At 42.9% G+C, this 115,343-nt stretch carries 97 protein-coding genes and 1 tRNA gene (2 of these 98 only partly in view); 42 read left to right on the top strand and 56 right to left on the bottom strand.

The features are described from left to right. From A3K91_RS08015 to A3K91_RS07950, 14 genes are all read right to left on the bottom strand, one after another. Positions 1–957: the 5' portion of a M20 family metallopeptidase gene (locus A3K91_RS08015; RefSeq protein ID WP_062844792.1), read on the bottom strand. 339 nt of this gene lie to the left of the window's left edge; 957 of the gene's 1,296 nt are visible here — the first part of the coding sequence; it begins with the start codon at positions 955–957; the stop codon falls past the left edge of the window. A gap of 80 nt (positions 958–1,037) precedes the next feature. Next, entirely contained in the window at positions 1,038–1,817 is a 780-nt protein-coding gene (gene pcaD, locus A3K91_RS08010) for a 3-oxoadipate enol-lactonase (protein ID WP_062844791.1), read from the bottom strand. Positions 1,818–1,879: 62 nt separating this feature from the next. Continuing rightward, positions 1,880–3,121: a 3-oxoadipyl-CoA thiolase gene (pcaF, locus tag A3K91_RS08005; protein WP_062844790.1), complete on the bottom strand. Its 1,242-nt coding sequence runs from the start codon at positions 3,119–3,121 to the stop codon at positions 1,880–1,882. Positions 3,122–3,159: 38 nt separating this feature from the next. Beyond that, positions 3,160–3,828, bottom strand: a complete 669-nt coding sequence (locus tag A3K91_RS08000) for a 3-oxoacid CoA-transferase subunit B (RefSeq protein WP_062844789.1) — start codon at positions 3,826–3,828, stop codon at positions 3,160–3,162. Positions 3,829–3,854: 26 nt separating this feature from the next. Continuing rightward, positions 3,855–4,547: a 3-oxoacid CoA-transferase subunit A gene (locus A3K91_RS07995; protein WP_062844788.1), complete on the bottom strand. Its 693-nt coding sequence runs from the start codon at positions 4,545–4,547 to the stop codon at positions 3,855–3,857. A 130-nt stretch (positions 4,548–4,677) separates the two neighbouring features. Next, a complete protein-coding gene (gene benE, locus A3K91_RS07990) occupies positions 4,678–5,871 on the bottom strand; it encodes a benzoate/H(+) symporter BenE (RefSeq protein ID WP_062844787.1) in 1,194 nt (397 codons plus the stop codon). A 72-nt stretch (positions 5,872–5,943) separates the two neighbouring features. Next, positions 5,944–6,723, bottom strand: coding sequence for a 1,6-dihydroxycyclohexa-2,4-diene-1-carboxylate dehydrogenase (locus tag A3K91_RS07985; RefSeq protein WP_084387305.1), 780 nt, complete (start codon positions 6,721–6,723; stop codon positions 5,944–5,946). 71 nt (positions 6,724–6,794) lie between these two features. Next, complete coding sequence (locus A3K91_RS07980; RefSeq protein WP_228139838.1) at positions 6,795–7,874, bottom strand: 2-keto-3-deoxygluconate permease; 1,080 nt, start codon at positions 7,872–7,874, stop codon at positions 6,795–6,797. 49 nt (positions 7,875–7,923) lie between these two features. Beyond that, positions 7,924–8,940, bottom strand: coding sequence for a benzoate 1,2-dioxygenase electron transfer component BenC (benC, locus tag A3K91_RS07975; RefSeq protein WP_062844785.1), 1,017 nt, complete (start codon positions 8,938–8,940; stop codon positions 7,924–7,926). A gap of 105 nt (positions 8,941–9,045) precedes the next feature. Then, on the bottom strand, positions 9,046–9,543 hold the full coding sequence (gene benB, locus A3K91_RS07970) for a benzoate 1,2-dioxygenase small subunit (protein WP_062844784.1): 498 nt from the start codon (positions 9,541–9,543) through the stop codon (positions 9,046–9,048). 64 nt (positions 9,544–9,607) lie between these two features. Further along, positions 9,608–10,981, bottom strand: a complete 1,374-nt coding sequence (gene benA / locus A3K91_RS07965) for a benzoate 1,2-dioxygenase large subunit (RefSeq protein ID WP_062844783.1) — start codon at positions 10,979–10,981, stop codon at positions 9,608–9,610. Positions 10,982–11,140: 159 nt separating this feature from the next. Continuing rightward, entirely contained in the window at positions 11,141–12,064 is a 924-nt protein-coding gene (gene catA / locus A3K91_RS07960) for a catechol 1,2-dioxygenase (RefSeq protein WP_062844782.1), read from the bottom strand. A gap of 226 nt (positions 12,065–12,290) precedes the next feature. Beyond that, positions 12,291–12,581: a muconolactone Delta-isomerase gene (gene catC / locus A3K91_RS07955; RefSeq protein WP_062844781.1), complete on the bottom strand. Its 291-nt coding sequence runs from the start codon at positions 12,579–12,581 to the stop codon at positions 12,291–12,293. Positions 12,582–12,679: 98 nt separating this feature from the next. Then, positions 12,680–13,852, bottom strand: coding sequence for a muconate/chloromuconate family cycloisomerase (locus tag A3K91_RS07950; RefSeq protein ID WP_062844780.1), 1,173 nt, complete (start codon positions 13,850–13,852; stop codon positions 12,680–12,682). A gap of 213 nt (positions 13,853–14,065) precedes the next feature. Between A3K91_RS07950 and A3K91_RS07945 the strand changes: the two genes are divergently transcribed. Next, entirely contained in the window at positions 14,066–14,983 is a 918-nt protein-coding gene (locus A3K91_RS07945) for a LysR family transcriptional regulator (RefSeq protein WP_062844779.1), read from the top strand. Positions 14,984–15,099: 116 nt separating this feature from the next. Here A3K91_RS07945 and map read toward each other — a convergent pair whose 3' ends face one another. Together map and A3K91_RS07935 are read right to left on the bottom strand one after the other, a co-directional pair. Continuing rightward, a complete protein-coding gene (gene map / locus A3K91_RS07940) occupies positions 15,100–15,882 on the bottom strand; it encodes a type I methionyl aminopeptidase (protein WP_062844778.1) in 783 nt (260 codons plus the stop codon). After that, positions 15,875–16,081 (bottom strand): ParD-like family protein, encoded by a 207-nt coding sequence (locus A3K91_RS07935; RefSeq protein WP_062844777.1) that lies wholly within the window; start codon positions 16,079–16,081, stop codon positions 15,875–15,877. Before A3K91_RS07935 ends, map begins: the two co-directional genes overlap by 8 nt. Positions 16,082–16,345: 264 nt before the next feature. On the opposite strand from A3K91_RS07935, the gene A3K91_RS07930 reads away from it, so the two are divergent. Beyond that, positions 16,346–17,248 (top strand): alpha/beta fold hydrolase, encoded by a 903-nt coding sequence (locus tag A3K91_RS07930; RefSeq protein WP_062844776.1) that lies wholly within the window; start codon positions 16,346–16,348, stop codon positions 17,246–17,248. A 17-nt stretch (positions 17,249–17,265) separates the two neighbouring features. Here A3K91_RS07930 and A3K91_RS07925 read toward each other — a convergent pair whose 3' ends face one another. Next, entirely contained in the window at positions 17,266–18,633 is a 1,368-nt protein-coding gene (locus tag A3K91_RS07925) for an aminotransferase-like domain-containing protein (protein WP_062844775.1), read from the bottom strand. A gap of 366 nt (positions 18,634–18,999) precedes the next feature. On the opposite strand from A3K91_RS07925, the gene A3K91_RS07920 reads away from it, so the two are divergent. Next, complete coding sequence (locus A3K91_RS07920) at positions 19,000–19,863, top strand: DMT family transporter (protein ID WP_062845939.1); 864 nt, start codon at positions 19,000–19,002, stop codon at positions 19,861–19,863. A 28-nt stretch (positions 19,864–19,891) separates the two neighbouring features. Here A3K91_RS07920 and A3K91_RS07915 read toward each other — a convergent pair whose 3' ends face one another. Next, a complete protein-coding gene (locus tag A3K91_RS07915) occupies positions 19,892–20,500 on the bottom strand; it encodes a LysE family transporter (protein ID WP_062844774.1) in 609 nt (202 codons plus the stop codon). Between the two features lie 215 nt (positions 20,501–20,715). Between A3K91_RS07915 and A3K91_RS07910 the strand changes: the two genes are divergently transcribed. Then, a complete protein-coding gene (locus A3K91_RS07910; RefSeq protein ID WP_062844773.1) occupies positions 20,716–21,603 on the top strand; it encodes a LysR family transcriptional regulator in 888 nt (295 codons plus the stop codon). A gap of 69 nt (positions 21,604–21,672) precedes the next feature. On the opposite strand, the gene A3K91_RS07905 is transcribed toward A3K91_RS07910, so the two are convergent. The 9 genes from A3K91_RS07905 to A3K91_RS07865 all read right to left on the bottom strand — a co-directional run bounded on the left by A3K91_RS07905 (position 21,673) and on the right by A3K91_RS07865 (position 33,606). Next, positions 21,673–21,966, bottom strand: coding sequence for a DUF3325 domain-containing protein (locus tag A3K91_RS07905; protein WP_062844772.1), 294 nt, complete (start codon positions 21,964–21,966; stop codon positions 21,673–21,675). A 1-nt stretch (position 21,967) separates the two neighbouring features. Then, positions 21,968–23,653 carry a PepSY-associated TM helix domain-containing protein gene (locus A3K91_RS07900; protein ID WP_062844771.1) on the bottom strand — a complete coding sequence of 562 codons (1,686 nt, stop codon included), beginning with the start codon at positions 23,651–23,653 and terminating at the stop codon, positions 21,968–21,970. Between the two features lie 24 nt (positions 23,654–23,677). After that, on the bottom strand, positions 23,678–23,968 hold the full coding sequence (locus A3K91_RS07895; RefSeq protein ID WP_062844770.1) for a hypothetical protein: 291 nt from the start codon (positions 23,966–23,968) through the stop codon (positions 23,678–23,680). A 36-nt stretch (positions 23,969–24,004) separates the two neighbouring features. After that, positions 24,005–26,287, bottom strand: a complete 2,283-nt coding sequence (locus A3K91_RS07890) for a TonB-dependent siderophore receptor (RefSeq protein WP_062844769.1) — start codon at positions 26,285–26,287, stop codon at positions 24,005–24,007. Between the two features lie 412 nt (positions 26,288–26,699). Next, positions 26,700–28,412 (bottom strand): multidrug ABC transporter permease/ATP-binding protein, encoded by a 1,713-nt coding sequence (locus A3K91_RS07885; protein ID WP_062844768.1) that lies wholly within the window; start codon positions 28,410–28,412, stop codon positions 26,700–26,702. Between the two features lie 170 nt (positions 28,413–28,582). Next, positions 28,583–30,553, bottom strand: a complete 1,971-nt coding sequence (gene fhuB, locus A3K91_RS07880) for a Fe(3+)-hydroxamate ABC transporter permease FhuB (RefSeq protein WP_062844767.1) — start codon at positions 30,551–30,553, stop codon at positions 28,583–28,585. Continuing rightward, positions 30,550–31,506, bottom strand: coding sequence for an ABC transporter substrate-binding protein (locus tag A3K91_RS07875; protein ID WP_062844766.1), 957 nt, complete (start codon positions 31,504–31,506; stop codon positions 30,550–30,552). Before A3K91_RS07875 ends, fhuB begins: the two co-directional genes overlap by 4 nt. After that, a complete protein-coding gene (locus A3K91_RS07870) occupies positions 31,503–32,267 on the bottom strand; it encodes an ABC transporter ATP-binding protein (protein WP_062844765.1) in 765 nt (254 codons plus the stop codon). The genes A3K91_RS07875 and A3K91_RS07870 overlap by 4 nt, the downstream gene beginning before the upstream one ends. A 184-nt stretch (positions 32,268–32,451) precedes the next feature. Next, positions 32,452–33,606 carry an SIP domain-containing protein gene (locus A3K91_RS07865; RefSeq protein WP_062844764.1) on the bottom strand — a complete coding sequence of 385 codons (1,155 nt, stop codon included), beginning with the start codon at positions 33,604–33,606 and terminating at the stop codon, positions 32,452–32,454. Between the two features lie 383 nt (positions 33,607–33,989). On the opposite strand from A3K91_RS07865, the gene A3K91_RS07860 reads away from it, so the two are divergent. Both A3K91_RS07860 and A3K91_RS07850 read left to right on the top strand, forming a co-directional pair. After that, positions 33,990–35,117, top strand: a complete 1,128-nt coding sequence (locus A3K91_RS07860) for a M14 family metallopeptidase (RefSeq protein WP_062844763.1) — start codon at positions 33,990–33,992, stop codon at positions 35,115–35,117. A 793-nt stretch (positions 35,118–35,910) separates the two neighbouring features. Continuing rightward, a complete protein-coding gene (locus A3K91_RS07850) occupies positions 35,911–37,593 on the top strand; it encodes an NAD-dependent malic enzyme (protein WP_062844761.1) in 1,683 nt (560 codons plus the stop codon). A gap of 247 nt (positions 37,594–37,840) precedes the next feature. Here A3K91_RS07850 and A3K91_RS07845 read toward each other — a convergent pair whose 3' ends face one another. From A3K91_RS07845 to A3K91_RS07800, 10 genes are all read right to left on the bottom strand, one after another. Then, positions 37,841–39,526: a sensor histidine kinase gene (locus A3K91_RS07845; RefSeq protein WP_062844760.1), complete on the bottom strand. Its 1,686-nt coding sequence runs from the start codon at positions 39,524–39,526 to the stop codon at positions 37,841–37,843. 53 nt (positions 39,527–39,579) lie between these two features. Then, positions 39,580–40,239 carry a response regulator gene (locus tag A3K91_RS07840; RefSeq protein ID WP_062844759.1) on the bottom strand — a complete coding sequence of 220 codons (660 nt, stop codon included), beginning with the start codon at positions 40,237–40,239 and terminating at the stop codon, positions 39,580–39,582. 354 nt (positions 40,240–40,593) lie between these two features. Continuing rightward, complete coding sequence (locus A3K91_RS07835) at positions 40,594–41,166, bottom strand: PepSY domain-containing protein (protein WP_062844758.1); 573 nt, start codon at positions 41,164–41,166, stop codon at positions 40,594–40,596. A gap of 311 nt (positions 41,167–41,477) precedes the next feature. Further along, positions 41,478–41,554: transfer RNA gene (locus A3K91_RS07830), tRNA-Ile, on the bottom strand. Between the two features lie 93 nt (positions 41,555–41,647). After that, positions 41,648–42,451, bottom strand: coding sequence for a pteridine reductase (locus A3K91_RS07825; RefSeq protein WP_084387304.1), 804 nt, complete (start codon positions 42,449–42,451; stop codon positions 41,648–41,650). A 32-nt stretch (positions 42,452–42,483) separates the two neighbouring features. Beyond that, entirely contained in the window at positions 42,484–43,668 is a 1,185-nt protein-coding gene (locus tag A3K91_RS07820) for a tRNA nucleotidyltransferase/poly(A) polymerase-related protein (protein ID WP_062844757.1), read from the bottom strand. Between the two features lie 198 nt (positions 43,669–43,866). Continuing rightward, positions 43,867–46,188, bottom strand: a complete 2,322-nt coding sequence (locus A3K91_RS07815; RefSeq protein WP_062844756.1) for an NADP-dependent malic enzyme — start codon at positions 46,186–46,188, stop codon at positions 43,867–43,869. A gap of 334 nt (positions 46,189–46,522) precedes the next feature. Then, positions 46,523–47,989: a protein adenylyltransferase SelO gene (locus A3K91_RS07810; RefSeq protein WP_062844755.1), complete on the bottom strand. Its 1,467-nt coding sequence runs from the start codon at positions 47,987–47,989 to the stop codon at positions 46,523–46,525. A 228-nt stretch (positions 47,990–48,217) separates the two neighbouring features. Beyond that, complete coding sequence (locus A3K91_RS07805; protein ID WP_208855383.1) at positions 48,218–49,396, bottom strand: acyl-CoA desaturase; 1,179 nt, start codon at positions 49,394–49,396, stop codon at positions 48,218–48,220. Positions 49,397–49,842: 446 nt separating this feature from the next. Next, entirely contained in the window at positions 49,843–50,571 is a 729-nt protein-coding gene (locus tag A3K91_RS07800; RefSeq protein WP_062844753.1) for a glycerophosphodiester phosphodiesterase, read from the bottom strand. A 338-nt stretch (positions 50,572–50,909) separates the two neighbouring features. Between A3K91_RS07800 and A3K91_RS07795 the strand changes: the two genes are divergently transcribed. Then, complete coding sequence (locus A3K91_RS07795) at positions 50,910–51,860, top strand: hypothetical protein (RefSeq protein WP_062844752.1); 951 nt, start codon at positions 50,910–50,912, stop codon at positions 51,858–51,860. 99 nt (positions 51,861–51,959) lie between these two features. Here the strand turns inward: A3K91_RS07795 and A3K91_RS07790 are convergent, their stop codons facing one another. After that, entirely contained in the window at positions 51,960–52,595 is a 636-nt protein-coding gene (locus A3K91_RS07790) for a cob(I)yrinic acid a,c-diamide adenosyltransferase (RefSeq protein WP_062844751.1), read from the bottom strand. Between the two features lie 248 nt (positions 52,596–52,843). Between A3K91_RS07790 and cysS the strand changes: the two genes are divergently transcribed. The 5 genes from cysS to pdxH all read left to right on the top strand — a co-directional run bounded on the left by cysS (position 52,844) and on the right by pdxH (position 60,507). Next, positions 52,844–54,304 (top strand): cysteine--tRNA ligase, encoded by a 1,461-nt coding sequence (gene cysS, locus A3K91_RS07785; RefSeq protein WP_062844750.1) that lies wholly within the window; start codon positions 52,844–52,846, stop codon positions 54,302–54,304. Positions 54,305–54,448: 144 nt separating this feature from the next. Further along, positions 54,449–56,449 (top strand): mechanosensitive ion channel family protein, encoded by a 2,001-nt coding sequence (locus A3K91_RS07780; protein WP_228139837.1) that lies wholly within the window; start codon positions 54,449–54,451, stop codon positions 56,447–56,449. Positions 56,450–56,758: 309 nt separating this feature from the next. Beyond that, positions 56,759–58,231, top strand: a complete 1,473-nt coding sequence (guaB, locus tag A3K91_RS07775; protein WP_062844749.1) for an IMP dehydrogenase — start codon at positions 56,759–56,761, stop codon at positions 58,229–58,231. Between the two features lie 207 nt (positions 58,232–58,438). Continuing rightward, positions 58,439–59,809, top strand: coding sequence for a phosphoglucosamine mutase (glmM, locus tag A3K91_RS07770; protein ID WP_062844748.1), 1,371 nt, complete (start codon positions 58,439–58,441; stop codon positions 59,807–59,809). Between the two features lie 44 nt (positions 59,810–59,853). Next, positions 59,854–60,507 (top strand): pyridoxamine 5'-phosphate oxidase, encoded by a 654-nt coding sequence (gene pdxH, locus A3K91_RS07765; protein WP_208855382.1) that lies wholly within the window; start codon positions 59,854–59,856, stop codon positions 60,505–60,507. 92 nt (positions 60,508–60,599) lie between these two features. Here the strand turns inward: pdxH and A3K91_RS07760 are convergent, their stop codons facing one another. The 7 genes from A3K91_RS07760 to A3K91_RS07730 all read right to left on the bottom strand — a co-directional run bounded on the left by A3K91_RS07760 (position 60,600) and on the right by A3K91_RS07730 (position 68,930). Beyond that, complete coding sequence (locus A3K91_RS07760; protein WP_062844746.1) at positions 60,600–61,892, bottom strand: HlyD family secretion protein; 1,293 nt, start codon at positions 61,890–61,892, stop codon at positions 60,600–60,602. A 67-nt stretch (positions 61,893–61,959) separates the two neighbouring features. Then, complete coding sequence (locus A3K91_RS07755; protein WP_062844745.1) at positions 61,960–63,648, bottom strand: MFS transporter; 1,689 nt, start codon at positions 63,646–63,648, stop codon at positions 61,960–61,962. A gap of 474 nt (positions 63,649–64,122) precedes the next feature. Then, positions 64,123–64,752 carry a glutathione S-transferase family protein gene (locus A3K91_RS07750; protein ID WP_062844744.1) on the bottom strand — a complete coding sequence of 210 codons (630 nt, stop codon included), beginning with the start codon at positions 64,750–64,752 and terminating at the stop codon, positions 64,123–64,125. 49 nt (positions 64,753–64,801) lie between these two features. After that, complete coding sequence (locus A3K91_RS07745) at positions 64,802–65,479, bottom strand: type 1 glutamine amidotransferase domain-containing protein (protein WP_062844743.1); 678 nt, start codon at positions 65,477–65,479, stop codon at positions 64,802–64,804. 258 nt (positions 65,480–65,737) lie between these two features. Next, positions 65,738–66,787, bottom strand: coding sequence for an NADP-dependent oxidoreductase (locus tag A3K91_RS07740; RefSeq protein WP_062844742.1), 1,050 nt, complete (start codon positions 66,785–66,787; stop codon positions 65,738–65,740). Positions 66,788–66,907: 120 nt separating this feature from the next. Continuing rightward, the gene (locus A3K91_RS07735; protein WP_062844741.1) at positions 66,908–68,119 is read right to left on the bottom strand and encodes an iron-containing alcohol dehydrogenase; all 1,212 of its coding nucleotides are present in this window, start codon (positions 68,117–68,119) and stop codon (positions 66,908–66,910) included. Between the two features lie 199 nt (positions 68,120–68,318). After that, entirely contained in the window at positions 68,319–68,930 is a 612-nt protein-coding gene (locus tag A3K91_RS07730; protein ID WP_228139836.1) for a TetR/AcrR family transcriptional regulator, read from the bottom strand. Between the two features lie 272 nt (positions 68,931–69,202). Here A3K91_RS07730 and A3K91_RS07725 point away from each other — a divergent pair, with 272 nt between their 5' ends. Beyond that, a complete protein-coding gene (locus A3K91_RS07725) occupies positions 69,203–70,693 on the top strand; it encodes an aldehyde dehydrogenase family protein (RefSeq protein WP_062844740.1) in 1,491 nt (496 codons plus the stop codon). 80 nt (positions 70,694–70,773) lie between these two features. Here A3K91_RS07725 and A3K91_RS07720 read toward each other — a convergent pair whose 3' ends face one another. Then, positions 70,774–71,004: a hypothetical protein gene (locus A3K91_RS07720; protein ID WP_062844739.1), complete on the bottom strand. Its 231-nt coding sequence runs from the start codon at positions 71,002–71,004 to the stop codon at positions 70,774–70,776. Positions 71,005–71,233: 229 nt separating this feature from the next. Here A3K91_RS07720 and A3K91_RS07715 point away from each other — a divergent pair, with 229 nt between their 5' ends. Continuing rightward, positions 71,234–72,577, top strand: a complete 1,344-nt coding sequence (locus tag A3K91_RS07715) for a DASH family cryptochrome (protein ID WP_062844738.1) — start codon at positions 71,234–71,236, stop codon at positions 72,575–72,577. A gap of 103 nt (positions 72,578–72,680) precedes the next feature. Here the strand turns inward: A3K91_RS07715 and A3K91_RS07710 are convergent, their stop codons facing one another. Next, on the bottom strand, positions 72,681–73,427 hold the full coding sequence (locus tag A3K91_RS07710) for a hypothetical protein (RefSeq protein WP_062844737.1): 747 nt from the start codon (positions 73,425–73,427) through the stop codon (positions 72,681–72,683). A gap of 102 nt (positions 73,428–73,529) precedes the next feature. After that, positions 73,530–74,276, bottom strand: coding sequence for a hypothetical protein (locus A3K91_RS07705; protein WP_062844736.1), 747 nt, complete (start codon positions 74,274–74,276; stop codon positions 73,530–73,532). Positions 74,277–74,686: 410 nt separating this feature from the next. On the opposite strand from A3K91_RS07705, the gene A3K91_RS07700 reads away from it, so the two are divergent. The 8 genes from A3K91_RS07700 (at position 74,687) to mmsB (ending at position 86,346) form a co-directional block, all read left to right on the top strand. Further along, entirely contained in the window at positions 74,687–75,901 is a 1,215-nt protein-coding gene (locus A3K91_RS07700; protein ID WP_062845935.1) for an MFS transporter, read from the top strand. Between the two features lie 236 nt (positions 75,902–76,137). Next, on the top strand, positions 76,138–77,808 hold the full coding sequence (locus A3K91_RS07695) for a fatty acid--CoA ligase (RefSeq protein WP_062844735.1): 1,671 nt from the start codon (positions 76,138–76,140) through the stop codon (positions 77,806–77,808). Positions 77,809–78,017: 209 nt separating this feature from the next. Next, positions 78,018–80,054 carry a propionate--CoA ligase gene (locus A3K91_RS07690; RefSeq protein WP_062844734.1) on the top strand — a complete coding sequence of 679 codons (2,037 nt, stop codon included), beginning with the start codon at positions 78,018–78,020 and terminating at the stop codon, positions 80,052–80,054. A gap of 285 nt (positions 80,055–80,339) precedes the next feature. Next, complete coding sequence (locus A3K91_RS07685) at positions 80,340–81,824, top strand: CoA-acylating methylmalonate-semialdehyde dehydrogenase (RefSeq protein ID WP_062844733.1); 1,485 nt, start codon at positions 80,340–80,342, stop codon at positions 81,822–81,824. 161 nt (positions 81,825–81,985) lie between these two features. Further along, complete coding sequence (locus A3K91_RS07680) at positions 81,986–83,146, top strand: acyl-CoA dehydrogenase family protein (RefSeq protein WP_062844732.1); 1,161 nt, start codon at positions 81,986–81,988, stop codon at positions 83,144–83,146. 66 nt (positions 83,147–83,212) lie between these two features. Beyond that, positions 83,213–83,995, top strand: a complete 783-nt coding sequence (locus A3K91_RS07675; RefSeq protein ID WP_062844731.1) for an enoyl-CoA hydratase — start codon at positions 83,213–83,215, stop codon at positions 83,993–83,995. A 32-nt stretch (positions 83,996–84,027) separates the two neighbouring features. Beyond that, positions 84,028–85,293, top strand: coding sequence for an enoyl-CoA hydratase/isomerase family protein (locus A3K91_RS07670; protein ID WP_228139834.1), 1,266 nt, complete (start codon positions 84,028–84,030; stop codon positions 85,291–85,293). A gap of 108 nt (positions 85,294–85,401) precedes the next feature. Beyond that, complete coding sequence (gene mmsB, locus A3K91_RS07665) at positions 85,402–86,346, top strand: 3-hydroxyisobutyrate dehydrogenase (RefSeq protein WP_062844730.1); 945 nt, start codon at positions 85,402–85,404, stop codon at positions 86,344–86,346. Positions 86,347–86,570: 224 nt separating this feature from the next. Here the strand turns inward: mmsB and A3K91_RS07660 are convergent, their stop codons facing one another. Further along, complete coding sequence (locus A3K91_RS07660; RefSeq protein ID WP_062844729.1) at positions 86,571–87,329, bottom strand: IclR family transcriptional regulator; 759 nt, start codon at positions 87,327–87,329, stop codon at positions 86,571–86,573. Between the two features lie 588 nt (positions 87,330–87,917). Here A3K91_RS07660 and A3K91_RS07655 point away from each other — a divergent pair. Beyond that, positions 87,918–88,832 carry a hypothetical protein gene (locus A3K91_RS07655; protein ID WP_062844728.1) on the top strand — a complete coding sequence of 305 codons (915 nt, stop codon included), beginning with the start codon at positions 87,918–87,920 and terminating at the stop codon, positions 88,830–88,832. 102 nt (positions 88,833–88,934) lie between these two features. Here the strand turns inward: A3K91_RS07655 and A3K91_RS07650 are convergent, their stop codons facing one another. From A3K91_RS07650 to A3K91_RS07640, 3 genes are all read right to left on the bottom strand, one after another. Then, on the bottom strand, positions 88,935–89,708 hold the full coding sequence (locus A3K91_RS07650; RefSeq protein WP_157769650.1) for a 4'-phosphopantetheinyl transferase family protein: 774 nt from the start codon (positions 89,706–89,708) through the stop codon (positions 88,935–88,937). A 125-nt stretch (positions 89,709–89,833) separates the two neighbouring features. After that, positions 89,834–90,352 (bottom strand): peptidoglycan-associated lipoprotein Pal, encoded by a 519-nt coding sequence (pal, locus tag A3K91_RS07645; RefSeq protein ID WP_062844726.1) that lies wholly within the window; start codon positions 90,350–90,352, stop codon positions 89,834–89,836. A gap of 151 nt (positions 90,353–90,503) precedes the next feature. Then, on the bottom strand, positions 90,504–91,121 hold the full coding sequence (locus A3K91_RS07640) for a DUF6231 family protein (protein WP_062844725.1): 618 nt from the start codon (positions 91,119–91,121) through the stop codon (positions 90,504–90,506). A 331-nt stretch (positions 91,122–91,452) separates the two neighbouring features. On the opposite strand from A3K91_RS07640, the gene pepN reads away from it, so the two are divergent. Continuing rightward, positions 91,453–94,095 (top strand): aminopeptidase N, encoded by a 2,643-nt coding sequence (pepN, locus tag A3K91_RS07635; protein WP_084387303.1) that lies wholly within the window; start codon positions 91,453–91,455, stop codon positions 94,093–94,095. 109 nt (positions 94,096–94,204) lie between these two features. Here pepN and A3K91_RS07630 read toward each other — a convergent pair whose 3' ends face one another. Beyond that, positions 94,205–95,287 carry a 3-deoxy-7-phosphoheptulonate synthase gene (locus A3K91_RS07630; protein ID WP_062844724.1) on the bottom strand — a complete coding sequence of 361 codons (1,083 nt, stop codon included), beginning with the start codon at positions 95,285–95,287 and terminating at the stop codon, positions 94,205–94,207. A gap of 415 nt (positions 95,288–95,702) precedes the next feature. Between A3K91_RS07630 and lpxB the strand changes: the two genes are divergently transcribed. The 3 genes from lpxB (at position 95,703) to A3K91_RS07615 (ending at position 99,298) form a co-directional block, all read left to right on the top strand. After that, positions 95,703–97,010, top strand: coding sequence for a lipid-A-disaccharide synthase (gene lpxB / locus A3K91_RS07625; RefSeq protein WP_084387302.1), 1,308 nt, complete (start codon positions 95,703–95,705; stop codon positions 97,008–97,010). Positions 97,011–97,067: 57 nt separating this feature from the next. Continuing rightward, the gene (locus A3K91_RS07620) at positions 97,068–97,946 is read left to right on the top strand and encodes a ribonuclease HII (RefSeq protein ID WP_062844723.1); all 879 of its coding nucleotides are present in this window, start codon (positions 97,068–97,070) and stop codon (positions 97,944–97,946) included. A gap of 155 nt (positions 97,947–98,101) precedes the next feature. After that, positions 98,102–99,298, top strand: a complete 1,197-nt coding sequence (locus tag A3K91_RS07615; RefSeq protein ID WP_062844722.1) for a CAP domain-containing protein — start codon at positions 98,102–98,104, stop codon at positions 99,296–99,298. 34 nt (positions 99,299–99,332) lie between these two features. Here A3K91_RS07615 and A3K91_RS07610 read toward each other — a convergent pair whose 3' ends face one another. Further along, positions 99,333–99,929: a DUF924 family protein gene (locus A3K91_RS07610; RefSeq protein WP_228139948.1), complete on the bottom strand. Its 597-nt coding sequence runs from the start codon at positions 99,927–99,929 to the stop codon at positions 99,333–99,335. 158 nt (positions 99,930–100,087) lie between these two features. On the opposite strand from A3K91_RS07610, the gene A3K91_RS07605 reads away from it, so the two are divergent. Next, positions 100,088–101,344: a carboxynorspermidine decarboxylase gene (locus tag A3K91_RS07605; protein WP_062844720.1), complete on the top strand. Its 1,257-nt coding sequence runs from the start codon at positions 100,088–100,090 to the stop codon at positions 101,342–101,344. A gap of 233 nt (positions 101,345–101,577) precedes the next feature. Next, positions 101,578–102,852: a saccharopine dehydrogenase family protein gene (locus A3K91_RS07600; protein WP_062844719.1), complete on the top strand. Its 1,275-nt coding sequence runs from the start codon at positions 101,578–101,580 to the stop codon at positions 102,850–102,852. A 114-nt stretch (positions 102,853–102,966) separates the two neighbouring features. Here A3K91_RS07600 and htpX read toward each other — a convergent pair whose 3' ends face one another. Beyond that, positions 102,967–103,881 carry a protease HtpX gene (htpX, locus tag A3K91_RS07595; protein WP_062844718.1) on the bottom strand — a complete coding sequence of 305 codons (915 nt, stop codon included), beginning with the start codon at positions 103,879–103,881 and terminating at the stop codon, positions 102,967–102,969. Positions 103,882–104,121: 240 nt separating this feature from the next. Here htpX and A3K91_RS07590 point away from each other — a divergent pair, with 240 nt between their 5' ends. Next, positions 104,122–104,934 (top strand): PhzF family phenazine biosynthesis protein, encoded by an 813-nt coding sequence (locus A3K91_RS07590; protein ID WP_062844717.1) that lies wholly within the window; start codon positions 104,122–104,124, stop codon positions 104,932–104,934. A gap of 6 nt (positions 104,935–104,940) precedes the next feature. Then, positions 104,941–105,273: a YnfA family protein gene (locus A3K91_RS14045; RefSeq protein ID WP_062844716.1), complete on the top strand. Its 333-nt coding sequence runs from the start codon at positions 104,941–104,943 to the stop codon at positions 105,271–105,273. Positions 105,274–105,329: 56 nt separating this feature from the next. Here A3K91_RS14045 and A3K91_RS14290 read toward each other — a convergent pair whose 3' ends face one another. After that, on the bottom strand, positions 105,330–105,452 hold the full coding sequence (locus A3K91_RS14290) for a hypothetical protein (RefSeq protein ID WP_021815223.1): 123 nt from the start codon (positions 105,450–105,452) through the stop codon (positions 105,330–105,332). A 349-nt stretch (positions 105,453–105,801) separates the two neighbouring features. Here A3K91_RS14290 and A3K91_RS07575 point away from each other — a divergent pair, with 349 nt between their 5' ends. The 11 genes from A3K91_RS07575 to radA form a co-directional block, all read left to right on the top strand. Beyond that, positions 105,802–106,404, top strand: a complete 603-nt coding sequence (locus tag A3K91_RS07575; protein WP_062844714.1) for a 6-pyruvoyl trahydropterin synthase family protein — start codon at positions 105,802–105,804, stop codon at positions 106,402–106,404. Further along, complete coding sequence (gene tsaE, locus A3K91_RS07570; protein ID WP_228139833.1) at positions 106,397–106,939, top strand: tRNA (adenosine(37)-N6)-threonylcarbamoyltransferase complex ATPase subunit type 1 TsaE; 543 nt, start codon at positions 106,397–106,399, stop codon at positions 106,937–106,939. The genes A3K91_RS07575 and tsaE overlap by 8 nt, the downstream gene beginning before the upstream one ends. A 70-nt stretch (positions 106,940–107,009) precedes the next feature. Next, positions 107,010–108,791 (top strand): DNA mismatch repair endonuclease MutL, encoded by a 1,782-nt coding sequence (gene mutL, locus A3K91_RS07565; RefSeq protein ID WP_062844713.1) that lies wholly within the window; start codon positions 107,010–107,012, stop codon positions 108,789–108,791. 155 nt (positions 108,792–108,946) lie between these two features. Then, the gene (gene miaA / locus A3K91_RS07560; RefSeq protein WP_062844712.1) at positions 108,947–110,122 is read left to right on the top strand and encodes a tRNA (adenosine(37)-N6)-dimethylallyltransferase MiaA; all 1,176 of its coding nucleotides are present in this window, start codon (positions 108,947–108,949) and stop codon (positions 110,120–110,122) included. Positions 110,123–110,559: 437 nt separating this feature from the next. After that, on the top strand, positions 110,560–111,087 hold the full coding sequence (hfq, locus tag A3K91_RS07555) for an RNA chaperone Hfq (RefSeq protein WP_062844711.1): 528 nt from the start codon (positions 110,560–110,562) through the stop codon (positions 111,085–111,087). A gap of 219 nt (positions 111,088–111,306) precedes the next feature. Then, on the top strand, positions 111,307–112,299 hold the full coding sequence (locus tag A3K91_RS07550) for a KpsF/GutQ family sugar-phosphate isomerase (RefSeq protein WP_062844710.1): 993 nt from the start codon (positions 111,307–111,309) through the stop codon (positions 112,297–112,299). 39 nt (positions 112,300–112,338) lie between these two features. Then, entirely contained in the window at positions 112,339–112,905 is a 567-nt protein-coding gene (locus tag A3K91_RS07545; protein ID WP_062844709.1) for a KdsC family phosphatase, read from the top strand. Further along, positions 112,902–113,486: an LPS export ABC transporter periplasmic protein LptC gene (lptC, locus tag A3K91_RS07540; RefSeq protein WP_062844708.1), complete on the top strand. Its 585-nt coding sequence runs from the start codon at positions 112,902–112,904 to the stop codon at positions 113,484–113,486. The genes A3K91_RS07545 and lptC overlap by 4 nt, the downstream gene beginning before the upstream one ends. A gap of 190 nt (positions 113,487–113,676) precedes the next feature. Next, entirely contained in the window at positions 113,677–114,159 is a 483-nt protein-coding gene (gene lptA / locus A3K91_RS07535; protein WP_179207253.1) for a lipopolysaccharide transport periplasmic protein LptA, read from the top strand. 157 nt (positions 114,160–114,316) lie between these two features. Next, a complete protein-coding gene (gene lptB, locus A3K91_RS07530) occupies positions 114,317–115,027 on the top strand; it encodes an LPS export ABC transporter ATP-binding protein (protein ID WP_443505265.1) in 711 nt (236 codons plus the stop codon). 269 nt (positions 115,028–115,296) lie between these two features. After that, on the top strand, positions 115,297–115,343 hold the start of the coding sequence (gene radA, locus A3K91_RS07525) for a DNA repair protein RadA (RefSeq protein ID WP_062844705.1). Its footprint extends 1,390 nt past the window's final position; only the first 47 of its 1,437 coding nucleotides appear in the window; the start codon lies at positions 115,297–115,299; its stop codon lies off the right edge, out of view.

The following is a 115,343-nucleotide window of genomic DNA, read 5'->3' as shown; positions in this document are numbered from 1 at the left end:
CATGGCTATATGGGAGGCCGTTGTCTTTATGTTGTCAAAAATTTTAGCGCGATTGTCCATATCGAAGTTACGAATCGTACCAATCATGTTAACACTGTCTGGAATAATATTGTCGCGGACACCGCCACTTATTTTACCGAATGAGATAATGGCGGGCTCTTTAGTGATGTCAATTTGACGACTGACAATATGATTGACCCCAGTCACGATCTGTGACGCGGCAGCAATAGGATCAACGCCATTCCACGGCGCTGAACCATGAGTCTGTTTGCCCTTTACGGTAATATCAAACGTGTCGCCACTGGCCATGATAGGGCCGCTTCGATAACCAATCTGTCCAGTGTTTAGATTCGACATAATATGCAATCCAAACGCAACATCTGGTTGATACTTTTTAAATATGCCTTCTTTTAACATCAAGTTGGCACCACCTTCTTCTCCTTTAGGCGCGCCTTCTTCTGCTGGCTGAAACACAAACATGATATTGCCGTGCAGCTCTTTTTGTACCGCAGCCAATACTTCAGCCGTTCCCATGAGCATGGCCACGTGGGTATCGTGGCCGCAGGCATGCATCACACCCACGTCTTCTCCCATATATTTGGTAACGATCGTTGATTTAAATGGGACATCGGCTTTTTCGGTGACGGGTAGGGCATCCATGTCTGCGCGTAGCATTACGGTCGGGCCGGGTTTTGCCCCTTTTAAGTAGCCCACAACACCAGTATGGGCGATATCAGTTTCGACCTGCATACCGAGAGATTTTAAATGCTTAGCCACGATAGCAGCGGTACGGGTTTCCCGATTACTCAGTTCAGGGTGCTGATGAATGTCGCGTCGCCATTCAATCACCTTTTTTTCAACACTTTTAACTTCTTTATCGATATTGATATCAGCGTGAGCGCTAAAGGCACTACAGACAGCAATGCTAATAACCAATGCTTGCAATGATTTTTTCATGTTTCTTCCTTGTTGGGGGTAACGTCCTTGTGGGTAGTGCTTTTGTAGCTTGGCTTGGATACGCCGTAGCAGTGACGTGATCAATGCACCAAGTATTGCCGTATAAACTGATTGAATACGTCAGGTTGTTCAATGTTTGAGATGTGTGACGCCTCAATGGTAGCGAGCGTGGCATTGGGAATGCGTTCGACCATATATTGAGCATCCTCAACTGTCGTTACCGGATCGGCTGACCCTGCCAATACGGTAATAGCAGCATCAATATCTCGTAATTGCGAACGTGTATCAGCGGTCGATAACGCTTCACAACAACTGGCATAACCTTCGCTACTACCAGTGGCAAGCGCCTCAGACAAGGTCTCGACCACATCAGGATGACTGCTGATAAATCCTTGTGTAAACCAACGCGATGCTGCTGTGGCCGCGATAGGATCTAAACCTTGCTTTCGTACCAATTGTGCCCGCTCTGTCCATGCGGTATCGTTGCCAATTTTTGCAGCAGTATTGCACAGCATCAAATGATAAAAGCGGTTAGGATGATGGATAGCCAACCATTGACCTGTCATGCCGCCCATTGAGATACCACAAAAAAAGGCTTTATCAATATTCAGATGATCGAGCAAATCGATGACGTCTTGTCCAATCTCATTTAAGTGATAAGGGCCTTTGGGTGCAGAGGATTGACCATGACCACGAGTGTCATAACAGATGATAAAGTACTCGTTTTGCAAGTCAGCGATTTGCGGCTGCCACATCTGGTAGTTGGTCCCTAAGGAGTTAGAGAATATAAGGGCAGGGTTGTGGCGATCACCAAAGGTGGCATAGTTTAAGGTAACGTCTTTATTTTCAAGTACAGGCATAACGATCATCCTTATTTGTCATTGTGGGGTTATTAAGATGGTAGTGGCGCATGGGGTTATGACTACGATGACTGGTGATCTATACGTTCAATAATCATGGCGATACCTTGTCCCACGCCAATACACATCGAGCAGATGGCAAAGCGTTTGCTGGTTTTTTCGAGCTGATTGAGCGCGGTCAAGACCAATCTTGCACCTGATGCACCTAATGGATGACCAAGTGCAATCGCACCGCCATTGGGATTGACGCGTGCGCTATCGTCAGGCAATCCCAAGTCACGTGTGCAGGCCAATGATTGCGCAGCAAAGGCTTCGTTCAGTTCGATAACATCCATCTCATCAAGTGACAGACCTGTTTGTGCCAGTAATTTTTTTATGGCAGGCGCTGGCGCAAATCCCATAATGCGCGGTTCTACACCGACTGTCGTTGCCGCCACAATACGAGCGCGTGGTTTTAAATCGAACTGTGTCACCGCTTGCTCTGAAGCGATTAAAAAAGCGGCCGCACCATCATTAATACCTGAAGCGTTACCCGCCGTCACTGTGCCGTTTTCTTTGACGATGGCACGAAGTTTGGTTAATTTTTCAAGCGTGGTATCAGCACGAGGGTGTTCATCCACATAAATAGTAACAGCCTCGCCTTTGCGCTTCGGAATAATGACTGAGGTAATCTCATCTTTGAAAAATCCCGATGCTTGCGCCGCTTTGGTACGTTGTTGGCTACGTAGCGCAAACGCATCTTGGTCAGCGCGATTGATATCAAACTGCTCAGCGACATTTTCGGCAGTTTGTGGCATGGTTTCCGTACCGTATAAGGCATCAAGCTTTGGATTGATAAAGCGCCAGCCCATCGTGGTGTCTTCAAGGGTTTGAGCACGACCAAATGCTTTGTCTGATTTACCCATCACAAATGGCGCACGGCTCATGCTTTCAACACCGCCTGCGATAATAAGGTTGGCTTCTCCAGCTTTAATCGCACGAGCGGCAATGGCGATGGCGTCCATTGATGAGCCGCACAAACGATTTACCGTAGTCGCGGGCACTTGATAAGGCAGGCCAGCCAGTAGTGATGACATACGTCCAACATTACGATTGTCTTCTCCGCTCTGATTGGCGCAGCCATAGATAACATCATCTACTTGCTTCCAGTCAACATTAGCATTACGCTTCATTAATGCTTTGATGGGGATGGCACCTAAATCGTCTGCTCGTATTGGTGCCAAACCACCGCCATAACGCCCAAATGGTGTGCGAATGGCATCAATAATATAAGCGTCATTTAAACCAGTGATAAAGTCGGTCATGGTCATATCCTGTTATGAGATTTGAGTATGGAGTCTTGTTATACCTGCGTGGCATTGATTCCTGTGGCATCAATGAGTGTGGCGTCAGTCACTGCTTGCAACTCAGCAAAGCTCAAGCCCTCAACCATCTCTGTGACTACCAGCCCTTTATCAGTGACATCAATGACACATAGATCGGTAAAGATACGATCGACGCAGTGCTTGCCTGTCACAGGATAAGTGAGTTCGCTGACTATCTTTGGCTCACCTGTTTTGGTCGTGTGATTGGTCATCACAAAGACTTTTTTGGCACCAACAGCCAAGTCCATAGCGCCACCAACAGCAGGTATGGCATCTGGCGCGCCCGTACTCCAGTTGGCCAAGTCACCATTGGCCGCCACTTGAAATGCACCCAACACACATATGTCGATATGACCACCGCGCATCATGGCAAATGAGTCGCCGTGGTGAAAGAAACTACCACCATCAAGCATGGTGACGTATTCCTTGCCGGCATTGATAAGTTCGGGATCTTCTTCACCTTTGGCAGGAGGCGGGCCGAAAGCCAATAAGCCATTTTCTGAATGTAAAAATACGTCTTTGTCAGCCGGTAAGTATTTTGCAATTTTGGTGGGTAAGCCAATGCCCAAATTGACATAGGCACCATCTGGAATATCTTGGGCAGCACGCTCAGCGATTTGATCCCGTGTAAGTAATCTATGGCTCATGATGACGCTCCTTATGATTGATCGTATTAAGCAATCGCTGCGGTAGTAGAGGAAGTAGGTTCAATTTGCACCACGTGCTGTACAAAGATACCGGGTGTAATTATGTGTTCGGGATCTAGCTTACCAAGCTCGACCGTTTTAGAAACTTGAGCGATAGTGATGTCAGCTGCCATCGCCATGATAGGACCGAAATTGCGGGCAGATTTGCGGTAGACTAAGTTACCCCAACGATCGCCTTTATCTGCTTTGATTAACGCAAAATCTGCTTTAATCGGATACTCAAGGACATAGTCTTTACCATCGATATGGCGCATCTCTTTACCTTCGGCAAGTAAAGTGCCAAACCCCGTTGGCGTATATACCGCCCCAAGTCCCATACCTGCGGCTTGAATACGGCACGCCAGATTGCCCTGTGGTACCAGCTCAAGCTCGATTTTGCCTGCATGATATAGCTCATCAAATACCCAAGAATCCGATTGGCGCGGAAACGAGCAAATAATTTTGCGCACCGCGCCTGTTTTTAATAGCTTGGCAAGTCCATGATCACCATTACCAGCATTATTGTTGATAATCACTAGGTCTTTAACACCCAAATCAATGAGCGCATCAATCAGTTCGGCAGGTTGTCCTGCTGTGCCAAAACCGCCAATCATAATAGTGGCACCGTCTTTGATTTGACTGAGCACATCCGTGATGTTTTTATCTGCTTTGTTAATCATATTGATATCCTATAAAAGGGGAGAGTTGGTCAACATTGGCTAGCATTTTCTTTGATAAATCATGATAGTAATGTGGTTTTAATAGAGGTTACTGAGAGATGGCGTTATCAATAACTCGTGTCATTTGCGATTAAGTAAATGACAATAAACGTTTTTTGTTTAAAACATAATGGGCCACCATACCGATCACGATGCCCCAAAACACGGAGCTCAATCCCAAAAAGCTCATGCCAGAAGCGGTCGCCAAAAAAGTAATTAAGGCGGCATCTCTTTGTTCGTCGTCTTTCATAGCAATTGTAATGTTGGTAGCGATAGCGCCAATGAGTGCCAGTCCAGCCAATGCCGCGACTAACTCCTTTGGCAGTAGGCTAAATACCATGACAATACTGCCTGCAAACAAGCCGCCTAATAAATAAAAGATACCGTTGGCAACCCCTGCGATATAGCGTTTTTCTTGTAGCTCATGCGCATCTTTGCCCGTACACAAGGCTGCGGTGATGGCCGCGAGTACAATGGTAATGCCGCCCACACAAGCGACCGCTAATGAAGCCAGGCTTGCCACACTGACGATGGGTTTGGCAGGCGTGTCGTAGCCACTGAGATTCAAAATGGCCATACCAGGTAAAAACTGTCCTGTTAAGCTGACCAAGATAAGCGGAATTGCAAGGTTAAACGTCGCATTCCATGTCCATTCAGGCCAGATGATCGTTGGCATGGTAATCGCCAAATCCATATCGACAGGATTCATTCTGCCAAGTAAAACACTTAAGATAACCCCGCATAGCAAGACCCAAATCATGGTGTAGCGCGGTGAAAACCGCTTGGCGAATAAATAACAACCGAGCATGCTAAATACGATAAATGGCATGGTGTTGGTGGCAGCAAACAACTCTAAGCCAAACTGAAACAAAATGCCGGCCATCATGCCTGCTGCAATACCGTTAGGAATCCACCGCAAAATCTTGTCAAAAGAGCCAGTGGCGCCCACCAAAAATATCACCACAGCTGAGAGGATATAAGCAGATATGGCCTCATTGATGCTCATCTCAGGAAAAACGGTCACTAGTAGTGCCGTGCCAGGCGCTGACCAAGCAGTGATGATAGGTGCCTTATACCTAATAGACAGATAAATGCCAGAGACAGCAGCGCCTATGGATATGCCCCAAATCCAAGAAGCCATCATGGCATCTGAGACCTGAGCGGCTTGCGCGGCTTGAAAGAAAATAATCAATGGGCCAGCATATGAGATGAGCACCGCCAAAAATCCTGCCACGGACGCCGAGAGTGACCAGTCTTCTTTTAAGGTTTGGATGACAGAGGCCATATTGCTTCCTTGCAAATGAGCGGTAATCAAAGGGTAGTAACGATGAGTCAGTCTACAATACCGCTAAAAAATTTAGCCTGTGTCGCCGCCACCGACAGGAACTGTGCTGCCAGTGATATACGAGGACTCATCTGACGCTAAAAATACAATGGCATTGACCTGCTCATCGATTGTGCCGTAGCGTTTCATAAAAGTGCGATCAATGGTTTGGTCAACGACTGCCTGCATCCATGATTTTTCATCATCCGTTAAGGGTGTGGCATTTCGAGGGATTTTTCTGGGCGGCGCATCAGTACCGCCCGTTGCGACCGCATTGACGCGGATACCATCATTGGCGTATTCAAAAGCGAGCGAGGCGGTCATAGCGTTGACACCACCTTTCGCAGTGGAATAAGGGATACGGTTGATGCCACGTGTGGCGATGGAAGAGACATTTACGATAGTGCCTGATTGCTGCTTGACCATGACTGGCAATACCGCACGGCAACACCAGAGTGTGGGAAATAATGAGCGACTGATTTCTTTTTGGATGTCCTCTTCTGAGAAGTTGATAAAGGGCTTCATCCATATCGCACCGCCAACATTATTCACGAGTACATCGACACGACCATAATTCTCTATGGCTTTATTGACCGTATCTTGTGCCCCTTGATAGGTTTCAAGATTGGCTTGAATCGTTATCGCATCGCCGCCGTTTGTCGTGATTTCTGCTAACACGTCTTCTACTAAAGGTGAAAAATCTGCCATAACGACTTTTGCGCCCTCATTTGCGAGACGTATGGCAACGCCGCGTCCAATACCTTGAGCGGCACCCGTTACGATACAGATCTTATTATCAAAGCGTTTATTCATTGCTATCTCCTAAAAACTTATATTCGATTTATAATGTGATGTATTAACGTCATTTCAAATAGCTGTCATTTTTAACTTTTTATATTTACTTCCGCTTTTAAAACATGTTCACGTTTTATACTTTTTTCTTCATAGAATCTATCTTCGTTTTCAGGTGTAATTCCTTGTCGTTTTTGCCAAGCAGCTAACCAAGCGACGAAGAACGGCAGAATGAAAGCGGTGGTAACTACTGCCGCAGCAATTTGCGCAGTGGCAGCCCCTTGTATAGGCAGATAGCTTGGGTCTAAGGCAGTGACCATAGCGGGAGTTGCAATCGCATTTCCTGCTACACTGGCTTCAGAAGCTGCAGCCACTAGGTTTCTACAAGATTTGGGATGTCGACGTACCCTGTGCCAAAAATAAAGAGCGAGCAGGGCAGTACCACCAGAGATTACTGCGGTAGCAGCTCCCAATAAGATGCCAACTGATCCTTGCCCTAGTAATACTTCTAGATTAATTCCAGCACCAATAGCAAAAGCGGCGAAAGGAATAATGAGTTTTTCTCCTGGCGCTAGAAATTTCCTAGCAATTATGCTGCTGTTTCCAAGAATAAAACCAAATATCATTGGAAAAATAGCAGCGAAAAGCGCCAGTAAGGGAAACGCGGCAAGTCCTGCTACACCAAGGGCGACTAAAGTAAGAAAAGGTCCATCATTAATAGAAAGTATCGAGATGGCTCCTTTGTCCGTTTTGTTTCCAAATTGACTTGTTAGAGCGACATAAAGTGAACCGTTTGAATTGGACATCGCTGCAATAATAGCTATAGGTAATAATCCAAAAAGCATGCCTTCGGGAGTAAAAAATGCAACAGATAGTCCAAAAATGACAGCAATACCAAATTTTGCAAGCAGTAATACAACGCCTTTTTCTACAGATGGCAATGCAGTTTTAAAACTAATTTGAGAGCCTACTGCTAGAAAAAAAAGTCCAATTAAAACCGCAAGCCCGTTTTTAAAAAGAGCAGTAGTAAAGCTACCAATATCTAATATTTGTGGTGCAAAAGTATTGAACATAACTCCAAGAAAAAGGGGTACGATCATTAATGCACCAGGTATCTTGAGAATCTTTAGTAGAAGCCTGTCTAGACCTGTATAACTATCCATGTTTTCCATTTTCACGTTCTCCTTTATGACGTGATCTTCCTAGTATGTTGCGATGCTACTACTTTTCACTTGGCGTAAATTTCTCATAATAAAAATTACTGGGCTTGAGCTGGCTGGCATCTAACCAATGACTGACAGCATCAACCATGGCTAAAGGGCCGCAAAGATACACGTCGACATCACCGCCATTTAACCAGTCCTCTTCCACGTGACTTGTGACATAGCCTTTACGCTCGTGACGACTGTCTTCGCTTGCCACACAGGTACGATAATCAAACCAAGCATGGTTTTGTTTCACCTCTTCAAGTGTTTCGATTTCTACCAAATCTGTATCATTGGTGACCCCATAAACCATCTTGACAGGGTGATGACCGCCAGCAACTTCCAAACTTTTTAACATGGATAAAAAAGGTGCAATGCCCGTTCCACCTGCCAAAAATAGAGTCGGACGCACAAGAGGACGCAAGTAAAAGCTACCAAATGGCCCTTCAAAATCAATGTCTTGACCAAGTTGCGCGATATCCGATAAAAAGGTGCTCATCTTGCCGTTAGGAATATTACGAACCACAAACTCAGCCTGCTTGGCATTGGGCACAGAGCTGAACGAGTAAGAGCGTGTCTCGTCAGAATTGGGGATGTTGATATTGACGTATTGTCCGGGCAAAAATACCAAAGCATCTGGATTTTCGATATCAATGCCAAAATGAATGGTTGATTCAGACAAGACATTGAGCTGTTGAAGTTTGCCTTTAAAAGTCGATTTACCGACTTTGCAAGCTTCAGAAGAGCTTGGTACTTTAATGACACAGTCGCTTTCAGGAATCATCTGACAGGTCAATACATAGCCTTCGCTAGCTTCAGCTTCTGTGAGTGCATCTTCGATATACATATCAGGGTGCATGTCATAGCTGCCCGATTCACAATGGCAACGGCAAGTGCCACATGCGCCATCTAGACAATCCACTGGAATGTTAAATTTTTGACGATACGCGGCTTCGGCAACCGTCTCATCTGCTTCACACTTAATAAATCCTGTGACGCCGTCTTCGAACTGTAGAGCAATATTGTATTCCATGAGAAATATCCCTTTTCAACACGTATGAAATGAAACGTAGTGACTAAATAGTGGCTAAGTATTGATTAGATAGTGGCTGATCAATGACCAAATAATTAGCGAATGTTAGATGTGATAGACATCCATGATTTGATGCACATAGTCGTCTTTTAAGACCACATACTTATCCAAAATCTTTGGCCGGTCTTGGGTCATGTCTATTTTGTACTGAGAGTAACCCCAGTAAGTATTGGTCTCATGATAGCGATAAGATTTATTAATCCAATTAAAGCGTACTGTCACGATACCGTTGTTATCTTCAAGCAGTTCAATGTTAGATAGATTATGAGCGGTGCGGGTATCGGGAATGGTCGCAGATGAGCGCTCCGTTTCGATACGGAAGATACGATCTTCAAGACCACGACGATCAGGGTAATAAATCAGTGAGATCTCTCTTTGTGGGTCACTAATCAGCTCGCCATCATCATCCCAACTCGGCATCCAAAATGGGCAGTCTTCGTCGTAACAGGCGAGCCATTCTTCCCATTTTTTTTCATCCAGTAAGCGTGCTTCACGGTACAAAAACTGCCGAATCTCTTCGATACTAACGCTTGTGTTTTTCATGATCATATCCTTATATATTGATTGGTCTTGCTATCACCAGTCAGTGACAGGCTTAGGTCGCCAGCTATACCGTGTCGTTGTTTTTTTGCGCCAAGGCTTTTTTCATCTCTTCATGCCAGTAGCGATGCTGTACGGTATAAAGACCCTCATCTTCAGTCTTAACCCCACTCATCAAAGGTTTAAGATCAATGGCAGCTGCGCCTTCATCAGCTCCTTCGATCCAATGCTCTGAGCCTCGGCACATATCGTTCCATTCCAGCTTAATTCCGTTATAGCCTTCTTGACATGAGCGGAACTCTTCCAAATCGTCAGGCGTCGCCATGCCAGTGACGTTAAAGAAGTCTTCGTACTGACGAATGCGGCGCGTACGTGATTCGTCACTTTCGCCTTTTGGCGCGATACACCAAATGGTGACTTCAGTTTTATCAACGGCTAGCGGACGAAGCACGCGGATTTGCGAGCCAAACTGATCCATGATGTAGACGTTTGGATACAGACATAAGTTACGCGAACGCCCAATCATCCAATCCGCCATCGCTTCGCCATATTTGGCCACATAGTCGTCGCGATACGCATAGTTTGGACGGTCTTGTGGGTTTTCCCAATGTGTCCATAGCAGCATATGACCGTTTTCAAAAGAGTAAAACCCACCGCCTTGACGACCCCATTTCCCTGCATTCATGGCTTTGATGTTGTCTGCCTTTATCGCTTCTTGCTCTTTACGGCGCGCAGTCGTCGCCGCGTAGTTCCAATGTACGGCTGACACATGGTAGCCGTCGGCACCATTTTCTGCTTGCAGCTTCCAGTTACCATCAAAGGTGTAGGTTGAGGTGCCACGTAGGACCTCGAGACCTTCTGGAGATTGATTGACAATCATGTCAAGGATTTTGGTAGAGCCGCCCAGCCACTCTTCGATAGGGGCAACGTCATCATTTAGGCTGGCGAATAAAAAGCCTTTATAGTTGGCAAGCTTGACTGGTTTGAGGTCGTGAGAGCCTTCTTTGTTAAAGCCTTCAGGGTACCCTGCGTGTCTTGGGTCTTTTACTTTGAGTAGTTTGCCTGAGTTATTAAAAGTCCAGCCGTGGAAGGGGCAGGTGTAAGTCGCTTTATTGCCTTTTTTATGACGGCATAATTGTGCGCCGCGATGTGAGCACGCGTTGATCATACAATGTAGCTCGCCTTCTTTATTACGGGCAAGGATGACGGGCTGACGTCCAATGTATGAGGTGTAGTAATCATTGTTATTTGGCACCTGACTTTCATGTGCCAGATAAACCCAATTGCTTTCAAAGATATGCTTCATTTCAAGCTCGAACAGCTCTTGATTGGTGAAGGCACTACGATGCAAACGATAAACGCCTTCTTCTTTATTTTCTTCTAAAAAATCATCGATGGTAATATCTGATCCTTCAGGTACTAGATTGATACGCTCGCTCATAATGGCCTTCCTTGTATAATAACGGTATGAAATAAGAGTAAGAGTCGACGCTTGATACGGCAGCTATGGACGTATCAAACGCAAAATTTGATGGTTTATTTATAGTCAATAGTAAATGGCCTTAAACGCTCGCTATTGCATGACACTATCAAGCGATCATTAACCTTGGGCGCGTCGGCGTTCGACTTCGCTGCCTTGGATGGATTGTTCGAGGTCTTTGACAAGATAAAAATCAAAATCAATGCTGGCGTAAGGCTTATCAACTTCTTTTTCTTTTAGCTTGTCTGCCTCTTCGACCATCGTGACTTCTGGTACTAAACCTTCACGGCTTGCAAAAGCGAAGTCATCCCATAAGTATTCATCGCCATCGATGTTGATCTGTGTGGTCAACTTGCGATAACCCTCTGCACTAGCAAAGAAGTGAATGTGGGCAGGGCGATGACCATGACGGCCTAGCGCACCGAGTACTTTTTGTGTCATGCCATCTGGTGGCACTGAATACCCAAGCGGTACAATGCTACGAAACGCATACTTGCCGTTTTCGTCCGTGATGATACTGCGACGTAGGTTAAACGGTGTTTGTGACTCATCAAAGAACGAATAGTTGCCCAAGCTATTGGCGTGCCAGACTTCTACTTTGGCGTTTGGTAGTGGCTGGTTGTCTTCACCATAAACCGTGCCTTGCATAAACAATACGGTGCCAATATCAAGATTCGTACCATCATCTAGACGCGCAAAACCTTTTTCTTCTGGCGCACCAGCGACATAAAGTGGGCCTTCGATGGTACGAACCGTCCCACCATCCAGCCCCGCTGCTTTTAAATCTTCTTCAATCATCAGATCCATAAAGTGATCGAAGCCAAGCCCAGGTGACAATAACCCTGCTTCTTTGCCCAAATCACCAATGAACTCCACACCAGACCAGTATTCATCGGCCGTGATTTTTAGATCGTTGATGGCTTGCATAAGGTCTGTGACGAGACGCAAAACGATCGCTTGTATGCGTGGATTGACTTGTTCAGGGAAGTCGATTTTGCCTTTGACGAATTGCGTGGCTAAAGCTTCAATTTGGCTGCGTTCCATGTCTCTCTCCTTGTTGAGGACTGTTTAAAAGGTCAGGTTATCGAGTATTCTTACTCAAATTTTGTTTGTCTGACTGACTGTTTGATCAAATTTTGGGTGATAAAGTACGCTTGGTCTCATATAGACCACGGCTGTTTAGTAATAAGAAATAAGAAGCTGTTAGTCAGCTGCGCTATTGAGGAGGTGTCTGGTTGTGATTACACTTATCAATAGCACCAGCCAGTTATCAGCTATCGTCATCACGCACAGAGGATGGATGACGAAGTAGTGGCGTGATCTCGACTTTCATATAAGGATAAAGCGGTAAGGACATCATGATATTGTGTAGCTCTTCATGACTCTCAACATCGAAAATGCTAAAGTTGGCATACTCACCAGCCAAACGCCAAATGTGACGCCATTTACCTTGCTCTTGTAGTTTTTGCGACAGGGCTTTTTCGGTGGTTTTAAGCTCATTGACCGTATCTACATCCATATCGGTTGGTAGTAAAACATCCATTCTGACGTGATATAACATAATTGTTTCCTTACATTTAATGAGGGGAGTGCGACTGATAATGGCTTTCTACCAGCCTTTATGGCTATTGGTATATTCTTATACCTGATAGTGCTCGGTTACACGGTCTCACTATAAGCATTACTTGCATAATCTAACGACGATGACGTTGTTAGCATGGCTGCTGCCTGCTTGGCATAGTGATAGACTTTGTCGCTGTCCACTTCGATGCCCAGACCTGCACCTGTAGGGACATTTAGGCCAAAATCTTGGTAGTCTAGTGGCTGTGCTAAAACGTCTTCGGTCAATAAAAGCGGGCCGAACAGCTCTGTATCGAACCTTAAACTTGGATACGTTGAGAACACATGGGCTGATGCCGCTGTGCCAATAGGGCCCTCTAACATCGTACCGCCATACAGCTCCACGCCCGCTAAATGTGCCATTTGTCCAATCAGACAGGCTGCTTTTAGGCCACCTGCTTGATTGATTTTTACCGCAAAAACATCTGCACAGTGGTCGGCGGCTAATTGAAACGCATTCTGTGGGTCTTGAACCACTTCATCGGCCATAATCGGCACATCAAAGTGCTCAGTTAAACGTTTGAGCGCTGATTTATTACGCATCGATACGGGTTGCTCGATAAGATCAACACCGCCATTTTGTAATAGACTGATACCTTTCATTGCTTCAAGTTCTGTCCAAGCCTGATTGACATCGACCGTGATGCGGCAGTTGGGTAAGGCTTGTTTGATTGCCAATACATGCGCCACGTCGTCAAGTATAGGACGGCTGCCAATTTTTAATTTAAAAATGCGGTGTCTGTTTTGTGCCACCATTTGCTTGGCTTCATTGATATCGGTCGCGGTATTACCACTGGCAAGTGTCCATGCCACTTCGATACGATCCCGAACACGACCACCGATTAGCTCACTAATAGGCAGGTTGAGACGTTTGCCTTCAATATCGAGTAATGCGGTTTCAATCGCGCATTTGGCAAAACGGTTGCCATTGATATGAATATTTAGCAATTGCATGGCTTTTGCTGCGCTAGCAGGCTGCTCTTTTAGTAATAACGGGGTAAAGTAGGTATCGATATTGGTCTTGATGCTGTGAGGGCTTTCGTCAGCATAGCTTAGACCACCAATAGTTGTCGCTTCGCCCCAGCCTTCATAGCCATCTTCTGTTTGGATGTGTACGAGTACGAGTACTTGTTCGTTCATGACGGTACAAGCAAGCTTGTGTGCTCGGATAGTAGGTATTGGTACCAGCAAGGTATTGATTGAACGAATCATGACAGTCCCTAATTGATGAATGGTGCTTCCATATGCTTAATAAGAACTATAAATGTTAGATATCAGCATGTCTAAGACCTATTTAGTCTAATTTTAATACCTTTTAGGTATTTTGATATTCATCTTGCATCATGTTATGTTCTTTAGGTATGACGTCCATTATGTCTAATCTTACTCAGCTGGCATTGTTATCTATATCAAGGAAGAAAGAAGATGGAACTGAGGCACTTACGCTACTTTGTGGCAGTTGCAGAAGAAAAGAGCTTCAATAAAGCGGCAACCCGTCTGTTTATTTCACAGCCGCCGCTTAGTAGACAGATTAAGCAGCTAGAGGATGAGGTGGGTGTCACGCTCATTGATCGAGAAAATCGTCCGCTTAAGCTCACTGAGGCAGGCGAGTTTTTTTATGATCATGCCATTCAGATATTAAAAAAATCAGACGATCTGCGTGCGATGACCATTCGTAAAGGCAATTTTGATAATACGCTGTCTATCGGTTTTGTCTCATCGATTCTATACGGCATCTTGCCAAAGGTCATTGCCCATTTTCGTGAAGTCTATCCAAACATAGAGATCAAACTCTATGAGCTGAACTCTTGGCAGCAAACACAAGGATTGATAGAAGGGAAAATAGACGTTGGGTTTGGCAGACTGTTATTCGAAGATGCTTCTATCAGGCGGATGGTGCTTCGAGAGGAGAGCTTGGTTGTTGCGGTTCCTATTGGTCATCCTTTAGTAAAAGAGGGGCGTACCAGTCTCAGACTAATCGATCTGACCAACGAAAATCTATTGTTATATCCAACCGCGCCGCGCCCCAGCTTTATAGATTATGTGTTGGAATTGTTTGAAGCACGTCAGTTAAAAGCCAATTATTTTACAGAAGTGCGTGAGTTGCATGTGGCGCTGGGACTGGTGGCGGCAGGTGAGGGTTTGACCATCGTGCCAAAAACGCTTGAACATTTGCGCAATCAAGAAGTGACTTATATCCCTTTTGAAGATGGATTGATTACGTCCCCAATTGTGATGAGCGTCAGACATTTCGACAAGTCGGAGCTATTAAAAACATTGCTAAATGTCACTTATCAAATCTACGATGCAGAAGGTTTTGATTATAAAAAAGAACGTATCTAGAGTCGTACAAGGTACAGTACATCAAAAATCCGCAGTAAAGGTTTACCCAATAAAAACCCCTGACAATCATTGAGTCGTCAGGGGTTTTTATTATCGTTCAGATGAGAGGGTATCTCTTATTTAATTGACAGAGATTCATCATCTCGAAGCGTAAGCACTTCATAACCATCTGATGTTACCGCAATCGTATGTTCCCATTGTGCGGACAATTTCTTATCACTGGTGACGACTGTCCAACCATCGTTTTTCGTTTTAACTTTGGCCTTACCTTGATTGATCATAGGTTCAATCGTAAAGGTCATCCCTTCTTCTAGCAATAAACCTTTTCCCTCATGCCCATAATGCAGCACTTCTGGTTTTTCGTGCATCTCACGTCCGATGCCATGCCCACAGTATTCTTTTACGATAGAGTAGCCATGTTTTTCAGCATAAGTCTGAATCGCATGACCAACATCACCAAGCGTTGCTCCCGGTCTTACCACCCGTATACCTTCCCACATAGCGTCGTAGGTTTTATCCACCAAACGTTTTGCTAGTGGTAAAACCTCGCCGATTAAATACATTTTGCTCGAATCTGCGATAAAGCCGCCTTGTTCTAAAGTGATGTCCACATTCACGATATCGCCTGATTTGAGTATTTGACTGTCTGAAGGAATACCGTGGCAGACGACATTATTGACGGAGGTATTTAGCGCATACTCATAACCATATTGACCTTTGCTCGCTGGACGTGCGCCTAGTTGATCGATGATATAACGCTCAGCAAGATCGTTGATCTCCATCGTAGAGGTGCCAACAGTAATATTTTTATCGAGATAGTCAAAAACAGAGGCGAGTAGGCGTCCAGACTTACGCATGATTGCCAATTCTTCAGGTGTTTTTAAAATGATGTTAGCCATCGATAAGATTTCCTATGTTGATATCTGCTTTTCTCATCTCTTTATTGATAATTTGGGAATACGACAAGGTGGGGTTGGCCTCAGCAAGCATACCTATCTTCATCCAATACTCAGCTTGGGCGTTGATTGATCGCACCATCACAGTACTCGCTTTGCGAATCTCTTCATGTAAATCATCATCGATTTTTACGATACCCATGGTAAATTCCTAATATACGAAATGTATATGAATCGTATATCATTATCAAAAAAATGCAACAGTATTTTGTTAAATGAGAGTGGGAGTATTTTTACTGATAGGATGATAGCCAGTTTTTTTATGCTATATTTCTAAACAAAGTTCAAAACAAAACGTTAATACCAGTAGCACTGGATCGTTGGCTTCAATAAACCTTTTGGCCTTAATGAATACGTCTGTACTCAAAATATTTTTAACTACTTATCCCATAATAAGAACCGTACTATGCAAACATTCGAACGTATTATTAATATAAATGGCAAAAACGCCCGATATTATGATCTGTCTGACTTAGGTCAAAAAACAAAAGATGCCAAGTCGACACCCGCACATTTTTATGGAGGTAATGGTTTTGCGACGGGGGTTTATATACCGCTATTAAGCAAGCTCAGTGAGCGCTTCGAGCTCAGTAGTCTGGCCATGCGTGGATATTGGCAAGATTTGCCAACGCTCAAAAAGCTGACCCGTGAGCAAGATGCAGATATGTTGATTGATTTTTTGGAGAAAACGCAAGATAAGCCGGTGGTGGGTATTGGTCATTCTCAGGGCGCGACTGCGATGGCCATCGCTGCTGCCAAACGCCCAGAGCTGTTTTCACAGCTGTATTTGATAGAGCCGGTGACGTTTACCAAACCGCAAAAGCTTATGATGGATTTGATGCCAGCTAAATTAAAAATGAGTCATGAGCCATTTAAAAGTACACTTGCTAAGCAGGCAGAGTGGCAAAGCATTGAAGCGTACTACGACTATCTACGAGCACATCGTGCCTTCAAACGTATTGATGATGACCATCTTTACGTCTTCGCAAAAAACAGTCTCGTTCAAGAAGAGCAGAAATATCGCTTACTGTTCACGCCCGAGCAAGAGCTGGCAAGCTACTTTGACACACCATTCGTCAATGACGCACTAAAGACGCTTAATAACATAGCGCTTCCCTATACTATTCTTATGGGTAAGCCTTCTATCTTTATTAGCCAAAAAGTTCGCAAAGTCTGGAAAAATCTGGTTCCAACCACACAAATTATTGAGTTACCAGACAATGGGCATCTTTTGCCAATGGAAGCGCCTGTACAATGCGCGAATCTGATTGTCAAAACCTTTAATGATAGTATGAGCGGTGCGGCATAACAGCTGCCAAGTGAGCGTTAGTTCAATGCCTGCGCCAATACCTCAAATATTTTGGCATCGTTTGCTTGGGCGACATTAAAACGCATAAAGCTTTCTGCATTTTTGGATTGGCTAAACGTATTTCCTGGAGCCAAGACCACGCCTTTTGATAAGCAATGGTTTGCTAATGCGGCGGCACTACGACTGTCAGGAAGTTTGCACCAAAGAAACATGCCTGCCTGCGGTATCAGCCAAGGCACAATACCCAGTTTGGTCAAGCGAGGCACTGTTTGGGCGCGGGCGCGTGCTAAGCGCGTATGAAGCGCCGCCATGTGCTTACGGTAGCCGCTATCCGTCAGTGCAGACAATACAACCGCTGCTGCTAGTTGACCACCGCCGAAACCTGTGGCTATTTTCAAGTCCAATAAATGCTCTACCCATTCATTAGGTGCAGCGATATAGCCGCAGCGCATGGACGCTGACAAGGTTTTAGAAAAACTGCCAATATAAAACACCTTTGATAACCCATCCAACGCCGCCAGTCTAGGCGCTGGTGTGGTCTCAAAATCGGCAAAAATATCATCTTCAATGATGTATAACCCAGCTGCTTGTGCCAACTGTAATACCCGATATGCCGTCGCTGGCGCTAAGGTTGCACCAGTGGGATTATGGATGGCGGCGTTAGTAATATAAAGGCGCGGTTTATGCTCGTTTAAGACCGATGCAAAGGCATCAACGTCTGGACCAGTTGGTGTATAGGGCACACCGACAACGTTCACCCGATGCGCTCGCAGTAAGGCATGAAAATTAAAGTAACAAGGATCATCCACCACAACGGTGTCACCAGGCATCAATAAAAAGCGAAAAATTAGATCTATCGACTGAGTGCCAGATTCTGTCAATATCACCTGTGCGGGCTTTGCCTCAATACCCAAGCCCGCCATACGCCTTGTCAATAACTGGCGCAGCTCTAACAATCCTAATGGTGAGGCATACTCGCTAATGACACTAGTATCTGCTTTGGCTACGTAGCGTAAACCTCGGCGCATGCCTTCTGCATATAACCAATCAGGCGGTAACCAGCCACAACCAGGTTTTAAGGCTTCACTCGTCGTTTCAAGAGACTGTCTCGATACCCATAATGGGTCTACGGCTCGATCCAGATTTGGCCCTATTGCTGCCAACGACAGAGGCGCTATGATATCGCAGACATAAAAGCCTGCACCAGGGCGAGAGACGATGATGCCATCTGTTTGTAGTCGCTCATAAGCTTCTACCACCGTAGAGGGCGAGAATCCGTGATGTTTGGCAGTGGCGCGCACAGACGGCAAGCGCGTTCCTGGCAGGTAAGTGACTGTGGCTATTTTTGCCCTAACATCTGCCATTATGATTTCAATTTTGGTCATTTAGCTCATCTCAGTACAGAACTTCTTAAAGCAGATTTTTAATCGAAGCCGACTATGGAAACTTATAGAGAGCCTGCTATCAAAGTTATAGTTAATCCTAAATAAAAAAGGTACAACAATAATGGCTGGACTGCCAACGATATATTTTCGTCGCCTCTGTCTGCGAAGGCATAGCAAGCAAGAAAATATGACGTTGGCAGCACCGTGTTTATTTTATAGTGGAGTGGCTATAGTGCCCTCTTAATATTAAAAGAACTGTATGGGCAAATGACACCAAACAGTTCTGTCTTATTGTACGGTATTGTATATAGATAACCTATCACGCTTTTGGTGTAATCATGACATCAAACACACAGTGATATGATTATGAAAAAATTGACTCAAGGATGGATTAGCGGACTGGTCGGCGTGGTTATTTTTGCAGGATCCTTGCCAGCGACTCGCCTAGCGGTGATAGATTTTGATCCTATGTTTCTTACAGCGGTACGGGCCACGCTAGCTGCATTATTGGGTGGTATGGTTTTATTAATTTTAAAGCAACGTCTACCAACCAAGATAGATTTACCATCTCTATTTATTGTGACTTTGGGTGTGGTTGTTGGATTTCCTTTGCTAAGCGCCTTGGCTTTACAGTATGTCACCTCTGCTCACGCAACTGTATTTTTAGGCATCTTGCCATTATTTACCGCCATTTTTGCGGTTTGGCGAGGAGAGACGCGTCCACCAGTATTGTTTTGGTTTTTTGCTTTGTTGGGTAGCTCGTTTGTCGCAGGCTATGCCGCATTAAATAGCGGACATGCTTCATTAGTAGGTGGGCTTTTGATGCTGGGTGCGGTGATGGCTTGTGGTCTGGGTTATGCAGAAGGTGGACGGCTGTCACGGACATTAGGCGGTTGGCAGGTGATCAGTTGGGCATTGTTGCTATCTCTGCCGATGATGCTACCGATGGTATGGTTGACGTGGCCAGAGTCTTTGGCAAAGGTGAGTATCACGGCTTGGGCAGGCTTGATTTATGTCTCTTTATTCAGCATGTTTATTGGATTTGTGTTTTGGTATCGTGGTTTGGCTTTAGGCGGCATTGCTGCCGTTGGCCAGTTGCAATTGATACAACCTTTTATGGCACTGGTACTGGCAGCTTTATTGCTTCATGAGATAGTCAGTACAGGTATGCTAATCAGCACGCTAGGCGCAGTGGCTTGCGTGGTCGGCGCAAAGAAGTATGCAGTTTAAAAATGCTGATTTCATTGTTCTTAATTTATCAGTTGACGTTTGTAAAGAGTAAGAATACACCCAACAATCCTAATATGAAACCAATCATTCGATTGATGGAGACTTGTTTTTCTAGCATTTTTGCTCTCAGCGTACGCTGAGAGAACAATAAAGCTACGATAGCAAACCATATAAAATGAGCCACAGACATAAATAAGCCGTAACCAATTAAAATGAATTTTGGAGTAGTGGTACTCACTATTTGTGTATAAGTACTAATAACAAACAACGTCGTTTTAGGGTTTAAGGCATTAGTAAAGAACCCATAGCGTAATGCTTGTCCGGAACTGATATGGGTAGAAGAAGCTATATCCTTTACAGGCTTTTGCGCAAATGTCTTATACCCAATATAAATAAGATAAAATGCACCAAGGTATTTTACGATGGTTAAGAAATTTGGTGCAAACTTAATGACAGCAGCAACTGCAATTAATGTATAAGCAACATGAACCAAGACACCTAATGCGATACCAATAGACGTTAACACTCCAATAGAACGGCCGTATAAATAGCTGTTTTTGGTCACAATAGCAAAATCAGCTCCAGGACTAATCACAGCAAGAATAGTAATAACGATAACTGCTAAAAACTCTGTCATTTAGTTCACTCGGTAGGAGAAGAAACAATCTTTGAGGCCTCATAAGCAGAGTATAAATGACACCGTTGATAAGGCGTGCTTTAAATGCGGTCAAAACTCTAGACTAATGGCTTTTTATAGATTGGTTTTTCATTTCATTAATTTAACTGTATTCTCCTACATTATCCGATAAACTAAAATTGAGTTTATTACATCATCATCTATGAGTTTTTAGCATGATAGAAAAAATATCGTTGAATACATTAAGGTTTTTTTATTACGTTGCAAAACACGGTAGTGTCACCTTTGCGGCTAAAAAATTGTTTGTGACGCAAAGTGCGGTGAGTAAACAGATTAAGAACTTAGAGGATACGTTAGGTCTTTCTTTATTTGATCGAGTCAATAAAAAACTGGTACTGACATCAGATGGCGAAACGCTTTTCTCTTGTTGTCAGCAAGTTTTTGCGAAATTAGAAGATTGCCTAGTTGACCTAAAGCAACAAGACAATCGAAAAAAACAACTTGTGCTGTCTTGTGAGCCCACCATTTCAATGAAATGGTTGATACCTCGTTTGGCTGAATTTAACACATTGAATCATGGGTTCGAAATAGTGTTATTGACAGGGGGTGGGGCTGTAAACTTTCAGGAAAAATCTATTGATATTGCTTTACGTAGAAATGACTTTGAATGGGGAGGTGATATATTCCATGACAAAATAGCGGAAGAGTACGTTGTCGCGGTTCGTAATACTAGAACTGAGCAAACAAGCACTATTTTACTGGCGTCTTCTCGACCAAATTTATGGCAGCATATACATAAGTCCAGATTGGTCAGTAGCGACATTCTATCGTATGAGCACATGGTGTTTGAACATTTTTATCTATGTATTGAAGGTTGCTTGGCAGGATTAGGTACTGCTATTGTTTCTATATTTATGGTAGAAAAAGAGCTTTCACATCAGTTTTTAGAATTGGTACAGCCTCCTGTCGTAGATGGATCTTCTTATCATCTATTGTCTTATTATCCTTTTCATGAAGATGAGAGAAAGGTGGTGTTTAAAAACTGGTTAAAAAAAGAGATGCAGAATAGCAAAGAGAACTTTATGAAGAGTTTTTCACTATAGTGACACTATAAAGTACCAGTTAATCGGCGACCCCAAACTAAATTTGTTTTCCTTCATAGTTAATGCAAGTTATGAATGTGACAGTTGCTCATAGATCATCATTATGAGATAGACCAAACCTGCGGCCATGGTTAAACTGCCAAACCATACCACCACAAAATAGCCTGTTTGGTATGAGGAATAGGTCAATAAAAACGCAATCGCTAATAGCGTGAATCCCAGCCAGCGTAGGCCTTGCCCTTTTGAAACAAGTGGCAGTTTATGCTGAAATTTATCCTTATGTCTTTTACTGGTTATCATTAAGGCAATCATACCCAGCAGATTTACCAAAAATAGCAGCTCAGATAATACTAAATTCGACATATTATGAGATCTCTATCTGAGAGGCGACGCGACGTTTTGACTTCGTTTTTTGCTTAGGAGACATTTTCTTAAAACTGACAGCATAAGTGATGTAAGCAAATAGCAGCGCTAGTATAAAAAACATAACATCAAAGCTGACGAACAACGCATCACCACTCAAAACACTTTGGAGAAATCCACGCTCGGTAGTGAGACTATTGAGGAGTGGCGTGAATAAAAGAGATAGAGTAACCAATGACAATAATACGCGCCACGCATGACGACTAGAAAGTACCAACGTCAGTATAAAACTACCGGCCCATATTATAAAAAACCCATCTATTTCCCATTTGGCGCGTGCAGTCATCTCTAAAGGTAACAATCGGTTGAGCCATAACAGTCCTACCATAGCCAACGGCAACCCAGCTAATGTCGCAATATTGAGCTTTTCTACCAGCCAAAATCCCAGATAAGGCTTATCCATATCAAGCAATTGGCGACGACGCTTCACCGTCCAAAGCACCAATCCAGTCGCAATCATACCGCAACCTGCGCCGCCCAATAAAAAATACATCCAGCGTAGCCAGTAATCAGCAAAGCGTCCTGCATGCAGCCCTATCATCACCGTATGGGTGGTCACAGCAAGTGGTGGTGGCTTACTTTGCTCAAGGATGTTTCCTGTCTGACCATCATAAATACGAAACGCACCGATTGTCGAAATTTGACGGTCGGCTCTGCCATCAACAATAATTTTACTATGGTCAGTATTGGGATGATTGATACTGACACTGGTAATCGCATAATTGGGATTGAGTTTTTGCCAATCTGTTTGAGCCGTTGTTAATAGTGGGGAAATATCGACCATCGGTGCAGGTTGCAACACGGTCGCATCGGCGGCTCGATAAGAGTAGATGCCTTCAAAAAGTTGCTCGGTATCAATATTGGCAACTTTGCCGCCCCATGGCATATACAGCGCAATCAACGTGATGATGCCAGTGAACGTAATCATGATATGAAAAGGCAGGGGTAGCACGGAAAAAGCATTGTGTGCATCAAGCCATGAACGTTGTCCTTTGCCCCAACGAAACGTAAAAAAATCGGTGAATATTTTTTTATGAACGATAACGCCTGCAATGATCGCAATCAACATCATCATAGATGCAATGCCGACGATTATTCTTGCCCATATCACACTCATATAATGTAGATCAAAATGCATGCGATAAAAGAAATTACCACCCGCCGTGTCTCTTGGCATATATGCTGTTTGGGTCTGCGTATCAAATTGATAGCGTAGTCTTTCGTCGTCAGCACTGGTGGTGATATGTAAACGCTGCTCGTTACTCGTACTGGTCGGACCTTTGGTAATAAACCAGTTTTTGGCATTTGCTTGAGTGGCTTGCAGATGGGCGATTGCCACACCAAAAGGCTCGGACGTCTGAGCCTTGTTTGGCGAATTTTGCGATGAAAGGGGTAGGGCTGAGGGCTTAGAGACAGCAGTAATCTCAGGTTGCATCCATGCCGTCAGCTCATTATTAAAATAGCTGACTGTACCCATCAAAAAGATCGTGAATAACAACCAACCCAATAGTAATCCAAACCAAGTATGGACATCAGACATCAGCAGCCGATAGCCTTTTACCTTGGTTTTATCTTTCTGCTGACGTTTGGTCATCGGCACGGATTGGGTTTTAGTAGAGTCTGACATCAAAGATGACCTGATAATAAAAGTCTAAATAGTGGCATAACATATCAAGCCTAATATGCTTGATAGGCTCGCCACTACTGCCCATGCCAACCATAAGCGGCGTAATGAAAACACCAAAATAATCATAAGCGCACAGACCACGACACTTGTTATTTGCCCCCAATAAATAGCAGAAATGTCATCTATGGTTAAAGCCAAAAACAGTAAGTCAGTGAGTACCGCGATGCCGTAGCTACCGCCAATCGCTAAAACAATACGACTGATAACGCTAAAGTCTGGTAGATAAAAACCGTGGCTACTACGGCGTTTACTCATGTGATGGCCTATGCATTCAAATAATTGGTATTAAGATTAAAAGCGATAAGTCAAGCGGCCTACCACATTTAATGGCTCGCCATACGTCAGTTCATTGAAGGTGCTGCCAGCAAGATATTTTTGGTTGAATAAATTATTGACATTAAGCTGTGCTTCCAGATTTTCATTAACAGTGTATCTTGCCATAATGATAGCAAGGGTCACATCATCTTGACTGTATTTTTCAGAGCGCTGGGTCACAGGGTTGGTAACGATACCATAGTAGCCGTTTGACCAATCTATACCGCCGCCAATGGTCAAGTTGGGAATGATATCGTCCATATCATAAGTGGCAAATAGGTTAAGCGTGGTATCAGCAAAACCAGTGTTAATGGCTTTACCACTATTGTCTTCAGCATTAAAATGCGTATACCCAACGCTTGCTTGTAGATTGTCACTAACCTTACCAGTGACTTCTAACTCTACGCCCTGACTGGTAGCACCTTCTGCTCCAAAATAAGCTTGTTCAGGAGGACTGGTACCTGGAATTTTATTACTACCGTCTGCTTGAGCAAGGTTGTCTTGTTCGATTCTAAAGATGCTGATTTGACTTTGTAAGGCACCGTTATCTGACTCGCTTTTTAGACCAATTTCATAGTTTTTACCTTCGATTGGATCGAGATAATTGCCATTGATATCACGCTGGGTTTGAGGCTTAAAGATATCGCTATAACTGGTATATAGGCTGTGATTTTTATCAATGTCAAACGTAATACCCGCATAAGGTGTCCAAATGTGATCAGATTTAGTATTCACATTTCGGCCATACTGCACACCTGAACGCTCATAATCAGACACGCGAGACCCCAAGATGACTGATAAAGGGTCCGTTAACTGAAGCTGGGTTGCAGCAAATACGGATTTTTCTTTAATGGTGACATCAGAGCTTCGAGTTCTGTCTCCCCATGCTGGTTCAGGGTAGCTGCCATCCCACTCAAAAAAGTTGGTCAGCGGAGCAAGGTCATCTTCAGCAGGTGGGGCATAAGTAAAGGTATCAAGTTCACTTTTGCTATAAGATCCGCCCACAATGAGTTTGTGCGTTCTGCCTAGTGCATCAAAATTACCCGTTAACTCAGTTTTAACATTGGTCTGTTTGCGTTCGGTATCTGCATGGAATACGTTGAAACCTAGTCCTAAGCCAGTGTCGACATTAAGTGGACCGCCAAAAAGGTAGAGAAGTTTTGGACTGCTGTCACTCTCATTGTAGCTGGCTTTGGTAGTCAGGTTCCAATCTTCGTTAAAATCATGATCGATATCAGCGAAGTAATAGACATTGTCAGAATCCCAGTTTGTCCAATTGGCACTACCATTTTTACTGGTATCCCAATTCGCTTTTGAGCCATCACTTAGGTAGTTTGGCAAACCACCCCACATGGTAGCTCTTGATTTATTGTGTTGACGGCTGGCACCGACACTGACTGTGGTGCTGTCGCTCACATCCGCATCAACCGTGGCATAAATCAGATTTTGACCCAATTCTTGACGATCGATGAAGGTATCACCATCTTGATAACTTGCGACGACGCGGCCCCGTACGGCACCGCTCTCACTCAATGGCTGACTACGGTCAATGCTAACACCGTAATTGCCATAACGATTGACATTGGCAGACAGCTCTGTAACAGGGATGTCGCTATCCGCACGTTTACGTATGAGATTGATATTGGCAGAAGGGTCGCCTGAACCACTCATCAAACCGGTAGCGCCTCGCACGACCTCAACATGATCAAACATAGCAGTATTGGCAGAGTATTCGCCCATCGCCGCTTGCTGAATAAAATTGGTGTTCAAGCCATCAATTTGGAAGCTATTGATACCAAAACCTCTTGATGACAATCCATTACGCGCGCCATCAATGCTACTTACTTGAATGGCAGGCGATCGCTTAAGTACGTCTATTAGAGTATTAGAGTTTTGGTCTTTGATTTGTTGATTAGTGACGACGCTGGTAGCCTGCGGCGTCTCTCTTGCTGATAAGGCCAGTCCTGTGGCGCTACTGGCGACAGGAATGGTATAGCTATCCGTATTTTCTGTAATCTGTTTATTTGTGTCTGCCGTGACTACGATAGTGGGTAGCGTAGTGCTTGGTTCTACTGTGCCGTCTGCACGGTTGATTTCGCTACCTTCATCTGTAGTCGTGGTTTGCTGTGAGGTTTCAGCATGAATCATCGAAGAGCTGACAGCCAAAGAAGCAATCGCTGAAAGATGCATGGTCTTTTTGACGAACCAACTTAGCGTGCTTGGCTTATGTTGCTTTGTACCTTGTGCAATGATAAACATCAGATGATATCTCAATTAGAGTAATAGAAAAATTAGGAAGCCATTTCTCAATAAAGCGTTAGATGGCTGACCAATAAATAATTTGATAAGAAAATATGCCGAGAAGCAATCTTAATTTTAGTACATGATAATGATAATTATTATGATTAGCAATACAATACAGAAATATTTTTGACACATAGTTTCTGGATAGAAGTGATAAGAGGTTTTAATAGAGAGGATGAATCATAGAATATTTATGAACAATGTTTTATATTTATAAGTAGCTCATAATAATGGATTTACGCAATAGTAGCGCTTAATGGTAAATAGAAATCTAGCAGTTGTTATTAATAAGAGTAGGGGGAAACGTATATAAGCGCAGTATTTCAAACGATACCGCGCTCATGGTTCGGCTTGATTTTAGCTCAATTTAATGCAGCATAGATATGGCATCGGCACTGGCACGCTGTCGTTCTTCAGCATTCAGCTCGATTAATTTACCTCGTTTCATCAACAGCAGTCGATCAGCATGTTCAAAATATCCATCATCGTGACTGATGATAAATAAGGTTTTGCCCATGGCTTTTAATTCAGGAATGAGCGTTTGGTAGAATACGCGGCGAAATGCAGGGTCTTGATCTGCAGCCCATTCATCAAGCAGTAAAATGTCTTTTTGTTCTGCCACAGAAATCAACATCGCCAAGCGTTTACGTTGTCCTTGCGAGAGCTTATCGGTTGATAAACGCTCGTCAGTCACGCTGACTTTGTCCTGTAGATTGAGTTTGTGCAGCCACGACGTTACCAACGTCATATCAGGATCATTGCCTTCGCGACCAACAAGCTGCTTAAACAGATGTTGATCGCTAAAAATAGCAGAAAATAGTTGCCTATAATCAACCACATTGGCATCCGAGATAACGTGCTCATCAACGCTTACCTGACCCATAGTTGGGGTAAAAATACCGGTAATGATCTTAGCTAAGGTGGATTTGCCGCTACCATTTGCGCCGATCAAAAAGACCACATCGCCACGTTTGAGCGTCAGATTGACATCGCTTAGTATATCGCCAGCCGTATCGTGTTTTTGAGTGGCGGCGTCTTGAGCATTGTTTTCGATATTTTGGTAACGATAACCAATATCGGTCAATGATATAGATTGCCAATTCTGTATGGCTGCATTGGTGGCAAATTCTGGATGATAATCACTGAGTTCTAGAGAGTGAATCTTATCCAATGCCACCTGAGCCGTTTGTATGGTGGGATAAGCGCCGACTGCATGTAATAAAGGCGATTGCATAAATAAAATCGTTAAGGAAAAAGTCGTCGCAACACCCATTGGTATATCAAGATAATTGGACAACGCGAACACCACCCCAATGGCGGCGAACATCATAATGTTTGACCAGTTCACTGCTGATAAATGAAACGTATCGGCTTTGATCACAGATTTTTCATACGACTTAGCATGCGTCACAAAATCGGTTTTGTACAATTTTTCAGCACGGTGCTGATTCAAAGCCAGCTCTTTGCGTCCTTCGATAATTGATTGATAATCTTGATATAAAAGATCGTTGAGCTCTCTTAATCCCGTTAAATGTTGATAAACGTGCTTCACTAAAATAGTACTGATCCAAATCGTCATCGCAATCCAAAACATGACAATCAAGAGTAATGGCAGCGAGAGCCAACCTAGATAAATTGCCACCCCAGTCGACAAAATTACCCCTTGCACCAATTCTGGCATGCGTACAAAAGCGACCGTAATTGATTGAATATCAGAGGATAGGCTAGCAATTAACCGCGCACTTCCTAGATTATCAATTTGCGGTACCTTGGTATCGATGATCTGTTTGACCAATTTGGTTCTTAGCTCATAGACAAATTTATGTCCCAAGCAGGTCAAGGTATACTGTGAGATAAAAGTTGTGACCAGTAGTAGTACTATTAAACCTGCAAAATAGCCCAAACTTAACCATGACAACGTATTAAAGACAGGCTGACTTATAAAGGTGTGGTTGATATAAGCAATAATCCCAACACTGACTGCCGCATTAACTAGGTTCAGCAAAATAACCTTGAGAAAAGGCAGGCGATAGTATGCCCAAATCATACGATACAAAGACGATGGAGTGCGAGAAGACATAATGGCTCAGTAATAGAATGAATTTTATGTATGTTTGATGGCATAAAAGAGAGGGGAGAGATGTCCAATCCCTTTTTAGTATGTTATAAATCGTTTTAGGTGAGTAGGGGTGTCATTGACTCACAGTAAATATTTTTTGTGCTTAGCTATTGATATCTAATGGTTGTTATTTACGCTCTGATACGGCGCATGAGATACAAGAAGTAGGCGCCACCAATGATGGCAGCAATGGTGCCAGCGGGTATCTCGTAAGGAAAAATAATATAACGACCAAGCCAGTCTGCGATTACCATCAAAGCGGCACCCAAGATAGCAGCCAGTTGCAGCTGACGTTTGAGCTGAACTGCGCCAAGCGTTGTCGCCAAATGAGGAATCATCAATCCCACAAAACTGAGTGGACCCACAGCCAATGTCGATATGGTACTAAGCGCTGCTACCAAGATTAATATCAAGCTTTGGAATAGTCTTAAAGAAACGCCAAGCTCACGCGCTATTCCACTGCCCAAACTCAATATCTCTAAGGGTCTTACTATCATAAAACTCAATAAAAACAGTGCTGCAGCAAACGCCACAAGCAGCCAAGCAGTCTCAGGACTGGCAAGATAAGTAGATCCTGACAGCCAGCTGAGAACTGCTTGTAATCGTTGATCTCCAGATATCTTGACCAGACTTAACACACCGCCCATTAAGGCAGCAATCGCCACTCCCACCAATAATAAGTAAGCAGCATTCACTCTGCGAGCCAGCCACAAGATTAAACAAAGTACGATAGAGGCGCCCAGTAATCCTGATAGTACGATGCCTGTATAGCCAAAGCTGGGTAGGAAAATAAACGCCAATACCACGCCTATTGCCGAGCCTGAACTGATACCTAATACCTCGGGGCTAGCCATAGGGTTACGAGTCAACGTTTGTAATAATACGCCAGCAGTTGCCAGCATGACGCCCGTGGCCGCTGCACTCAAGGTACGAGGGAGTCTAAAATCAACAATTAAATCCCATACGGCATTTAGCTGCCAACCGTTGGCGGTAGCAGTAAATACGAGTATGCTGCCTATTAACAAAACTAAAGCAATGCTCCAAGCAAGCAAGTGTGTCTCGCGACGTTCTGAGACAAGCGTTGGTGCAAGCTCCTCAGTATGCTGGCGACTTTGCATCATAATCAGCCATATAACCAACGGCGCACCCAGTAACGCCGTCATCGCATCAGCAGGAATATTGAGAGACAGATAATGCTGTAGTATCGTTGTGACATTACTGGTAATCCATAATAAAAGCGCCCCAAACCCATATCCCAATAACAGACGATACCCGATGTGTCTGACAGAAAACACATTGACGAGAGTTGCCGCGCCCAAACCAATAAATCCAATAGGGCCTACGCGACTGACGACAAGCGCTGTTAAAATCGCCACCAATCCTATTACCAATCCACGAATGAGGTTGACAGGCACGCCCAAGCTTTTGGCTTGTCGATCATCTAGGCTCATGATTTCTAGCGGCTTTAACAACGGCATCAAGCTGATAAAAGCAACCACGCTAGCAATGGTCAAAGCGACAGATACTTGCCAATTATTTTGGGTAAGACTGCCTGCTGCCCATACCATAATATTTAGGGATTCTTCAGCATAATAGATTAATAATAAAGCCGCGATAGCACCCAGCAAAATATTAGTGACCAGCCCCCCTAGTACCAGTACCAAAGGATTCATGCGACTAGGAGCAGCTAGGATAAAGACGATTGCCATACTGCTGATAGCACCAATAAAAGCCACCCAAAAGCTGCCACCCAAATTGAAACTGGGGAAGAATAAAGTGACCAGCAGCAAGGCTATGTTTGCACCGCTACCGACGGCTAGGGTTGTGTCTGAAGCAAGCGTATTTTTTACCAGCTGCTGTAGCAACACACTGACTAATCCTAAGAGACCGCCAGCCGTTGATGCCACCAGCATCGTCGGTAAGATTTGTAGCTGGATACTCATGTCCGCAAGGGATAAGTCAAATGATGGGGTAAACAGCTCAATAAAAGGCAGGTTCCATAGCTGATGCACGACTGCATAACTACTGACCACCGCCATTACTATTAAAAAAACAACCATCAGATAGATACGGTTGGCAGAAGAAAAAGTATTTTTAATCATAAGTCGGTATTGCCTACAAAAGTGGCATTCATGAGACGATCGGCCAAGACATTCATAGAGGCGACGCCACTATTGTTCCATGTGGCAGGTAGTACAGTAAGACAACGGCTTTTACCAGCGGATTTGGAGTTTTCGCGAAAAGAATATCCCAAGCGCTGCCACACTAGACTATCTTCTAACTCTAGCTTCAGAAGGTCACCGATAGGTTCAACGACCACAAGACACGTATCATCATCAAGCTGCGCTAAGTCGCCAAGCATGATGGGCATAAATCCCCATTCGTTACCATCTGCAAATGCGGTTAGCTCCAGACCCATGGTATCTAAAGCGGGTTGAAACAAACTGTTGTATGAAAACATGCGCAAATTATTGGTGTCAGCAAATTGTACGACTGCCATTTTTTTGATATGAGGATAGCGTTTATGAAACGTCTGGCCCGCTTGTGTTATCTGCTCTTTACTCTTATCTAAATACATTTGAGCGGCTTGCGGCTGATTGATGGATCGTCCTAATTCTAAGGTTGGCTCTATAAAATCTTCCCATTTTGCCATCTGATTTGGACTGGTCAATTCGATAGAATGAATAGGTAAGTCGCCGTACATAGGTTGCAGATGCTTATAAAAAGCGTTGTCTATCACCACATCTAAGTCAAGCTGAGAGAACATTTCAGGATTGGGCTGATAGCGCGTGCCTACATCGTATGTATCTTTGGGTATCAGCGGTTTTCCGACCCATTCTTTATAAAAAGTTTTGTCACCCATGGCAACTGGCGGATATCCCATACCCGTTAGCGTTGCAGCAATGCCCCAATCTGGAGTCATCACGCTGGGCGTCTTTTGAGGGTTTGAAGCGTTCAGTGCTGCTGGCGTTGCATCCGATGATTGGCAGCTGCTCAGCAATAAGCTTGAGCAGAGTGCCATACAGAGCGCAATCGAGGAGGGGATCGCTTTCATATAACCGCTACTTTGTGATTGGTGTCAGGATGAGTTAGTAAGGTAAAATCCACACCAAATATCGACTGTAGTACTTCTTTTTGCATGGTGCTTGGGACATCACCCATGTGGCAAAGCTGACCTTGTTTTAGCGCAATAAACTCATCACAAAATCTTGCTGCCAGATTGAGGTCATGCAAGATGATGACCACGCCCAAACCTCGCTGATCAACCAACTGCCGAATCAGTTTTAGCACCTCGACTTGATACACCACGTCAAGTGCTGCTAATGGCTCATCCAATAGTAAAAATTCTGTCTGTTGTGCTAAACACATTGCCAACCACACACGAGCGCGTTCGCCACCCGATAAGGTAGATACTTGACGGTCTCTAAAAGCCTCGACTTGAGTCAGCGTAATGGCTTTGTTCACATGTTCATGATCTTGCGCGCTCGGTTTTTGTAGCCATTTTTGATGAGGATAGCGCCCTAGCATGACCAGCTCATAGACCGTAAATGCACCAGCATCAGGTAGATTTTGGGGTAGGTAGGCGAGATTTTGTGCCAATGCTTTGGCCGAAAAATCCTTTAGATTGTGCTCATTAATAAGAATGTCACCTTGAGTCGGTGTCATTTCTCCTGCCATCGCCTTGATAAGACTAGATTTGCCCGAACCATTATGACCAATCAAAGCATATAGCTTCTTCGGTTTAATTTTAAAAGAAATGGGTTGCAGCAATACTTTCTTTTGGCGTATCAAGCTTAACTTATTGATGTACATCATAGTGAGCAGTCTAAAGTAAATGAAGCATTCTAAATAAAAAGGACTTAATAATGCAAATGATTTTCATTTTTATTCACAATATGTTCTTACTAAGTGTTTAGTAAGATAAGTCATTACATTATTAAGTAGGTGTAGATAGTATAGAGGGTAGGATAGGTTTCATATCGCAAGAAAATTCTCGTCATTAAGCGCGCCAATAGACTTGTATCGTCATGTCCTGACGTGATAGTCCAAGAACTGATTTTAATTGTGGTCTTAAAGATTTAATGTTTGCGGCTTCAAGAGCGCCCCACACTTTATCAATCTTGATTGGCGTGGTTGTTAATCTCGAATTTAGAGTAGTCATTATTTGTTCAGTAAGTGCTGTTGCGGGTGTATTGATAATATGTAGCAAGTTATCCTGCCTAAAACGCTCATCTTTGGATAAGTGCTCACTGAGTGTGATGTCATGTAGATAATTTATATCTTTTGAATCATTAGTAATGGCAATAACAAGTGGGGATAATGGATTTTGCCAGTTTTCTAAGAGATTGGCGACTGTGGGTAAGGAGGTTTCATCACAGATAAGCAGACATTGTCCATCAGTGAGGTGTTCTAGTTTTTCAGGGTACTCACGCACGCTTTTTATCTTCATACCTGTATCAAGTGATTTGGCCCAATTGCCACCTGAGGTATCACCATGAATATAAACATCTATCCAAGCATGAACAGACGAGCTATCAGCATCCTGCCATGCTTTTCTTAGCGAATAATAGCGATACACACCTTGGAACTCATCAGTGTTATCACTGTCATTCGAATCACGGCGTTCGCCTGAGTCAAGCTTTGAAGCAGCGAATGAGGCATTGAGATCAAGCAAATAGGCGTAACCGGGCTGATTAAGTGGCGTATTGTCAGGAGCAGTGACTAGCAGACGGTACATGTTAGGGCTGGCATAGTAACCATCCATGACCGTAAAGAACTGATCACGCAGTTTTATCGTACGTTTGCCAAGCTTGGTGGCGGCTCTTTGTAATAAGGTTATATATTGCTCTTGCAACGACGCCGCATCAACAACAGGAGAGGTAAAATGAACAAAGTATTGCTCAGTTGGGTGGGCCGCATTTTCAGGGTCGGTCTGATTATTGTCGATACTTGTCAATGCCAGCAGCATTCCATCAGAATACAGCTCAACTATAGATGGAACCGAATCTTCTCGTATGGACGCTTTAGTAAAAATATTGATAAACATTGCTAGCTCATCTTGATGCTCTTCGTTGACATGATCAATGAACAGTTTTTTATCAGCAACGTCTAAAGGGATTTTATCGATAGTATCTTGAACAAAAGGTTGAGCCATAAAATATTAATCCAATCTATAGAGGGTATAGCAAATTGTTATCACGTCAGCACTTTGTAGCGAAGTCATAAGTAATTTAAATCAAAGTGATGCTCATTAAAGCGGTAGAGAACTGGGTAGGAGATGTTAAATGAAGCATAGGCTTTGTGATTGATAATCATTATTATTTTGCTTATTGTTATACCTATTCAATGTTATGTCAATAGCTCACGCTCTATCAATGTGGATAACGGCGCATCAAACCAGCTTTGACATAATATAGTGAGAAAAAAATGTTATATTTGAGCGGATAAAAGTACGATAAGAACGATTACTTTTTAAATATCATTACAAAAACGCATCAAGGATTAAATATCATTACAAAAACGCATCAAGGAGAAGTTATGCGCATCACAGCAAATTTTGACGCAGGTAATATCGACGTTATTGATTTAGAAAATAAAGCAGACATTCAACTGGCTATTCGTCCAGATGTTGGTGGTGAGTTTTTCCAGTGGTTTAACTTTCGTTTAGAAGGTCAGGTTGGGGAACAATACGTCCTTAATATTATGAATGCAGGAGAAGCCTCATACCTTGAGGGGTGGGAAAATTACCAAGCAGTTGCTTCGTATGATCGCCAGCATTGGTTTCGTCTGCCCACTTCTTATAAAGACGGAAAGCTAACCATCATTGCCGATTTGGATTATGAAACCATTCAAATTGCGTATTTTGCGCCTTACAGTTATGAGCGTCATCAAGATTTATTAGCTGCTATACAGATTCACCCTTTGGTAACTTTAGAGTGTTTGGGAGAAACTATCGATAAGCGCGACTTAACCTTGGTCAAGATTGGTGATGATGATACGAGCAAACGGAGCATTTGGATTACGGCCCGTCAGCATCCTGGTGAGACCATGGCTGAGTGGTTGGTTGAGGGTTTGATGCATAGCCTGCTAGATAGTGATAATGCCACCGCTAAGCGGTTATTGGACAGCGCAAACTTTTATATTGTACCTAATATGAATCCTGATGGTAGTGTTCGCGGACATCTACGTACCAACGCAGTAGGGACTAACTTAAATCGTGAATGGTCAAATCCAAGCTTAGAAAAGAGTCCTGAGGTATTTTATGTGATCAATAAAATGGAAGAGACAGGTGTCGATCTATTCTATGATGTACATGGTGATGAAGCATTGCCTTATGTCTTCCTTGCAGGTTCTCAAGGAGCGCCAGGTTACAACGAGCGACTTGCACGACTGCGGGATAAGTTTTCAGAAGTATTGACATTGGCCAGTGCTGATTTTCAATCTGAGGTCGGTTACGAGGTTGATAAATTTGGTGAAGCGAATATGACGCTTGCTACCAATTGGGTGGCAGAACGTTTCGATTGTCTTGCCAACACGTTAGAGATGCCTTTTAAAGACAATGACAATTTGCCTGATGCAGAGACAGGTTGGTCGCCTGCGCGCTCTGCAAGATTTGGCGAAGCCTCATTGATTGCTATGCTGGCGGTCGTTGATGATCTGCGTTAATTAAGATTATGCGTTGGTCGGCATTTAGGGCAGCCCATTGATATGGTTTATCAATGGGTTGCTTTTAAATGAATGGCTGTTATCAATCGGCTAGTCAGTGCTGTGTCTAACACTAGCACATCACACCGTAGTTATTGATCAGTGGTTGAAAACTTTCGAATTGACAAAAATTATTTGTCATAAACAACAATACGATGCCTACAATCAATAAAATAGCCGCCCACAACAATAGCGTTAGAGGCCAGTTGGTTAAATCTTGATGACCACATTGCTTACATTTCCAAACAGGATGTTCTAGTTTGGTGCCGCATTTCGGACACTGATTATGATCAATAAACAATGTGGCCTCCTATATATACAGACTTTCTAAAATTATATATTCAATTAATCAAGTAAGCAATTGTTTATTAAAGTATCAGTAAGGTAACAAGATTTAGGTCAGGATTAATGCGTTTAAGGGTAATCAGTTCTGAAAATGCATATCCAGCAATCAATATCCCTCGGTTTCTTTCAGCTGTTCTTAATTGCTATTTAAGTCGATTGATTTTGCCAAGAGCTGCCATAATTTCAGTATAATAGGTTGCTGTGCTGATAAGCTTGCCTCGGCTGGTTTTGTTTTGGCACATGGATAACGTTTGCACCGCTGCTCTTAACGACTGAACCGCTGCACTTAAGTTGACGTTATGATCCTTTTGATCGCTTCCACTTTAAATTCTGATTATTTAATGAATGAACAAAAATATTTAAATAGTTAAATTTGTACCACAATACACTTTCACTAAGAAGATTTATTATGCAAACAAAACGTCCGTTATACATTCCTTTTGCTGGACCGGCTCTATTAGAAACCTCTTTATTAAATAAGGGTAGCGCTTTTTCATCAGAAGAACGGGATAACTTCAATTTAACAGGTTTATTGCCTCACAACATTGAGACGATTGAAGAGCAGTCACTACGTGCTTATCATCAACTTCGCTCGTTTAATAATGATATGGACAAGCATATCTACTTGCGTAATATACAAGACACAAACGAGACCTTGTTTCATCATTTGGTTGAGCAGCACATTGAAGAGGTGATGCCGCTTATCTATACGCCAACCGTTGGCCAAGCTTGTGAAAAATTCTCTCAAATTTATCGCCGTAAACGTGGTTTATTTATCTCTTATCCTGAGCGTCATAACATCGACGACATGCTGCAAAATGCCACCAAACAAAAGGTAAAAGTCATCGTTGTGACCGATGGCGAGCGTATTTTGGGCTTGGGCGATCAAGGTATCGGCGGTATGGGAATTCCAATTGGTAAATTGTCTTTGTATACGGCTTGTGGCGGTATCAGTCCAGCTTACTGCCTACCGATTTTATTGGATGTAGGAACCAATAATCAACAATTGCTTGATGATCCTATGTACATGGGCTGGAGAAATCCACGTATCTCTGGTGATGAATATAATGAATTTGTCGACTTGTTTATTCAAGCAGTGAAACGCCGTTGGCCAGAAGTGTTATTACAATTTGAAGATTTTGCACAAGAAAACGCGACACCATTATTGAACAGATATCGTGACCAACTATGCTGCTTTAATGATGACATTCAAGGAACGGCGGCGGTTTCAGTCGGTACACTGATTGCAGCGTGCTTGAATAAGGGTCAGAAACTAAGTCAGCAAAGAATCGCATTTTTAGGCGCAGGATCTGCAGGTTGTGGTATCGCTGAACATATTATTCGCCAAATGCAACGTGAAGGTTTAACAGAAGAGCAAGCTCGCAGCCAAGTGTTCATGGTGGATCGTTATGGCTTATTAACAGATAGCATGACAGAGCTACAAAAATTCCAAGTACCTTTGGTACAAAAAGAATCCGACATTGCACACTGGGATAAGAGTCAAAAACTTGGCTTGGCGCAAGTGGTTAAAGAAGGCAAAGTTACGGTATTATTCGGCGTCAGCGGACAAAAAGGTCTGTTCACCCAAGAAGTGATCGAAACCTTGTGTATTAATACAGAACACCCAATCGTATTGCCACTGTCAAATCCAACGTCTCGTGTTGAAGCGACACCGCAGGAAGTGATGAACTGGAGTCGTGGTAAAGCGATTGTTGCAACAGGTAGTCCTTTTCCTCATACCACTTTTGAAGGGCAGACTTTTGAGGTTTCTCAATGCAATAACAGCTATATTTTCCCCGGTATTGGTTTGGGTGTTCTGGTATCGCATGCGACGGGTATCAGCGATAATATGTTAATGGCTGCCAGCCAAGCACTTGCAGACATATCTATGGAATATGAAAAAGCGCCAGGTGCAATATTGCCTTCTATTAACTTCATTCGAGAGATCAGTGAAAAGATTGCTTATGCAGTGGCACTACAAGCGATAGAAGATAAGCTGGCTCTACCTGTCACGGCAGAAAATCTAGAGCGTCGATTAAAAGCCAATTTCTGGTTGCCAAGATACCGCAACTATCGTCGCACTTCTTTCTAGCCGTTAGAAAGTAGCTGTAAAGTAACTAAGAAGCAGCTTAAAATTACCAATAAAAAAGCCGAATACTACTGTGAGCAGTGGTATTCGGCTTTTTCGATTTTCAGATTAGGCTTCTAAACTGAACGACTCTGATGTTATTTATATGGAGAGAGTAGGTGAGTGCTTAAAACTACTAAACCATCAATAAAGGTGTTAAACAAGCATCAAGAGATATAGATATCAATCTATAAGATTTTTTATCTTTGACTTAGAAGATCAACGTGATACAGAGTCCTCGATTATTATTTTGACTTAAAATGTTCGCGGCAGCGTCATTCATAAATACATCAACACCTGCTTGCTCGCATATTGATTTGACGATAGAGAGTCCAAGTCCAGTTCCTTCTACCGTTTGTGATTTCTGACTGGCACTATCTGATCTCGATTTATGGATATCATCACTGAGTTGCTCATCGCTATTTGATAACTGATTAAGCCGCACAAAAGGCTCAAAAGCATTTTTATATTCATGAGGATGAATACCTGCGCCTGAATCTATGATCTGTAATACCAACCTGCTCCCTGATGCTTTAGACAAATGCTTTAGTTTTCCAGAGTGAATGACATGGGTGCCAAAATTATACGGCGCATCTAAAACGGATTTATGTGAGCTGTCTGAGTTTTGTTCAAGCTGATACAGTTTAACAATGACTTGACCATTAGCTGGCGTATAAATAATGGCATTTTGGATAAGGTTTTTGACGAGTATTAATAATGAGGTCTCATCTATATTTACTTTGCTATTAGGTTGCAAATCAACGATAAGCTCGATATGTTTATGATCAGCAATAGGAATGAGTAGGCCAATGACTTGCTCGACAATAAATTTGACGTTGGTCGGTGTGTACTCATCTTCTAATGCAGTATTAATATTGCCAGCTTGAGCGAGTGTTAATAGCTGCTCAACCAAACTCTGATTACGTTTTAGACGGACCGCTAGTTTATCTAAACCTTCTGACATAATCTTATCATTGGCAATACGCTGCAATCGTTGTAGCTGTAATGAGATGGCCGTCAGCGGCGAGCGCAGTTCATGGGCGGCATCTGCTATAAAGCGTTGTTGACGCTCGATGCTACTCTTCACAACAGCCAATAATCTATTTAAGGATTCTGCTAGTGGTAACAACTCAGAGGGGAGCCTGTCAATCTGCAAAGGACTTAGATCGTTCTCATTACGTGTGCTGATTTCATGATGCAATTGGCGCACAGGCTTCATCATTCGCCACATGATAAAAGGCAACAGAATTATTAAGAAGGCGATACCGATAATAAGGGGTAAAAAAGACTGTAGCGCACTGGACTTGGCTAAATCGTCTTGTAGTTCTGTTTGTTGACGCAAGATAAGTGCGACTTTTTCATTAGTATCTAAGGATTTAATTTTCACGTCATTTCTATAAGTTCGCCAAGAATGACCGTCAATATCTTGATCGCTTATGCCTAGTGGAATATCAGATAGTAACGCCATCGGTATAGGTTCTGAGTAATCATGCTCATCATCACTATTGTTATCATCAGTTTCATCGTTCTGATAATCTTGTCTGCCATTATCGAGTGGGGCGGAGAGTATAATGATATCAACGGTAATAGCACCATCATCGTCATCGGTGTCAAAGTGAATATTGCTGCGCGCCCGATCCTCATTGTCTGAAAGAGCTGCATCGCTATCCAAATTCCTATTACTTAAGCCCCTATTACCTAAAACACTGATATCAAGTGACTGCTCTAACAATGCTGCTGTATTTTTCAAGTTATCATCTTGAAAGTCACTTATCTCGTTATAGTTATACCAAAATCCGTAACCACCAGCGACGATAGCCAATAATAATAACGACAAAACAGACCAAAAGATGAGCTGGAATTGTAGTGAGTTTAAAAGCTTACGGAGTTTGGGCATCTTAATTCGCTTCTAGCAATGGTAAAACATGTTTTTGAGTGGTTCGCTTAAAATTAGACATTGCTGATATACCACCCAAGTCCCCGAACATTTTTGATTCTATCTTGTCCAATCTTTTTACGTAAGCTATGAATTAAGAACTCAATGGCATTGCTTTCAACTTCATCACCCCAGCCATATAAAGAATCTTCCAGCGCATTTTTAGACATGACTTTTTCAGGGGATAGCATAAAGGTCGTGAGGAGCATATATTCTTTTGCGGTCAAATCGATAGAGTTGCCATCCATCATAACGCGTTTGTGCGCAGTATCTAGACTTAGATTGCCAACGGCAACTTGATTGTCAGCCTTGCCTTGAGAGCGTCGTATCAACACCCTCATGCGTGCAAAGACCTCGCCTAATTCAAAAGGCTTGACGACATAATCATCAGCTCCTGAGTCCAATCCTGCAATTCTATCTTTTAACTGATCACGTGCGGTGAGTATCAATACCGGTGTCTCAATTTTAGCGTCACGGATAGCGTTCAATACGCCCATGCCGTCGACCTCTGGCAGACCTAGATCCAAGAGAATAATGTCATAAGGTTGGACTTTCAGCGTCAAAATAGCTTGACGACCATCCTTGACCCAGTCGACTGTATAGGCTTCATCCTGCAATGCTTCGCTAAGACTTTCGCCAATCATCAAATCATCTTCAACTACTAATACTCGCATTAAATATCCTGACCTATAAAGCATATATTAAAATCTGAGACGTTCGGCGCGACTATTTTAGTCATCGCTACCTAACTGGCTAATAATAACTTGAACTGTCATACTATCGACAATTAAATCATATATCTGCGTGCTCTTAACATATGATATCGTTACGATGAATCTACTTTACATTAGATATATAAAACTATCTTAAATACGGGCATTATAATTTCTGACATGTTAGCGCTTTGATATGGTGTTACCGTTAGTGTTATCGCCTAGATGATGTATCAATGAAAAAGCAGCAACTAATATCTATTCTATTGAGATATCGGCTACTGCTGAGCATTAACGTTAATGTCTCGTTTAATCTTAATCGTCTTTATCAATCTGACTGCTCAAGATTTTACCCGTATTGGCATCTACGCTCACATCATATTTTTGATTGCCTTTAACCACTTCGATATCATAAATAGACTGACCTCTTTCTAAATCGAATGTGGCCGCTATTACTTTGCCATTCACGCTTTGGGCGGCTCTTTGAATAGCGCTATTCAGTGATACTTTGGCTTGCTTCATAGCGCTATATTCAGCCATGTCTTCTTTATCTAATCCCTCTTTTTCAGATTTAACCACTTTGCCCGTATCGGCATCGATTTTTACTTCGTAAGAAGTGCCGTTTGCGATGAGCTTAACTTCATATTCATTAGTCGCATCGTCGTCATCATAATCAAATTCTGCACTGATAAGATCGCCTTTAGTATTTTGTTTGGCTATAGCGATCGCCTGCGCTAGGCTAATTTTACTTTGTATGGCACTGACGGCTTCACTTGAACTTGTTGTAGCTTTAGTACTGAGGACAGGCGCTGCGATAGCAGCAGCACTGACACCTACAACAGTAAGAGTAATGATTGCTGATTTGGTTAGCGTCGATAAATTTTGCATGAGGATCACCTTTATATTAAGTTTATGTCTGACAGTCTGTTTATTGATTTTGTCAGCTACCTTTTGGGTATGGGTTTATCATACAGAATAAGACATAGGAGAAACTTAGCGAGAACCAAGTGTTTTAAATCACTGATTATTTATAATGAATAGCAGTACTTTAAAGAGGGTGTTTTTAACTTAATGATTACTAGAGCGTGTTAAACATTGACTAGGTACTATTTGATTACTTTTTACATGCTGACGGAAACCAGCAGACAATAAAAAAGACCTTCAATTTCTTGAAGGTCTTTAATGGTATTGCTTATATATGGTGGGCCCAGTAGGACTTGAACCTACGACCAAAGGATTATGAGTCCTCTGCTCTAACCAACTGAGCTATGGGCCCTAACGTTAGACGCACAATGATACCTGATTTTTTTAATTTTTCAAGTAAAAGATAAGAAGTAATCAATAAAATTTTTATAAGCTTTAATGTTGATCAAATGCTACTACCAGCCAGCGTCAGACTACGACCTCCATCAATTGTGATAATCTCGCCAGTGATATAATGGGCCTCTACCAGATACAGCACGCTATGGGCAATCTCATCAGGTCTTCCTATCCGTTGCAGGGGAATTGAGCGAATGATATTTTGTTGTTGCTCATGATCAAGCGCTTGGTCGCTATCGGTTTCTGGTAGGATATTGACCCCAGGCGCGACACCATTGACTCGTATGTCCGGTGCCATCTCTAACGCCAAGGATTGTACCATCATGCGATGAGCCGCCTTTGCCATATTATAGACAGTATAGTTAACAAAAGGCTTATTATGGGCATGAATATCCAGTAAGCTGATAATACATCCTTTTTGCCTTTTAATATAAGGGGATAGGGCTTGGCTTAACCACAAAGGCGCTTTGGCATTGGTCAAAAACAGCTCATTCCATTGTGTATGACTGATGTCTCCAAGAGGACTTGGATAGAAGCGGGAGGCATTATGAACCAGCACATCTAGCTGACCAAAAGAATGTATGACTTCCTCGACGAAATCAGTTAGTGAATTAGCCTCTTCAATAATGGACAAATCAGCAACCACAACGGCGGTACTATTGGTGCGAGTGTTATTAAGTTTCTTTGCCAAGTCATCGGCTTCTTGCTCACTAGAGTGACAATGAATGATGACTCTATAGCCTTGGTGATGAGCCGCTTCAATAATGGCAGCGCCGATGCGTTTGGCACTGCCAGTCACCAGCATCACTGGCGCATCGCTATAGACTTTGTACGTATTAGGCTTTTGATTCATAATAATTGATTGTTTTATTTTTAACATTGATATCAGTCGTGGTTTGCCTGCAAATGCTTAATTCTGGCTTGCTGCAAAGCGTCACCAATCGCAGGACCTTTTAGATTTGGCTGAATATCTGACATACCGATAGCATGAAAGCTACCTAACGCTATCATCATCTGACGGTGCTGGATTGCTAGCTGAAAGACATGACTGGTCACAAGCAGCTGTGATAGTTTATCAGGCTCCTTGTGAGCACCGCAAACTTGTATCAGCTCAATCTTCTCGGCAGCACTAAGCATATCTATTGCTGCTAATTTTTCGATCTGTTGGACGAATAGCTTGGCAAATTGGGTGTGTGCTTTTGGCACCTTAACCGTATTACCTATATCAAGAATTCCTTTTGTGATCATCGCTTCGTCAGGCTTTTGCTCTTTATATTTCAGATCAAATAAAGCGGGATTGAGACTGGCCATCAGTAAGGCCCAGCGCTGTGACAAGCTCAGTTGCATCTGACCTGAAAAGTAGAGCGCTGTCTGTATCGTTTCTCGGACATGAATACTCGCCCAAGCATGATGTAGAGGGTCAAAATACTCATTCAGTGCGCCAATATCGTACAGCTGCTGCCAATATACGTGAGGTGATAGCTGCATGGTTGCGTGACTTGACTCTTGCCAGACACGCTCTGCACTCAAATGTGTCAACTCACCTGAGTCTACAAGCTGGCGCATCAATGCCAAGGTTTCATCAGCAATGGTGAATCCCAAATCATAATAACGGCTATAAAAACGAGCGGTTCGCAGCACTCTCAATGGGTCTTCACTAAATGCAATGGAGACATGGCGTAGAGTTTTGCTGTCTATATCATTCAGCCCACCATAATAATCAATCACTTCTCCTGTGATAGGGGAATCGTCCATTAAGCTGGTGACTTCTATGGCCATTGCATTGATGGTCAAATCACGACGCTGCATATCGTCTTTTAAGCTAACGTTAGGGCTGGCATGGACACTAAAGCCTTGATAGCCGACGCCTTGCTTACGTTCTGTACGAGCCAGTGCGTACTCATCGTGACTGATAGGATGCAAAAACACAGGAAAATCTGCGCCCACTTGCTGGAAGCCTGCGTCCAGCATTTCAGACACTGTGGCACCAACCACAACGAAATCTTTGTCTTTAACAGGACGGCCTAATAGATGGTCACGAACAGCACCGCCAACGAGATAAACTTGCATAATACTCTCTTTTTTTGACCCAATTTTACTTACCCAGATTGCACTGAGCAAAAAAAACCAGTCAACGCGATTTGAATGGCGTTGACTGGTTTTAGTATAGCAGACAGGTTCTATCAATAGATAACAGAACCCGCTTAATCATACTGTCATACGTTTGTATTTGCATACTAGGTATGAGGTGCTGCTAAATATGATGTATTACTGATTTTCGTTTTCTAAGTCCTGAGCCTCTGTCACCGTAAGGGCAGTCATGTTGACGATACCACGTGCAGTCGCTGATGGCGTTAGAATATGTACCGGCTTACAAGTACCGAGTAGGATAGGGCCAATAGAGGCACTACTGGTTGCTGTTTTGAGTAAGTTAAAGGCAATGTTCGACGCGTCAAGTGTTGGCAAGATAAGCAGGTTTGCGGCACCTTTTAGCGGACTTGATGGCATTTGATTTGAGCGAATAACTTCATTAAGCGCTGCATCACCTTGCATTTCACCTTCAAACTCGAAGTCAACATTCATATCGGTCAGTAATTGATGAACTTTGCGCATTTTGACCGCGCTGGTACGATTTGATGCACCAAAGTTAGAATGAGAGACTAGCGCAACACGTGGCGTGATACCAAAGCGGTGTAACTGCTCGGCAGCCAAAACAGTCATTTCAGCCAACTGTTCAGCGTTCGGGTCTTCATGAACATATGTGTCAGCGATAAAGATATTGCGATCTTGCATCAACACAGCATTCATGGCATAAAAATCATTGATGCCTTCTTTTTTGCCAATAACGTTTTTGACATACTCTAAATGCATCTGATAATCACTGAACGTACCACAAATCATACCATCAGCATCACCATTATCGACCAATAAAGAACCAATCAAAGTGGTCTTACGGCGGACATCACGACGAGCAAGTTCGATACTGACACCGCGGCGTTTGTTTTTCTCGTAATAACCCTGCCAATAGTCTTTATAGCGAGGATCATCGTCTTGATTAACGATAGTGATGTTCTCACCATCTTTTAAACGCAAGCCTAACTTTTTGATGTGATCATTAATGACCGCTGGGCGACCAACCAAGATAGGCTGAGCAAGTCCTTCATCAACCACAACTTGTACTGCTAGCAAGATATTGTTGTCTTCACCTTCACAGTATACGATACGCTTTGGCGCAGATTTAGCACGAGCAAAGATAGGCTTCATGACAAACGCAGAGTTATAGACAAACTCTGACAGACGTTGACGATAGGCTCTCATATCTTCGATCGGTAAGGTTGCCACACCTGAGTCCATTGCCGCTTTGGCAACAGCAGAAGCAATTTCAATGATCAGATTTGGCTCTAGCGGACCTGGGATCAGGTAGTCACGACCGAAGCTCTGAATGGTTTCGATGTTTCTAGCGCTGGTGGTTGGCGTGGCTTCAACGTGTGCCATCGCAGCGATTGCTTTGACACAAGCGACTTTCATTTCTTCATTGACCGTTGTTGCACCGACATCTAGGGCACCACGGAAAATGTAAGGGAAGCATAACGCATTGTTTACTTGGTTTGGATAGTCTGAGCGACCAGTGGCCATGATGACGTCTGGACGAACAGCGTGTGCCAATTCTGGCATAATTTCAGGCGTTGGGTTCGCTAGTGCAAAGACGATAGGGTCTTTTGCCATACGGCGAACCATATCTTCTGATAACGTGCCTGGCATAGATAGACCCAAGAACATGTCAACATCGTCCATGACTTCTTCAATCGTCGTGGCAGTCGTATCTCGAGCATAGCGCTGTTTGGTTTCATCAAGGTTTTCACGGCTGGTACTGATGATACCGCGCGAATCTGAAACAAAGATGTTATTTTTATTGACACCTAGGGCACAGATAATATCTAGACAAGAAATGGCAGCCGCGCCTGCACCTGAACACACGATTTTAATCTCTTCAATTTTTTTGCCAGTAATCAACAAAGCATTAAGCATCGCCGCTGCAACAATGATTGAAGTACCATGTTGGTCATCATGGAATACCGGAATATTCATGCGATCACGTAACTCGCGCTCGATTTTGAAACATTCTGGTGCTTTGATATCTTCTAAGTTAATACCGCCAAACGTAGGCTCAAGAGACGCAACGGCTTCAATGAATTTGTCAGGATCATTTTGTGCAATTTCAATATCAAAAACATCGATACCTGCAAACTTTTTGAATAGAACGCCTTTACCTTCCATCACAGGTTTTGATGCTAATGGACCAATATTACCTAGACCCAGTACAGCAGTACCATTGGTAATAACACCGACCAAGTTATTGCGCGCCGTATATTTGGCGGCCAATTTTGGATCTTTTGCGATTTCAAGACAAGGTACGGCGACACCTGGTGAATAGGCAAGTGCTAAATCGCGCTGGTTAGCCAGCTGTTTAGTAGGGGTGACTGATATTTTACCTGGGCGTGGGAATTCATGGTAGTGTAAGGCAGCTTGTTCAAACTGCTCTTTTTCTGTACTAAGATTGTCCGTATTCAAACTGGTATCGTCATTCATAATAATGGCCATGGTTGGAATAAATTGTATTAAAGTAAATGATGGTAATTAATGTCATACGCTAAAAAGATCATTGAATGATGAAGATCAAAGCGTAAAATGACAAAGGGCAAACAATAATAAGCGATTGAATACCAGATTAAAAAAACAGGCTAATATAGCCCATCTTTCTAATATTACTAACAATCCACTACGTAGTTAGTAGCAATGGATGGCACGAATAATATACTAAAATGATATTCATTATTTCGCCACTTGATAATACTAAAGACTATAGGCCTTTATCAACCATAATCTCTACATTATTGTTATTATTATTCCTCAATATCAGCGTTTATGATGAGCAACTGATTGGCATTTGCGGTGCATTAGGATTAGGGGGTGTGCTATCAAGATCAGTAGCAATATCCTGTATATCGTAAGGGGTTTTTAGCAGTTCAAATAAGCGATCCACTTCTTCAAATTGCCCTTGCTCTGCCGCCGTAATGGCGCGCTGTGCCATGCCATTACGCAACACATAAATAGGATTATTCGTTTTCATGTCATTGATGGCTTGCTCAAACGACACAAGTTCTATTTGCGCCAAATAAGCTATTGACCAGTCTTGCCATGCTTTTTGCGCTTCCTGATTGAGCTCTGTCGTCATCATTGCCAGCAGATGTTGCTCGTAAGGATGCTCGTCTGGCGCGACAAGTCCCAATAACGCCCTGAAGCTATTGGTATAATCCAGCAAGTTGTCTTCGAGCAGTGTCAACCACTCAAACGCCAAGGTTAAACTGTCTCTTTCATGTGGCAGTCCAAGCTTACGGCATAGTCCTTGTTGATAATGCTGCATAAAGGTCGCTTCATAAGGTGCTAAGCATTCTGATAGCGTCTCACGAGTCACCCCTTCTAAACGCATAAAATGCGGCAACCAGATATTAAGATTCCAATGACCGATGGCCGGCTGGTTTTGGTAGGCATAGCGTCCGGTATGGTCAGAGTGGTTATTAATCCAAGCGGGATTGAAGCGCTCCATAAAGCCAAAAGGACCAAAGTCCAACGTACTACCTGTAATCGATAAATTGTCTGTATTCATCACCCCATGTGCAAAACCAATCAATTGCCAATCAGCGATCATCTTCGCTGTACGTTCAACCACGGCTGTTAAAAATGCCAGTACCGGTGCTTCACTATCACGGCATTCTGGATAATAAGTGTCAATCATATAATCGGTAAATTCACCAAGTAAATCCGGTGCGAAGCTGGCAATCCATTCAACATGACCAAGGCGAATATGACTGTCTGCCACGCGCATCAAGGCAGCGCCTGCTTCCATACGCTCGCGGCGTACTTTTGTGTCAGAGACAACAAATCCTAGCGCATTAGAAGAGGGGATACCGAGCTGATTGAGCGCATGACCACATAAGTATTCTCGAATGGTACTCCGCAATACCGCACGTCCATCCCCCATGCGTGAGTAAGGTGTCAGACCAATACCTTTCAAATGTAAATCTTGTAGTTTGTCTTGCTTATCGAGTACTTGTGCCATCAATAGGCCGCGTCCGTCACCCAACTGTCCAGCCCATTGTCCGAATTGGTGGCCTGCGTAAGCCATGGCAAGTGGTTCAAAATCAGCTGGTACGTATTGACCAGCAAGAATGTCAACCCAGCGTGCCATAAGGTCTTCATCGTCTGTCCAGCCCAATTGCTGAGCAACTTGCTCATTAAAATGCCCAGCACGTGGGTTTTCTAAAGGCGTTGGTGGCTGCTCATGATAGAGACGAGTGTCCAAATTAATATAAGTATTTTTATAACGCATACAGCTGCTCCAATTGAATAAAAAATGAATGAGTCACTATAACATAGCCTCTAGGGTGCATCGTTTTACTATGTCCATCTCTTGTAATCTATGACGACTCATCATTGCCATAAAAAATTGCGATAGTAAAATATTATAAAGCAACAAAAAAAACCCCTATCTTTTGCAGATAGGGGGAGGGAGAAACATCAAAATAAAATAGCTTGGTTACGAATGCATCATTAGCAATTAAGCGGCTTTGGTGTTTTGACCAATAGAACGAAACGCTATTTTTAAGTTGCTATTATGTTCAAGTATCTTTTGCTCAATTTTGGCATAATCATGCTTCAATTTATCATCAACTTCATGCAATCGATCAGCAAACTCTGTCTTTTTCAGCTCAATCGTCTTTGCCTTGAGTGCTTGCCATTCTTCAACCGTCTGCGTGAATGCATCGTATTCAAACTTAATACGGTCTTGGAAAGCTTTCATTGCATGCGGCAAATCAAGACCAGTACCAGTTGCTGTATCAATCTGCTGTTGTGCCTTTTTGAACTGCATTTGTACTTCAGCATGCTTGATGGTTGTATCATCAACCGTACGCAACTCACTAGTCAAGCCAAGTTTTGATAAACCAGCAATCAGCCATTTGGTTGGATCGTATTGCCACCATTTGACACCATTACGATAGTCATATTGGAAGAAATGATGGTAGTTATGATAGCCTTCACCCCAAGTCACTAATGCCAAGAAGAAGTTGTCTCGAGCACTATTGGTATCGGTATAAGGTCGCGTACCAAACATATGGCATAAAGAGTTGATGAAAAAGGTAAAATGGTGCGTTAAGACTAAACGTAATAGGCCAACAATAACCAACGTGCCCCATACGTCACCAAGTAGCCAGCCAATCGCAGCAACCATACCGACGTTCAGCGCGACTACCCATAAACCATAATATTTATGCTGAATTTGTAGCGTTCTGTCTTTAGTCAAATCTGGGATATTTTTGTAGTCAAACTTACCACTAGGGTAGTTACGCAACATCCAACCCATATGACTGAACCAAAATCCGCGTTTTGCTGAATAAGGATCGTCTAAACGATGATCAACATGACGATGATGAGTACGGTGACCTGATACCCAATCAAATGCAGAACCTTGCACCGCTAGAGTAGAGCCGAGCAACAAAAAGTTTTTTACCACTGGATGTGCTTTATAAGCACGATGCGATAACAGACGATGATAACCAGCGGTGATGCTGATACCTGTCCAAACCATAAAGGCACCGAATACACCCCAAACAGGTGCGCTTACTTGATGAGTAAACAAATACCATGGTGTAATGATAGCCGCAGCGATAGGCGTGGCTACCAGTATGGTTGCTGGAATCCAGTTGATTGGTGCTTTTGTAAACTCAAACTCACGCATATCAATACTGGCTTCTTTACCAGAAACCTCAGTTTGATCAACATCAGCGTAGTTGCGCTTGGCAACAGGCTGCTCATTGAGTGCGCTTTTCGTTTTATTCTCGTCATAACGTGTTTTAAAACGTGAGACTTGAACGCTGGCGGCCTTTACAAGCGTATCACCAGATTTGATAGCGAAACGTAAGCCTTTAAGCGGGAAGCCAAGTGCTTTTTTTGCAATCATATAATATCCCTAGCGGTATTAATTTAAGACCCTATAGTACCTGAAAAACATAATAAAGTGAACAGTTATGCACTATAAAAATATTGCTAAATAACAATAACTTGTATCGATTATAGAATGTATTTGCAAAAATAATCGGTCACTTATCAGGCGTTGGGTGAAAGTGTAAGAAACACGGTAAATATGTATGGTTTTGGGGGTAAAAGGTACAAAATGCAAGTGGGTTAATTTAAGAGCAGATAACTTGGAAAGTCCGTAATAATAACGTCAGTCTGCCATTTGATGAGTTGCTGAATACTATCAGTATCATTGACTGTCCAAGCGCTAACCAGTAAACCATAGCGATGGCTATGTTTAATAAAGGATTGACTGAGTAGCGGATGATAAACGCCCAGTCGAGTACAGCCAAGGGTCATCGCCGTATTGGTAGCGACCATTAAGGACTCATGCGTACGAATCAATAAGCCGCGCGGGATATGTTTTAATAGTTTGCTGCGCTGTAGTCGTGCATGTAGCTCCACGTCGAAGCTGGTCAAGACAATGGGTAGGGAAGCCAAGGGACTATGTACCAAATCTTGTGCTAGTGCTGCAATCAATTTGGCATAGTCGGTGCGAGCATGTGTCTTGATTTCAAGCTCAATATAAGTAAAGCCGTACAAAGCTGGCGCTATACTGGTCAATGTAACAATTTGATGGCCAAATTGTCGCTGCCGCTGTATTTCTTTAATATTTAGCTGATCGATGCGTGATTGCTGACCACACATACGCGCCAAGTCATCATCATGGAACACCACCAAACAACCATCAGCGCTTAATTGGACGTCAAACTCAATGCCAGTCAAACCACGTGTCATCAGACGCTGCGCATATTGAAAACCCGTCACGGTGTTTTCTAATGATTCACCACGAGCACCGCGATGACCCAATAAAAGTGTACGTTCAAAATTTATCATGGCTCACACAGTATTGCTATTTTTACGAGTAATCATATAGTGTCACTTGGATGGCGTCTAATGGTTTTTATGGATAGGTATTTTTGATGACTGAAAGTTTCAATCTGATTGATCGATACTATCCACATATGAGTTTGTTATGTTTTTGCAACTAAGTGTAGGTTTTAGGCCTAATAAGGGGCGCTATTTGTACATACAGAGGTTACAATAATGACCATGCCGTTCAGAAAGCAGACAGTAATAGGTTTTGTAGCCTACGATAGTTAAAGGGACGGTTTGAACATCAATCACTGTCCATCAGTGGCGGTACGAATTAGTAATTTGGGAGCAAGAACAGCATGAGCGTAGCAAATAATAGTTTGAGCAAGTGGCACAAAGTTGCCGGAATTGGCATTGTATGTAGTTTGGCGCTTGCAGGCTGCGATCGCTCAGAGAAGGAAGATACTACTCAGACAGCAGAAGTAACGGAGCAGGAACCAGTAGTTGAAGAAAATACAGTTGCTAATGCCGTTAATTGTGATGATCCGATGGTACAAGATCGTCTTAAAGCCGCTTTAAAAAACACACTCAATCAACAAGCACAGACACTGGCTGCTAACTACGCAAACGACTCAGGAATCAGTCTGGACAACGGCGTCGTCACCAATAAAACCAATGGCATTATGATAGACGTACAAAATGCAGCTGTCATACAAGAAGCCAATAGTAATGGCATGACCACTTGTCAAGCAAGCGTTAGCATGACGCTGCCAAGCGAAGACTTATATCAAGCAAGTCAAGTGCAAGCGGCCAACAATCAGCCAAGCTTACAGTCACGTTTAGCGCAAAACAATATTCGTATTAATAATAATATGCTGGTCGATGATGCCTTTACCTATGTTGTTGGCACCCAAGGCGGCCAGGTACGCACACGTATTGCTGGGCAACCAGCTTTGCTGACTGTAGTAGCCGATGTAATGGCAGGTTCTGTATACAAATCAGCGATGGACAATGAGCGTGCCCAACGCGCCGCGGCTCAGAGAAATGACAGCAGTAACGATAACCAACCAGCGCCTGCTCGTCAGCCTAGACCAACAACGCCAGTGGAACCAACTCGTCCTGCTGAGCCTACTACGCCACCAACGGTCAATCGTCCAAGTAGCAGTCAAAACAATGCGACAGAAAATAGCGCAGCAACCGCACCGTCTTCTGAAACCAAAAACTCTACAACACCCGCTTCACCAAAATTAGTACCTAAAGATGAGAGTATCGATATGGTTATTATCGAAGACGAAAGTGCGACTTACTAATTCGTCAAATTGGCATTGCTATTAAGTGTCGGTATCCATGAATTGATTTCATAAAAAAAGCCCGCAAAATTTACATTGCGGGCTTTTTGTTTTATATCATTATTGCTCTTTAGCAAAGACTTGTAATACTTGATTGTCCCACAGTACTTCAGAAATTTGGTTAGGATCGGTGCAAAAGCGAGCAGCGACAAATAGCCAATCTGATAAACGGTTAATAAGGCTCACTGCTGTAGGACGAATCGCCTTTGGGCGTTGCTCCTGTAATGAAACCGCTTGACGCTCAGCACGGCGACAAACACAGCGTGCGATATGCAATTGACTGACCAAGACCGAACCTGTTGGCAAAATAAAATCTTTTAGTGGGGGCAGACCTGTATTCATGGTATCAATTTGCTGCTCTAACCAGTCAATATGAGTGGCATTGATGCCTTCGTATTCTGGCATGGCAAGCTCACCGCCGATATTGAACAATAAATGCTGGATAATAACCAATGCTTGCTCAAAGTCTACTACTTGTTGTGGCGAGACATGGACAAGTAGCGGCTGAACTAATTCCTGATTGTTGGCTGTTTGAGCCAAGTGTGCGCGTACAAGACCAATGTGTGAGTTGAGCTCATCGACATCACCCATGACATTGAATAAGTGGTCCGCTTTGCTAACGCGGCTGCCATCTGCCATGCCTGTACTGCCATCATCTCCCGTGCGTGTATATATTTTGCTTAAGCGATTGCCCATGTTGATACCCTTAGTTGTTTTTATGGTCGAATAATATTAGTTGCGCGCTCATTGTAGTATTTTATGGCTGTTTTCGCTAAGATAATGGGTTAAGTTTTATATGACCAACGTTTTTTGATACTAGAATACTTGCAGTATCATCTGTGTTTATTGATTCTACGTTTTACTCATGGCTTCGACCTGTCATATTTTACTTATATTGTTATCTTATTCTCTATACTTTTAATAAATAAAAAGGCTTTTCTCCTATGACCACACCACTTGCAGACGCTATGTCTCAGCTTGCAATCTACGACTCACTCACTGGGCGCAAGCAGTCATTTAAACCGCTTGTTGAAGGCAAGGTCGGCATGTATGTGTGCGGTATGACCGTCTATGATTATTGTCACATTGGCCATGCTCGGATGATGATTGGGTTTGATATGGCGGTACGCTGGCTTGAACAATTGGGTTATGACGTTAATTATGTGCGCAACATCACAGACATTGATGACAAGATCATTGCTCGTGCTGCCGAAAATGGTGAAGAGATTGGTGCGTTGACCGAGCGATTTATTAAAGCGATGCACGAAGATTTCTCTGCACTTGGTTGCTTGGCACCAGATGTTGAGCCACGGGCAACTGATCATATTGATGAGATGCAACAGATGATTGAGACCCTTGTCACAGGTGATTATGCGTATGCAGGTGACAATGGAGATGTCTATTATGCCGTCGATAGTTTTGCTGATTATGGTAAATTATCGAAGCGTAATCTAGATGATATGCAGGCAGGCGCACGAGTCGATGTCGAAAACGATAAACGTAATCCCTTTGATTTTGTATTATGGAAAGCGGCAAAACCTGATGAACCGCAGTGGGCATCACCATGGGGACAAGGGCGTCCTGGCTGGCATATTGAGTGCTCGGCCATGTCAACCAAGTGCTTAGGCCATACTTTTGATATTCATGGCGGTGGTCATGATTTACAGTTCCCGCATCACGAAAATGAGATAGCCCAATCAGAAGCAGCGACGGGTTGTGAGTATGCGCGTAACTGGATGCACGTTGGTTTTATCAATGTCGATGGCGAAAAAATGTCTAAGTCACTGGGTAACTTTTCGACCATTCGGGATGTCATTGCCAAGTATTTGCCTGAAACGGTACGGTTTTTCTTACTATCGAGCCACTATCGTAGCCAAGTGAACTTTTCAGATAGCGCCTTAGATGAAGCGCATAATAGCCTAAGCAGACTATATAATGCACTAAAATTGGCAGAACAACAAAAACAACAGACATTGAACATTGACGACGCTTTGGTCAATGAGGCCTACAGTAGCGAGACTGGACAAAGCTTCATCAAAGCCATGAATGATGACTTCAATAGTTCTACAGCGATTAGTGTGTTATTTGGGCTGGCACGTGATATAAATAAGGCGATTAAGGCGGAAGACGTAGAAACGGCTTGGAAATTGGCTCAGCAGCTCAAAGCGCTGGCGCAAGTGCTAAATATTTTACAACAGCCCGTGCAGCAGTTTTTGCAAGCCGTGGTAGGTGATACCACTGAAAACAGCTTAACAGATGCGATGATCGACGGTCTTATTGTTGAGCGTGCAGAGGCCAAGACCAACAAAAATTTTGCGCGTGCGGATGCCATACGTGAGCAATTAAAAGAGGCAGGTATTGAGCTTGAAGACAGCCGTGCTGGTACAACGTGGCGCCGTGCATAAGGTAAAAATTACAAAACATATCCAGTTATAGTAATAAAATGAGTCAGCTATATGCTGGCTTTTTTTGTAAACTGCATTAATTATTAATTTAGACGATACATTTTTTGCGTCCAAACCTTATATGAACTGATGGCTTTTAAAGATATGAATACTCTAAAGGACCGCTCTACAGCAGTCAATAATATGGCAGCTAAGGTTAATGATAGCCAGTTGAACGGTACTCAATACGTACGTAAATATGGCGAAGTGCGGCGCTATCATTGCCTTCAGTTACTACTGGCTTCTTTGTGCATGGTGATAAGCGCTATTTTTATGCCAGTTGTCTCTGCGCAGGCAGCAAGCAATGATGATACACAAAACAGTAGTGAGCAAAGCACAAGTGCGCCAGATACACTAACTGAGTATGCGTCGCAAAAGATTGATACGATTAAAAGTCATAAGATAAAACTTTCTGATGTTTCAGAAGAGATGTTTGATCCGACCGAGCGAAACGCTGTAGAGCAAGCAGGGACACTGCAAGGCGATGCTGGGCTCACGGGCGAATATAATGAGAGCTATTATGAATTAAATAAGCTCAATGCGGGATTACCGCCATTGTCTGTGCCACCGAACCTGACAACCCCGCTTGCAACCTTGGAGTTTTTTCAATCAGCGGTAATGAAGCAGCAATATGACTTGGCAGCTTACGCCCTTAATATGAATTTGATTGATGAGAAGGTTCAGCGCAGCCGTGCTATTGAGCTTGCAAAACGTCTTGATTTTTTGTTATCTGAAAAAAAGCTTTATGTCTTTGATGATTTGCCAGATCGGCCAGATGGTTTGATGGAGCCATTATTGGGTAACGAAAGTAGTGTAACGGGTATTGTTAGGCGTTCTATACAACTTGGCTATATTGATTATCGTGAACGCCGTGTTCCTATTTATTTACAGCGAGTACGAATAGAAGACAGTGCCCCTGTTTGGGTTTTTTCTGAGCAAACAGTGGGCAATATCGACAATCTTTATGAGCAGTATCACCCATCAGAGTTTGAACGCTATTTACCTGAATGGTTAAAACTCAAATTTTTCGGTATTGCTCTGTGGGAATTTATCGCGCTAACGACTTTTCTCTTACTTACGATGGGGCTTGGCTGGCTATTGAGTAAAGGCACAGAAAAGCTTATCAGTCGCTATATTGATGCCGAAAAGTACAGCATGTATGTAGGCAGTAGTAACGGTGTTGCTGATTTGGTCAGTAAATTGACGGTGCCTTTGACTTTTACCATCAGCTTTCTATTGGTTTTTACGTTAGTTTCAGGCGGCTTTCCTTATTTAGATGCGGTTGCCTCATCTATTCGTCCACTGATCTGGATCGTTTTGGTTTTTAGTGCCATGTGGCTGGGTATTCGTGTCATCAACTTCTTTGCCAATCGCTATCAAAGTATGCAGATTGAAAACCTAGGAGAAGAGCAGTTCGATAAAGTGCGACGTCGGCGCACCTATGTGTCAATCTTTCGCCGCGTGTTTATCTTTTTTATGATTCTCGGTAGCATTTGGATTGGACTCAGTGAGTTTACCAATATCGAGGGCCTTGGTAGGACATTGTTGACCTCAGCTGGTATTGCCAGTGTGGTCATCGGTATCGCAGCGCAACCAATATTGGGCAATATCATCGCAGGTGTGCAAGTGGCAGTGACACAGCCTGTAAGGATTGGTGATAGTGTAATTATGAAAGGTAACTTTAGTACAGTTGAAGACTTACGGTACACTTATGCTGTTCTAAAAACATGGGATGAACGACGATTGATCGTACCGATGCGTGAGTTGATTACTGAAATGGTTGAGAACTGGTCACATACGGAAGTACATCAGACCTGTCCTGTATTTTTATATATCGATTATGGAGCAGACATTGATGCCATTCGCCAACATTTTATATCCGTGACTAAAGAAAATGAGCTTTGGGACAATAAAACTGAACCTGAAGTGTTCGTCGTTGAGGTGACTGAAAAGACGATTCAGCTGCGTGGCGCTGTGTCAGGAGTAGGACCTATCGAGGCATGGACACTCGCTTGTGAAGTACGCGAACAGATGCTTGGCTACTTACATGAACAGCAGCATCAGTACTTACCCACAGAGCGTTTTACTTTGGGCGAAAGTAATTAGTAATGAATCATAGCCGCTAGCAATGAAAAAAAGTGACTAATGATGTGAAGTGGGCTTGTGATTAAACAAAGACGTGCTTCTCTAAAATAAGCTGACAAATAAGCATGCGCTCTGTCTGCTTATTTGTTATAATATGGCGTTATTTTTAAGGGATAAATGAGCCGTCAAGAATAAGACAGCGCTATATTTGCGTATACTTATGATTGATGAATCAATGGCAATTTTCGAGTGCGATAGTTAGCTGGTCTATTGTTGATTGTTTTAGTGCAAAAATCCCACCCATCAAAATAACCACCACTAGGGGTCTGTATGTTGCGAATTGTCGATGAAGCCTTAACCTTTGATGACGTTTTATTATTGCCAGCCTATTCTGAAGTCTTGCCAAAAACTGCCGATCTGTCTACTCGTTTGACCAAAAACATCACCTTGAATCTACCGCTAATCTCTGCGGCTATGGATACAGTGACTGAGTCTGAAATGGCCATCACGATGGCTCAATTAGGTGGTATGGGTATCTTGCACAAGAGCATGGATATCGTACAACAGGCTACTCAAGTACGCCGTGTCAAAAAATTTGAAGCAGGTACGGTCGTGGATCCAATCACCGTGCATCCAGAGATGACGATTGGTGAATTGTTACGTTTGACTCAAGATAATAATATCTCAGGCGTACCTGTGGTTGAAAAAGGTACAGACAATGTCGTGGGTATCGTAACTCATAGAGACTGGCGCTTTGAAACCAACTTATCAATGCCGGTCAGTCAGATCATGACGCCAAAAGACCAATTGGTGACTGTGCATGAAGGCGAAAGCAACGAGAACATCAAAAGATTGCTGCATGAGCATCGCATCGAAAAGGTTATCGTTATTGATGACAAGTTCCGTTTGCGTGGTTTGATTACCGTTAATGACTTTGCGAAAGCTGAAAACAATCCAAATGCTTGTAAAGATGAGAAAGGTCGTCTTCGAGTGGGTGCAGCGGTTGGAACAGGTGCAGACACGCAAGCACGCGTTGAAGCGCTGATTGGTGCTGATGTAGATATTATTGTTGTAGACACCGCACACGGCCATTCAAAGGGCGTGATCGACAAAGTTTCTTGGATCAAGAAAAACTATCCAAACGTTCAAGTCATTGGTGGTAACATTGCAACAGGTGATGCAGCTAAGGCATTGCGTGATGCAGGCGCTGACGCTGTAAAAGTTGGTATCGGCCCAGGATCTATCTGTACCACTCGTATTATCGCTGGTATTGGTGTGCCGCAAATCTCAGCCATTGATAATGTCGCCAGTGCTTTGCAAGATAGCATTCCATTGATCGCTGATGGCGGTATTCGTTATTCTGGCGATATGGCAAAAGCCATTGCTGCTGGTGCGTCGTGCATCATGGTAGGTTCATTGATGGCAGGTACGGAAGAAGCCCCAGGTGAAGTAGAATTGTTCCAAGGTCGCTATTACAAAGCCTACCGCGGTATGGGTAGTCTTGGCGCGATGTCAGGATCAAATGGTTCATCAGACCGTTATTTTCAAGATGCCAAAGATGGCGTAGAGAAGCTTGTACCAGAAGGTATTGAAGGCCGTGTTCCTTATAAGGGACCAGTAGCTGGTATTGTTAACCAGTTGGTGGGTGGTTTGCGTTCTTCTATGGGCTACACTGGCTCTGCGACTATTGAAGACATGCGCAAAAATCCGCAGTTTATCAAGGTGACGTCAGCTGGTATGAAAGAGTCACATGTTCATGATGTTCAAATCACTAAAGAAGCACCAAACTACCGTGTGAATTAGACATCAACTCATAATCCTGTGTTATATTGACAATAGCGTTTTTGCAGGATTGTAGTGACTTTGATATACAAACGGCCAACAATGCCTTGTTATTGTTGGCCGTTTTTTTTGTAAAATACATAACGGATTACTATAACAATATCAGTGCCTGCATATACGTTTGGCCTTTTACTTTTAGACTTAGTTTACAATTAGGGAACACACATAATGAGCTACTTTGGCACCGATGGTATTCGCGGCAAATTTGGTCAGTTACCGATTACGCCTGATTTTATTTTAAAATTGGGTTATGTTACGGGTCAAGTATTGATGGAAAACAATAATAATCCTGCCCGTAAACCGAGTGTGGTCATTGGTAAAGATACTCGCTTGTCAGGTTACGTTATTGAAGGGGCTCTACAAGCGGGTTTTAATGCCGCTGGTGTTGATGTTCATATGCTTGGCCCATTGCCAACACCTGCCATCGCACATTTGACCCGCAGTTTTAATGCGGATGCTGGCGTGGTTATTTCAGCCTCTCACAATCCATACTATGATAACGGTATCAAGTTTTTTTCGGGTGATGGTAAAAAATTAACCGATGACATGCAAACTGCTATTAATGACAAATTAAAGGCAGTAATGAGTCAGTCAGAAGCTGGCGATGCCGTCATCATGCCGATTCTTGATCCTGCCAATCTTGGTAAGAACAACCGAATCAATGATGCCAAAGGTCGTTATATCGAATTTTGTAAAGGCAGTTTCCCTTATCAATACGATTTGAGTCATTTGACTATCGTAGTCGATTGTGCAAATGGCGCAGGTTATAGTGTGGCGCCAAGAGTCATGCGTGAGCTTGGTGCCAATGTGATTGCAATCAATAATGAGCCTGACGGTATCAATATCAATGATGACTGTGGTTCTACGCATCCAGAAGGTCTGCAACAAGCAGTGCTGAATCACGAAGCAGATGTTGGTATTGCCTTAGATGGTGACGGCGATCGTATCGTAATGGTCGATGAAACTGGTCAACTAATTGATGGCGACGGTATTTTATACCTACTGGCTACCAAAGGTTCTACCAAGGCTAAAGGTGTGGTAGGAACACTCATGAGCAACATGGGGTTAGAGCTGGCACTCAAGGATGCTGGTATTGACTTTATGCGTGCAAAAGTAGGGGATCGCTACGTCATGCAGACGCTTGAAACCAATGGCTGGATATTGGGTGGAGAGCCTTCTGGGCACATTCTATGCTTGGATAAGAGCCGTACAGGAGATGCCATCATAGCAGGCTTACAAGTATTGGCAGTGATGCAAGCTCAAGGGCGCGCACTGAGTGATCTTATTGAAGGGTTTGAAGTACTGCCACAAAAACTGGTCAATGTACGCTTGTCCAAGATGCAAGACCCATACAAGCATGATGAGCTGGTTGTCGCTTTTGAAAAAGCACAAGCGACATTGGAAGGACGTGGTCGTCTCTTGATTCGCCAATCAGGTACAGAGCCAATGATACGCGTCATGGTCGAGTCGGATGACATTATAGAATGTGATGTCATGGCAAATGACTTAGCTGATCTTATCAAATCCGTATTACAATAACCGCCTTTGAACGAATAAGACCAAAATAAGGAATGACCATGAGCATGGACTTCACTGACCAACGCCTGTCATACGAAAAAGGCGCACTGGATCAAACATCAATACCAGAGTCACCATTTGAGCTGCTAAATGCTTGGATGAGTGAGGCAATAGAGCAAAGCGTTCAAGAACCCTATGCCATGAGTTTGGCGACTTGCGGTGCAGACAATAAACCCAGCGTACGTATTGTATTGCTACGTGAGATTACAGCAACGGGTATTGTTTTTTATACCAACTACGAAAGTGCAAAAGGACAGGATATTGCAGAAAATCCCAATGCCGAAGCCCTGTTTTTTTGGCATGAGCTTGAGCGCCAAATTCGTATCAGTGGAAAAATTGCCAAAATTGATGCAACAAAATCTGCAGCATATTTTCAAAAACGTCCCCATGACAGTCAAGTTGGGGCATGGGTAAGCCAACCGCAAAGTGGTGAAGTGGCTAACCGTGAGGTTATGGAAGAAAAATTTGCACAATTGCAGGCCGATTATCCAGAAAACCTGGCCGTACCCACGCCAGAGTTTTGGGGAGGTTATGAGATTACGGTTGAAAAAATCGAGTTTTGGCAAGGACGGGCTAACCGCATGCATGATCGCCTCGTTTATGTACAGGATAATAACGAGGGAGCCTCTACTTGGACAACGAAACGCTTATTGCCGTAATGGTAAAGGCGGGTTGTTAAAAGTATTTGATAGATAGTTCAAAAGCCATTCTAAATCCACTAATCAAGGAATTTAGAATGGCTTTTTTTGTACTACTTTTTGACTTTGTGATCGGTGTCTATATCGACCGAAACTGACATGCCGGGACGTAAACGCGCAAGCTCTGGCTGACCCTTATCTAAGTCAATCCGTACAGGAATGCGCTGAGCAATTTTGATGTAGTTGCCAGTCGCAGGATTGGCAGCGCCAGCACTAAATTCACTACCAGTTGCTGGTGATATATTACTGACATGACCAGTGAACTCTGTTCCTCCAAGTGCGTCCACCCGAATGGTTGCAGGTTCACCTATCGCCATATTTGCCACTTGAGTTTCTTTGAAGTTTGCAATAATCCATACGCCTTCAGGTACGATATACATCAACTGTGTACCTGCGCTGACATACTGCCCTTCTTTAACACTCACTTGACTGAGCTGACCAGATTCTGGCGCCGTGATGATAGTATTGTCTAGATTAATCTGTGCTTGCTTTACACCAGCTTCAGCGCTTTTTATGTTCGCATCCAGTGAGGAGCGGCTACCGCTGGTTTTATCACGGTTTTGACGAGCGGCTTGCAAATTGGCTTCCGCCTGTTGCACACTTGCCTGCGCCTGAGCGAGTTGGGCTTTGATATGAGCCACTTCCGCTTTTGAGACAGCACCAATAGCATCTAAACCTTGATAGCGATTCACGTCCTCACGCGCGCTTTCCACGTTGATTTTGGCACTGTATAGATCCGCTTCTCGTGCTTCGATTTGTGCTTGGCTACTTTGCGTATCTTGAGTATTACTAGAACGATTGGTGAGTGCTACCTCTGTATCGGCCTGTGCTTGATCAAGCTGTTGCTGAAAGGTACGATCGTCTATTTTTATGAGCAAATCACCTTCTTTTACAGTGGCAAAATCTTGTACAGCCACTTCGGTCACATAACCTGACACTTGCGGACTGATAATGGTCGTTTGACCTTTCACAAAGGCGTTGTTTGTCTGCTGTATTGTCGGTGTAAAAGGAGGTAATTTCCACGCATACAAAATCAAGGTCACACCAATAATAATTAGTAGTATCAATAACCCCAAATTTAAATACGATTTTTTCTTGGGCGACCAGCCAGTTGAGTCAGGAATAGGCTCTTTGGGTGGCATGGGAGGCTCATTACCAGTTAGCGTATCATCCACATCAGATTTGTCCTGACTGCTAGAGCTTGGAGTTGGTTCTTGGTTGTTCTGAATGGAGTCCGTCGCAGTTTGCGTTGTACTAGTATCGGATTCTGTCTGCGATTTCACTGCTGGAGCGCCATCTGACGTTTGAGCTTTTTGAGTCAGATCATTGGATTTTTCTTGGCTCATGACGCTCTCCTGATTTTATTAAACATAGGCTTACAAGTTTTTAGTGCTGTAGAGTGAATAGATTGGGTCATTTGTTTTCACGCATTTTGGCAATCACCGCCAGTTCTTTGGCCAGTGGGTTACGTTTATGATAGCGATAATAGAAATAATTTATCAATAGAATAATGGTAGTGATAGTAGCAATGCTTGCCATCAAAAAGAATAGGTCATTGTATGCCGCGACAGTCGCCTGTTTTTGTATACTCTGTAAGACTTGGCTCATGGCTGCTACGTTGACTTGGGTGGCATCTGTTATTTGACTCGATAAAGTACGACTGGCACCAGCGACTTGTCCCATCAAAGCCGGGTCACCCAAATTAAGTGAGCCGACCATATCTGCATAATGCGCTTGCGTACGAATCGTTGTGAAGGCTTGAATAGCGGCAGCACCTGCAAGCCCGCCGACCGTTTGTGAAATACCGAAAATCACAGAAAAACTAATAATATAGGCAGGGCCACTAGCGATAGCACGTAAAAACCCTTCAAAAACCAGCGGTCCCATGAAGTATATAGCCGCAAATGCAATCAAAGACTGACTAAGATAAAACATATAAGGCGCTGAATTAATAGACACACTTGTATCCATCCAGGACCCTATAGCAATTAATGCCACTGCAAAGATAACGGGACGGCGTAAATCCATCGCATCAGTGCTAAAAATACTAATGATTAATGCCAAGGCACTGGCGGATAGTATGACCGCATAAAACGTAATCAACTGATCGTTACCGTAACCAAGACTGGCAAGCAATCCTGCCGCGCCGACATTCTGCTCAGACAGCAAAATACGCATCACAGCACCAGTAATCATAAAAGCAATGATGTTGCGACTACGCATCCAGCGAACTTGCAACATAGGGTTTTTGCGATGCGTTTCAATCCACAGTGCTATGCTAATATTGACAGCGGCAATAATGAGTGAATAAATTAGCCAAGGCGTTGTCCACCACTGAATGCGGCCCTGTACTAAGAATACAGCCAACGCAGCAAGACCACTGGCAAAAAAAGCAAAGCTTAAAAAATCGAGTTTTTCGAAGACTTTTTCGGTATTACCAGGTGGCAATTCTAAAATATTAATTAACCCAAAACAGATCAATGCCAAACCAAATTGAAATAAGAATAAGTTTTCAAGCTGACCGTCGATAGCGAGATAGGGCGAGATAATTCGTGATAATGGGATACCAAATTGCACCAAGCCAAAACCCAATATCAAACCACTGGTACGTTTGACCGTAGGCATGCCTTGCAAACAATAGAATAAACCTAGGATGGTCATACCACTAGCCACCATACCACTCAACCCTCTAGCAATAATCTCTAGATAATAAGCATCAATTTGGATGTTAATCGCATCCAAGAAGTGACTGTTGACGAACCACTGTAAGCTTGTGGCCGCTAATAGAAAAAATAGGGTGATTTTGCTAAAGAGCGACATGCCAAACTGCTGGCGAATTTTATATAACAAGACAGTGATACAAGCATTGGTCATATTATAACTGACAGATATCCAACCACCTTCGACCGGCGTTAGACCCATTTCCCCTTGGATTTGCGTCAAGTTCGCCACCAATAAACCGTTCTGAAAGCTGGCAGTCAGACCAATAAAAATTCCAATAAGTAGATAGAATAATTTACGGCGTGCAGGATGGTCAGGATTGGCTGGAGAGCCAACCATCAATGGTTGTTCATGCGGCTTAAATTGATATTCAGTATTCATGAGCGTACGACGATGTTTGTAAGCGAGTAAATGACATGGGGCAGCGCCCAGACAAAAACTGTACCTATTGGATGGGTATTAATTGAGATACACGCTATAGTTGATCCTGAATAAAAAGAACACAGACATTACAGCGTGCCGTGCTACAGGTATAAATTTTTCTTACGTGCTGCTATTACAGAGACTGCGAAAAATTCATCCCAGTCGCACTGTATTTATTTTATAGTGGATCGACAATATTCAATATATAAGACAAAAATATAACTTAAAAATAGCGGGCAAGATTTTATCATAACTTCTATCAGGCGTTTGTCATATACACGTAACGCGCTATGCTGTTTTTAACTTATGTTCAAATATTACCGTACGCCCATTTATAGATAATGGACATACAGTTGAATCAAAAATAAAAACAGCTCTTTACAGAGCTGTTTTTATGTCATAAAAATTAAGTAATGGCGTTAAAACAGTCTGTTAGATCGACTCATCATAATTTGCTTCCAAACGCATGGTACGCTGATAGCTATCAAGGCTAGTCAGTTGTAAGGCGTATTGTTTTATAGACGGGTAGTCTTCTAACATCTCGCGCTTGGCAAGCATAATCAAGTCAAAAGACAACATAAAGTCAGCCCCACTTAATCTATTGCCAACAATAAAGGCCTTATCAGCCACTTCATCATTCAAATAGCTCAGCAGCTTGTGTTTCTCTTCGGCAATATAATCATCCAAAAACTCATTATCGTTAATACCTGCCTTTTTGGTAAATAGTTCAAGTAATAACGGCAACATAAGCGAGCTTTCGGCAAAATGAATCCACTGCAAATAAGTCCCATAATCTGTACTATCTATAGAAGGACGCAAATGCTCTGGCGCAAATCGTTCAATTAATAGCTCAGTAATAGCCCCTGACTCAGTATAAAGTTGGCCATCCATTTCAATAACCGGAGACTTACCAAGTGGATGTACCGCTTTTAGACTCTCTGGTGCCAAATGGGTTTTAGCATCGCGTTGATGACTAATGACCGTATAAGACACGCCAAGCTCTTCTAGAAGCCATAGGATGCGTAACGAGCGTGATTGATTGAGATGATGTAAGCGAATCATGGTAGTGGCCTTTTTGTGTGGTTTATTATGTTCACCTTAGAGCCTTATTTTAGCCCTTCAATTTGGCCATCAATCGTTTGGCTGCTTCTTCTGATGACGCTGGGTTTTGCCCTGTAATCAGCAAGCCATCTTCGACAACAAATGATTCCCAATCCGCAGCTTTTTCATAGTGACCGCCATTGTCTTTTAATGCATCTTCTACTAAGAAGGGTACGACATCTGTCAGACTAACGGCTTCTTCTTCTGAGTTAGAAAACCCAGTGACTGTTTTGCCTTTAACCAGATACTCACCATCAATCTTGACATTTTTTAGGGCAGCAGGAGAGTGGCAAACAAAAGCCACTGGCTTGTCTTGCGTCACAAACGTTTCAATCAAATTGATGGAGTTTTTATCGACGGCTAAATCCCATAATGGGCCATGGCCGCCTGGATAAAAGACAGAATCAAAATCTTCTGCTTTCATATCAGCAAGTTTTTCAGTATTGGCAAGATGTTCTTGTGCTTTTGCGTCTTCTTTAAAACGTTTGGTATCTTTTGTCTGTGCATCCGCTGTATCGCTACTAGGATCAAGTGGTGGCTGACCACCTGCAGGAGAGGCTAGCGTTACGTTCACACCAGCGTCAATAAAAGCGTAGTAAGGGGCGGCAAATTCTTCTAACCAAAAACCCGTTTTCTTACCTGTGTCACCCAGACGATCATGTGAAGTTAGTACCATTAAAATGTTCATAAGTATCCTTAGTTATTATTGATGTTTGATCGAGGTTCATAGTTAACCAAGCACTAATTGCTATACTGTTTAAAGGTATAATGATTAGCACTTAGTTATTGAATGAATCGTTATCCAGTTACTTGTCTATTTGTCATTGCTTATCTATTTATCATTAATAGTATTCATGCAACGTAGACAGTTTGCAGTAGCAATATGAGTAAACTATGTTGTTAAGTGGTTATTACTATTCATCTAATGTTAACTAATAAAAGACTATTAGTTGACTTCAGCGACTTTAACCACTGTTTTGCCAAAGTTGTCACCGTTTAGCATGCGGACGAAAGCATCAGGTGCATGGTCTAAGCCTTCAGCGATATACTCTTTGGTTTTGACATCACCTGATTCTACCCATTTGCTCATGGTTTCTAAGAATTCAGGGTAGTGATCTCCATATTCTTCAAAAATAATAAACCCTTTAATCGTTAAGCGACGACTCAGGATAAGTCCTGTCAACATGCTCAAACGATCTTTACCTTCAGGCAAGTCCGTCGCATTGTATTGAGCGACTAGACCACAGACTGGAATACGAGCATGGGCATTCAAGAGGGGCATTACGGCATCAAACACATGACCGCCGACATTTTCGTAGTAGATATCGATACCATCTGGACACGCCGCTTTTAGTTGCTCAGCAAAATCATCGGCTTTGTGGTCGATACAGATATCAAAACCAAGCTCATTAACTGCGAAATCACACTTTTCTTTACCGCCAGCGACACCCACTGTACGCGTGCCGTATTGTTTACCCACTTGCCCGACAGTAGCGCCAACTGGACCAGTAGCGGCTGCAACCACCAACGTTTCGCCTTTTTGTGGTTTACCGATATCAGTCAAACCCATATAACCCGTAAACCCTGGCATACCTAATACGCCTAAGCCATAAGAGGGGTTTTTCATATCTTTATCAAGCTTTAGGACACCTTCGCCATTGCTAACGCTATAATCTTGCCAGCCTGAGTTTGAGACCACCAAGTCACCGACAGCGAATTTATCTATATTAGATTCAACGACTTGGGCAACCGTTCCACCCATGATGACATCACCCACTGCTAAGGGATCTGCATAGCTTTTTGCATCGCTCATACGTCCACGCATATACGGATCTAATGATAAATAAACGGTGCGTAATAGCATCTCATTGTCGTTGGGCGAGGGAATATCGCTAGTCACTAGGTCAAAGTTTTCAGCCTTTGGCTCACCTTGGGGGCGGCTGGCAAGTTTGATTTGACGATTTGTATTTTGGTTTTGTTGCTTATCAAAGCTCATTTTAATAATCCTTTTTTTATTTATAAATATTAGTGTTCGTTGTTAAAGGAGTAACCACTCAGTGCTGAGTAGTTACTTTAAAATCAAAAAGATATATTTTTATTATTATGGTATTTCTAATTAAGACGCTTTACTAGTAACCGCACGTTGCAAAATACGGCGTGAGACATCTAGGTCATTCTTGCCATGCTCACCCAGTTTGACCATTTTATGCGCTTCAAGCTGTTTGACGATTGGGTCGATTGCTTCTTCTGTTAAATCAACATCTTCTAAGCTGACTGGTAAACCAAGATCGCGGAAGAAGTTTTCGGTATAAACGATGGCCGTCTCAATGATAGTGTCATCATTTTGATCTGTATCGGTAATGTCCCATACGTTACGGGCATACTGAAGCAGCTTTTCTTTTTTGCTTTCTTTAAGCTCACGCATGACGGATGGCAGCACGATGGTCAAGGTACGAGCATGATCAATGCTATGCAATGAGGTCAGTTCGTGACCAATCATATGGGTTGTCCAATCTTGTGGAACACCTGTACCGATGAGGCCGTTCAGTGCCATCGTAGCTGTCCACATGATGTTCTTACGAGTCTCTAGGTTATTTGGCTCCTGCTTCACCACCAAACCTTCTGCAATAAGAATTTTAAGTAAGCTCTCAGCAAATGCGTCTTGAACCTTAGCGTTCACTGGATACGTTAAGTATTGCTCCATTACATGAACAAAAGCATCAGCAACACCGTTCATGACTTGACGCTCAGGTAGGGTCAATGTCTTGATAGGGTCTAAAATCGAAAATTTAGGAAAGGCCAGTGGATTGCCAAATGGCAGTTTTGCTTGGCGTTCACTATAGTTGATAACGCCACCTGAGTTCATTTCAGAGCCAGTCGCTGGTATCGTCAAAACCGCGCCCAGATCAATAGCAGAATCAAGATTTTTGCAATAGCTGATTAAGGCATCCCACGCTTGCTCGCGTGAAACGGTGCCGTCTTCTTCAGTTAAAGAGGCAACCAAGGCAACAAACTTACTACCGTCAAGTACTGAACCGCCACCGACTGCCAAGATAAAGTCGATGTTATGCTCATTCACCATGTCTGCTGCTTTTAGTAGTGTCGTAAATTCTGGGTTGGCTTCGATACCACCAAACTCAAACACATCACGTGACCCACTTGCTGCCAAAGCTTCTTTTACTTCATCCAGCGTACCAGTACGCTGCGCTGAACCACCACCATAAGTGATTAGTACACGTGCATCTGTAGGCACTAATTCTGATAACTGGGTGATTTGACCTTCACCAAAGACGATACGGACGGGATTGTAATATTGAAAGTTGTTCATAAAATTCCTAAACGTTATTAGATATTTATTAAATATAAATTGTATAAAGATGACGGTAGCTTATTTGCCAATCCGTTTATTGCATCTGCGGCCATTGTACATTAATTAGACCGGTCGTCTAGTAAATTTACAAAACTCTCTAATAATGCAAATCTTCTGCCAAAGGATATTCCTATAGACGTGGTCTAAAATGACAGAATCAACGGCCCATTTGTGTGGTCGTCATCTGCCAAACTTCTGCGAGTGGGGTGTTGGTCTGACTGGTTTTAGCAATTAGGCTGGCACCTAACCAAGCAAAATACCAGCGTTTGGCCATACTCTCAGCAGCCACATTATCAAAATGGGGGACTGAGTTATCAGCCCATCCAGCTTTGATCTGTTCGGCCAGCCAATTGATGATTTGTTGATAACCAGCATTTAGGGCGAGACGCATAGACTCAGACATGTCTGCTACCTCAGCACTGAGCTTAACGACCAAGCATTTTCCATGATCACAGCCGTTTTGCTGAGTGTCATACCAGTTCTGAAAATAGTTGTATAGCTTCTGCTGAGCGCTAACATCTTGATCTGCGATGGTATCTAAGCGCTCTTTATAATGCACAAAGTAATTACTAATAATGGCTTCACCAAAAGTCTCCTTTGAGGCAAAGTAATGATAGAACGAGCCTTTAGGAATGCCTGCTGTGTCTAGTATCTGCTTGATACCAACAGCGGTAAATCCTTTTTTAGCAATAAGTTGATAGCCTATATCTAATAAATGGGTTTTGGTGTCTGGCGGGGTATTCGTCGAGTTAACAGACATAATAGTCATGTGCTCCTAAGATTAAATAAGTGGTATGAATGGATAAGTGTCATCAGTAAAAGTTAAACGAGGTTAAATAGGGAAGTACGCTTCACTTGTTTTTATCGAAGGTTATGTTGTGAAGTTACGTTTTTTCAACAAGACTTAATGACCAAATATGCTCATTCTCATTAAGTTTATGGTAGCATTAGACCAGTCGTCTATCAAGTATATGTTTTAAAGAACGTTGCTAGATGTTACTCAATATGACAACCACAACTATAAAATACCTAGGATAAATTATGTCAACTGATACCAATAATACCCAACTTAATGTCTATCAAGATTTTCATTTGCAATATATCGCAGGCGAATGGCAAAGCGGACAAGACGATAGTGTCAACACCAATACCAATCCCTATAATGGTGACACGCTAGTAGAAATCCAGCAAGCGACAAGCGAGCAGCTTGATGAAGCCTATCAAGCCGCCACTCTGGCTCAAAAAGAGTGGGCGCAAACAACCCCAGCTGAGCGTGCTGCTGTTCTGTATAAAGTCGTCAGTATCTTTGATCAGCGCCAAGACGAGATCGTCGATTGGCTCATTAAAGAATCGGGCAGCACTCGTATTAAAGCCATGGTAGAGTTCAGTAGTGCACGAGCCATTACGCTTGAAGCGGCCAGTTTTCCAAGCCGTGTACATGGTGAGATTCGCCCTTCTAATACAGCAGGTAAAGAAAACTTTATTTATCGTGAGCCAATTGGGGTGGTGGCTGTGATTAGCCCGTGGAATTTCCCATTGCATCTGACACAGCGCTCTATCGCACCAGCGTTGGCCCTTGGTAATGCTGTGGTATTAAAGCCTGCAAGTGATACACCCATTACAGGCGGTTTATTATTGGCAAAAATATTTGAAGAGGCGGGTCTGCCTAAAGGGCTGCTGAATGTTGTGGTTGGCGCGGGTAGTGAAATTGGTGATGCTATTGTTACGCATGATATTCCAAGCTTTGTCTCATTCACAGGTTCTACCTCAGTCGGTAAACACATTGGCGAGCTGGCAAGCGGCGGCGACTATATCAAGCAAGTGGCGCTTGAGCTGGGTGGCAATAGTCCATTTGTTGTCCTAAAAGATGCCGATATTGAGCAAGCAGTCAAAGCTGCCACTTTTGGTAAATTCTTGCATCAAGGTCAAATCTGTATCGCTATTAACCGTATTATCGTAGAAGACGACATTTATGACGAGTTTGTAGAGCGCTTTTTGGCTCATGTAAAGACACTGAATGTTGGCGATCCTAGCAAACAGAACACGGCAGTCGGTCCAATTATTAATGAAAAACAAGTCAAGTCACTCACAGATAAAATTGCTAAAGCTCAAGAAGAGGGGGCTACGATGTTATTGAGTGGTGAGATTAAGGGTCAAGTGGTACCGCCACATATATTCACAGAAGTAACGCGCGAGATGGACTTGTCATGCAACGAAGTGTTTGGACCATTGGTCGGTATCATTCGTGCCAAAGATGAAGAGGATGCGTTGTCGATAGCCAATGACTCAATGTATGGCTTGTCTAGTGCCGTCTTTACCACAGACATGCAAAAAGGATTGCGTTTTGCCCGTGGTATCAGAGCAGGTATGACTCATATCAATGATATTTCAGTAAATGATGAAAGCAATGTACCATTTGGTGGTGAAAAGAACTCAGGTATTGGTCGCTTCAATGGTGAGTGGGTACTAGAAGAGTTTACTCGAACGCATTGGATATCAATGCAGCACAAACCACGTGATTATGCATTTTAATAACGGATGACTCTGCTAAGCATCAAGCCAGACACAAAAAAGACCGCCTTAGTAGCGGTCTTTTTTTATGGGGAAAATTATTACCTAGCATGGAAACCAAGCAAGCCCTCAATTTCTTCCATGCTCATTCGTCTAACCAGCGCTTGCTCCTCTACAGATAAGCGATTGGTATGCTCTTTAATCATTTTATAGAGACTACGAGCAATTTCGGAGGTCGAGGCATAATACATTTGCGGTTGCTCTTTTGTCAGTATGATCAAGAAGCGGTTGATAAGCTGACGTTTTTCGTCTGAGGCATTTTTTTCAGTCATACCATATTCTCCTAGGGGTTAACTATTTAAGCAGTCATGCTCATGAGAGTCAATGCACATAAGTGGTTTTTAAAATTCTGGGTCTTACCCAATTAATATTTTGAGCACACCGTATTCGAATATCAAACATGACATTGACAGTATATGATATTTTGAAGCTTTAAAAATACTGTTGAAAATGAAGGATTGTGATTTATTCATCATATCTAAATACTAAGAGGCTTAACACATGCCAAATCAGTCATTGACGTCAAATATTACGCTGGTTTTATTTCATAATGACCTGCGAGTTACAGACAATGCCACGTTATCAAAAGCGGCTAATCTGTCCAGTAACGGACAGTTATTGCTCGTTTATGCACCATCATTGACCGATACATTGGACAAAAAAGTCAGCCAGCAGGTTTATCACTATGACACTATGGGTCAGGCGCGCCAGCGATTTTTGTCTGAGAGTTTGGCAGCTTTAGATGCGTCACTCATGCAACTTGGCAATAAATTGCTGTATTTGCAAAACAACGTGGCGACATCAGACACGTTTACCCAGTTGAATGAGCTTATTCAGCAGCAAAGTGTCACAGACATCTGTGTCAGTCAAACAGCAGATTATAACCAAAACCAAGTCTACAAATGCTTGCAGGAGCAAAACCCACAAGTATGCTGGCATGTACAAACCACTGCCACGTTGTTTGATAAATTACCACTCGATGAATTGCCCAAAAGCTTTACCGCCTTTCGCAAAAAAACTGAATCAAATTATGATTTATTGCAGGCAAAAGAAGATATTGTGAATTGTCCAACGCCCAAGTCCTTGCCGCCAATGCCTGAAAATTTGCGAGACAGCCACGAATACTTTTTTGCAGCACAAGCGTTCAATGAGCCATCACAGCAACCACCTGATTGGAAAGGAGGAGAGAAGAGCGGTTTAGAGCATCTAGATGCTTATTTTGATTCCGATGCGCCGAGTATTTACAAAACCACGCGAAATGCGCTTGATGACTGGACACATTCTACCAAGCTTTCGGCATGGTTAGCCAACGGCTCACTGTCTGTAAACATGGTACTGAATCGTCTGCGTCGTTATGAGCGCGATATCATTGCGAATGAGTCTACTTATTGGATATGGTTTGAGCTGCTGTGGCGTGAGTATTTTTATTGGTATGCTATTGCCCATCAACAAAAGCTGTTTTGGTTTAAAGGCATTGCGCAACACTTACCACCGACCCAGTTTGATCACAAGCGTTTGGCGCAGTGGAAAAATGGAACCACGCAATATCCTATCGTCAATGCGTGTATGAATCAGTTAAAAAGTACAGGATACATGTCGAACCGCGGTAGACAGTTAGTGGCTAGCTGTTTGGTTCATGAGCTGGGTTTAGACTGGCGTTATGGTGCGATTTACTTTGAACAACAGCTGATCGATTATGATGTCGCCAGCAATTGGGGTAATTGGCAGTACTTGGCTGGGGTTGGCGCTGATCCGAGAGGATGCAGACAATTTAATCTCAACAAACAGACCCAGCAATATGATCCAAATGGCGAGTTTATTCGTAAATGGCAAGGTGAGGTGTAGTCAATTTACCATGCCATGAATACAAGACAGCTATTTTATAAAATAGGGCAACCATATTGGCAACCCTTTTATATATTTCTACACATTCAAAACAGATTGCTAACTAAATATTTTCTAACTTTGGACGTGCTTTATTGATAGCCTTTAATAAAGCTTTTTTAAACTCGCCCTTATGAAAGGTCACCAAATGTGAATGTGCGGCGCAAAAATGACGAACATCTTGCCACTCATGGGCCAAATTAGTCGCCCAATCGCAATACTGCTGACCAGCGTTTGGTTTGTCTTTTAACGCTTGTTTGGTCGTAGGATGCAGCATTAATTCAGGCAATATAGCTTCTAAGGCTTTGATTGGTGGACTTATAAAAGTGTCATCGACATGCAAGCTTTTGCTGGCAGGGTGGTAAGCCAATAAAGAACCTACATGAATCATCTCATTGGACGAGATATAATCAATACCTCTTACTATCGAGAATTCAAGTTCGGGGTAGCGCTGAGCCACTGCCTCACTTTCGACCAAATCTTCGGCCCATTGGACTTCAGGTACTTTTGTATGATGACGACTACTGCCATAAAAGATGGCTTGCGGAAAATCCTTTGCCATTTGTGCACAGTGCACCGTATGAAAGGGATGTAAATTGAGCACCGCTTCCACTTTTTGACCGTTATCAGTCAGTGCCATGACCTCATCTCGAACGTCACCAGTGAGCGCATAACTGTCTAAAAAGATAAAGTGCCCTGATGCTAATTGAATAAGTGAGCATTGAGCGCCAATATTTAAGATACCACCAACGCGAAACGATCCACGTATATTCCAAAATCCTGCATCTAAATCGTATATTTTGTCTGACATTGTTGTTTCTTCTTAGGTAATGTTTGAAAAGAGTTGCTTAAAGTATGAGTAAGTCTCAATAGACAATAAATATCGTTCTTACCTTAAGTGTTATTTTATGATCTATCGTGATTGAAGCTCAGAACGAGCCGCGTTAATAGCAGACAGCAGTGCTGATTCAAATCTACCTTCGCCAAACTCCACCAGACCCGAGTGTGCACCGCAAAAGTATCGAGCGTCACGCCATGCGTGCGCAAGGTTCGTTGCCCAATCGCAATATTGCTCGCTTGCCGTAGCTTCATTGATTAGCGCTTGCTTGGTTGTGGGATGTAAACCCAAACTCGGTTGTACCGCATGAAACAATTTAGAAGGTGGAATCTCGAAGGTGTCATTAATATAAACACTTTGGCTGGCGGGATGATAGACCAATAAAGAGCTTGCATGGATGTTTTCATTAGGCGAAATGTAATAGATGCCTTTAGGAAGTGAGAATTCAAGTTCGGTATAGCGTGTTGTCACAGCATCGCTTTCGACCAAATCCTCAGACCAGCTCACACCTGATACTTGCTTATGATGACGACTACTGCCATAAAAGATGGCTTGCGGAAAGTCTTTAGCCATTTGCGCGCAGTAGACAGTATGAAACGGATGAACGTTTAACACCGCCTCAACATCTCGTCCATCGTTGGTCAGTGCCATGACTTGCTGTCGAACTTCACCCGTTAGCGTATAACTGTCCAAAAAAATAAATCTTCCTGAGGCCAGTTTTATCAGAGCAGATTGCACCCCGATGTCCATTATGCCGTTTTTGATAAAGGATCCTCGTATGCTCCAAAATCCTTGGCCTAAATCATAAATTTCATCGGTCATAAAACTGGTTCCTCGATACTGGGTTTCTCAAATTATTCATTATTGTCGTTATAAATATTATGGTTACGAAATTGTAGCTATGAACACTGCTGAGAGTGTTTAAGACTCTACGAGTATGATTTTTTAAAGACGCAATGTCTGTAATAAAAAAGATAGAAACAATGTAGATGTGTAAAAACAAAACGAACGATATACTGAACCTTGCGCTTATTATTCGCTATGATAGTCAAAATTAGCTGGACTTTGCCACTGTACGATGGATACAAGTCTCGCTCTTATTGTCTCATTTCTATTACTCACGTCTCTCTAGCCTTTGCTAAAAAGCGTCTAATACAGTCAGCCCTATTTTGAATAATCATATACAAAACCATGTGAAAGATCACAGTCAGCCAAACCAAAAGATTGATGCAATGAATAAAAAAACACCTACCATACCTGCCAGTCAGCTACCATTTAATTCGCCCTCGTGGGTCTTAAAATTGACGATTGGTCTGATTGGGATGTTTGCTTTTTTACAAGTTTATTCTATTCAGGCTATTTTGCCGGTATTGATGATGGATTTGTCAGCAAGTGAAGTACAGGCAGGAATGGTGGTCGGCGCGACGGTGCTAGCGATTGCTATTATGTCACCGTTTTTGGGTATGCTCTCTGATGCGGTAGGGCGCAAATCATTTATCGTCGGTGCGTTATTATTTTTAGCCATACCGACGGCTTTGATTGCGCAAAGTCCTAGTATCGGTTGGATGGGCATGTGGCGTTTTTTGCAAGGCTTGTCCGTACCAGGTATCACAGTTGTGACTATTGCTTATATTGGTGAGGAGTTTGAGGGACGGGCTCTGACAGAGTTGATGTCATTTTATGTGTCAGGATCAGTGCTTGGTGGCTTTATGGGCCGGTTTTTACTTGGGCACTTGCACGAGATGATCGGCTGGCGCTATGGCTATTATGTGATGGCTGGTATGACGCTGATAGGTGCCTTGTGGGTTATTAAGATGTTGCCATCGTCTCATCATTTTGTGGCCAATCCAAACTTTCGCTCAGCCATACAGACATTAGGCGAGCATGTGACCAATCGCTATGTTGTGACTGCCTGCTTGCTGGGTGCTTGTGTCTTATTTTCTCTTGTAGGGTGTTTTACTTTTATCAATCTGCATCTTGCCAAATCACCTTATGAGTTGAGCACGGGCGCGCTTGCCAACATCTTTGCGGTATATCTGATAGGCGTGATTATCACACCGTTGTCAACCAAGCTACTCAGGCGGTTTGGTTCAGCAAGGACAGTCAGAGTTGCTGTTCTGGTGTCGATGGCTGGCGTGTTGTTGACGCTTGTTACGCCTTTGTGGGGTATCATTATAGGGCTGGCTGTGATGTCGTCGGGGGTATTTATCACGCAGTCAGCGACTATTAGCTACATCGCTGTCAATGTCAAAAAGGGACGCTCATTAGCATCGGGCCTATATTATATGGGATACTACGCGGGCGGAACGTTAGGTGCTTGGCTGGGCGGTCTGGTTTATGCACGAGGGCAGTGGTCACTCACGGTATGTCTGCTTCTGTTCGTGCAAGTGTTGGCATTGCTTATGGCAAGTTTTGGTATGATCAAAACCAAGTCACCTGCTCCTTAAATGCCTACCTTAATAGGAACTGGCCCGTTCTACATTGGCTTTGTGATACTTACTCAAGGTTGCTTTACATAACGCTGATTTTTTCTTATTATCGATAGAGATACGATTAATTTTATTGATAGTTCAAGCAGCTATTGTCAAAAAAGACTTGCTTTTTAAAACAATGATCGTTGTATTGCTGTTCGGATTTATACTTATAATAATTTATACATATGACCAACAAGGAAGTCAGATTTATGTCAAATATTTACCAGAGTGCACCGTCTGCCTATGATTATCCATTATTGGTAAAACAACTATTAAACCGCGCCAAAACGGTATCGCAAGAGCAAGAAATTATTTATGCAGACAAAAAGCACTTTACTTATAAAGACTTATTTAGTCGTATCAACCGTTTAGCCAATGTATTGGCTGGGCTGAATCTTGATGCAGGTGACGTAATCGCTGTCATGGATTGGGACAGTCACCGCTACCTTGAGTCCTACTTTGCTGTGCCTATGTCACAGTATATCTTGCAGACGGTTAACATACGTCTATCACCAGAAAAAGTCCTCTATACCATCAATCATGCTAAGCCCAAGGTATTGCTGCTCAATTCTGAGTTTGCACCATTAGTCAAAGATTATCAGTTCGAAAATTCTAGCATTGAGCATATTATTTGGTTAGATGATAATGGGGTAACGTTTGAAGGGGTTTTTGGCGGCAACCAAAATCGAGTTATAGGTGAGTATGAATCATTAATAGACGCCGCTGATAGTGATTTTGATTTTCCAGATTTTGATGAAAACACCATCGCAACCACCTTTTATACCTCAGGTACGACAGGAGATCCAAAAGGGGTGTTTTTTAGTCATCGTCAATTGGTATTGCATAGCTTAGCTGAAGCAGCAACGCTTGGTATGCTGCCCAACAAACAAGGTGTCAGCTATGGGGATGTTTACATGCCACTGACACCGATGTTTCATGTACATGCATGGGGCTTTCCATTTACAGCCACGATGGTTGGGCTAAAGCAAGTCTATCCGGGGCGTTATGCGCCTGATGCTCTAATGGACTTAATTATTAATGAAAAGGTAAGTATTACCCATTGCGTACCGACGATCTTACAGATGATACTCAAAGAAGCGCAGGATCGTAATGCCAGTTTTAATGGTCTTAAGATGATCATTGGTGGGTCAAGATTGACAGAAGGCTTGGCAAAAACTGCTATGGCACAAGGTATCGAGGTGTATACAGGTTACGGTATGTCAGAGACAGCGCCGCTCATTAGTTTGACAGAGTTCAGTTTGAATGAACCTGAGATGACAGAAGAAGAGGATATTGCTCGTCGCTGTATGACAGGTAAGCCTGTTTTGATGGTTGATGCTCAGGTATGGGGTGAGAACAACCAATCGGTAGGCGTGGGTAAGGACAATACTGGTGAGCTTGTATTACGTGCCCCTTGGCTGACTCAAAGCTATTTAAAAAATGACGATGCAGGTAAAGAGCTGTGGGAAAATGGCTATATGCATACCCAAGACATCGCCTACATACGACCAGACGGTTATATGAGAATCACTGATCGTTTAAAAGATGTGATCAAATCAGGCGGTGAGTGGATTTCATCGCTTGAGATTGAAACGATTTTATCCCTTCATCCAGCAGTCGGTGATGTGTCTGTCATTGGGATTCCCGATAAGCAGTGGGGTGAGCGTCCATTGGCGTTAATTGTACTTAAGCCTGCGTGCCAAGATACCAGTGCTGAAGATATTAGAGCGATTGCTGAGAAAGCGGTTGAGCGTGGCATGATCCCTAAATACGGCGTACCAAATCAGTTCAAATTTGTGGATGAATTGCCAAAAACCTCAGTAGGCAAACATGACAAGAAGGTCATGCGTGAGATGTATGCAAAACCCGTTGAAAAATAATGATCTTAAATTGTCTACTGCTCAGACGTTTGCTCTTATTAATATAGACTAAAGTACACGCTTAACAGTTGACCTTTACAAATTGCTCTGTTACATTTTAAACCGATACATATTGTATCGGTTTTTATTTTGGCAAGGAAAGCCAGTTTTATATTATATTGTTATCTAATAAAATCGCATTACTATCGTTTATGCTAAGGACAGCCATTATGAGCGAGCACGCCACCAATCCAAATATTAATCATATCTCTCAAGCATCATCCACTACTACCTCAACCTTTACTGATATATATCAGGCTTCAATCAGTGATCGTGAGCAGTTTTGGGCTAAGCAGGCAGAGCGCATTTATTGGCATAAAGAACCTGAGCAGATTTTGGATGATAGTAAGTTGCCCTTTGCCAAATGGTTTGTCGGTGGTGAAACCAATCTTTGTTATAACTGCGTGGATCGCCATCTGGAAGAACGCGCAGAACAAGATGCCTTTATTTGGCTATCGTCAGAGATCAATCAAGAATTGATAGAAACCTTTCCAGGCGTTATCAACGCATTCAAAGACTTGGGCAATAATGTAGAGTTTTATACTGACTATACCAAGCGTCGCCTGACCTATAATGATTTGTATAAAGAAGTTAATTATTTCGCTGATGTGCTACAGCGTTATGGTATTGAGAAAGGCGATCGTGTCATCATTTACATGCCGATGATTTTGGAGGCCGCTTACGCTATGCTGGCGTGCGCTCGTATCGGTGCGGTGCATTCGGTCGTGTTTGGAGGATTTGCCGCCCATAATTTGGCGATACGCATGAATGATGCTGACGCAAAAATAGTCATCACAGTAGATGCAGGCTTGCGCGGTGGTAAAGTCATTAATTATAAAAACTTGGTCAATCAAGGGGTTGAGCAAGCAACCAAAAAACCTGAGCATGTGCTCGTGGTAAATCGAGGCGTGTTGCCTTTTCAGCCGCAAGACATCGATGTCGATTATGCGACAGAACGCCGCTACAGCTGTGAAGCAAATGCGATAGTAGCACCTGTCTGGCTTGAGTCAAACACGCCATCGTATTTGCTGTATACCTCTGGCACCACGGGTACGCCCAAAGGTGTTCAGCGTGATACAGGTGGTCATGCCGTCGCACTCACTACCTCAATAGATTATATCTACGATGGCAAAGCGGGCGAAACCTTTTGGGCGATATCGGATATCGGCTGGGCGGTTGGACACTCTTATACGATATATGCACCATTGCTTGCGGGTATGACTAGTATTATGTATGAAGGCTTACCACATCGCCCAAATCCGGGTATTTGGTGGCGTATTGTCGAGGCCAATAAGGTCAATATTTTGTTTACTGCGCCCACAGGGGTGCGTATGCTCAAAAAACAAGATGAAACGTGGATGACTCGCTATGATGTATCAAGTGTCAAATCATTCTTTTTGGCAGGCGAGCCACTTGATGAATCTACCGCCAATTGGCTCAGCAAGCATTTGGGTGTCCCTATTTTAGACCATTACTGGCAGACAGAGTCGGGTTGGCCCATCTTGAGTAATACGCCCAAATTTGATGATAAGCCGCACAAGCAAGGCTCGCCTGGTTATCCAATGTATGGATATGATGCGCAAGTTATTAATGAAGAAACAGGGAAACCTTGCGCGGCGGGTGAAAAAGGCCTGTTAGCCATTAAAGCGCCTTTGCCGCCAGGTTGTCTCACAACGGTATGGGGCAACGATGAGCGTTTTATCAGTAGTTACTTTGGCTTATTTGACGGTCAGCAATATTCTACCTCAGACTATGCGGTCACGGATGAAGATGGTTATTTCTATATTCTAGGACGTACTGATGATGTGATTAACGTAGCAGGCCACCGTATAGGGACGCAAGAAATTGAGGAAGCCATTAGTAGTCATCCTGAAATGGCAGAGTGCGCCGTCGTGGGTATCCAAGATCAATTGAAGGGCGAGTTGCCTATTGCGTTTTGTGTACTAAAAGATCATGAACAAGTGGCAACCACCGAAAACCGATTTCGCCTTGAGCAACAAGTAATCGGTGCGGTTATCAAGTCATTGGGCGGTATCGCGCGTCCAGCAGCGATTTATTTTCCGCAAGCCCTACCAAAGACCCGTTCTGGCAAAATATTACGCCGAGCTATTCGGGCATTAGCAGAAAACAAGGAAACAGGAGACATGTCAACGCTTGATAATCCAGCAGCGATTGATGCGATCAAACAATCTATGAAAGAATACTAGCGCTCTCATTTAGACAAGATTTATGACAGAGTATCGATGTGAAATTATAGGCTCATGAAAAATCATGGGCTTTTTTATTGCTTAGCTTCTCAAACAAGCTAAAAATTCAACAAAGCGCTTGACCCTAAAATTGTTTTATTGTTATAGTCAATAACGATACAAAATAAATCATTTTAAATTGTAGCTATTAAAAATAATCGCTTTTAGCGCTCTTTATAGATATAAAGACACCATAAATATAGCGACACTGTCGCAGTAGTCACATAAACAAGATAAGGATATCTTATGCACCACGTTCAGCAACTCATTAATGGTCAATTTACACAGTCTACTACTGATGAATGGATTGATATTACCGACCCCGCCACTCAAGAAGTCATCGCAAAAGTGCCACAATCCACAGATGATGAAATCAATCAGGCCGTTGCCGCTGCTCAAACAGCCTTTCAAACTTGGCGTAAAACACCGATTACTACCCGCGCTCGTATTTTTTTAAAATATCAATCACTGATTCGTGAGCATATGGATGAGCTTGCAGAGATTTTAACTACAGAACAAGGCAAAACCATTGCTGATGCTCGTGGCGATGTATTTCGTGGCTTAGAAGTGGTCGAACACGCAGCAGGTATTGCCAATTTGCAGATTGGTGATTTCGTCGAAAATGTCGCCTCTGGCGTAGACACTTATAGCATTTGGCAGCCGCTTGGCGTATGTGCGGGGATTACACCCTTTAACTTTCCTGCCATGATTCCGCTATGGATGTTTCCAATGGCGATTGCGACAGGTAATACCTTTATCCTAAAACCCTCTGAACAAGATCCGATGGTCACCATGCGCCTGATTGAACTTGCTGTAGAAGCGGGTGTCCCTGAAGGTGTGCTCAATGTGGTTCACGGTGGTAAAGCGACGGTTGATGCTATTTGCGATCATCCAGATATCAAAGCGGTATCTTTTGTGGGTTCTACCAGCGTTGGTAAACATGTCTATGAGCGCGCGAGTAAATCAGGTAAGCGTGCGCAGTGTATGATGGGCGCTAAAAACCACGGGGTAATTTTACCTGACGCTAATAAAGAACAAACGCTCAATCAATTGGCAGGTGCTGCCTTTGGTGCTGCTGGTCAACGCTGCATGGCGTTGTCAGTGGTCGTGCTGGTTGGCGCAGCAGGTGAGTGGATTGATGATATCAAAGCCAAAGCGGAAGCCTTGGTCGTATCGGCTGGCAAGAATGATAAAGATTTAGGGCCTCTGATTTCACCTGCTGCAAAAGCGCGTGTTGAGCATTTGATTGGTACTGGTGTCGAAGAAGGCGCTAGCTTAATTCTTGATGGTCGCGGCATTACCGTTGAAGGGTTTGAAAAAGGCAACTTTGTCGGACCGACTATTTTTGACAATGTCACAAGCGATATGCAAATTTATCAGCAAGAAATTTTTGGTCCTGTACTGTGTATCATGCGTGCTGCTAGTTTGGATGAGGCGATAGAGCTGCTCAATGCCAATCCACATGGCAATGGTACGGCCATCTTTACCCAGTCAGGTGCCGCCGCGCACAAATTCCAGCAAGACATCATGGTCGGTCAAATTGGTATTAACTTACCGATTCCTGTGCCACTACCCATGTTCTCATTCTCAGGTTCACGTGCCAGTAAGCTTGGCGATCTTGGTCCTTATGGTAAGCAAGCCGTACAGTTCTATACTCAGACGAAAACGGTGACGGCGCGATGGTTTGATGACGAAGCGAGTCGCGGTGTTAATACGACTATTTCGATATAGTCATTCACTATCGCTGCGGTGTGTTCATTGTTCTGCTTGTGGTTTTGCAGTAGCATACTTTTATCGTCATACTGCGTTTTTAATGAAATAATAAAACAAGAAGACAATGACACACTTAGCCTCATTCACCATATTTGCTATACATGCACAAGGATGACCATATGGATTTTTCACTCACTGATGATCAGATTGCCTTTCGCCAAACTGCGAGGCAGTTTGCTCAAAAAGAGCTTAAGTCAAACGCAGCAGAATGGGATCGTACATCACATTTTCCTATTGATGTTATCAAAAAGTCGGGTGAGCTTGGCTTTTTAGGACTGTATACCAATCCAGAGTACGATGGATTGGGGTTGCCACGACTAGATTCTGCCATGGTTTTTGAAGAACTGGCGTGGGGCGATACGGCAGTTGCAGCTTATATGAGTATTCATAATATGGCGAGCTGGATGATTGGTGAGTATGGCAGTGACGCTTTATGTAAGAAGTATCTCCCAAACATGGTTAGCGGTGAGTGGCTTGGTAGCTACTGCTTGACAGAACCAAATGCTGGTTCTGATGCCGCCTCTCTACGCACCAAAGCTGATAAGCAAGGCAATTACTATATTCTGAATGGAGAAAAAACCTTTATATCAGGAGCAGGATCGACCGATATATTAGTAGTGATGGCACGTACGGGCGGCGCAGGACCAAAAGGCGTGTCAGCATTTGTGGTCGAAGCCGATAGTGATGGTATTGAGTACGGCAAAAATGAGCATAAGATGGGCTGGAAAGCACAGCCAACACGAACGATCAGTTTTAAAGACGTCAAGGTGCCTGTAGAAAACTTAATAGGTGAGGAAGGTCAAGGCTTTCGTATTGCTATGAAAGGTTTGGATGGTGGACGTATTAATATTGGCATATGTGCGGTTGGTACGGCACAGTCCGCGTTAGAGACCGCAACCAATTATGTCCAAGAGCGTAGTCAATTTGGTAGTCCGATTGCCAGCTTACAGTCCGTACAATTTAAACTGGCAGATATGCTGACCCAAACGATTACGGCACGGCAAATGCTGTATTTAGCGGCGAACAAGGTCGATAACGAGGATTCGCAGGCCTCCGTATACTGTGCAATGGCAAAACGCTTATCGACAGATCTTTGTTTTGACGTCGCTAATGAAGCCTTACAGTTACATGGCGGCTATGGCTATCTGAATGAATACCCACTTGAGCGCCATGTTCGAGACTTACGTGTCCATCAGATTTTGGAAGGCACCAATGAAATCATGCGAGTAATTGTCTCACGTCAGCTGTTGCAAGACGATGCGCTGAGTCAATTACGCTAATACATCGGTATGGTTCTTTACCCATCAAGTGCATGTAGTAAAACCATGTTAAAACAAGGATGTTTTATGACAGATTATACCAATCTTACATTATCAATTAATCATCATACGGCGATTGTCACACTGAATAATCCACCTGCCCACACGTGGACGATGGATAGCTTGCAAGCGCTCAAACAACTGATTGCTGACTTGAATGCAAAGGATGATGTCTATGCTTTAATCATTCATGGAGACGGCGAGAAGTTCTTTTCAGCAGGCGCGGATCTGAATAATTTTACAGATGGAGACAAAGGTCATGCAATCAGCATGGCTATCGCTTTTGGCGAAGCTTTTGAAGCTTTATCCGCTTATCGTGGCGTGAGTATCGCTGTTATCAACGGCTATGCAATGGGCGGTGGTCTTGAGTGTGCGCTTGCCTGTGATATTCGTATCGCAGAAGAACACGCGCAGATGGCATTGCCAGAGACGGGCGTAGGCTTACTGCCTTGCGCGGGCGGTACACAAAATCTGCCTTGGCTTGTGGGTGAGGGCTGGGCAAAACGCATGATATTGTGCGGCGAGCGTGTCGATGCAAATACGGCTCTGCGAATTGGTTTAGTCGAGGAAATCACGGCCAAAGGCGAGGGTCTAACGGCAGCACAAGCATTGGCGCAAAAGGTTGCCAAACAGTCACCAGTTGCTGTCAGCTATTCTAAAGCACTTATCCAAGCGGCTAGAGACACACCGCCTGCACAGAACCTTATTCTTGAGCGTGAGGCCTTCGTTAAGTTGTTTGATACCAAAGATCAGCGCGAAGGTGTTCAAGCATTTTTAGAAAAGCGTAAACCAAATTGGCAAAATAAATAAATTAAATTTTCTAATTCTTGTAGGTGATTTTGATGGCAGCAGCGATGACAGCGATAGACGATGGTGATAATCAAAAAACGATAGAGCAGAACGCGTCTGTACTTTTCGATACTGAGCTGACCGATTGCGGTCATCTGATCGGAATAATGACCTTAAACACGCCCAAATCTTTGAACGCTCTGAGCGTCGATATGTGCCAGTTGTTATCAGCACAATTAGAGCAGTGGCAAAATGAGGATCAGGTGGTTGCTTTGGTACTAAAAGGCTCAGGTGACAAAGCATTTTGTGCAGGCGGTGATATTCGTAAACTATACGATAGTATGTCTGCGAATGCGCCAATGCCAAACCCTTATGCCACAGAGTTTTTCAGTCATGAATATCGTCTCTATCGCCAGATGCATTTTTATTCAAAACCATTAATACTGTGGGGCGATGGGATTATCATGGGCGGCGGCATGGGGCTGATGGCAGGTTGCAGTCACCGCATCGTTACTGAACGTACGCGTTTTGCTATGCCTGAGGTGACTATTGGCTTGTTTCCTGATGCCTCTGGTAGCTGGTTTTTGCAACGTATGCCAGCCAAAACAGGGTTGTTTTTGGGGCTGACGGGTGCGATGTGCAATGGCAACGACGCTCTCTTCGCCAATCTTGCAGAGTATGCCGTCTCAAGCGACGATTATGATGCCATTATCCGGCGTTTAAAGCAGAGCAATTGGCAGGCGGCAACTGAATCTAATGATACTAAGAGCCTTCATGACAACAGTGCTTATAGTATCGTCAGCCGTGCACTGGCTGCACAGTCCACTGCTGACCTACCTCCTAGTAAGTTGGCTGCATACTGGTATCCAATTCAGAAACTGATGAATAGTGGCGGTTTGGGCGATATTGATGAACTGCTACAGAGTGATGAAGCGCTTGCACAGCTAGGAGCAGACTTTTTTGAGGACAACTGGACACAGCGAGCGGTAGCAACTTATCGTCATGGCTGTCCTACGACGGCTGCACTGACGTATGCGTTGTATCATAAGGTTACCGACTTATCGATAGAGCAAGTTCTGTATCTAGAAACCAACGTGGCCGTGCATTGTGCTGCCAATCCAGACTTTAAGGAAGGCGTACGAGCATTACTGATTGACAAAGATCGCAATCCGCAGTGGTCACGTTCGTTGGCTGATTGTTTGAGTGATGAAGGACAAGCATACATTCAGCAGCATCTCGTCAATCCTTATTCTAAAGGTGAACATCCTTTAGAGCATTGGCTGAGTGATCATGCTTTAGGCAATGAGCTTGTACGCTAAAGGTTTGATTTAACGCATCAGAATAATTACTAAGTATAAATAAGACTTAAAAACAGTAAATACCATATGTAGCAATGTCTGCATAAGCAATCATCAAGGAGCGATGAGATGGATATCAATGATAGAAACGCAACTGATAAAGACGGCGATAAGCCAAAAATAGCTTTTATTGGGCTGGGTAACATGGGCGCACCCATGGCAGAGAATCTACTAAAAGCAGGCTATACCTTGTCTGCCTATGACTTGTCGCAAGCTGCAACAGAGCGTTTACAGCAAGCAGGGGCAAGCGTTGCATCTAGCCCTATTGAAGCTGCGCGTAACGCCCAAGTTGTTATCAGTATGTTGCCTGCTGGCAAGCATGTTCATTCTGTTTACTTGGGTGAAAACGGCTCTAATGGATTACTGACAGCGTTACCTAAAGGCACGCTCGTGATTGATAGCAGTACGATAGCGGCTGCAGACGCCATGAAAGTCGCTGCGGCAGCAAGTCAGCTTGGTATCGACTTCTTAGATGCGCCCGTATCTGGTGGGACAGGCGGTGCAATTGCTGGTAGCTTAACCTTTATTGTTGGGGGTAGTGATGAAGCCTTTGCCAAAGCACAACCAATACTAGCCGTCATGGGCAAAAACATTTTTCATGCAGGTGATCAAGGCGCAGGGCAAGTCGCAAAAATATGCAACAACATGCTGCTGGGGATTTTGATGGCGGGAACAGCAGAAGCCATTAATTTAGGGGTTAAGAATGGACTGGACCCCAAAGTGTTATCAGATATTATGCTACAAAGCTCAGGTCGAAACTGGACATTGGAGGTCTATAATCCTTATCCTCAAGTGATGGAAAATGTGCCCTCTAGCAATGGTTATCAGGGCGGCTTTATGAGTAAGTTGATGCAAAAAGACCTCAATCTTGCCATGCAAACTGCTCAGGATACCAATGTCGAAACGCCAATGGGCGCTAAAGCCGCAGAGCTTTATGAAGCACACACCGTAGAGAATGGCGATAAGGATTTTTCAAGTATTATGGGTCGTCATGACCACTCAGTACTGTTTTAATATATCAAACCGATACATTGAGGGACACGTGCGACTGATATATATTTTTCTTACTTGCTGCGAACACAGAGGCCACGAAAAATCCATCCCAGTCGCATTGTCTTGTTTTTAAAGTAAATCGACCGTATCTTTGATGGTTTATATAAAACGAATAAGCAAATAAAAAAGGGCCTGCATAGCTATATATAGTGCAGACCCTTTTTTATTTCATATGAATTGATATGTTAGCTTTGCAGGTCATACACAAGGGCTTGAATATCCTGCGCCGCTTTTTGTAGACGTGGGACATGAACCAATAGTTCATCTAGTGATACACGTATGGTGGGCGCGTGCAGGTATAACGAGGCCAGATAGCGTGACTTTTTATCTAATATAGGTACAGCCACTGCTACCATTTCAGAAATAAACTCTTCATTGTCTATCCCAATACCTGTTTCAGCAATACGATCAAGCTCAGCGTTTAATGCATCAATATCAGTAATAGTATTTTTAGTGAACTTATCGAGCGGCAGACCTTGGAGTATCTTATGGCGACTGGTAGCGGATAATTGGCTCAAGTAGAGCTTACCTGTTGCAGTACACCACATTGGCGATTTTGCGCCGACTGGTAAGTAAATTTGTAGTGGTAGGGTCGTCTGAGCACGGTTGGTATAAATCATATTCATATGATAAGGAACCCCAATGCCACAGGTTTCTTTTAGCTCATCAACCAGCTTTTGCAGAATCATTTGTCGTTCATTAAAGAATAGTCTTTGCTGCCAAAGCTCAACACTCAGATTACGTACGCGCTTTCCAGGGATAATGCCGCCACCAATATCGACAGTCAAAAACCCTTCATCAACCAAGTTTTGGATCAGTCTATGAATGGTCGGCTTGGGAATATCTAACTCTTGCGATAGCTCAAGTGGAGACAAAGGTTTAGAAGCGTAAGATGCCGCTTCTATAATCTCTAGCACACGGGTAATTGACGATACTTTAGGCATATAGAGGGCTCAACAGTGGTAAAAAGAACAAACAAAGACCATTACAACCAGTCACAAAGCAAATAAACAGAGACAAATACTATGAGTTTCGTTCTCTTGATTTTTTCTTTCGATTCAGTGCAGTACTGAACGCATAGGACATTTCTTATCATTATATAGAAACATTGGTCTTACGTGGGCATCTGTCTCAAATTTATATAAAGGTAATAATAGATACGTGAACTCACAAAACACAACAAACTGTAGTATTAAGCTATATAACTGTCATTGAGTTAAATAATAAAGTAAGCGATGATAATGACATATTTTGTAATATCCTCACATGAACATTAAGCATCCAATGTTCATGTCTGGGTCATTTAGTTGGTTTGAGAGTATTGTGTAACAGAAAGTCGAAGTTTTACGGGTTAGTGTAGTAATTATTACAATATCTATGCAATCTTTACATAACGGTAAATAAAAAGCGCATCTGTAGGGGTGACTTTTTGAGCCAAAATTGTTTTAATCTGCTCAACAAAATGATCGATTTAAAAAAGCTAAGTTGTCATTTTTTTTGGGCGAGTTATTCCACACTTTAGGAGAGTATTTATGAAACTTATTAAATTAACAGCAATTTCTGCTGCCGTTTTAGCGTCAACTGCTGCACTAGCAGCTGAACCTGTTATTGTTGTTGATAATAACGATGCAATGGCTTATGAAGCACAACCAGTTGCAGTAGCTTATGAAGCAGAGCCAGTTGCAGTAGCCTATGAAGCAGAACCTGCTCCTTCTTACGCTTATAATGCTGACGCTGGTGTACTAAGCAACACTACTGGTGCTGTATTAGGTGGTACTAAGACTTTGTTCCAAACTGCTATCAACCCAGCATCTGTAAGCGCTGAAGTTGGTACTTTAGGTTATGGTGCTAACGTTGCTTGGTCAATGAACGAAAAAACTGAATTGCAAGCTGGTTGGGCAGGTGGCGATGTTGCTGACCTATTCGGCGGTGATTTTGATGCTGACGATGTTAACTATGATGTTGATTCAGACTTCAGCAACCCATACTTAGGCGTTCAATATCGTCCTGCTGCTAACTGGTTTACAATGGGTGCTGGTATTATCATTCCTGACAACGACTTTGATGTACGTGCTAATCCTGAAGGTGCAGATGATGGATATTTTGAACTTAATAATATCCAATACAATGCTACCCAAACTGGTACATTAGAAGGTACTATCGAGCATCGTAACAAGCTAGCGCCTTATGCTACTATCGGTTTCCGCCCTAACATCACTAACAACTTCGGTGTGTTCGGTGAAATTGGTGCAGCATATATGGGTAAAACTAATGCTACTGTCCGTGCTGTTGATGAAACTAGTGTAGTTAATTTCACTGATAGAGATGGTACTCCATCTACTACTACTGCGGGTGAAGTTGCTAATATCGCTGAGCAAGAGCTTGAAGATAAAGATTGGTTAGAGTGGTTCCCAATTGTTAAAGTTGGTGCAACCTACCGTTTCTAATCTAATGACAGTTTAAATACTGTTATTAAAAAAGATTAAAGTAAAAAATGACCCTTTTGAGGGTCATTTTTTTTGTTTGAAGAAATCGTAAAAATAGGTTGTTTAGAATATAACGACTGTTTGTTGATTAGTTAAAATGGCAATACGGTAATGAGGTAAATCACATTGAACGACTTGGATAGTGGATTCGCCTTCTAGGCAACACATCAAATCAGGAATGAGAGCAGCATAATCCATACCCAATCCTTGCGCTAAGGTATATTGATGAATCTTGATAAAGCTTTCTTTTATTTGCCATAATAATTTAGCAAGATTATCACGTTGACTAATAGGCAGTGACTCTAAGGCTGTAAGCTCATCGGTTGAATAAAAACGCTGTGCGACTCGCCATTTCACATGATGACTTTCTACATCAATACCTACAGGACGGTGACGACTGACAATGACGGCAACGTGGCTTTTTAGCGTCTCATTGAGTGTTAGAGCAGAGCGTTCACTAACGTTATTTTTGTTAGCGCTGCTTGTATGACTAAAGCATACATAATAGCCATTATTACTGAGGCGATAAGGAAAACCTGATTCGTCTAAAGAATCGCTTATGTTGAGTTCATTGAGTAATTTTTTCAATAATAATCGAACGCCCTGCCGCTGTAGTTGGCGCTGCTTGTGAGCCAGTTCCCGTACTGGTAGAGTCAGGGTTGCAGAGTGATACTGCCAATTTACTTCTGTAAAGCCATAGCGAGCTATATGAGATGTAAAAGCAGCTGTTTGCCATATTTTTTCTTCTTGCTGCACTTTCAAGGTTTCGCTTACTTGCGCAGTAGCACACCATGTTGTGGCGTCAAGCTGAGTATAATGCAGCTGGGTCAGACTCAAGGTTGATATCATTGGCAGGTATCGATTGATATGAGTTCGCTTAGTAAAACATAAAAAGCCCAGCAATATAATATCGTTGGGCTTTTTACTATCAAGCAAAGTGCACTTGATGAATTGTACCAGTATTAATAAGACAATTCAGCACGGCGGTTTTGCGCGTAGGCTTCTTCAGTCGTACCAGTAGCAGCAGGACGCTCTTCGCCATAGCTGATAACGCGGACGTTATTTACCGCAACACCTTGAGCTGCTAGGTAGTTACGAGCAGCTTGTGCACGGCGCTCGCCCAATGCGATGTTATATTCACGACTACCACGCTCATCGGTATGACCTGCGATAACAACACCAGCGTTCGGGTTTGAGCTTAGTAAGCTTGCATGCTGATTGAGGACGTTTGCAGCTTGTGAAGTAATTTCACTGCTATCAAAAGCAAAATAGACAACCGCTTGCAAATTTTCAGCACCCGTAACCACTGCACTAGAATTATCAACGATTACAGCACCGTTATATCCTGCTTGTCCACCTGGAATGCCTAGTGGTGCAACGACAACTTCAGAGGTAGCGCGCTTGGTAGCACAACCTGTGGTCAATGCAACAGCACTTGATAGTACAGCGAGGACAGCGATCTTAGAAAAACTGGTTGACATAATAAGCTCCTAAAAATTTAATTAATTTTGTTTTTTTAAACTGCTTACAATAAAACTCAGGCAATTGCTATCTAGCATATACTAAATGTTACATTATGTAAGTAGTATTACTGTAAATAACTCTTGAATTTACATATAGATATCGAGCGCATTACCAACGGTTCTTGCCCCAATTTTCAGGATTGGCCCAATAATCAGCATTGAGCCAATTTGGTAATTGTTTATAGTCATATAAGTTAAATTGCCACAAGGTAGCTGAATCTGATGATGCAGATTTTGCCTTATTGATAACTTTATCTTCTAAAGGCTGCTCATTTAAGACATCAAACGGTGTGAAGCCATAAGCTTTTAGATCTACAGTATCATCTAGAGCGATTAAAACGTGAGCGGCATAAAGGTCGCGATAGCGCATGAGTAGTGGAATATATTGTTGTAGCAGCTCTGATGATAATGTCGGTAGCCAAAAGCAGGCGAGTGTATAACGCTCTGGTACGGGTTGATGAAAAAGCTTTGATAATGTGGATATCTGTAGTTTTTGCATGTCTGCTGTTGATGAGCTGTGGCTTTGATTAGCTACATGGCTATTTAGCTGCGTCCCAATCGCTAATTGCGCGTCCTTATCTTGTAGTACCCATAGCACTTCAGCGTTATCATTAGGTTGACTAGATGTTGCGCCTACTTGTGTTGTCAGTGATGGTAGCAAGGCATCAACATAATCTATGAGAAGTGGTAGAGTAATATTCGAGTGATTGGAGCTATGTTGTGTCATGTAATAAGCCATTTATTAAATGTTAAGTATCATTGTGCTTATTAAATCATTTTAATTGTCATTATCCAATGCATAGAGTAGGTTAATTATTTCGGTATATATATTCTCGTTTTGAAAGCGGTTCTGTATTAGCAACATAGTTAAAAAACAGTTACTTTAGAGTACGCTATTGAAATTTAGGGTTTTAGGTCAATTTAACTATCAGATCATCGAAATTAAATCGTCTTTCATCTTTGATTTTATCTGATCTATTGCACGTATGATTCAATACACATCATCGTCAAATGCTACTATCCTTACTCATATATTATAAATAATAATAGGAACTCATATGTCTATTGCTGAAACTGATGCTCAAATCATCAATCCAAATATGCCTGATGTGCCGCCAACTGCTCCAAGCAAAATCAATTTAAAAGATTACAAAAAAACAAGCTTTGATGTAGAAACCGTCAATTTGGATATCAAATTGTTTGAGGAGTATGCGCAGGTAAATAGTACTTTGGAAATGTTGCGTCAAACCGAAGGTGATCTGGTGTTATTTGGTGAAGAGCTTGAGTTACTAACGATTCAGATGAATGGTCACCAATTGGATAAAGAAGACTATCAGCAAGAAGCAGGGACGTTAACCATTGCTAATGCGCCTGATGAAGTGACATTGGATATTCAAGTACGCATCTGCCCACAAACCAATACAGCGCTTGAAGGACTGTATATGGCGGGCAGTGGTGACGATACTATGTTTGTCACTCAGTGTGAGCCTGAAGGCTTTCGCAAGATAACTTTTTATCCAGACCGTCCTGATGTGTTGGCCATATTTACAACGCGTCTTGAAGCAGACAAGCGCTACGCCACGTTACTGGCCAATGGCAATCTGGTCGAGGCAGGTGACGTGGTAGACGAGCCAAACCGTCATTACGCGATTTGGCATGATCCAACCAATAAACCAAGTTATTTGTTTGCCTGTGTGGTGGCTGATTTGGACGTGCTGACAGATTCTTACACCACAAGCGAAGGCCGTGAAGTCACGCTTGAGCTCTATGCAAAATCTGCTGATATTGATAAATGTGATGTCGGTATGCAGGCGCTAAAAGACGCTATGGAGTGGGATGAGGTCAATTATGGCCGAGCCTATGATTTGGATCGTTATATGATCGTCGCGGTTAGTCAGTTCAACATGGGTGCGATGGAAAACAAAGGTCTTAATATTTTCAACACCGCTTGCGTATTGTCTAGCCCTGAGACCACAACCGATGCGCGTAGCTTTAGCGTCAAAGCCATTATTGCTCATGAATATTTTCATAACTGGACTGGTAATCGCATCACTTGCCGCGATTGGTTCCAATTATGTCTAAAAGAAGGGTTTACGGTCTACCGTGATCAATCTTTTTCAGCGGACCAGCAATCAAGCGCCGTCCAGCGGATTGATGATGTTGCTACTTTGCGTGCGCACCAGTTTAGCGAAGACGCAGGGCCACTGGCGCATCCTGTGCGTCCTGAAAGCTTCGTTGAGATCAATAACTTTTATACCACGACTGTCTATGAGAAAGGCGCAGAAATTGTGCGCATGATTGCCAATACATTGGGGCTAGATGACTTTCGTAAAGGCACAGATGAGTACTTCCGCCGCTATGATGGGCAGGCGGTGACGGTTGAGGACTTTTTGTCAGCGCTGAGTATCACTGACAATAAAATTGAAAACTTCATCGATTGGTATCGTCAGCCGGGCACGCCAGTTGTTTCGGGTCACCAAAGTTATGATAGTACCGCACAGACACTCACCATTACGTTGAGTCAGCAGACTCGTCACGTCAGTGGCTTTGATGCACCAAAACCTCTGCCGATTCCAGTAGCGACGGCGCTGTTTGATAAAAACTCTGGCGGCATCGTCGCTGAGCGTATGCTGCTACTTGATCAAGCCACACAAACCTTTGTGTTTGAAAATATCACTAGCGAACCTGTGGTGTCGTTATTGCGTGATTTTAGTGCGCCTGTACAGCTCAATTATGATTATCAAGATGAAGACTTGGCATTTTTGCTCAAATATGAGACCAATGGGTTTAATCGCTGGCAAGTGACTCAAATGCTCGTCAATCGTATTTTACTGCAAGGACAAAGCTCAAAAAGCAGCCCTGATATATATTTGCAAGCATTGTCACAGGCATTGCCAGTACTAGCGTCTGACGATGCGATGTTGGCTGCGCGTTTGCTTGATATCCCATCAGCACAAGAACTGGCTTCAGCAATTCAAAAAGATTACGATCCAGAGTTGGTGAAAATGCAGCGTGAAAGCTTGTATCAACAAGTGGCAGATACGTTTAAAGACCAATGGTCAGAGCTCTACAAACAGCTACCTATAGATGCTTATGAAGACAGTGCTGAAGCTCGTGGCAAACGGGCTTTGCGTAACGTGATACTCGACATGGCTTTGACTGCTGATGTCAACGATGCTGCAGAGTGGGCTGAGCAACAATACAATCATGCCAGCTGTATGACAGAACGCTTTGGCGCTCTAAAAGCCATGGTCAATCATCAAGTGGCGAACGCTGACAATTATTTGCAAGATTTTTATCAGCGCTTTCAAGCAGATGATTTGGTCATCGATCTATGGTTCAGTGTGCAAGCGTCTGCCAATAATGTGAGCGTCGATGTAATTGAGTCATTGCTTATGCACGAAGACTTCGATTGGAATACACCCAATCGTGTACGCTCAGTGGTGGGGGCATTTAGCGCTCAGCCTACGGTATTGTGGACGCAAGATGGTCTTGATATGTATACGGGTGTGATTAAAAAGCTGGATGATGCCAATCCTGTATTGGCATCACGCTTGTTACAAGTGTTAGCCCGCTGGAATACATTGGTTGAGCCACGTCGTCAAATGGCTCATGATAGCTTATTGGACTTACAAAAGAATGTGACGTCGAAGCATGTGATGGAAAGTTTAGACAGTGTGTTAAATGCTGCAAACAGCTAACTATTGACATATCCTTATGTTGAAGCAAGAAAAAGCCCATTTGACAGTAGTATTGTCAAACGGGCTTTTTTTGAGCCAATGAGTATCGACTCATTAATGTTCATAGTGATTAACGGTTAGGCAGGACATCTTTTACCATGTCACGTAAGTTACGTAGTGACGTGACCGTACTTTCCCAATCTAGACAGCCATCAGTAATTGACTTACCGTATTCAAGCGCATCCAAATCAGCAGTCAGCTCTTGGCGACCACCTTTGAGATGACTCTCAATCATCATGCCAATAATAGATTTGTTGCCGTTTTGGATCTGCTCGGCGACGTTTTGGATGACCATTGGCTGTAGGTAAGGATCTTTGCCTGAGTTGGCATGGCTTGAGTCAATCATGATCTTGCCGTTCGTCTTACCTTTCGCCAGCTCATTTTCGACTTGAGCAACGGCAGTTTCATCATAGTTAGGCTTGCCGTTACCACCGCGCAGTACCACATGGGCGTAAGGGTTGCCTTTAGATTTGATGATACAGACTTTGCCATCAGATGACAGACCCAAGAAGCTATGACCGGCTTTTACGGCTTGCATGGCGTTGACGGCAACCGTCATACCGCCGTCAGTACCATTTTTGAAGCCGACAGGGCAAGATAGGCCAGAGCTCATTTCACGGTGCGTTTGACTCTCAGTCGTACGTGCTCCAATAGCAGACCAGCTAATTAAATCCTGCATGTACTGCGGGGTATTAGGATCTAAGGCTTCGGTCGCACACGGCAAGCCTTTTTCGTTTAAGTCAAGCAATAGCTTACGTGCAGTACGTAGACCTTTTTCGATGTCAAAGCTGTCATTCATATCAGGGTCATTGATCATACCCTTCCAGCCGACAGTGGTACGTGGTTTTTCAAAATAAACGCGCATCACAACAAAGACGCTGTCTTCGATCTCTTTTGCCAATACGGCCAAACGATCGGCATATTCGTGAGCAGCTTTGATGTCGTGGATAGAGCAAGGGCCAATGACCACAAATAGGCGCTTATCTTTACCATCCAAGATGTTTTGAATGGTGTTGCGCCCTTTTAGAACCGTGTCATACGCTTTGTCTGATAAAGGTAGCTCGGTCTTTAGTTCAGCGGGAGTAATCAAAGGAATAAATTTTTCAATATTCACGTCGTCAATATCTGCATTATGGGTAACTGATGTTGTCATGGTTATATATCATCTAGCTGATTTATAGGAATATTCATTATGCGGACAAAACACTTAGTTGACAAGGGTAGTCGAGCAGTTAATTAACTGATAACTGGAATGTGGAAACCAAAACTTAGTTATACTTACACTCACTTAGGCTTGCATTTGACGTCGCAAATGCATGTTTGGTATTTCGTTTTTCTGTCTATTAATAAGTGTTGATTAAATATTGGATGCTCAACGCTCAGTTTTTATGGGTGAGTTTCGCTATTTTTGCTATCGTCACGTATGATGGCGACTTACACAATGTGATTGAGATGCCCTAAATAATAAAGGGGCTTAGTGGCTTTAGCATTTTATCTCTGCTTCCTTGTGCTATATTTTATAATATTTCTTTTGTATCAATTGTATTTTTGAATATTGAGAGCTTGTCATGACAGATTTTGCGATGCCTAATACCTACACTGATCTAACAAATTCGACAACAATAGATTCTCAGGTAGCTGAATTAAAAAAAGCGCCACTCATCATAGGTATCGTGGCAGGGGAGGTATCAGGCGATAGCTTAGGCGCAGACTTTATGCAGCAAATGAACAATTTGCGTGATGATATTGTCTGGGTAGGCGTTGGTGGTAGTAAGATGCAAGCGCAGGGACTACAAAGTATTTTTCCATTGGAACGTCTGGCGGTGATGGGACTGGTGGAAGTCATGGCACAGTTGCCTGATTTGCTAAAAGCCCGCCGTGAGCTGCTGACCGCGTTTCAGGCGGCTGATATTGATTGGTTTATCGGTATTGATGCGCCAGACTTTAATCTTAGGGTCGCTAAAAAATTAAAGCCCAAAGGTATATTTTGTGTGCAGTATGTGAGCCCCTCTATTTGGGCATGGCGTGAGTCGCGTATTCATAACATCAAAGCAGCGACTGACTTGGTGCTGTGTTTGTTCCCCTTTGAGCTACCCGTCTATGATCGTCATAACCATCCAGCCATCTGTGTTGGTCATCCTCTGCTTCGTACCATGGATCGAACGTTGTTAGAGACGCCGATCAATCAGCGGCGTAGCGAGCTGGTTTGGCACAATGATGGTTTGCAGCAGTTTTTTATTGAGCGCTTTGATGATGTTAGTCAGCTTATTTGTGTGATGCCGGGTTCTAGACGTAGTGAAATTACCGCTATTTTGCCCTTGATGCTGGATGGTATTCAAAAGCTTTTATTGTTAGATCCTAAGCTGTGTTTTATTATTCCAACTGTCGATCAAAACCATCAATATATCGTACAAGATGTCATTGATCAGCGATCAGAGCAGCTGCGTTCTGCTATTGTGGTGGTGTATGATGACAGCCAGCCGACCTTTAGTCAGCAGGCAATGGCAGCGTCTGATATCGTTATGCTGGCCTCTGGAACGGCGACATTGGAGGCGATGCTGCTTGAGCGTCCTATGGTCGTGGTTTATCAATTAAATCAGATGACTTATCAAATTGCCAAGCGTTTGGTCAAAGTGCCTTATGTCGCATTGCCCAATATTTTGGCAGGTACAGCGATCGTTCCTGAGCTTATCCAAGAGCAGGCAAGTGGTGATAATATTTGCCGTACAGTCATGCGTCTTCTACAACCTCGCGCGTATGCTGAACAATCAAGCGATCTTTTAGCCACCAAGCAAGCGCTAGAGCAGCAAAGCAATCATGAGCCTGCCAATAGTGTGATTGAGCAATGGTTTATCAAAAATAACCAAAAACCCTGAATTGCTATCGCTCTTAATCCCCATTTATCCCATTAATAATATAGACAAAATAACACTATGAGTAACGAGCACGCTGTCGAGAATTCTGCCACACCATTTGACGTCATTATTGAACGGATTGATATTAAAGGTCAGTATATCCAGCTGGCTGATCCTGTTCATTTATCCGGTCAACTCAACGTCTCTGAGCTACGTACTCAATATTCGATAAATTCAAAAGAAGATTTGGCACAGTTGGCGCTACAGATTGGCGTTGATGAGGCGGGACGCGGCCCACTCTTGGGCAGTGTCAATGTTGCGGCTGCGATATTACCTAGCGCTTGGTCAGGACTGATTGAGAATCAGCCCCTCAAAGATACGCCATTGTCCATACTGACAGACTCAAAACAATTGAGTGAAAAAAAGCGTGATGTGCTGTATCCATTGGTACAGCAATACGCAATTGGGTATGTGGTTGCAGATGTACCAGCCGCCGTTATCGATCAGATTAATATCTTGCAAGCGACGATGCTTGGCATGCGTCTCTGTACGGAGTTATTATTAAAAATGGTCGCTCCGCACCTTATTATTGACAACGCTGATGGCGATTCGCAGTCAAGGGCTCATACGTACGTACAGGTATTATTCGATGGCAATCGATGTCCTGATTTAGACGAAGCCACACTTGATAAAGTAGGTGTCAAAAAATCCGCTATCGATTGTCAGGCTTGGGTAAAAGGCGATGCGCGTCATACCAGTATTGCTGCCGCCAGTATATTGGCAAAAGTCAGTCGTGACAAAACCATGTATAAGCTTGATACGAGACATCCAGAATACGGCATTGCCAAGCATAAAGGGTATCCAACAAAGACCCATATGGAAGCCATTGAAATGCACGGTATTTTACCGGCGCACAGGCGCAGTTTTGCACCAGTCAAAAAGATGCTTGAAAATTAAAAATAACACTCATTTATTAATAGCTTTAATTCAAATAGCCTAAGTAGAAGTATAGTATTATAAAATAGCATCATATTGTTTAATAACATTCATATAGTTAATTCTAAGCTATATTAAATTCGTATGTGGGCTACTACGTTATAGGATAAAAAGTGATGTCACACACCTCACATGAAAACGTTGCGACCATCCTGTTTTTAACGGTACTTTTGACGGCTTGTAATGGTGGTGGGGAAGATGCTGATAAGACTCCTGCACCGAGAGTCATTCCACCTATCGTTGAGCCAAGTGATATCTCTATAGACCAATCAAATAATAATCTTGACGATCCGGCTGCCAATTCAATAGGAAACAATGATACCAATGCGGCGCTAATTGCCAACAATGCATTCAGCTTGGCGAGAACCAGTTGTGGTCTGAATGGTTTGTCTGCTGATATGGCCTTAGAAAATATTGCCACTCAGCATGCCAATTATATCAAATACGTTTTTGCCAATAGCGCACCGACCATATTTAATGCGCATTACGAAAATGAGATTGCAGATATTGCAAACGTAACCAATACCAATAATCCGTTTTTTGGCGGGCTAGATCTGGGATCGCGATTATCCAATGCAGACTACGCCAATGCACGCTTTGGTGCCGCCGAAAATATCGCACAATCGATGTATTATAGTTCAGCAGGTAAGCTGTTTAGCTCAGAGGTCATGGCAAGCTCAATGGCCAAGTCATTATTGGCTGCGCCGTATCACTTGCGGTCTCTTATGTCCCCAAGCTTATATTTGACTGGTACAGGTATGGTTACCTATAAGCCATATAATAAAGATGCTACCAATAATCAAGGTTACATATTGGTCAATAAGAGCGCTGCAACGCAAGCGACCAAAAATAAAACCGTCAGAGGCGTGTTTACTTATCCATGTCAAGGTGTCACTGATACCGTGACCGCGCTATATAATGAAAATCCCGACCCCGTCAAGCATACAGGTCGCGACTTACAAAAGGACCCAATTGGGCAGCCCATATATATCAGTGTGCCGTCAGCGCGCACGATTAACATCAGCAATGTGACATTCTATGATGTTCGGCGCAATATCAATGTACCGATTGAATTGCTAGATTATCGTCAAGATCCTTACAAAGATACAGCCAATGCACTGCCAGAAAATGAAGCGTTTATCTTACCTATTACCGACGATTTAAAAAGCTGCGAGGGTTTTAATAGTAAAAGTAAAAATTGCGGTTTGTATGGCAATAGTGAATATCGCGTGAGCTTTAATGTGTTGATAGATAGTGAAGCGATAGAACGTAAGAGCTTTGTTTTTAAGACGGGTGCCGTGAATGAAGCATAGACTGCACCCTTGCTATGGGTTTATGGATGTGAAATCAAAAAGAAGAGTTCGGCTGCTGCAAGAAGGCTTCTTCATCATCGCTTGACTCACGATCCAGCGTATCATTACGATGAGGATAACGGCCAAATTGCTCAATGATGCTCTTATGACGATGTTCAAAATCCAAGGTTTCAGCATCGTTCAATTGTTCAAACAAAGGTAGATAGCGCTTATGAATCATCAAGGATTCAGAATGCATGAATGGCATAATCATAAATTTGCGCCAATCCACTGGTAACGTGTCAAAATGTGGTTGCTGAATAGCTTCTTGTGCCAAGACTACTGCCATACTATCTTGCGCAAAAGCACCCGCCTGTCCGCGACACAGATTACGCGAGAATTGGTCTAAAACAATAATCTCTGCTAAGCGTCCAGCCAAAGCGGTAATGGAGCTGTTGCTATCCTTAGCAGCTTCTGCACTGCGCCACGTCACGCATTCACCTCGTTTCGCCGCCTGCCAAACCTTTCTAAACTTATCGTTTATTTGTTGGTCAAAATGATCGTTTTTTGCAAACCAATATGATTTGTTGTCCTTGTTAAACCAAAAATCTAAAACAGCTCGAGCATCAGCATCAAGGTACTCCAAATTCATGTTTTGTGGATCGAGTTGAGATAAATTGGCTTGGCTACTAGAAGTAGAATAGTCGGTTGATAGTGACATAAGATATTCTAATTATGATGAATTTAGTCTACTATAGCGCAAATATTTATATCTGTCATGACGCCAATAGCGCGATTAGGTAACCTATTATGAATTTAGAAAACTCAGTAAAACCGTCCGACGTATCACTACCACCAACGCCTTATTATTTGTTAGATGAAGCTGCAATCGTTGCCAATATGCAGATTATTGCTCGTCTGTGTGAACTGTCAGGTGCCAAAGCATTATTGGCGCTCAAATGCTTTGCAACATGGGGTGTGTTTGATGTGATGCAACCCTATTTGCATGGAACGACTTCCTCATCATTGAATGAAGTGCGGTTGGGTTACGAGACTTTTGGTAATAATACTGATGTTAATGGCAAAGATAAAAAAGAAACCCACGCCTATAGTGTGGCGTACAGCGCTGATGAAATCGACGAGGTATTGAGCTATGCTGATAAGATTATTTTTAACTCAATCTCACAGCTAACTGCGTTTAAAGATCAAGCCGCCGCAAAAAATATTCCTGTCGGATTGCGGTTGAATCCTAAGACCAGCAATTCGTCATTTATTATTGCTGACCCAGCACGTCCTTTTAGCCGTCTTGGCGAGCATGATAAAGAAAAAATCACAGCAGTACTTGGTAACATTACTGGTGTGATGATTCACAACAACTGTGAGAATGACAGCTTTGAGGCTTTTAGTGAGAGCTTGGCGGACATTGAAGCACGATTTGGAGATATCTTAGAGCAGCTAGAGTGGGTGAGTTTAGGCGGCGGTATTCATTTTATCGCGCCTGATTATCCGCTTGAAAAACTGGCTGAAAGATTAAAAGGTTTTAGCGAAACCTACGGTGTCCAGGTTTATCTTGAACCAGGTGAGGCAAGTATCCATGGCGCAGGTTCATTGGTCACGACTGTCTTAGATACCATGTATAATCAAAAAAATCTCGCTGTCGTTGACTCTTCTATCGAAGCCCATATGCTGGATTTGTTGATCTATCGTGAGTCAGCGCCCGTTACAGCTATCAATGAAGCCACTATTCATGTCAATCCTGTCAAGTCTATTATCGATGATTCAACCATTCATGAGCCGTCGACAGCCAAGTCTGAGCAAACGACAGAAAATACGATTATTTATGGTCGTTCTTGTTTGGCGGGGGATATTTTTGGCGAGTATGAGCTATCAGACAATTTGGCAGTAGGGGATACTGTCACTTTTGGCAATGCGGCAGGTTACACCATGGTCAAGAAAAACTGGTTCAATGGTGTTAACATGCCAGCCATTGTGATTCGTCGTTTAGATGGGCGCATTGATGTGCAGCGTGAGTTTGATTATCAAGACTATAAAGCGAGTTTGTCTTAATTTTAAGTCTGCTGGTTTTTGATATATAAAACTATTGGTTATAACGATTAATTATTGCCGAAAAGCATGTAAAAATTGCTATAATCGCCACGGGCAAAAATAGCCATATTTGCCCGACGGGTGCGTGGGTTTTCCTCGGTCTTCCTTTTTAATTCACGCATATCATTCACTCGTTTCTGCTTTGCATAGCCACTATTAATGGTATCTACAGGAACACAAAGGAGGATTGTTCATTGAACACAAACCAATCAGTTAAGCCCAGCAAAAAAGACGTACTCATCATTGGAGCCGGCGGAGTCGCTCAAGTGGTTGCGCATAAATGTGCCATGCATAATGATGTATTGGGTGAGATCCATATTGCCTCGCGTACGGTAGATAAATGCATTGCAATCGCCCAAAGCGTGATAGATAAAAATAGCTTTAAAGCGCCTGCGGTATTGCACACCCACCAAGTCGATGCAATGGATACCCAAGCATTGATAGAGCTGATACAAGCCACAGGTGTACAGATTATCATTAATGTCGGATCAGCATTTGTCAATATGACGGTGCTTGAGGCTTGTATTGAAACAGGCGTGGCATATATTGATACTGCGATTCATGAAGACCCACGTAAGATTTGCGAGACGCCACCATGGTATAACAATTATGAATGGCAACGTCGCGAGCGCTGTGCAGACAATAATGTCACCGCTATTTTAGGTGCAGGTTTTGATCCTGGAATGGTCAATGCGTATGCACGTCTCGGTTATGACATGATGGATGCAGGATCTGTTACTGATATCGACATCATTGATATCAATGCGGGTAGCCATGGCAAATATTTCGCGACAAACTTCGACCCTGAGATCAACTTCCGTGAGTTTACTGGCACGGTCTACTCTTGGCAAGACAGCAAGTGGCAGTCTAACAAGATGTTTGAAGTGAAGCGTACCGATGATTTGCCAGTCGTTGGCGTGCAAAACAGCTATCTGAGTGGTCATGACGAAGTTCATTCACTGTCTGCCAACTTAGATGTACCAAACATTCGCTTTTGGATGGGCTTTGGTGAGCATTATATTAATGTATTCACTGTCCTGCAAAATCTAGGGCTATTGTCTGAGCAGCCAGTGATGACGGCCGAAGGACAAGAAGTCATTCCGTTAAAAGTGGTCAAAGCGGTACTGCCAGATCCAAGTTCACTTGCACCGAACTACACAGGCAAGACCTGTATTGGCGATAAGGTTAAAGGCAAGATTGATGGTGTTGATACCGAAGTATTTATCTACAATATCTCAGACCACAAAGACGCTTACAATGAAGTGGGTAGCCAAGGTATCTCTTATACCGCAGGTGTACCACCTGTCGCGGCCGCCATGTTGGTTGCAACTGGTGAGTGGGATGCGGGCAAAATGGTCAACGTTGAAGAGCTAGATGCCAAGCCATTTATCAATTTGCTAAATAAGATTGGCTTACCAACGCGTATTAAAGATAGCGAAGGTGATAGAGCGCTTGAGTTTGATATTTAAGTCTACTATCGAAATAAGTGTTGTCATCAATAGCAAAAAGCCTATCTATTATAGATAGGCTTTTTTTTGATTAATAGAATTGAGAGGGTCAATGCTAAAAAATTATTCAATCTATCAGCCTTCACTAGGATTATAATTTCGCAACGCTTCAATACGATCATCAAGCGTCGGGTGTGAACGGAAAAGGTTGGCAACACTAAAGCCTTGAGTTTGACCAGAAGAGATCGCAAACGCTTTCATGTTCTCAGGCATTTGATCTGGACGTTGTTCAGCCGGACGTAAGGCATTTAACGCACTGATCATTTTTTCACGGCTGGCGAGTTTAGCGCCCATTTGATCCGCACGGAATTCACGTAAACGCGAGAACCACATCACGATGGCAGATGCCAAGAAACCGAGCAAAATATCCATCACAATACTGGTGACAAAATAACCAATACCAGGCGCATCGCCTTCATTTTTGAAAACAGTGCGGTCAACAAAGTTGCCAATGATACGAGCGAAGAACATGACAAAGGCGTTTACCACTCCCTGAATGAGTGCCAGTGTGACCATGTCACCGTTTGCCACATGACCAATCTCATGCGCCAATACCGCTTCTACTTCATCCGCTGTCATATTTTGCAATAGGCCAGACGAAACGGCAACCAATGCCTTGTTTTTATTCCAACCAGTTGCAAAGGCATTTGGCTGTGAGTTATTGAAAATTCCGACCTCAGGCATGCTAATATTCACAGCGCGTGCTTGTTTTGCTACGGTATCCACCAGCCACTGTTCTGTGGCGTTTTGCGGCGTATCAATCACAACCGTGCCCGTCGAGCGTTTTGCCATCCACTTTGAGATAAACAGCGAAACCATCGAACCAATCATACCGTACAAGCCACACATAATAGCAAGACTGGTATAATTAAGCCCGCCTGCTGCATGTACACCGCCAATACCAAAGACTCTGGATAAAATACCAAACACGATGCTAAATACGACAATTACAGCTAAGTTGGTTAATAAAAACAATCCAATACGCATCATTTCGCTAATTTCCTAATAAAAGTTTAAATGAGACTTTAGAATAAAACGCTTTAATAAGCGGTTATTTATGTTTTGATGGTATGTAAATGGCGTTATTTCGGTAAATAACAATGGCATCATGGGTTTAAATTGGGCGATATTCTCAAAAATATACAGATCAGCAAACATTCATTAAAGATGCTAAAGTACGACCGATATTGATTAATATAACGATACAAACAGTTGAAATGAGAACGTAACATGCAATTAGAAATAAATATTATCGATGCTTTTACAGATACCGTGTTTAAAGGCAACTCTGCGGCAGTCATTATTACAGAGCATTGGTTATCCAATGATTTGATGCAGTCCATTGCTTTTGAGAACAATTTGTCTGAGACTGGGTTTATCGTTCCTGACGCTAACGGACTTCATCATATACGCTGGTTTTCACCATTTAAAGAGATTGCTTTTTGTGGGCATGGTACATTGGCATCTGCGTTTGTTCTATTTAAGAAAAACCCTACAGTAGAGACCATTCGGTTTTCAGCCAACGCGGTGGGCGTCTTTACGGTCATACAAACGGCTAATAATAAAATCCAGATGGATTTTCCCAATAGAATGCCTAAAAAGGTGAATGAAATACCTAATGGCTTACTAGAAGGTCTTTCTATCGCACCTGCTGACGTTTATTGTAATGAAAAAGCCTATTTTGTGGTGTATAACGCTGAGTCTGACGTGCTAACTGTCGCTCGGGATAACGAGAAGTTAAAAGAGCTATTGCCATTGAATGTGGTGGTGACTTGTCAGGCTACTTCCAACGAATATAGTGATTTTGATTTTATCTCCAGATATTTTTGGTCAAACGATGGTGGCGGGGAAGATCCAGTAACAGGTTCAGTGCATACTGGGCTTGCTCCTCTGTGGGCGCAGCGTTTAGACAAAAATGAGTTGACTGCTTATCAGGCATCAAGTCGAGGTGGTGTGCTTGACTGTGTGGTTGCAGGGGAGAGAGTGCTGGTTTCTGGTAACGCCGTGCAATATCTGACAGGTTTTATTACGATTGAGGGATAACAGGTTTTGACGGAATTAAAAACAGTTGGGCTTTTTGCGCTTACTGCTCTTGCAGAAATTGTGGGGTGTTATCTACCCTATCTGTGGCTGCGAGAAGGTAAGTCGATGTGGCTTCTTATACCTGCTGTGCTTAGTTTGGCGGCATTCGTATGGCTTTTGACGTTGCATCCAACGGCAGTAGGGAGAGTGTATGCCGCTTATGGCGGTGTGTATGTCGTTATGGCAATCATTTGGCTATGGACGGTTGATGGTATTCGGCCAACCACGTGGGACATAGTAGGCTCTGCGGTTGCGCTGTGTGGGATGGCGATTATTATGTTCGCACCGCGTGGTACTTGATTTAAAAACGACTAATCGAACCATAGGGTTCAATTAGCGCTTTGAGACATATGATATTAGTGTTTACCTAAGATACTACCATTGTCATCTTTTTTTGCTTGTTTGGCCGCTTTTTTCTCTTTTGCGGTTAATAGAGGTTTCTTTTTAACGTTCTTTTTGCTGTCTTGACCTTTGCTCATCGTTTTTTCCTTTTGGAGTCGGGCAGGTTGCTTGGTAAGTGAAATCACTAGACCCAAGGCAAGCGCTACACGTGACGCAGACACTGCGTACTTACTCGAGTATAGGCTTAAGAGTGAGTAATAGATAGCATTGGCACAATTCATCTACGTTTTTGCCTTTTCATAAGCCAGTTATTATCTTATCTGGCCATAGATTGATTGACGCCTATTGATTCGTTCAATCAATACGAGTATTCATAAGTGCTTACTTACGGATACATGACGATTTGCTATAATGAGCAACAAGCCGATAACGAGAAGCGGCAAATTTCATTTAGCACGACGATGCTTACTGTTTTGGTTGATTATTATGCGTATCCGTAAACTCTTCAAATTTGAAAATGCTCATATTGTTCGCAATTGTAGTTCTGAGCGCTGCAAACACTCTATCCACGGTCACAGCTATCAAATCGAATTGATCCTAGAAGCCAAGCGCTTAGATCATGGACAAATGGTTTATGATTTTGGCTTATTAAAATCTTCGATTAAAGACATTATTGACAGTTTTGACCATGCCATCTGCTTTTGGAGTAAAGACGATCCTGAGTATATCGCTGCCTGCAAAAAATTCAGTGCCCGCTGGATTAGTTTGCCAGTATCACCTTCCGCAGAGCAGTTTTCACGAGTCATTTTCTTTTGGGCGCAAGAAATTTTGCAACAAACTCAAATGCAAAACGGCGAGACAGATGTTAGCGTTTATTCAGTGATTGCTCACGAAACAGCGACAGGTTACGCGCAATGTTTTGCAGATGATGTCGCCAATGAACAAATGGGAAAACTCGTATTAGGTGACTTTGAATTTAGTGATCAAGTCCGTGCTGAATGGCACGACACCGATCTGTATGCCAAGCTGATTCGTGGTGAGAGCTTTGTGAATCCATCAGTGACCATGCAGGTTCAGCCCGATGTATAATGATAAAGCTCAAATTCATACCGACACAGATAGCAAAGATATGCAGACGTTAATTTTATACTCTGAAGACGATACGCAGGCATTGGCTAAGCAATTGGCAGCGCTACCATTGACAGGGAGCGTTTGGCTGGCAGGTGATTTGGGGGCAGGCAAAACAACCTTGACGCGCTATTGGCTACAGGCTTTGGGTCACAAGGGCGCGGTAAAAAGTCCGACCTATACGTTGGTAGAGCCATACCGTATTGAGCAAGAAAACGGCATAACCAAACCTGTCTACCATGCTGATCTTTATCGTCTGCAAGACCCAGAAGAGCTGTCATTTATAGGGTTTGATGAATATCTTGACGAGCCGAATTCGCTGGTGATAATTGAATGGGCCAGTCGCGCGGATGGCTACTTACCAGTACCAGACTTATTCATCAACCTGACGCAAAGCGCAAATGGTCATGATGGTAAAGAAGCTCGTCAGGTTGAGTTGCGACTGTCCAAGACAGGACAAGCACAAGGTCTAGACTTATCAATACTTAATATTTAGGTTTTACCCCATGTATTTGCCAACATATAATCTTTCATCTTCAGCTGACTAAAATATATTATAGCTATTCATGACCAACAATCCTTCTGATACCCGTATTAAAAAACTATCGCCGCTGCTCATCAATCAATTGGCAGCTGGTGAGGTAGTGACGCGTCCTGCAGCCGTGGTCAAAGAGTTGCTTGAAAATGCCATCGATGCTGGTGCGACCCATATTGAGGTACATGTTACTCAAGGTGGTATGGGGATGATCGAAGTGGTGGATAATGGGGTTGGTATCCATCCTGATGATATGATCATGGCGATTACTCGTCATGCAACCAGCAAAGTGGCTGATGTGGCTAATCTGCACGGTATCATGACCTTAGGTTTCCGAGGAGAGGCGTTGGCCGCGACGGCGGCGGTTTCCCGTTTGACGCTGATTAGTAGTCATGATAATAGTGGTATCGGTCGTCAACTACAGGTCGCTGGGGTATTGGATGATATACCCAAACTATCGCCCGTTGTACACAATCGTGGTACGACGATTACGGTAAGAGACTTATACTTTAATGTGCCAGCACGCCGAGGCAATTTAAAATCAATGGCCATCGAGTTCGGTCATATTGAGACCGTTGTTCGCGACGTTGCATTGGCACGAGCGGATATTACTATCATTCTTTTTCACGATAAGAAAAAACGGCTGTCACTATCTGCAAGCGCTATATCTACAAATGCTATCGATAGTGACAATAACCGTCTATCCGTGTCCCGTCTTGAGCAAGCCATTGGTCGTTCGTTAACGGATGATGCTATTGAAGTAGCAGTGGACTTATCGGGTTTAGTACAACAGTCGTCAGAATATAATGTCAGTCAAAATAGAAACCATGCGGCTATCACTGGTTGGTTATGGCCGATGCATGAAAAAAACGATGCATTACCAAAATTGATTTATGTGAATGGTCGACTGGTCAAAGAAGCAATAATTAGCAATCAGCTTCGACAAATCGCCCAAGAGGCACAGCTTGCAGGTATTGGCTACGCACTCTATTTTGACTTACCCACGGAATGGTTGAATATCAATGTGCATCCCTCCAAACAGCGAATTAGAATCAGCCCGTTAAATAATATTATGGCTCACTTGAGCCATGCGCTGCGCTCAAAGCTTGCAGCACATAAGGCGACCAGTAGCCTTCAACAAGACAACAGCCCGTCAAATGATGGCATTTTAAATACTGATTCTGTAAAGTCTGATTTGATCAATCAGCCATTTGAGAAAGCACTAGCTAATACGGCCTCAATCAATCCTGTTACCCAAGGCAGGCAAGTACAGTCGCCAAAAATTTCCTACCAGTTATCAGAGAATAATAAATACCCTAAGCATGTAGACTCTTTGATTGAAAAGCCTTTGATTCAAAAGACTGGTACGTCAAAGTTGTCTTCAACTGATACCGACACCATTACGATTTTGAGTCAATCTGCTGCTGATACAACCTCTTTACCCTATTGTCTAGATATTATTACCAGCATAAGTGACATAGCGCCTGAGTCTGTCATTGGTCAATATAGTCATAATAAGCCGCTACCTTGGTTACTATTTTATTATCAAAAGCAATGCATCTTGATTGGTTCGGAGGATTGGCGAGTAAAGATTGGCTTATTATTTGAATCTGCTGTATTAGATAGTCACGTATTTAAAAAAGGCGAAGGCTACGCCAGGGATGTCAATCAACAACTTGCAACCATAAGTGCTCAAATGACACAGCAGGACTTAGCCTTGTTTATAACAGATATTGAAACTTTATTAGTGAACAATGCCATCAAAGTGATTGACCGTAATCAACTGGTCACATTAATGCTCAACTCCATATAAGAGTCATTGTCAAACTGACTTTTCAATTGGATTGTGAGTAGCCCGATCATTTGCAATATATGGCTTTCAATTAGCTTTTGCCTAGACTGAGGGCGTACCTATTTCACTTCTCATATCAATTACTTACCATATAAACTACTAATAAAGGCAATTCTATGAGACAGTCGTCTGGCTTATCCAATGATCTCACGGATAACAGTGTGGTGTGCTTGATGGCACCAACAGCAAGTGGTAAAACTGCTTTGGCCTACGAGCTTTATGACACAGGGCGTTATGAGCTCATATCCGTGGATTCAGCGCTGATATATCGTGATATGAATATTGGAACAGCTAAACCAACGGCCGCTGAGCTTGCCCGTTATCCCCATCATCTGGTAGATATTGTTGACCCGATGCAAAGTTATAGTGTTGCTGAGTTTGTCGATGATGTTGCACAGTTGATTGATAACTGCCACCAGAATGGCAAGATACCTTTGCTTGTAGGTGGTACCATGATGTACTACATGGCGCTGCTTGATGGCTTGTCTCCTGTGCCAGATAGCGATAATGACATTCGTACACGCGTGGAACAATGGCGACAAGATGAAGGCATTGGTGCACTATATGAGTACCTTGGTAAAGTGGATCCAGCGAGTCATAAGCGTCTCAATGCGACTGATACCCAGCGCATAACCCGTGCAGTCGAGGTTTATTTACAAACCAATATTCCAATCAGTGACTGGCAAGGTCAGCCCAAACAGGCATTGTCACAAAACCCAAATCAGCAATGGTACGCACTAGGGGTAATGCCAGATCGCCCATGGCTACACGAGCGCATCGAGCAGCGTTTAGATATTATGTGGAATGATGGGTTAGTAGCTGAGGTCATTGATTTGCTGCATAAATACCCTTTGACGCCCAATTTGCCTTCTATGCGCTGCGTGGGGTATCGGCAAGTTTTAGAGTATTTAGTACAGATTGAGCATCCAGTATTTGAGCAACCGCATTTGGACAAAGCATCGTTTTATGATGCGTTTAAAACGGATAAAGACACTACTCACAAGCAAACAAAGACGGATAATGCGCTGCAAACACTATCTCAAGCAAGTACCTCAGATGTACAGATTGAGGCACTTGCTTGTCAGCAAATGCAAAATAAGGCATTATATGCTACAAGACAGCTTGCAAAGCGTCAGTACACGTGGTTAAGAAAGGTGAGCCAGTTACCTGATGCTTCAGTAAATTCATCAATTAAAGCCAACCTAGTTGACGATCAAAACGCTCTTATCAATCGAGGTATGAAGGTAGAGATGTTTACTACTATGGCGCAAGCGAAAGATTATTTACAGTGATGAACCATTTACTGCAATAAACAAGCGTATAAAAGTTAGACCATTTTTAAAATGTAGTTTATTAACCATATAGCTCAGTAAAAGTTTTTATAAACAAATAATACAGCAATGACAATTAGTTTCAAAATACACCTTTGATAACTGTTATAATTCAAATCAGTTGTAATAATAACCTTGACATTGGTTTGTTCGTCTCTAATTATTACTGATTAGTACATGTTTATATGGTTTTTTAATGAGATGAGCAGCTATTCCATTGCGCATCATATAAATATATTTACAGTAACTTAATATCAGTAAAACACGTTGAATGCTTATTTAGATACGTTTTAAAAAGAAAACTTAGTATTGTATCTACCTTTGGCCATTATAATGACAGTAACACTTAAAATAATTGGCACTTAAAATATAACTACATAATATTTAGGAGAGATTTCATGTCAAAAGGACAAACTTTACAAGATCCGTTCTTGAATTCGCTGCGCAAAGATCGCATTCCTGTTTCTATTTTTTTGGTTAATGGTATCAAGCTGCAAGGGCAGATTGAGTCTTTTGACCAGTACGTAGTATTGCTTAAGAATACTGTTAGTCAAATGGTATACAAACATGCGATTTCAACGGTTGTGCCAGCGCGTAATCCTCGTAGCGCAACCACAGGCGCTAGTAGCCAAGCTCAAGGCGTAGCACCAGCTGGCTATCAAGGTAGTGGTTTCGAGCGCAGTAATAACCCAGCCAACGCAGGCGGTTTTGAAGAACGTGGTTTTGCTGCCAATCGTAGCGGTTTCAATCGTGGTGGTTTCAGCCAAGGCCAAGATCGCGGTTTTGAACGTGGTAGTTTTGGTCAGAGTCAGGAACGCGGTTTTGAGCGTGGCGGCTTTGGTCAAGACCGTGGCTTTGAGAATTCAGTAGACAGTCCACGATTTGAAGACAAGCCAAATGACGGCTCTGATGAGAATAATGGCTAAGTGTATGTATGCATTATTAAAGATGCATTGTTGAGATATGTTTATTTGATCAAGACCTGCTTCTAATAGTGGGTTTTTTTTGTTTGAATGAATAGGTAGAAAATAACCGTTTGGCCTCATTTATGAAGATAACGGTCCTTGATTTCGTAGATTATTATTAATATGAGACATAGTATAGTAAAATACTATACTGATTCATTATAAAAATAGAGTGGATTCATGAGCAATACCCAAGTCGATTTGACCTATGAGCAATTTATAAGTACCGCTATAGAGGCGATTAATACCGAGATCTCTGCACTCTCATTGTTGACCGAGCAGATAGATGATAGGTTTGCACAAGCTTGTGATATTATTTTGGCTTGTAAGGGCCGTGTAGTTGTTACTGGTATGGGTAAGTCAGGACTGATTGGTCGAAAAATAGCAGCAACCTTTGCATCGACTGGTACGCCAGCTTTCTTTATGCATCCAGGCGAAGCAGGACATGGCGACTTGGGTATGCTAGTAAAGGGTGATGTATTGCTAGCCATTTCTAATTCTGGTGAGTCAGATGAAATTAAAATGCTATTGCCAGTTGTAAAGCGATTAGATATTCCGTTGATCAGTATTAGTCGTGACAAACGTGGGATGTTACCACATGCAGCCGATATTGTTTTAACGCTTGGTAAGTCGCAAGAGGCATGTCCATTGAACCTTGCGCCCACGTCAAGTACGACAGCGACGTTAGCGCTAGGAGATGCCTTGGCTGTTGCTTTGGTACACGCTCGCAATTTTACTTCAGAAGATTTTGCTTTATCGCATCCTGCAGGTGCATTAGGTCGTCAACTACTGACGCGAGTTGAAGATTTGATGCATACTAAATCTGAGGATTTGCCTCTCATCCATCAAGATGAACCATTACAAGAAGCTCTATTTACTATGTCTGCTGGTCGTTTGGGTATGACAGTAGTGACTGATGACAATGATAAGGTCGTTGGTGTATTCACAGATGGTGACTTACGTCGCGGCTTAGAAAAAGGTATTGATCTAAAGACGCCAATGCGTGAGTTGATGGTAAGCAATCCGCGCCATGTTAATAAGACCATGCGCGCTTCCGATGCGCTTAGCGTGATGAATGAAAGCGGCATTAGTCAGTTATTGATTATTGATGAAAAAAATTGCCTAGAAGCGATTATTACTGTACATGACTTGCTGCAAGCTGGTGTGAAGTGACGACTGTACTAAAAAATGGCCTTTAATAAGAGATAACAAATGCAAGACTTAATCAAAAAAGCGGGACAAGTGAAGCTGTTAGTGATGGACGTCGACGGTATTTTGTCAAACGGTCAAATCATTTATGATGCCAATGGTATCGAGACCAAAGCATTCTCTGTTCAAGATGGCGTCGGTGTTAAGTCTTTAGCGCGTTATGGTATTTTGACAGCGATCATTACGGGTCGTAGTAGTGCTATGGTTGATAAGCGCGCTGCGGAAATGGGTGTCAATTATGTGGTGCAAGGCCGTGATGATAAGCTTATTGCGTTAAATGAGCTGTTGTCCACTATTGATCCTGCTCTTGGTATCACTGCCGCTGACTGTGCTTATATGGGCGATGACTTGCCAGATATCAAAGCGATGCAAACCGTAGGATTTGCTGCCACAGTTCCGAATGCGCATGCAGAAGTCATTAATCGTAGCGATATGGTGACGACTCGTGCAGGTGGTACAGGTGCTGTACGAGAAATATGTGACTTGATTTTAAAAGGTCATGGGCACTATCAAGACTTTATCGCACACTATACGCTTGATGAAGCAAAAACTCAGGATGACTTGTCGTGAATACTCGTGTTTTAATAATTCTTGCATTGATTGTGGCTGGTATTGCAGGCTGGTTTTTTCAGCAGCAAGGTGAAGTATCGCCGCCTGTCAGTATGGAAACGTCTGATGTTGATTATGAAGCAACAGAGATCAAGGCCGTGCAAACCAATGAGAAAGGCGAAACGGAATACGAGCTTACAGCTGAATCATTAACGCACAATCCACAGACCAATCTAGATGAGATGTCAGGTATCACTATGAACTGGGAGCCGTCGCCAGAGCAACGCTATCGTATTGAAGCGGGTAGTGCGGCAATCAGTCAGCAGACAGGCGATCTTAATTTATCGGGAGGGTTTACCTTAGTCAGTGAAGGCAACAAAGGTGGGTCTGAGATTGAACCGATAAAGGTAACTGGTAGCACCCTTAAAGGGAACACCAAATCCGGAAAAGTATATAGTGAGGAGCCTGTTAAGATTGAACAAGGTATGAATCGATTTGAAGCATCAAGTATGACAGCAAATCTTGAAACAGGTGAGTATGAGTTCGGTCAAGTTGCTGTTGCTTTTACGCCTTCTGATCGCCAAGATAAAGCACTATTCTAATCTAAGCTGCGTTTATACTAAAAACTTATGACAAAACAGTAGTTCGCATGAAGTTTGCAAATCCTACTACCCCCTTATAAAACGAGTGATTTTTATGAAATCTAAATTTTTGCCTACTTTGCGCTCATCATTGATACGTTCTTATTCAGCCACATATCGCTCGCGTCGATTGCAAGCGTTGCCAGTGGTTATGCTCTTAGCGCTACCGCTTTATAGTCATGCACTGCCATCAGATGCCAATCAAGAAATCAAACTGTTGGCTGATAAAGCAACTTATAGTGAGCGTACAGGCGTTACGAGTTACTCTGGTAGTGTTATCATCACTCAGGGTACATTCAAGATGACGGCTGATAATATCACCGTCAATCTGTCTCAACAGCGCAGTATAAATTCTGCTGTAGCAACTGGACGTCCAGCGACAATGCAGCAAGTTGTCACGCAGGAGAAAGGCCTAGCAAAAGGTCAAGCCAATAAAATTGATTATAATGCGGTCACAGGTATCATTACATTGACAGGAAATGCAAAGCTGGTTCAAAACGGAGCAAGTTTTGCAGGTAACGTTATTCGCTATAGCTTAAAAGCTGGCGACGTTGAAGCGACTGCAGGCGGTAATCAGCGAGTAGAGCTTGTCTTCCCGCCAAGCGGCAATAACAGTCAAAGTGGTGTACGCTAATAAAAAACTGGGTAGTTAATCTATCGATACATAAACAAGTCCGTATGCCTCTAGCGGTGCTTGTATTTCGCCACAGTATGAGTAAGTTATGAGTGATAATAAAAATACAGATTCTTTGATAACTGATAGTAATGCAGCACCTGCTGCGCGATTAACCATGCAGAATTTGGGTAAACGCTATGGCAAACGTTGGGTGGTTAAAGACGTTTCTTTTTCTGTTGAGCAAGGTCAAGTCGTTGGGCTACTAGGCCCAAATGGCGCAGGTAAGACCACCAGCTTCTATATGGTAGTGGGTCTGGTGAATATGGATAAAGGACGTGTCACCTTAGGAAAAATGGACTTGTCTAAGTATGCGATGCATGAGCGTGCGCGCGCTGGTATTGGCTATTTGCCACAAGAAGCCTCTATTTTTCGTAAATTATCTATTGAAGACAACATTTTGGCTATTTTGCAAACTCGCAAAGAGTTAAATGTAAGTCAGCAGCGCCAAGAACTTGAAAAGTTGATTGGTGAGTTCCATCTAGAGCATGTACGTAAATCGTTAGGTATGAGTGTTTCGGGTGGTGAGCGTCGTCGCTGCGAGATTGCGCGTGCTTTAGCTGCCAATCCAAAATTTATCTTATTAGATGAGCCTTTTGCAGGGGTTGATCCTATCTCTGTTGGTGATATCAAAGACGTTATTTTAACCCTAAAGAATCGGGGTATTGGTGTACTCATTACCGACCATAATGTCCGTGACACTTTGGCTATTTGTGAGAAGGCTTATATTGTGTCAGAAGGTGCGATTATTGCTGAAGGTACTTCTGATGAAGTGTTAGACAATGAGCTGGTGAAGTCGGTTTATTTGGGTAAAGATTTTCAAGTATAGTTGAATACATCAAAACATATCACAGCTTGTATCTACGTTTAATGCTGGTATCAAAATTTTAAAGTAAAATTTTGATACCAGCGGTCATTAATCTTCTTTCTTATATTTAAATTTTTCTTATATCTTGTATTGCCTCTTCTATAAAACTAAGCCAGTTACTTCGAATATAGGCTTCCCTTAAAAACTATTCTTAAATAAACGCTTCATTGAAGCGTCACGTTATTCTATTCATTATTCTCGATTGATCTTCTGAATAAGGCTGATAGGTTATGGCAAAAAGTAAAAGTAGTTATGTCTGTCAACATTGCGGAGCGCA

The organism is Psychrobacter alimentarius, assembly GCF_001606025.1.
Taxonomy (GTDB): domain Bacteria; phylum Pseudomonadota; class Gammaproteobacteria; order Pseudomonadales; family Moraxellaceae; genus Psychrobacter; species Psychrobacter alimentarius.
Note: the sequence above shows the minus strand (reverse complement) of the source record. Positions and strands in the feature narration are given on the sequence as shown.

Bases quoted from the DNA above. Each gene is read 5' to 3' on its own strand.
- A3K91_RS07690 (WP_062844734.1), top strand. From the start codon at position 78,018: ATGAGCGAGCACGCCACCAATCCAAATATTAATCATATCTCTCAAGCA.
- glmM (WP_062844748.1), top strand. From the start codon at position 58,439: ATGAGCTACTTTGGCACCGATGGTATTCGCGGCAAATTTGGTCAGTTA.
- A3K91_RS07840 (WP_062844759.1), bottom strand. From the start codon at position 40,239: ATGCGAGTATTAGTAGTTGAAGATGATTTGATGATTGGCGAAAGTCTT.
- benE (WP_062844787.1), bottom strand. From the start codon at position 5,871: ATGGCCTCTGTCATCCAAACCTTAAAAGAAGACTGGTCACTCTCGGCG.
- mmsB (WP_062844730.1), top strand. From the start codon at position 85,402: ATGGATATCAATGATAGAAACGCAACTGATAAAGACGGCGATAAGCCA.
- A3K91_RS07805 (WP_208855383.1), bottom strand. From the start codon at position 49,396: ATGCGTGAGTTTGAGTTTACAAAAGCACCAATCAACTGGATTCCAGCA.
- A3K91_RS07995 (WP_062844788.1), bottom strand. From the start codon at position 4,547: ATGATTAACAAAGCAGATAAAAACATCACGGATGTGCTCAGTCAAATC.
- A3K91_RS07710 (WP_062844737.1), bottom strand. From the start codon at position 73,427: ATGTCAGACAAAATATACGATTTAGATGCAGGATTTTGGAATATACGT.
- A3K91_RS07935 (WP_062844777.1), bottom strand. From the start codon at position 16,081: ATGGGTATCGTAAAAATCGATGATGATTTACATGAAGAGATTCGCAAA.
- A3K91_RS07865 (WP_062844764.1), bottom strand. From the start codon at position 33,606: ATGGCTCAACCTTTTGTTCAAGATACTATCGATAAAATCCCTTTAGAC.
- A3K91_RS08000 (WP_062844789.1), bottom strand. From the start codon at position 3,828: ATGAGCCATAGATTACTTACACGGGATCAAATCGCTGAGCGTGCTGCC.
- A3K91_RS07980 (WP_228139838.1), bottom strand. From the start codon at position 7,874: ATGGAAAACATGGATAGTTATACAGGTCTAGACAGGCTTCTACTAAAG.
- pepN (WP_084387303.1), top strand. From the start codon at position 91,453: ATGTCTATTGCTGAAACTGATGCTCAAATCATCAATCCAAATATGCCT.
- A3K91_RS07790 (WP_062844751.1), bottom strand. From the start codon at position 52,595: ATGGGCAATCGCTTAAGCAAAATATATACACGCACGGGAGATGATGGC.
- pdxH (WP_208855382.1), top strand. From the start codon at position 59,854: ATGGACTTCACTGACCAACGCCTGTCATACGAAAAAGGCGCACTGGAT.
- A3K91_RS07885 (WP_062844768.1), bottom strand. From the start codon at position 28,412: ATGTCTTCTCGCACTCCATCGTCTTTGTATCGTATGATTTGGGCATAC.
- A3K91_RS07590 (WP_062844717.1), top strand. From the start codon at position 104,122: ATGCAATTAGAAATAAATATTATCGATGCTTTTACAGATACCGTGTTT.
- A3K91_RS07985 (WP_084387305.1), bottom strand. From the start codon at position 6,723: ATGAATAAACGCTTTGATAATAAGATCTGTATCGTAACGGGTGCCGCT.
- A3K91_RS07760 (WP_062844746.1), bottom strand. From the start codon at position 61,892: ATGAGCCAAGAAAAATCCAATGATCTGACTCAAAAAGCTCAAACGTCA.
- A3K91_RS07875 (WP_062844766.1), bottom strand. From the start codon at position 31,506: ATGAAAGCGATCCCCTCCTCGATTGCGCTCTGTATGGCACTCTGCTCA.
- A3K91_RS07605 (WP_062844720.1), top strand. From the start codon at position 100,088: ATGAATTTAGAAAACTCAGTAAAACCGTCCGACGTATCACTACCACCA.
- A3K91_RS07715 (WP_062844738.1), top strand. From the start codon at position 71,234: ATGCCAAATCAGTCATTGACGTCAAATATTACGCTGGTTTTATTTCAT.
- A3K91_RS07835 (WP_062844758.1), bottom strand. From the start codon at position 41,166: ATGCAAAATTTATCGACGCTAACCAAATCAGCAATCATTACTCTTACT.
- A3K91_RS07705 (WP_062844736.1), bottom strand. From the start codon at position 74,276: ATGACCGATGAAATTTATGATTTAGGCCAAGGATTTTGGAGCATACGA.
- pal (WP_062844726.1), bottom strand. From the start codon at position 90,352: ATGTCAACCAGTTTTTCTAAGATCGCTGTCCTCGCTGTACTATCAAGT.
- catA (WP_062844782.1), bottom strand. From the start codon at position 12,064: ATGGAACGCAGCCAAATTGAAGCTTTAGCCACGCAATTCGTCAAAGGC.
- A3K91_RS07745 (WP_062844743.1), bottom strand. From the start codon at position 65,479: ATGAACATTTTAATGGTACTAACTTCACATGATCGTCTGGGTGACACA.
- A3K91_RS07930 (WP_062844776.1), top strand. From the start codon at position 16,346: ATGCAAACATTCGAACGTATTATTAATATAAATGGCAAAAACGCCCGA.
- A3K91_RS07545 (WP_062844709.1), top strand. From the start codon at position 112,339: ATGCAAGACTTAATCAAAAAAGCGGGACAAGTGAAGCTGTTAGTGATG.
- A3K91_RS07860 (WP_062844763.1), top strand. From the start codon at position 33,990: ATGCGCATCACAGCAAATTTTGACGCAGGTAATATCGACGTTATTGAT.
- A3K91_RS07915 (WP_062844774.1), bottom strand. From the start codon at position 20,500: ATGACAGAGTTTTTAGCAGTTATCGTTATTACTATTCTTGCTGTGATT.
- A3K91_RS07730 (WP_228139836.1), bottom strand. From the start codon at position 68,930: ATGACTATTATGTCTGTTAACTCGACGAATACCCCGCCAGACACCAAA.
- guaB (WP_062844749.1), top strand. From the start codon at position 56,759: ATGTTGCGAATTGTCGATGAAGCCTTAACCTTTGATGACGTTTTATTA.
- A3K91_RS07550 (WP_062844710.1), top strand. From the start codon at position 111,307: ATGAGCAATACCCAAGTCGATTTGACCTATGAGCAATTTATAAGTACC.
- A3K91_RS07675 (WP_062844731.1), top strand. From the start codon at position 83,213: ATGACAGATTATACCAATCTTACATTATCAATTAATCATCATACGGCG.
- A3K91_RS07920 (WP_062845939.1), top strand. From the start codon at position 19,000: ATGAAAAAATTGACTCAAGGATGGATTAGCGGACTGGTCGGCGTGGTT.
- A3K91_RS07680 (WP_062844732.1), top strand. From the start codon at position 81,986: ATGGATTTTTCACTCACTGATGATCAGATTGCCTTTCGCCAAACTGCG.
- A3K91_RS07640 (WP_062844725.1), bottom strand. From the start codon at position 91,121: ATGACACAACATAGCTCCAATCACTCGAATATTACTCTACCACTTCTC.
- A3K91_RS07825 (WP_084387304.1), bottom strand. From the start codon at position 42,451: ATGAATCAAAAGCCTAATACGTACAAAGTCTATAGCGATGCGCCAGTG.
- A3K91_RS07685 (WP_062844733.1), top strand. From the start codon at position 80,340: ATGCACCACGTTCAGCAACTCATTAATGGTCAATTTACACAGTCTACT.
- A3K91_RS07895 (WP_062844770.1), bottom strand. From the start codon at position 23,968: ATGAGTAAACGCCGTAGTAGCCACGGTTTTTATCTACCAGACTTTAGC.
- fhuB (WP_062844767.1), bottom strand. From the start codon at position 30,553: ATGATTAAAAATACTTTTTCTTCTGCCAACCGTATCTATCTGATGGTT.
- lptB (WP_443505265.1), top strand. From the start codon at position 114,317: ATGCAGAATTTGGGTAAACGCTATGGCAAACGTTGGGTGGTTAAAGAC.
- A3K91_RS07890 (WP_062844769.1), bottom strand. From the start codon at position 26,287: ATGTTTATCATTGCACAAGGTACAAAGCAACATAAGCCAAGCACGCTA.
- A3K91_RS07655 (WP_062844728.1), top strand. From the start codon at position 87,918: ATGAAACTTATTAAATTAACAGCAATTTCTGCTGCCGTTTTAGCGTCA.
- A3K91_RS07725 (WP_062844740.1), top strand. From the start codon at position 69,203: ATGTCAACTGATACCAATAATACCCAACTTAATGTCTATCAAGATTTT.
- lpxB (WP_084387302.1), top strand. From the start codon at position 95,703: ATGACAGATTTTGCGATGCCTAATACCTACACTGATCTAACAAATTCG.
- A3K91_RS07800 (WP_062844753.1), bottom strand. From the start codon at position 50,571: ATGATAAATTTTGAACGTACACTTTTATTGGGTCATCGCGGTGCTCGT.
- A3K91_RS07845 (WP_062844760.1), bottom strand. From the start codon at position 39,526: ATGCCCAAACTCCGTAAGCTTTTAAACTCACTACAATTCCAGCTCATC.
- A3K91_RS07905 (WP_062844772.1), bottom strand. From the start codon at position 21,966: ATGTCGAATTTAGTATTATCTGAGCTGCTATTTTTGGTAAATCTGCTG.
- A3K91_RS07815 (WP_062844756.1), bottom strand. From the start codon at position 46,188: ATGAATGACGATACCAGTTTGAATACGGACAATCTTAGTACAGAAAAA.
- A3K91_RS07740 (WP_062844742.1), bottom strand. From the start codon at position 66,787: ATGAGCTTTGATAAGCAACAAAACCAAAATACAAATCGTCAAATCAAA.
- A3K91_RS07755 (WP_062844745.1), bottom strand. From the start codon at position 63,648: ATGAATACTGAATATCAATTTAAGCCGCATGAACAACCATTGATGGTT.
- A3K91_RS07610 (WP_228139948.1), bottom strand. From the start codon at position 99,929: ATGAATTTGGAGTACCTTGATGCTGATGCTCGAGCTGTTTTAGATTTT.
- A3K91_RS07620 (WP_062844723.1), top strand. From the start codon at position 97,068: ATGAGTAACGAGCACGCTGTCGAGAATTCTGCCACACCATTTGACGTC.
- hfq (WP_062844711.1), top strand. From the start codon at position 110,560: ATGTCAAAAGGACAAACTTTACAAGATCCGTTCTTGAATTCGCTGCGC.
- A3K91_RS07735 (WP_062844741.1), bottom strand. From the start codon at position 68,119: ATGAACAACTTTCAATATTACAATCCCGTCCGTATCGTCTTTGGTGAA.
- tsaE (WP_228139833.1), top strand. From the start codon at position 106,397: ATGTATAATGATAAAGCTCAAATTCATACCGACACAGATAGCAAAGAT.
- A3K91_RS07820 (WP_062844757.1), bottom strand. From the start codon at position 43,668: ATGCAAGTTTATCTCGTTGGCGGTGCTGTTCGTGACCATCTATTAGGC.
- A3K91_RS07910 (WP_062844773.1), top strand. From the start codon at position 20,716: ATGATAGAAAAAATATCGTTGAATACATTAAGGTTTTTTTATTACGTT.
- A3K91_RS07900 (WP_062844771.1), bottom strand. From the start codon at position 23,653: ATGTCAGACTCTACTAAAACCCAATCCGTGCCGATGACCAAACGTCAG.
- cysS (WP_062844750.1), top strand. From the start codon at position 52,844: ATGACCACACCACTTGCAGACGCTATGTCTCAGCTTGCAATCTACGAC.
- A3K91_RS07925 (WP_062844775.1), bottom strand. From the start codon at position 18,633: ATGACCAAAATTGAAATCATAATGGCAGATGTTAGGGCAAAAATAGCC.
- A3K91_RS07945 (WP_062844779.1), top strand. From the start codon at position 14,066: ATGGAACTGAGGCACTTACGCTACTTTGTGGCAGTTGCAGAAGAAAAG.
- A3K91_RS07870 (WP_062844765.1), bottom strand. From the start codon at position 32,267: ATGATGTACATCAATAAGTTAAGCTTGATACGCCAAAAGAAAGTATTG.
- A3K91_RS07615 (WP_062844722.1), top strand. From the start codon at position 98,102: ATGTCACACACCTCACATGAAAACGTTGCGACCATCCTGTTTTTAACG.
- A3K91_RS14290 (WP_021815223.1), bottom strand. From the start codon at position 105,452: ATGAGCAAAGGTCAAGACAGCAAAAAGAACGTTAAAAAGAAACCTCTA.
- benA (WP_062844783.1), bottom strand. From the start codon at position 10,981: ATGAGCGAGCGTATCAATCTAGTACCTGAAGGATCAGATATTACCATC.
- A3K91_RS07950 (WP_062844780.1), bottom strand. From the start codon at position 13,852: ATGATTCGTTCAATCAATACCTTGCTGGTACCAATACCTACTATCCGA.
- pcaF (WP_062844790.1), bottom strand. From the start codon at position 3,121: ATGACCGACTTTATCACTGGTTTAAATGACGCTTATATTATTGATGCC.
- A3K91_RS07575 (WP_062844714.1), top strand. From the start codon at position 105,802: ATGCGTATCCGTAAACTCTTCAAATTTGAAAATGCTCATATTGTTCGC.
- catC (WP_062844781.1), bottom strand. From the start codon at position 12,581: ATGTTATATCACGTCAGAATGGATGTTTTACTACCAACCGATATGGAT.
- lptA (WP_179207253.1), top strand. From the start codon at position 113,677: ATGCTCTTAGCGCTACCGCTTTATAGTCATGCACTGCCATCAGATGCC.
- A3K91_RS07810 (WP_062844755.1), bottom strand. From the start codon at position 47,989: ATGCGTTATAAAAATACTTATATTAATTTGGACACTCGTCTCTATCAT.
- A3K91_RS07720 (WP_062844739.1), bottom strand. From the start codon at position 71,004: ATGACTGAAAAAAATGCCTCAGACGAAAAACGTCAGCTTATCAACCGC.
- benC (WP_062844785.1), bottom strand. From the start codon at position 8,940: ATGGAATACAATATTGCTCTACAGTTCGAAGACGGCGTCACAGGATTT.
- htpX (WP_062844718.1), bottom strand. From the start codon at position 103,881: ATGATGCGTATTGGATTGTTTTTATTAACCAACTTAGCTGTAATTGTC.
- A3K91_RS07750 (WP_062844744.1), bottom strand. From the start codon at position 64,752: ATGATTCGCTTACATCATCTCAATCAATCACGCTCGTTACGCATCCTA.
- A3K91_RS07630 (WP_062844724.1), bottom strand. From the start codon at position 95,287: ATGACAACATCAGTTACCCATAATGCAGATATTGACGACGTGAATATT.
- map (WP_062844778.1), bottom strand. From the start codon at position 15,882: ATGGCTAACATCATTTTAAAAACACCTGAAGAATTGGCAATCATGCGT.
- A3K91_RS07670 (WP_228139834.1), top strand. From the start codon at position 84,028: ATGGCAGCAGCGATGACAGCGATAGACGATGGTGATAATCAAAAAACG.
- A3K91_RS07660 (WP_062844729.1), bottom strand. From the start codon at position 87,329: ATGCCTAAAGTATCGTCAATTACCCGTGTGCTAGAGATTATAGAAGCG.
- pcaD (WP_062844791.1), bottom strand. From the start codon at position 1,817: ATGCCTGTACTTGAAAATAAAGACGTTACCTTAAACTATGCCACCTTT.
- mutL (WP_062844713.1), top strand. From the start codon at position 107,010: ATGACCAACAATCCTTCTGATACCCGTATTAAAAAACTATCGCCGCTG.
- miaA (WP_062844712.1), top strand. From the start codon at position 108,947: ATGAGACAGTCGTCTGGCTTATCCAATGATCTCACGGATAACAGTGTG.
- benB (WP_062844784.1), bottom strand. From the start codon at position 9,543: ATGAAAAACACAAGCGTTAGTATCGAAGAGATTCGGCAGTTTTTGTAC.
- A3K91_RS07795 (WP_062844752.1), top strand. From the start codon at position 50,910: ATGAGCGTAGCAAATAATAGTTTGAGCAAGTGGCACAAAGTTGCCGGA.
- A3K91_RS07850 (WP_062844761.1), top strand. From the start codon at position 35,911: ATGCAAACAAAACGTCCGTTATACATTCCTTTTGCTGGACCGGCTCTA.
- A3K91_RS07695 (WP_062844735.1), top strand. From the start codon at position 76,138: ATGTCAAATATTTACCAGAGTGCACCGTCTGCCTATGATTATCCATTA.
- A3K91_RS07780 (WP_228139837.1), top strand. From the start codon at position 54,449: ATGAATACTCTAAAGGACCGCTCTACAGCAGTCAATAATATGGCAGCT.
- A3K91_RS07700 (WP_062845935.1), top strand. From the start codon at position 74,687: ATGAATAAAAAAACACCTACCATACCTGCCAGTCAGCTACCATTTAAT.